This is a genomic window from Nocardia sp. NPDC004278 (genome assembly GCF_053602975.1).
Genome location: NZ_JBSGEQ010000021.1, coordinates 1 through 114,315, shown reverse-complemented (window position 1 = coordinate 114,315; position 114,315 = coordinate 1). Strand labels below are relative to the sequence as shown.

The 114,315-nt window shown below is 65.4% G+C and carries 107 protein-coding genes (1 of these 107 only partly in view); 61 read left to right on the top strand and 46 right to left on the bottom strand.

All coding sequences use genetic code 11. The features are described from left to right. Positions 1-167, bottom strand: partial view of a TetR/AcrR family transcriptional regulator gene (locus tag ACWEO2_RS28415; protein ID WP_452408122.1) — the 5' end (the start) only. 445 nt of this gene lie to the left of the window's left edge; the window shows 167 of its 612 coding nt (coding positions 1-167); its start codon is at positions 165-167; the stop codon falls past the left edge of the window. A gap of 163 nt (positions 168-330) precedes the next feature. Here ACWEO2_RS28415 and ACWEO2_RS28410 point away from each other — a divergent pair, with 163 nt between their 5' ends. Continuing rightward, positions 331-909, top strand: a complete 579-nt coding sequence (locus ACWEO2_RS28410) for an ester cyclase (protein ID WP_452408121.1) — start codon at positions 331-333, stop codon at positions 907-909. A 467-nt stretch (positions 910-1,376) separates the two neighbouring features. On the opposite strand, the gene ACWEO2_RS28405 is transcribed toward ACWEO2_RS28410, so the two are convergent. After that, positions 1,377-4,166: an ATP-binding protein gene (locus tag ACWEO2_RS28405; RefSeq protein WP_452408120.1), complete on the bottom strand. Its 2,790-nt coding sequence runs from the start codon at positions 4,164-4,166 to the stop codon at positions 1,377-1,379. Between the two features lie 207 nt (positions 4,167-4,373). Here ACWEO2_RS28405 and ACWEO2_RS28400 point away from each other — a divergent pair, with 207 nt between their 5' ends. The 8 genes from ACWEO2_RS28400 (at position 4,374) to ACWEO2_RS28365 (ending at position 11,871) form a co-directional block, all read left to right on the top strand. After that, positions 4,374-5,198, top strand: coding sequence for an alpha/beta fold hydrolase (locus tag ACWEO2_RS28400; protein WP_452408119.1), 825 nt, complete (start codon positions 4,374-4,376; stop codon positions 5,196-5,198). A 75-nt stretch (positions 5,199-5,273) separates the two neighbouring features. Continuing rightward, positions 5,274-6,074 (top strand): alpha/beta fold hydrolase, encoded by an 801-nt coding sequence (locus ACWEO2_RS28395; RefSeq protein ID WP_452408118.1) that lies wholly within the window; start codon positions 5,274-5,276, stop codon positions 6,072-6,074. Positions 6,075-6,393: 319 nt separating this feature from the next. Beyond that, complete coding sequence (locus ACWEO2_RS28390; protein ID WP_452408117.1) at positions 6,394-7,746, top strand: MFS transporter; 1,353 nt, start codon at positions 6,394-6,396, stop codon at positions 7,744-7,746. Then, a complete protein-coding gene (locus ACWEO2_RS28385) occupies positions 7,743-8,966 on the top strand; it encodes a CaiB/BaiF CoA transferase family protein (protein ID WP_452408116.1) in 1,224 nt (407 codons plus the stop codon). The genes ACWEO2_RS28390 and ACWEO2_RS28385 overlap by 4 nt, the downstream gene beginning before the upstream one ends. Then, positions 8,966-10,159: an acyl-CoA dehydrogenase family protein gene (locus ACWEO2_RS28380; RefSeq protein ID WP_452408115.1), complete on the top strand. Its 1,194-nt coding sequence runs from the start codon at positions 8,966-8,968 to the stop codon at positions 10,157-10,159. Before ACWEO2_RS28385 ends, ACWEO2_RS28380 begins: the two co-directional genes overlap by 1 nt. A gap of 39 nt (positions 10,160-10,198) precedes the next feature. Then, a complete protein-coding gene (locus tag ACWEO2_RS28375) occupies positions 10,199-11,197 on the top strand; it encodes a LysR family transcriptional regulator (protein ID WP_452408114.1) in 999 nt (332 codons plus the stop codon). Beyond that, positions 11,197-11,550 (top strand): YidH family protein, encoded by a 354-nt coding sequence (locus ACWEO2_RS28370; protein ID WP_452408113.1) that lies wholly within the window; start codon positions 11,197-11,199, stop codon positions 11,548-11,550. The genes ACWEO2_RS28375 and ACWEO2_RS28370 overlap by 1 nt, the downstream gene beginning before the upstream one ends. Beyond that, the gene (locus ACWEO2_RS28365) at positions 11,551-11,871 is read left to right on the top strand and encodes a DUF202 domain-containing protein (RefSeq protein WP_452408112.1); all 321 of its coding nucleotides are present in this window, start codon (positions 11,551-11,553) and stop codon (positions 11,869-11,871) included. A gap of 381 nt (positions 11,872-12,252) precedes the next feature. Here the strand turns inward: ACWEO2_RS28365 and ACWEO2_RS28360 are convergent, their stop codons facing one another. Then, on the bottom strand, positions 12,253-12,735 hold the full coding sequence (locus tag ACWEO2_RS28360) for a DUF3237 family protein (RefSeq protein WP_452408111.1): 483 nt from the start codon (positions 12,733-12,735) through the stop codon (positions 12,253-12,255). A gap of 148 nt (positions 12,736-12,883) precedes the next feature. Then, the gene (gene wrbA, locus ACWEO2_RS28355) at positions 12,884-13,492 is read right to left on the bottom strand and encodes an NAD(P)H:quinone oxidoreductase (protein ID WP_452408110.1); all 609 of its coding nucleotides are present in this window, start codon (positions 13,490-13,492) and stop codon (positions 12,884-12,886) included. 177 nt (positions 13,493-13,669) lie between these two features. Between wrbA and ACWEO2_RS28350 the strand changes: the two genes are divergently transcribed. Together ACWEO2_RS28350 and ACWEO2_RS28345 are read left to right on the top strand one after the other, a co-directional pair. Continuing rightward, a complete protein-coding gene (locus ACWEO2_RS28350; RefSeq protein WP_452408109.1) occupies positions 13,670-14,581 on the top strand; it encodes a LysR family transcriptional regulator in 912 nt (303 codons plus the stop codon). A gap of 94 nt (positions 14,582-14,675) precedes the next feature. Continuing rightward, positions 14,676-15,299: a TetR/AcrR family transcriptional regulator gene (locus ACWEO2_RS28345; RefSeq protein ID WP_452408108.1), complete on the top strand. Its 624-nt coding sequence runs from the start codon at positions 14,676-14,678 to the stop codon at positions 15,297-15,299. Between the two features lie 486 nt (positions 15,300-15,785). On the opposite strand, the gene ACWEO2_RS28340 is transcribed toward ACWEO2_RS28345, so the two are convergent. The 3 genes from ACWEO2_RS28340 to ACWEO2_RS28330 form a co-directional block, all read right to left on the bottom strand. Continuing rightward, entirely contained in the window at positions 15,786-16,817 is a 1,032-nt protein-coding gene (locus ACWEO2_RS28340; protein ID WP_452408107.1) for a nitronate monooxygenase, read from the bottom strand. 37 nt (positions 16,818-16,854) lie between these two features. Continuing rightward, entirely contained in the window at positions 16,855-17,220 is a 366-nt protein-coding gene (locus tag ACWEO2_RS28335; RefSeq protein WP_452408106.1) for a YybH family protein, read from the bottom strand. 149 nt (positions 17,221-17,369) lie between these two features. Further along, positions 17,370-18,077, bottom strand: coding sequence for an SDR family NAD(P)-dependent oxidoreductase (locus ACWEO2_RS28330; RefSeq protein WP_452408105.1), 708 nt, complete (start codon positions 18,075-18,077; stop codon positions 17,370-17,372). Positions 18,078-18,364: 287 nt separating this feature from the next. Between ACWEO2_RS28330 and ACWEO2_RS28325 the strand changes: the two genes are divergently transcribed. From ACWEO2_RS28325 to ACWEO2_RS28305, 5 genes are all read left to right on the top strand, one after another. Next, positions 18,365-19,564 carry a PucR family transcriptional regulator gene (locus ACWEO2_RS28325; RefSeq protein WP_355182236.1) on the top strand — a complete coding sequence of 400 codons (1,200 nt, stop codon included), beginning with the start codon at positions 18,365-18,367 and terminating at the stop codon, positions 19,562-19,564. A gap of 176 nt (positions 19,565-19,740) precedes the next feature. Then, entirely contained in the window at positions 19,741-21,198 is a 1,458-nt protein-coding gene (gene lpdA / locus ACWEO2_RS28320) for a dihydrolipoyl dehydrogenase (RefSeq protein WP_452408104.1), read from the top strand. 11 nt (positions 21,199-21,209) lie between these two features. After that, positions 21,210-22,388 carry a pyruvate dehydrogenase (acetyl-transferring) E1 component subunit alpha gene (pdhA, locus tag ACWEO2_RS28315; RefSeq protein ID WP_452408103.1) on the top strand — a complete coding sequence of 393 codons (1,179 nt, stop codon included), beginning with the start codon at positions 21,210-21,212 and terminating at the stop codon, positions 22,386-22,388. A gap of 19 nt (positions 22,389-22,407) precedes the next feature. Continuing rightward, positions 22,408-23,391: an alpha-ketoacid dehydrogenase subunit beta gene (locus ACWEO2_RS28310; protein ID WP_354953944.1), complete on the top strand. Its 984-nt coding sequence runs from the start codon at positions 22,408-22,410 to the stop codon at positions 23,389-23,391. 24 nt (positions 23,392-23,415) lie between these two features. Then, positions 23,416-24,711 (top strand): dihydrolipoamide acetyltransferase family protein, encoded by a 1,296-nt coding sequence (locus ACWEO2_RS28305; protein WP_452408102.1) that lies wholly within the window; start codon positions 23,416-23,418, stop codon positions 24,709-24,711. 916 nt (positions 24,712-25,627) lie between these two features. Here ACWEO2_RS28305 and ACWEO2_RS28300 read toward each other — a convergent pair. Genes ACWEO2_RS28300 through istA form a run of 3 tightly spaced genes read right to left on the bottom strand, consistent with a single transcriptional unit; the run spans position 25,628 to position 28,442 of the window. After that, on the bottom strand, positions 25,628-26,047 hold the full coding sequence (locus ACWEO2_RS28300) for a hypothetical protein (RefSeq protein ID WP_452408101.1): 420 nt from the start codon (positions 26,045-26,047) through the stop codon (positions 25,628-25,630). Then, positions 26,044-26,901 carry an ATP-binding protein gene (locus ACWEO2_RS28295; protein WP_452408100.1) on the bottom strand — a complete coding sequence of 286 codons (858 nt, stop codon included), beginning with the start codon at positions 26,899-26,901 and terminating at the stop codon, positions 26,044-26,046. Before ACWEO2_RS28295 ends, ACWEO2_RS28300 begins: the two co-directional genes overlap by 4 nt. Continuing rightward, positions 26,898-28,442: an IS21 family transposase gene (gene istA / locus ACWEO2_RS28290; protein WP_452408099.1), complete on the bottom strand. Its 1,545-nt coding sequence runs from the start codon at positions 28,440-28,442 to the stop codon at positions 26,898-26,900. Before istA ends, ACWEO2_RS28295 begins: the two co-directional genes overlap by 4 nt. Before the next feature lie 536 nt (positions 28,443-28,978). Here istA and ACWEO2_RS28285 point away from each other — a divergent pair. The 3 genes from ACWEO2_RS28285 to ACWEO2_RS28275 all read left to right on the top strand — a co-directional run bounded on the left by ACWEO2_RS28285 (position 28,979) and on the right by ACWEO2_RS28275 (position 31,034). Continuing rightward, positions 28,979-29,911: a haloalkane dehalogenase gene (locus ACWEO2_RS28285; protein WP_452408162.1), complete on the top strand. Its 933-nt coding sequence runs from the start codon at positions 28,979-28,981 to the stop codon at positions 29,909-29,911. Between the two features lie 263 nt (positions 29,912-30,174). Continuing rightward, a complete protein-coding gene (locus tag ACWEO2_RS28280) occupies positions 30,175-30,621 on the top strand; it encodes a MarR family transcriptional regulator (RefSeq protein WP_452408098.1) in 447 nt (148 codons plus the stop codon). A gap of 194 nt (positions 30,622-30,815) precedes the next feature. Further along, positions 30,816-31,034 (top strand): hypothetical protein, encoded by a 219-nt coding sequence (locus tag ACWEO2_RS28275; protein WP_452408097.1) that lies wholly within the window; start codon positions 30,816-30,818, stop codon positions 31,032-31,034. A 9-nt stretch (positions 31,035-31,043) separates the two neighbouring features. On the opposite strand, the gene ACWEO2_RS28270 is transcribed toward ACWEO2_RS28275, so the two are convergent. From ACWEO2_RS28270 to ACWEO2_RS28260, 3 genes are all read right to left on the bottom strand, one after another. Next, positions 31,044-31,250: a hypothetical protein gene (locus ACWEO2_RS28270; RefSeq protein ID WP_452408096.1), complete on the bottom strand. Its 207-nt coding sequence runs from the start codon at positions 31,248-31,250 to the stop codon at positions 31,044-31,046. A gap of 389 nt (positions 31,251-31,639) precedes the next feature. Then, the gene (locus ACWEO2_RS28265) at positions 31,640-32,083 is read right to left on the bottom strand and encodes a nitroreductase/quinone reductase family protein (protein ID WP_452408095.1); all 444 of its coding nucleotides are present in this window, start codon (positions 32,081-32,083) and stop codon (positions 31,640-31,642) included. A gap of 622 nt (positions 32,084-32,705) precedes the next feature. Then, a complete protein-coding gene (locus tag ACWEO2_RS28260) occupies positions 32,706-35,441 on the bottom strand; it encodes a LuxR C-terminal-related transcriptional regulator (protein ID WP_452408094.1) in 2,736 nt (911 codons plus the stop codon). A gap of 474 nt (positions 35,442-35,915) precedes the next feature. On the opposite strand from ACWEO2_RS28260, the gene ACWEO2_RS28255 reads away from it, so the two are divergent. The 6 genes from ACWEO2_RS28255 (at position 35,916) to ACWEO2_RS28230 (ending at position 41,059) form a co-directional block, all read left to right on the top strand. Beyond that, positions 35,916-36,155, top strand: a complete 240-nt coding sequence (locus ACWEO2_RS28255; RefSeq protein WP_452408093.1) for a hypothetical protein — start codon at positions 35,916-35,918, stop codon at positions 36,153-36,155. 453 nt (positions 36,156-36,608) lie between these two features. Continuing rightward, a complete protein-coding gene (locus ACWEO2_RS28250; RefSeq protein WP_452408161.1) occupies positions 36,609-37,646 on the top strand; it encodes an alpha/beta hydrolase in 1,038 nt (345 codons plus the stop codon). After that, positions 37,643-38,533: an alpha/beta fold hydrolase gene (locus ACWEO2_RS28245; protein WP_452408092.1), complete on the top strand. Its 891-nt coding sequence runs from the start codon at positions 37,643-37,645 to the stop codon at positions 38,531-38,533. The genes ACWEO2_RS28250 and ACWEO2_RS28245 overlap by 4 nt, the downstream gene beginning before the upstream one ends. Before the next feature lie 301 nt (positions 38,534-38,834). Next, complete coding sequence (locus ACWEO2_RS28240) at positions 38,835-39,320, top strand: anthrone oxygenase family protein (protein WP_452408091.1); 486 nt, start codon at positions 38,835-38,837, stop codon at positions 39,318-39,320. Between the two features lie 414 nt (positions 39,321-39,734). After that, positions 39,735-40,340 (top strand): hemerythrin domain-containing protein, encoded by a 606-nt coding sequence (locus ACWEO2_RS28235; protein ID WP_452408090.1) that lies wholly within the window; start codon positions 39,735-39,737, stop codon positions 40,338-40,340. Between the two features lie 86 nt (positions 40,341-40,426). After that, the gene (locus tag ACWEO2_RS28230; RefSeq protein WP_452408089.1) at positions 40,427-41,059 is read left to right on the top strand and encodes an MspA family porin; all 633 of its coding nucleotides are present in this window, start codon (positions 40,427-40,429) and stop codon (positions 41,057-41,059) included. A 676-nt stretch (positions 41,060-41,735) separates the two neighbouring features. Here ACWEO2_RS28230 and ACWEO2_RS28225 read toward each other — a convergent pair. After that, positions 41,736-42,266 carry a MarR family winged helix-turn-helix transcriptional regulator gene (locus ACWEO2_RS28225; RefSeq protein WP_452408088.1) on the bottom strand — a complete coding sequence of 177 codons (531 nt, stop codon included), beginning with the start codon at positions 42,264-42,266 and terminating at the stop codon, positions 41,736-41,738. 127 nt (positions 42,267-42,393) lie between these two features. Here ACWEO2_RS28225 and ACWEO2_RS28220 point away from each other — a divergent pair, with 127 nt between their 5' ends. The 3 genes from ACWEO2_RS28220 to ACWEO2_RS28210 all read left to right on the top strand — a co-directional run bounded on the left by ACWEO2_RS28220 (position 42,394) and on the right by ACWEO2_RS28210 (position 44,124). After that, positions 42,394-42,729, top strand: a complete 336-nt coding sequence (locus tag ACWEO2_RS28220; RefSeq protein ID WP_452408087.1) for a hypothetical protein — start codon at positions 42,394-42,396, stop codon at positions 42,727-42,729. Positions 42,730-42,863: 134 nt separating this feature from the next. Next, a complete protein-coding gene (locus ACWEO2_RS28215) occupies positions 42,864-43,394 on the top strand; it encodes an anthrone oxygenase family protein (protein ID WP_452408086.1) in 531 nt (176 codons plus the stop codon). Positions 43,395-43,755: 361 nt separating this feature from the next. Continuing rightward, the gene (locus ACWEO2_RS28210) at positions 43,756-44,124 is read left to right on the top strand and encodes an antibiotic biosynthesis monooxygenase family protein (RefSeq protein ID WP_452408085.1); all 369 of its coding nucleotides are present in this window, start codon (positions 43,756-43,758) and stop codon (positions 44,122-44,124) included. A gap of 179 nt (positions 44,125-44,303) precedes the next feature. Here the strand turns inward: ACWEO2_RS28210 and ACWEO2_RS28205 are convergent, their stop codons facing one another. Then, positions 44,304-45,137, bottom strand: a complete 834-nt coding sequence (locus ACWEO2_RS28205) for an SDR family oxidoreductase (protein ID WP_452408084.1) — start codon at positions 45,135-45,137, stop codon at positions 44,304-44,306. A gap of 113 nt (positions 45,138-45,250) precedes the next feature. Between ACWEO2_RS28205 and ACWEO2_RS28200 the strand changes: the two genes are divergently transcribed. Continuing rightward, entirely contained in the window at positions 45,251-45,409 is a 159-nt protein-coding gene (locus tag ACWEO2_RS28200) for a hypothetical protein (RefSeq protein WP_452408083.1), read from the top strand. A 219-nt stretch (positions 45,410-45,628) separates the two neighbouring features. Here ACWEO2_RS28200 and ACWEO2_RS28195 read toward each other — a convergent pair whose 3' ends face one another. The 4 genes from ACWEO2_RS28195 to ACWEO2_RS28180 all read right to left on the bottom strand — a co-directional run bounded on the left by ACWEO2_RS28195 (position 45,629) and on the right by ACWEO2_RS28180 (position 48,682). Beyond that, on the bottom strand, positions 45,629-46,351 hold the full coding sequence (locus ACWEO2_RS28195; protein ID WP_452408082.1) for a class I SAM-dependent methyltransferase: 723 nt from the start codon (positions 46,349-46,351) through the stop codon (positions 45,629-45,631). Positions 46,352-46,803: 452 nt separating this feature from the next. Beyond that, the gene (locus ACWEO2_RS28190; protein ID WP_452408081.1) at positions 46,804-47,538 is read right to left on the bottom strand and encodes an SDR family oxidoreductase; all 735 of its coding nucleotides are present in this window, start codon (positions 47,536-47,538) and stop codon (positions 46,804-46,806) included. Between the two features lie 608 nt (positions 47,539-48,146). Beyond that, on the bottom strand, positions 48,147-48,296 hold the full coding sequence (locus tag ACWEO2_RS28185) for a hypothetical protein (protein WP_452408080.1): 150 nt from the start codon (positions 48,294-48,296) through the stop codon (positions 48,147-48,149). 14 nt (positions 48,297-48,310) lie between these two features. Then, on the bottom strand, positions 48,311-48,682 hold the full coding sequence (locus ACWEO2_RS28180; protein WP_452408079.1) for a winged helix-turn-helix transcriptional regulator: 372 nt from the start codon (positions 48,680-48,682) through the stop codon (positions 48,311-48,313). Between the two features lie 49 nt (positions 48,683-48,731). Between ACWEO2_RS28180 and ACWEO2_RS28175 the strand changes: the two genes are divergently transcribed. After that, positions 48,732-49,088 (top strand): DoxX family protein, encoded by a 357-nt coding sequence (locus ACWEO2_RS28175; RefSeq protein WP_452408078.1) that lies wholly within the window; start codon positions 48,732-48,734, stop codon positions 49,086-49,088. 454 nt (positions 49,089-49,542) lie between these two features. Next, complete coding sequence (locus tag ACWEO2_RS28170; RefSeq protein WP_452408077.1) at positions 49,543-50,973, top strand: aminobutyraldehyde dehydrogenase; 1,431 nt, start codon at positions 49,543-49,545, stop codon at positions 50,971-50,973. On the opposite strand, the gene ACWEO2_RS28165 is transcribed toward ACWEO2_RS28170, so the two are convergent. After that, positions 50,954-52,468, bottom strand: coding sequence for a PucR family transcriptional regulator (locus ACWEO2_RS28165; RefSeq protein ID WP_452408076.1), 1,515 nt, complete (start codon positions 52,466-52,468; stop codon positions 50,954-50,956). The genes ACWEO2_RS28170 and ACWEO2_RS28165 overlap by 20 nt on opposite strands. Before the next feature lie 82 nt (positions 52,469-52,550). Between ACWEO2_RS28165 and speB the strand changes: the two genes are divergently transcribed. The 5 genes from speB to ACWEO2_RS28140 all read left to right on the top strand — a co-directional run bounded on the left by speB (position 52,551) and on the right by ACWEO2_RS28140 (position 57,707). Continuing rightward, positions 52,551-53,543 carry an agmatinase gene (speB, locus tag ACWEO2_RS28160; RefSeq protein ID WP_452408075.1) on the top strand — a complete coding sequence of 331 codons (993 nt, stop codon included), beginning with the start codon at positions 52,551-52,553 and terminating at the stop codon, positions 53,541-53,543. Beyond that, complete coding sequence (locus ACWEO2_RS28155) at positions 53,540-55,021, top strand: APC family permease (RefSeq protein ID WP_452408074.1); 1,482 nt, start codon at positions 53,540-53,542, stop codon at positions 55,019-55,021. Before speB ends, ACWEO2_RS28155 begins: the two co-directional genes overlap by 4 nt. Then, on the top strand, positions 55,018-56,646 hold the full coding sequence (locus ACWEO2_RS28150; protein WP_452408073.1) for a N,N-dimethylformamidase beta subunit family domain-containing protein: 1,629 nt from the start codon (positions 55,018-55,020) through the stop codon (positions 56,644-56,646). Before ACWEO2_RS28155 ends, ACWEO2_RS28150 begins: the two co-directional genes overlap by 4 nt. Next, positions 56,643-57,023, top strand: coding sequence for a cupin domain-containing protein (locus tag ACWEO2_RS28145; protein WP_452408072.1), 381 nt, complete (start codon positions 56,643-56,645; stop codon positions 57,021-57,023). The genes ACWEO2_RS28150 and ACWEO2_RS28145 overlap by 4 nt, the downstream gene beginning before the upstream one ends. A 120-nt stretch (positions 57,024-57,143) precedes the next feature. Beyond that, positions 57,144-57,707: a hypothetical protein gene (locus tag ACWEO2_RS28140; RefSeq protein ID WP_452408071.1), complete on the top strand. Its 564-nt coding sequence runs from the start codon at positions 57,144-57,146 to the stop codon at positions 57,705-57,707. Between the two features lie 274 nt (positions 57,708-57,981). Here the strand turns inward: ACWEO2_RS28140 and ACWEO2_RS28135 are convergent, their stop codons facing one another. Further along, the gene (locus tag ACWEO2_RS28135) at positions 57,982-59,466 is read right to left on the bottom strand and encodes an amidase (protein WP_452408070.1); all 1,485 of its coding nucleotides are present in this window, start codon (positions 59,464-59,466) and stop codon (positions 57,982-57,984) included. 471 nt (positions 59,467-59,937) lie between these two features. Here ACWEO2_RS28135 and ACWEO2_RS28130 point away from each other — a divergent pair, with 471 nt between their 5' ends. The 15 genes from ACWEO2_RS28130 (at position 59,938) to ACWEO2_RS28060 (ending at position 78,145) form a co-directional block, all read left to right on the top strand. Beyond that, positions 59,938-61,965 (top strand): AMP-binding protein, encoded by a 2,028-nt coding sequence (locus ACWEO2_RS28130; protein ID WP_452408069.1) that lies wholly within the window; start codon positions 59,938-59,940, stop codon positions 61,963-61,965. Beyond that, entirely contained in the window at positions 61,962-63,005 is a 1,044-nt protein-coding gene (locus ACWEO2_RS28125; protein ID WP_452408068.1) for a 3-oxoacyl-[acyl-carrier-protein] synthase III C-terminal domain-containing protein, read from the top strand. Before ACWEO2_RS28130 ends, ACWEO2_RS28125 begins: the two co-directional genes overlap by 4 nt. Before the next feature lie 23 nt (positions 63,006-63,028). Further along, complete coding sequence (locus tag ACWEO2_RS28120) at positions 63,029-65,647, top strand: aminotransferase class III-fold pyridoxal phosphate-dependent enzyme (RefSeq protein ID WP_452408067.1); 2,619 nt, start codon at positions 63,029-63,031, stop codon at positions 65,645-65,647. A 52-nt stretch (positions 65,648-65,699) separates the two neighbouring features. Then, complete coding sequence (locus ACWEO2_RS28115; protein WP_452408066.1) at positions 65,700-66,809, top strand: acyl-CoA dehydrogenase family protein; 1,110 nt, start codon at positions 65,700-65,702, stop codon at positions 66,807-66,809. A gap of 37 nt (positions 66,810-66,846) precedes the next feature. After that, the gene (locus tag ACWEO2_RS28110; protein ID WP_452408065.1) at positions 66,847-68,328 is read left to right on the top strand and encodes an FAD/NAD(P)-binding protein; all 1,482 of its coding nucleotides are present in this window, start codon (positions 66,847-66,849) and stop codon (positions 68,326-68,328) included. After that, complete coding sequence (locus ACWEO2_RS28105) at positions 68,325-69,896, top strand: DHA2 family efflux MFS transporter permease subunit (protein ID WP_452408064.1); 1,572 nt, start codon at positions 68,325-68,327, stop codon at positions 69,894-69,896. Before ACWEO2_RS28110 ends, ACWEO2_RS28105 begins: the two co-directional genes overlap by 4 nt. A gap of 46 nt (positions 69,897-69,942) precedes the next feature. After that, positions 69,943-71,037 carry a DUF3419 family protein gene (locus ACWEO2_RS28100; protein WP_354954023.1) on the top strand — a complete coding sequence of 365 codons (1,095 nt, stop codon included), beginning with the start codon at positions 69,943-69,945 and terminating at the stop codon, positions 71,035-71,037. Positions 71,038-71,071: 34 nt separating this feature from the next. Then, positions 71,072-72,646, top strand: coding sequence for an S-methyl-5-thioribose-1-phosphate isomerase (mtnA, locus tag ACWEO2_RS28095; RefSeq protein WP_452408063.1), 1,575 nt, complete (start codon positions 71,072-71,074; stop codon positions 72,644-72,646). Continuing rightward, entirely contained in the window at positions 72,643-73,212 is a 570-nt protein-coding gene (locus tag ACWEO2_RS28090) for a 1,2-dihydroxy-3-keto-5-methylthiopentene dioxygenase (protein WP_452408062.1), read from the top strand. Before mtnA ends, ACWEO2_RS28090 begins: the two co-directional genes overlap by 4 nt. Next, positions 73,209-73,925, top strand: coding sequence for an acireductone synthase (gene mtnC / locus ACWEO2_RS28085; protein ID WP_452408061.1), 717 nt, complete (start codon positions 73,209-73,211; stop codon positions 73,923-73,925). The genes ACWEO2_RS28090 and mtnC overlap by 4 nt, the downstream gene beginning before the upstream one ends. A gap of 1 nt (position 73,926) precedes the next feature. Then, positions 73,927-74,319 (top strand): hypothetical protein, encoded by a 393-nt coding sequence (locus ACWEO2_RS28080; protein WP_452408060.1) that lies wholly within the window; start codon positions 73,927-73,929, stop codon positions 74,317-74,319. A gap of 43 nt (positions 74,320-74,362) precedes the next feature. Next, positions 74,363-75,301 carry an SGNH/GDSL hydrolase family protein gene (locus ACWEO2_RS28075; RefSeq protein WP_452408059.1) on the top strand — a complete coding sequence of 313 codons (939 nt, stop codon included), beginning with the start codon at positions 74,363-74,365 and terminating at the stop codon, positions 75,299-75,301. Next, positions 75,301-76,599 carry an acyltransferase family protein gene (locus tag ACWEO2_RS28070; RefSeq protein WP_452408058.1) on the top strand — a complete coding sequence of 433 codons (1,299 nt, stop codon included), beginning with the start codon at positions 75,301-75,303 and terminating at the stop codon, positions 76,597-76,599. Before ACWEO2_RS28075 ends, ACWEO2_RS28070 begins: the two co-directional genes overlap by 1 nt. A gap of 81 nt (positions 76,600-76,680) precedes the next feature. After that, a complete protein-coding gene (locus tag ACWEO2_RS28065; RefSeq protein ID WP_354954037.1) occupies positions 76,681-77,547 on the top strand; it encodes an alpha/beta fold hydrolase in 867 nt (288 codons plus the stop codon). Between the two features lie 34 nt (positions 77,548-77,581). Beyond that, the gene (locus tag ACWEO2_RS28060) at positions 77,582-78,145 is read left to right on the top strand and encodes a TetR/AcrR family transcriptional regulator (protein WP_354954039.1); all 564 of its coding nucleotides are present in this window, start codon (positions 77,582-77,584) and stop codon (positions 78,143-78,145) included. A gap of 291 nt (positions 78,146-78,436) precedes the next feature. Here ACWEO2_RS28060 and ACWEO2_RS28055 read toward each other — a convergent pair whose 3' ends face one another. After that, positions 78,437-79,009 carry an NADPH-dependent FMN reductase gene (locus ACWEO2_RS28055; RefSeq protein WP_452408057.1) on the bottom strand — a complete coding sequence of 191 codons (573 nt, stop codon included), beginning with the start codon at positions 79,007-79,009 and terminating at the stop codon, positions 78,437-78,439. Between the two features lie 401 nt (positions 79,010-79,410). On the opposite strand from ACWEO2_RS28055, the gene ACWEO2_RS28050 reads away from it, so the two are divergent. Beyond that, entirely contained in the window at positions 79,411-79,872 is a 462-nt protein-coding gene (locus ACWEO2_RS28050; RefSeq protein ID WP_452408056.1) for a zinc-binding dehydrogenase, read from the top strand. Between the two features lie 116 nt (positions 79,873-79,988). Here ACWEO2_RS28050 and ACWEO2_RS28045 read toward each other — a convergent pair whose 3' ends face one another. From ACWEO2_RS28045 to ACWEO2_RS28025, 5 genes are read right to left on the bottom strand one after another with little or no spacing between them, the layout of a single operon-like run. Further along, positions 79,989-81,965 carry an acyl CoA:acetate/3-ketoacid CoA transferase gene (locus tag ACWEO2_RS28045; protein WP_452408055.1) on the bottom strand — a complete coding sequence of 659 codons (1,977 nt, stop codon included), beginning with the start codon at positions 81,963-81,965 and terminating at the stop codon, positions 79,989-79,991. Positions 81,966-81,996: 31 nt separating this feature from the next. Further along, positions 81,997-83,187, bottom strand: coding sequence for an acyl-CoA dehydrogenase family protein (locus ACWEO2_RS28040; RefSeq protein ID WP_355182141.1), 1,191 nt, complete (start codon positions 83,185-83,187; stop codon positions 81,997-81,999). A 59-nt stretch (positions 83,188-83,246) separates the two neighbouring features. Continuing rightward, the gene (locus tag ACWEO2_RS28035) at positions 83,247-84,158 is read right to left on the bottom strand and encodes an alpha/beta fold hydrolase (protein ID WP_452408054.1); all 912 of its coding nucleotides are present in this window, start codon (positions 84,156-84,158) and stop codon (positions 83,247-83,249) included. Further along, a complete protein-coding gene (locus ACWEO2_RS28030) occupies positions 84,155-84,607 on the bottom strand; it encodes a MaoC family dehydratase (protein WP_452408053.1) in 453 nt (150 codons plus the stop codon). Before ACWEO2_RS28030 ends, ACWEO2_RS28035 begins: the two co-directional genes overlap by 4 nt. Positions 84,608-84,617: 10 nt before the next feature. Further along, positions 84,618-86,327, bottom strand: coding sequence for a PHA/PHB synthase family protein (locus tag ACWEO2_RS28025; RefSeq protein ID WP_452408052.1), 1,710 nt, complete (start codon positions 86,325-86,327; stop codon positions 84,618-84,620). A 122-nt stretch (positions 86,328-86,449) separates the two neighbouring features. On the opposite strand from ACWEO2_RS28025, the gene ACWEO2_RS28020 reads away from it, so the two are divergent. Continuing rightward, positions 86,450-86,998, top strand: a complete 549-nt coding sequence (locus ACWEO2_RS28020) for an NAD(P)/FAD-dependent oxidoreductase (protein ID WP_452408051.1) — start codon at positions 86,450-86,452, stop codon at positions 86,996-86,998. Here ACWEO2_RS28020 and ACWEO2_RS28015 read toward each other — a convergent pair. Together ACWEO2_RS28015 and ACWEO2_RS28010 are read right to left on the bottom strand one after the other, a co-directional pair. Beyond that, positions 86,976-87,536 (bottom strand): MFS transporter, encoded by a 561-nt coding sequence (locus ACWEO2_RS28015; protein WP_452408050.1) that lies wholly within the window; start codon positions 87,534-87,536, stop codon positions 86,976-86,978. The genes ACWEO2_RS28020 and ACWEO2_RS28015 overlap by 23 nt on opposite strands. A gap of 10 nt (positions 87,537-87,546) precedes the next feature. Then, complete coding sequence (locus tag ACWEO2_RS28010; protein WP_452408049.1) at positions 87,547-87,819, bottom strand: hypothetical protein; 273 nt, start codon at positions 87,817-87,819, stop codon at positions 87,547-87,549. Positions 87,820-88,113: 294 nt separating this feature from the next. On the opposite strand from ACWEO2_RS28010, the gene ACWEO2_RS28005 reads away from it, so the two are divergent. After that, positions 88,114-88,602, top strand: coding sequence for a hypothetical protein (locus ACWEO2_RS28005; RefSeq protein ID WP_452408048.1), 489 nt, complete (start codon positions 88,114-88,116; stop codon positions 88,600-88,602). Between the two features lie 17 nt (positions 88,603-88,619). Here ACWEO2_RS28005 and ACWEO2_RS28000 read toward each other — a convergent pair whose 3' ends face one another. From ACWEO2_RS28000 to ACWEO2_RS27975, 6 genes are all read right to left on the bottom strand, one after another. Then, on the bottom strand, positions 88,620-89,234 hold the full coding sequence (locus tag ACWEO2_RS28000) for a cutinase family protein (protein ID WP_452408047.1): 615 nt from the start codon (positions 89,232-89,234) through the stop codon (positions 88,620-88,622). Positions 89,235-89,771: 537 nt separating this feature from the next. After that, positions 89,772-90,560, bottom strand: coding sequence for a hypothetical protein (locus tag ACWEO2_RS27995; RefSeq protein ID WP_452408046.1), 789 nt, complete (start codon positions 90,558-90,560; stop codon positions 89,772-89,774). Beyond that, a complete protein-coding gene (locus ACWEO2_RS27990; RefSeq protein ID WP_452408045.1) occupies positions 90,557-91,282 on the bottom strand; it encodes a hypothetical protein in 726 nt (241 codons plus the stop codon). Before ACWEO2_RS27990 ends, ACWEO2_RS27995 begins: the two co-directional genes overlap by 4 nt. A 138-nt stretch (positions 91,283-91,420) precedes the next feature. Continuing rightward, on the bottom strand, positions 91,421-93,772 hold the full coding sequence (locus tag ACWEO2_RS27985; RefSeq protein ID WP_452408044.1) for an arylsulfatase: 2,352 nt from the start codon (positions 93,770-93,772) through the stop codon (positions 91,421-91,423). Between the two features lie 186 nt (positions 93,773-93,958). Next, complete coding sequence (locus ACWEO2_RS27980; RefSeq protein WP_452408043.1) at positions 93,959-95,377, bottom strand: MFS transporter; 1,419 nt, start codon at positions 95,375-95,377, stop codon at positions 93,959-93,961. Continuing rightward, the gene (locus ACWEO2_RS27975) at positions 95,374-95,766 is read right to left on the bottom strand and encodes an SDR family NAD(P)-dependent oxidoreductase (protein ID WP_452408042.1); all 393 of its coding nucleotides are present in this window, start codon (positions 95,764-95,766) and stop codon (positions 95,374-95,376) included. Before ACWEO2_RS27975 ends, ACWEO2_RS27980 begins: the two co-directional genes overlap by 4 nt. Positions 95,767-96,086: 320 nt before the next feature. Between ACWEO2_RS27975 and ACWEO2_RS27970 the strand changes: the two genes are divergently transcribed. Then, positions 96,087-96,431 carry a YidH family protein gene (locus tag ACWEO2_RS27970; protein WP_452408160.1) on the top strand — a complete coding sequence of 115 codons (345 nt, stop codon included), beginning with the start codon at positions 96,087-96,089 and terminating at the stop codon, positions 96,429-96,431. A 547-nt stretch (positions 96,432-96,978) separates the two neighbouring features. Then, a complete protein-coding gene (locus ACWEO2_RS27965) occupies positions 96,979-97,158 on the top strand; it encodes a hypothetical protein (protein ID WP_452408041.1) in 180 nt (59 codons plus the stop codon). A gap of 37 nt (positions 97,159-97,195) precedes the next feature. Here the strand turns inward: ACWEO2_RS27965 and ACWEO2_RS27960 are convergent, their stop codons facing one another. The 3 genes from ACWEO2_RS27960 to ACWEO2_RS27950 all read right to left on the bottom strand — a co-directional run bounded on the left by ACWEO2_RS27960 (position 97,196) and on the right by ACWEO2_RS27950 (position 102,155). Next, entirely contained in the window at positions 97,196-100,429 is a 3,234-nt protein-coding gene (locus ACWEO2_RS27960) for a protein kinase domain-containing protein (protein ID WP_452408040.1), read from the bottom strand. A gap of 537 nt (positions 100,430-100,966) precedes the next feature. Continuing rightward, positions 100,967-101,818, bottom strand: a complete 852-nt coding sequence (locus tag ACWEO2_RS27955) for a dienelactone hydrolase family protein (protein WP_452408039.1) — start codon at positions 101,816-101,818, stop codon at positions 100,967-100,969. A gap of 154 nt (positions 101,819-101,972) precedes the next feature. After that, complete coding sequence (locus ACWEO2_RS27950) at positions 101,973-102,155, bottom strand: hypothetical protein (RefSeq protein ID WP_452408038.1); 183 nt, start codon at positions 102,153-102,155, stop codon at positions 101,973-101,975. Positions 102,156-102,385: 230 nt separating this feature from the next. Between ACWEO2_RS27950 and ACWEO2_RS27945 the strand changes: the two genes are divergently transcribed. Then, the gene (locus ACWEO2_RS27945) at positions 102,386-103,981 is read left to right on the top strand and encodes an ABC-F family ATP-binding cassette domain-containing protein (RefSeq protein WP_452408037.1); all 1,596 of its coding nucleotides are present in this window, start codon (positions 102,386-102,388) and stop codon (positions 103,979-103,981) included. Positions 103,982-104,053: 72 nt separating this feature from the next. Here ACWEO2_RS27945 and ACWEO2_RS27940 read toward each other — a convergent pair whose 3' ends face one another. Continuing rightward, complete coding sequence (locus ACWEO2_RS27940) at positions 104,054-105,094, bottom strand: alpha/beta fold hydrolase (protein ID WP_452408036.1); 1,041 nt, start codon at positions 105,092-105,094, stop codon at positions 104,054-104,056. An 87-nt stretch (positions 105,095-105,181) separates the two neighbouring features. Then, positions 105,182-107,893: an AAA family ATPase gene (locus ACWEO2_RS27935; RefSeq protein WP_452408035.1), complete on the bottom strand. Its 2,712-nt coding sequence runs from the start codon at positions 107,891-107,893 to the stop codon at positions 105,182-105,184. 130 nt (positions 107,894-108,023) lie between these two features. Here ACWEO2_RS27935 and ACWEO2_RS27930 point away from each other — a divergent pair, with 130 nt between their 5' ends. From ACWEO2_RS27930 to ACWEO2_RS27915, 4 genes are read left to right on the top strand one after another with little or no spacing between them, the layout of a single operon-like run. Next, positions 108,024-108,452 (top strand): hypothetical protein, encoded by a 429-nt coding sequence (locus ACWEO2_RS27930; protein WP_452408034.1) that lies wholly within the window; start codon positions 108,024-108,026, stop codon positions 108,450-108,452. Next, positions 108,452-109,354, top strand: a complete 903-nt coding sequence (locus tag ACWEO2_RS27925; RefSeq protein ID WP_452408033.1) for an alpha/beta fold hydrolase — start codon at positions 108,452-108,454, stop codon at positions 109,352-109,354. The genes ACWEO2_RS27930 and ACWEO2_RS27925 overlap by 1 nt, the downstream gene beginning before the upstream one ends. Before the next feature lie 5 nt (positions 109,355-109,359). Next, positions 109,360-109,500: a hypothetical protein gene (locus ACWEO2_RS27920; protein WP_452408032.1), complete on the top strand. Its 141-nt coding sequence runs from the start codon at positions 109,360-109,362 to the stop codon at positions 109,498-109,500. Positions 109,501-109,549: 49 nt separating this feature from the next. Beyond that, positions 109,550-110,137 (top strand): DUF308 domain-containing protein, encoded by a 588-nt coding sequence (locus ACWEO2_RS27915; RefSeq protein WP_452408031.1) that lies wholly within the window; start codon positions 109,550-109,552, stop codon positions 110,135-110,137. Between the two features lie 407 nt (positions 110,138-110,544). On the opposite strand, the gene ACWEO2_RS27910 is transcribed toward ACWEO2_RS27915, so the two are convergent. The 6 genes from ACWEO2_RS27910 to ACWEO2_RS27885 form a co-directional block, all read right to left on the bottom strand. Next, complete coding sequence (locus ACWEO2_RS27910; RefSeq protein WP_452408030.1) at positions 110,545-110,826, bottom strand: hypothetical protein; 282 nt, start codon at positions 110,824-110,826, stop codon at positions 110,545-110,547. Positions 110,827-110,837: 11 nt separating this feature from the next. Further along, on the bottom strand, positions 110,838-111,266 hold the full coding sequence (locus tag ACWEO2_RS27905; RefSeq protein ID WP_452408029.1) for a hypothetical protein: 429 nt from the start codon (positions 111,264-111,266) through the stop codon (positions 110,838-110,840). Positions 111,267-111,336: 70 nt separating this feature from the next. Further along, on the bottom strand, positions 111,337-111,654 hold the full coding sequence (locus tag ACWEO2_RS27900; protein ID WP_452408028.1) for a hypothetical protein: 318 nt from the start codon (positions 111,652-111,654) through the stop codon (positions 111,337-111,339). Between the two features lie 2 nt (positions 111,655-111,656). Beyond that, the gene (locus ACWEO2_RS27895; RefSeq protein ID WP_452408027.1) at positions 111,657-111,980 is read right to left on the bottom strand and encodes a hypothetical protein; all 324 of its coding nucleotides are present in this window, start codon (positions 111,978-111,980) and stop codon (positions 111,657-111,659) included. Then, complete coding sequence (locus ACWEO2_RS27890) at positions 111,967-112,200, bottom strand: hypothetical protein (RefSeq protein WP_452408026.1); 234 nt, start codon at positions 112,198-112,200, stop codon at positions 111,967-111,969. The genes ACWEO2_RS27895 and ACWEO2_RS27890 overlap by 14 nt, the downstream gene beginning before the upstream one ends. Positions 112,201-112,397: 197 nt before the next feature. Then, positions 112,398-113,573 (bottom strand): helix-turn-helix domain-containing protein, encoded by a 1,176-nt coding sequence (locus ACWEO2_RS27885; protein WP_452408159.1) that lies wholly within the window; start codon positions 113,571-113,573, stop codon positions 112,398-112,400. Between the last annotated feature and the right edge of the window lie 742 nt (positions 113,574-114,315).

Here is a 114,315-nt window from a genome sequence, read left to right as displayed (position 1 = left end):
AAGACGGTTTTCGACGCGACACCGGCCGCGGAGGCGATGTCCGCGACGGTCACTCGCCCGTAACCGCGGTCGGCGAACAGTTCGGCCGCCCGCAGGAGGATCAGTGAGCGCGTCTGCGCAGCGGCCTGCTCCCGCAACGGGGAGACGTACGTGCGCTTCGAGGACATGGCGACATTCTATCGAAGATGATCACATAGTTGCTCTATTCATTAGGTGCCATATAAGGTCAATTTCGCCCCGCGAGGTGACGCTCGATGCCCCTGCCCCGCGCGGACCGACCGGCGCTCGGACACAGGACCGGATCGCAGACCGGCGAAAGGAATGGACGTCATGGGAATGGACGCCGCGGAGCTGGCCCACGGGCTCTTCCGGATCCTCGAGACGGGAGATCCGGCGCTGGCCGCTGATGTTGTGGCCGCGGACTTCCACAACCGCGATTCCGTCGTCTCGCCCCCGGCCTGCGCGCTACCCGGACCTGCGGGAGTCCTGGCTTCGGGCGCATGGATGCGGTCCGCCTTCAGCGACCTGCGCTTCCCCGTGCTCGGCGTCGCCCGCAACGAGGGGCAGGTCTGGGTGCGGCTGCGCATGCAGGGCCGTCACACCGGTCCCTTCGTCCGCTTCCGCGACGGCGCCCTCGACCAGGCCGTACCTCCCACCGGACGCGAGATCGACTTCGAACAGATCCACGTCCTCGACCTCCGCGACGGCAAGGTGATCAGGCACGAGGCGGTACGCGACGACATCACCATGCTCGGCCAGCTCGGCGTCTTTCCCCCGGCCCCGGCCACCGCCGTGCGCATGCTCTCCTGGCGGCTGACCGGACGAGCCACTCGCGCAGCCGGCCACGTCACCAAGCAAGCGGCCGATGCGGCTGCCCTCCTCCACGACGGACCGCTCGAGAACCGCTGAGCGCTGGGTCGTCGGCGTGATGCGCTTCCTGTGGGCCTGACCGTCCTTCCGTGGATCGGCGCGATCCGCCGGATCCGTTGCTGTGGCTGGGCGGCCAGCGGCCAACTCGGCGAGGATGCCGCGGCGGCTCGGGTCGGCTACGTGCAATGAAGACCTGTTCGGCCAGCGCCTCGGTATCAGGGCGGCATCGAGTTATTCGACCAGTTCACCCAGCTCACTCGCCCAACCTTCGGTGTTGCCGTCCGTTGGCAACTGGGCAAGCCGGTTGCCACCATCGTGAGGCGGGTCCCGGAGCTGACCGTTGGCTTGCGTCAAGGGGAGCTGGACTGCACCGTCGTCGGTGCGAGTGTGCCAATGAAATAGGCCGTAGTAACCGGTCTGTTCCGCTGTACATTCGAGCTCTATGCCCGCCGACGGCACAGGCCCCTTCGGCTGAACCCAGCTGAACCGCACGACCGTGCGATCGGCTATGTGGTGGGTCTTTCGAGCGCTTCGGCGAGCTCGATTCGGCTGGTTATGCCGAGGCGGGGGTAGATGCGGTACAGGTGGGAACCGATGGTCCGGTGGGAGAGGTAGAGCTTCTCGGCGATTTGGCGGTTGGTGAGTCCGCTGGCGGCGAGGGTGGCGATCTGCAGTTCTTGCGGGGTGAGTTGGTCGCGGGCGTTGAGGGTCCGACGAGTGCTGGCTTCGCCGGCGGCGCGCAGCTCGTTGCGAGCGGCTTCTGCCCACGGATCCGCACCGAGTGCGTCGAACGTGTCGCGGGCCGCGCGCAGTGGTTCGCGGGCTTCCGAGTTTCGGCGTTGGCGGCGCAACCGGCGACCGTGGTGCAGTTGCAGCCGGGCGCGGTAGAGGGGCCAGCAGCCGACGTGGCTGTTGAGTGCGTCGGCATATGCGGTGTCCGCGTCGGCGTCGTCGGCGAGAACCGCTCGGCTGTACTCGTCGACGACGCTGAGCATCGGGGCGGGCAGCTGCGTCGCCAGGGCAGGCAGTTCGGCCAACAATTGTCTTGCGGCGCCGACCTTTTCCGCGGCGACCGCCGCATCGGCGAGTTCGGGAGCGATCCACCAGCAACGCATGGGGTGGCTGACCGGGTCTGCCGGGTCGAAGACACGTTGCAGGGCCGCGTAGGCGTCGTCGGCACGGCCCGCCAAGAGGTGGATCATGCCGCGGGTTTGTTGGGCAGCGACGTGAATAGACCGCATCCCGGTAGCCAACGGGCTGGTGTGGATCTCGCGTAGATGATCATCGGCGAGCTCGGTTTCTCCACGCAGCGCGGCGATCATGGCCAGGTTGGTGCGCCCGGCGACCAGATGGAATTCTTCACCGGTTTCCTGGGCAAAGGACCGGGACTCCTCGGCTTCGGCCCGGACCGTGTCCCATTCGCCGAGCCAGATGCGACTCCAGTTTCCGGCGCCGAGGATGCCAGCGAGCAGGCCGAGTCGTCCTTGGTTTCGTCCGGTACTGGCGGCGGCGTCGATGTAGCTGGAGCCGCGCCGGAAGTCGCCGAGGAAAAGGGCGGCATAGCCGAGGAAGCGCATGGCAGCGGCATCGGAGCGGTCCGGGGTCAGCCGGGCGAGATGGTTGAGCACCGCGGGGCCGCGGTCCCAAGGCAGGGTGTAGGCGTCGATGGCAAGTCGGCGGGGGTCGTGCGCGGGTAGGTCGAGGATGTCGAGTTGGGTGGCGATGGCTGTGCGGGCCTCGGGTGAGGCCTCTTGAAAGAAGCTGCGGGAGGCGGCCCGCCACAGCAGCTCGGCTGCGAGGTCGGTGTTGCCCGCGGTGTGGACCTGTGCGGCGATGTCGATTAGTTCGAATATCCGACCTTCGGGGTCGTATCGGCCGAATGCGATGACTTCCTCTACGTTGGCGAGCCGCGCTCGTTCGATTGGTCCCAATGCGCCGAGGTTTGCTCGATCGACCAGGTCCTGGGCTTCGCGGCGGGCGCCGGTTTCGATGGCGAGTTCGGCGGCGTGCAGTAACAGCGCAGTGGTGCGGTCCGGGCTCTCGGAGAGTTCGGCTGCTCGGTGTAACGCGCTGACGGCGGCCATCGTCGCGCCTCGGGCCCGGGACCGCCCGGCGTAATCTTCGAGTAGTGCCGCGATGGTGTCGTCGGCTCCGAGCGTTGCCGCGGCCCGGTGCAACAGTTGCTTGTCGGGGAAGTCGGCAAGTACGCCGGCCAGGGTGGTGTGGGCGCCGAGTCGTTTGGCCAGTGGCGCGCGGACATAAACGGCCGAACGCATCAGCGGGTGCCGGAATCGCAGTGCCGCGCTGGATAACTCGACCAGGCCGACATCGAGGGCTTCCTGCAGATGTGCGGTGGTGACCGGGGTTCCGGCGAGTTCGGTGGCTGCCTGCAGCAGTCGTCGGAGATCGCAGGTGACGTCGGCCGCCAGGACGATCAGCAGGACTCGGGCCGGATCACTGAGCTCGGCGGAGCGGGCGGCGAAGGCGGCTTCGAGGCGGGTGGTGAGCGGGAACTCCTCGACTACCCGGTCAGCGTTGGTCTCGCGTAACGCCCGGGGCAATTCGATCAGCGCCAACGGGTTTCCCGACGCCTGCTCGAGCAGCCGCTGTCGAACGGTGGTTGTCAGTGCTGGCGCTTGCGCATCGAGCAGCGCGATGGCATCGCGCTCGTCCAGCGGGTCGACGACGAGGTCGGGCAGTCCCGCCCGGTGCGCCGGATCCGCTTGCCCGGCGCGGCTAGCGGCCAAGGTGAAGACCGCGTCGCTGCCGACTCGGCGAGCCACAAAGCTCAGCACCTCGGCACTACAGCTGTCGAGCCATTGCAAGTCATCGACGATCAAGACGGTCGGGCACTTTCCGGCGGCCTCGCCGACCAACTGAAGCGCGGCCAACGCCACCGGGTACAGATCCGGGCTGCCGTCCTCCTGCCCGAGCGCCGCGCGCAGTGTGCGCTGTTGTGTCAGTGGCAATTTCGCTGCCTCGGACATGAGCGGATGCAGCAGCTGGTGCAGTGCGGCGAAGGGCAGGGTCGCCTCGTTCTCGACGCCGACCGCCGAAAGGACGGTCAGTCCCCGTTCGATCGCCGTATCCCGAACCGCGGCCAGCAGCGCCGATTTTCCGATACCGGCTTCGCCGCGCAGAACCAGCGCTGACCCGCTACCTGCGACAGCTCGATCGAGCAGGTCCCGCAGCAGCGTCAGGTACTGCGCGCGCCCGACGAGACCTCGGGAACCAGCGGGCGTGGTCGCCAACATGTCGCTGGAGAAGAACGGCGCCGCCGAAATCTCACTACCCACCCGCGAATCCTGGCAGACGATCTGGGGGTTGCACAACGCGAGCCAGCAAGTAGTCGTGTTCGCTGGGGACCGAACGCGCTAAAAGTGTGCATAGCGCCAGCGGGGCGACTGAGTCATCGAGTCAGGGTGACTGAGTCATCAACACAGTCACCGGAGCAGTCACGCGACTGATTCGCCCGGGGTGCCCGAATCCCTAATTTCAATGGCATGACATCGACATTCACCACCACCGACGGCGCCCAGATCTTCTACAAGGACTGGGGTACCGGACAACCCGTCGTCTTCAGCCACGGCTGGCCGCTGAACGCCGACGCCTGGGATGAACAAACCCGCCTGGTAGCCGACAACGGCTTCCGTGCCATCGCCCACGATCGTCGGGGCCACGGCCGATCCAGCCAGACCTGGGACGGCAACACCATGGACCGCTACGCCGACGATCTGGCCGAACTGATCGAAGAGCTCGATCTGCACGATGCCGTTCTCATCGGACATTCCGCCGGCGGCGGCGAGGTCGTTCGCTACCTCGGTCGGCACGGCAGTTCCCGCGTCGCGAAGGCTGTCCTGCTCGGCGCCGTACCCCCGGTCATGGTCAAGTCCAACACCAATCCCGAGGGAACCCCGATCGAGGTTTTCGACGCGATCCGCTCCGGCGTGGACAAGGACCGCTCCCAGTTCTATTGGGATCTGAGCGAGACCTTCTACGGCTTCAACCGGCCCGACGCGACGATCTCGGAGGGCGCCCGCCGGGCGTTCTGGCGGCTGAGCATGCAGGCCGGGATCCGGGCCGCATACGAATGCATCACCCAGTTCTCGGAAACCGACTTCACCGAGGACCTGAAGCACATCGACGTCCCCGTGCTCGTCGCCCACGGCGATGACGACCAGATCGTCCCGCTTCATGACTCGGCGGTGAAATCGGCTGAGCTGATCAAGAATTCGACCCTTCGCGTCTACCCCGGCGCACCGCACGGGTTGTACGGCGAGTTCCGCACCGCATTCGAAGCCGACCTGCTCGCATTCCTGAAGCACTGAGTTCACCGTCACCACTCCCCGCTAGATCCCGGCGTCATACCTCGCCAGGACAACTCTCGATCACAAAGGACCGTCATGCGATTCACCAACGCCGTCAAGCTTGCCGCCGTCGCGCTTGGACTCACCTCGACCATCGCCAGCGCAGGCTGCGCCACCGCCGACCCAGGCCCCGACCACGTGCGGCCGACTGTCGTCCTCGTCCACGGCGCCTTCGCCGAGTCCGCCAGCTGGAACGGGGTGATCGACCAGCTCAACCGACAGGGCCTGACCAATATCGCCGTGGGCAACCCGTTGCGTAGCGTCGAAGGCGACGCCGACGCGGTCCGCAGCGTCGTGTCCTCCATCGACGGACCCGTCGTCCTCGTCGGGCACTCCTACGGCGGCCAGGTCATCTCTCAGATCCACGACCCGAAGGTCAAGGGGCTGGTTTATGTCGCCGCCTTTGCCCCGGAGGAAGGCGAGACCATCGGCGAGCTTTCCGGCAAGTTCCCGGGCAGCACCCTCGGTGAAACCCTGAGCAAGGTTGCGCTCCCTGACGGCAGCACCGACCTCTACATCCAGCCCGACAAGTATCCGCGTCAGTTTGCCGCGGACGTGCCCGCTACCCGAGCAGCACTCGACGCCCGTACCCAGCGCCCGCTCAATGACCGCGCTCTCAATGGCAAGTCCGGGGCACCCAACTGGAAGAACCTGCCGTCGTGGTTCATCTTCCCCGACGCGGACTACAACATCCCGGTCGCCGCGCATCGGTTCATGGCCCAGCGCGCCGGGGCCCGCGACACAGTCGAGATCGCCGGAGCCTCACACGCGCTCACGGTCTCTCAGCCCGACGCCGTAGCGAAGGTTATCGTCAACGCCGTCAATTCCGTCTCCTGACCAGCAACAACCGCTGTGCCGCGTGGACATTCCACGCGGCACAGCGGCATTCCGATGCGTGGGCGCAATGCTCACGGCGGCGCCGACGCGTGCTGGATGCCGATCGCGAATCCCGCCGGCGACTGGGTGTGGCCTCGGCGGCCACCCCTGCTACCTCCTCTGACCAGCACCTATAGGTAGAAGCGTACGGGCGGACCGGGTATTGCCGGTTGATGATGCGCCGGGACTTGGCTGTGATGTTGATACCGCTCCAGTGGCCTCGATCACATGCGCCGCCGGGGACGTCCGCTGCGCGAACGCATACTTCCGGAGGATATTCATGGTGAAGATCGATACCCGTCCCAGCGACGTCGGACTCCGACGCCCGGGTCCGGCAAACCGGCGCGCGTGGGGCATCGTCGTCCTGCTGTTCCTGTTCTTCACGCTGAACTTCGCCGACAAGTCCGCGATCGGCTTTGCCAGTCGACAGATCCGTGCAGACCTCGGATTGTCCGCGGGCCAGTACGGACTGCTCGGCAGTGCATTCTTCTGGCTGTTCGCCATCGGGGCGGTCACTCTCACCGCCGTGCTCCGCAAGATCTCCTACACCTGGGGCGCCGGATTGCTGATGATCTGCTGGATCGCCAGCATGCTTCCACTGACCGTCCAGACGTCATTCGGTGTGGTGCTGGCGTGCCGAATAGTGTTGGGCTTCTTCGAAGGTCCCGCACACGCGCTGTGTCAGTCGATCGTCGCCGACCGGTTCTCGCCCGAGAAGCGTGCCACAGCCGGCGCGCTGGTCAACGCCGGCTCGTCGGTGGGCCCGCTGGTGGCAGCACCCTTGTTGACGTGGGTGATTCTGACCTGGTCGTGGCACGCCGCCTTCGCTGTCCTGGTCGGCATGGGTGTGCTCTGGATGATCGCCTGGTTCTGGTACACGGAGAAGCTGCCGTTCAAGCGGACAGATGCTGCGGTCGAGGGTATCGCGACGGTGGAACAGCAAGACCCCAACGGCACGATCGTGGTTCCCTTCCGGCGCCTGCTGATGCTGCGGAGCTTCTGGGGTTTGGTCCTCCTCTCGTTCGCCGGCTACCTCATCTCCTCTCTGAAGGTGGCGTGGCTGCCCGCATACATGAACGAGGGGCTCGGGTACTCGGCGAGGACGGTCGGGACGCTGGTGACGCTGCCGTACGTGGTCGCGGTCGCCGTCCTGCTGTCGGCGGGTCTGCTGTCGGGACGGCTGCTACGTAAGGGCTACGGCTCGCGAGTTGCGCGCGGCTACCTCACCGGCGCGTACCTGCTGGTCGGAGGCATCTCGATGGTGATCTTCACCCAGCTCGCGCCCGGGCCGGTGCAGCTGGTTTTCGTGATCGCCGCGTTTGCCGTCAACAGTGTCGCATTCTCTGTCGCGTTCGCCGGGGCGTCGGACTTTCTGCCTGCCCGGCAGCGGGTGGCGTTCTTCGGGTGCATCATCGCCGCCTACAGCGTCGCCGGAATCGTGGCGCCGTACGCCCTCGGACTCATCGTCGAGCATGCGCCCAGCGCGGCGCAGGGCTACTCGACCGGCTTCATGTTCGTCGGCATCACAGTGTGCGTGCTCGGTGTCGTCGGCGGCGCGATGCTGAACCCGGAGAAGGCCAAGGCCAGGCTCGAGCAGCTGACTGTCGAGTACACGGCGCGGGAGGCTCGGTGACCACCATGAGTGGACCTCTCGCAGGCATCCGGGTGCTCGACCTCGGCCAGTACATCGCCGGACCCAGCGCCTGCCAGACCCTCGCGGACCTCGGCGCGGATGTGCTCAAGGTGGAAAGCCTGCGCGGAGACCAGGCACGTGGCATCGGTACGTTCGGCCAAGCGATGGTGCAGGCCTACAACCGGGACAAGCGCAGCATCGCCCTCGATCTCGGCCAAGAGGAAGCGCGGGTGATTCTGCACAAGCTGCTGGCGGAGGCCGATGTGCTGGTACAGAACTTCCGCAACGGCTCCGCCGAACGGCTCGGCATCGGTGCGGATGAACTGAGCGGACGCTATCCCCGGCTGGTGCACGCAAGCGTGACCGGGTTCGGGGTCAACGGGCCCTCGAGTGCCCGTCCAGGACTCGATATCGCCGCTCAGGCGGAGTTCGGGCTCATGCACGCCACCGGCGAAGCAGAGGGGGAACCACAACGGCTGGGTCTGGCCGTCGCTGACGTCGCCGCGGCCAATGCGCTTGCCACTGGCATACTCGCCGCGCTGTACCAACGGACCGCGACCGGTCGAGGCGCGCACGTCCAAACCTCGCTGATGGAGGCGACGCTGGCGATGCAGGCGGCAAACTGGGGGGAGTACACGATTACGGGGCGGGCTCCGCGGCGCAAGGGAAACGGCCAGGCCCATGCCGCGCCAGCCGCCGACGTGGTCACCCTGGCAGACGGAAAGATCGTGCTCTCGGCATACACGGCCGAAAAGTGGTCTGCACTCTGCCATCTCATCGAGCGTCCAGACATGATCGACGACCCGAGGTTCATCGACAACCCCGCACGGGTCGCGCACCGACAGGAACTCCTCGCCGCACTCTCCGAGGCATTTGGGACGATGACCCGCGACCAGGCGGTCGCGCGGCTGCTTTCCGCCCAGATTGTTTGCGGCGCAATCCGATCGTTCGACGACATCGCGGACGACAAGGACGTGCTGGCCTCGGCGATCCTCGTCGATGTCGCCGACGACGCCGGCTGGTACACCAGTCCGGGCCTGGCATTCACACTCGACGGCCGCCGCCGCACCACCTCGGTCGCTGCGCCTGCCCTGGGACAGCACACTGCCGCCGTCCTGCACGAACTCGGTTACTCGGACCAGGAGGTAGCCGGACTGCTCGACAGCCGCGTCGTCGGTGACTCCGCATTCAACTGCCCCTCTTCGAAAGGCTCCCTTTAATGATCGACCCCGAGATCCTGGGCTACGAATTCTCCACCTACCTGAAGGTGATCGCCGAGTTCACCGAGAACGAGCTGATCCCGGCCGAGAACGAGATGGTGGAAGCGGGCGAGGTGCCCACCCACATCGTCGACCGGATGGCGGCACTCGGGCTGTTCGCGATCTCGATTCCCCGTGTCTACGGCGGGCTCGAATGGACCATGGAACAGCAGGTGCAGCTCACGTTCGAGTTCACCCGTGCGTCGTGCGTGTACCGGTCGCGGTTCTCGACGGTGATCGGCCTGTGCTCGCAGGCGATCCTCGACCACGGCACCGAAGACCAACGGCGAGCGCTGCTTCCGGCGATGGCGGCGGGGGAGTTGGTCACCGCGTTTGCACTCACCGAGGAATCCGCCGGTTCGGACGCGGCACGCGTGCGCACCACCGCCGACCGCAGGGGTGATGTGTACTTCCTCAACGGGAGCAAGCGCTACATTACGAACGCCGGCTGGGCGGACGCGTTCGTCGTCTTCGCCCGCACCGACGAGACCGAACCCGGCGCCGACGGGGTCTCGGCGTTCATCGTGGACGCCACGTCGCCGGGTGTGCGAACTGTGTTGCCAGCAATCATGAACGGGCACGCCGAGGCACCGGTCGGCGAGATCTATTTCGACGGTGTCGAGGTGCCGGCGCACAACCTGCTCGGTGGGGTGGAGGGCACGGGCCTGACAATGGCGCTGCGCGGCATCAACCACGCGCGCCTGCACGTCGCGGCGACCTGTGTCGGCCAAGCGACCCGAATGCTGGAAGAAACGACGGCGCATGTCTCCGGCCGCACACAGTTCGGGGCTCCGCTGTCCGACCTCGGTGCCGTTCAGGCGACGCTCGGCGCGAGTTTCGCCGAGATGGAAGCCGGCCGGGCACTTGTGGTCGAGAGCGCCCGAGCGTTCGACCAGGGTGTCATCCCGCGGCACCGCATCGCCGCGGCGAAGTTGTACAGCTCCGAGATGGCGAGTCGGGTCGCCGATCGTTGTGTCCAGTTGCTGGGCGGTGCGGGGATCGTCGGCCCGCACCCCGTTCCGCGGATGTGGCGTGATGTCCGGGCGCTGCGTGTCTATGAGGGATCCTCGCCGATCCACGAGCGGAACCTCGCCAAGGCCATGATCAAGCAGGTCGGCGTCGACGGGACATTGCCCGACTCCTACCGTGTCTGAGCGACGGCCGATCCGTCGATGCGAAAGGAAGGCTGTGTCATGGACATACGGCAACTCGAGTATTTCCTTGCCGTTGTCGAGCATGATGGTGTGAACCGGGCAGCCCAGCACCTCCATGTAGCGCAGGCGTCTCTCTCGCAAGGCATCCGCCAGCTCGAACGTGAGTTGAAGCTCAGCTTGTTCCACCGGACCGGACGAAATCTCGTCCTCAATCCCGCAGGTCAACTACTGGTGGAGCCCGCCCGCAAGGTGCTGAGCGACCTCGTCGCCGCGCACGACATCATGCGTGGGGCCCGTGAACTACAGGTCGGGTCGGTCACGATCGGCACGATGCCGGAGATGTCCAGTGAGGCGGTGGCCGCGTGGAGTGCCTCGTTCATGAGACTTTATCCCGACATCCGGATCGACCTGTCGGAGTTCCCGGGTGCCGGGGAACTCTGCGACGCGGTGTTGGCCGGGCATTGCGAGCTCGGGTTCACGACCTTTCCGGTCCCGACGGACAACCTCGAGCTGGTGGAACTGGGGGTCCAGCGGTTGTTGCTCGTGATGCCACCCGGGACTCCCACCGAGACGACCCGACCGTTCGAGCTGGCACGACTTCACGGTGTTCCATTGGCGGTGAGCAATTCGGCTCGCCGCGAGAACGATATCGTCGCTTCGGTACTGCGACGGGAATCGGTGGTCCCGCTGATCAGAGCGCAGGTGCCGAACCGGCACGCGCAGATGACCCTCGTCCTCAACGGCGCCGCCAGTGCTTTCCTGCCGTTGCGGATGGCGACGGCTGCGCACCGGCTCGGCGCCGTCGTGGTCGAGACGAACCCCGATATCCGTACGCCGTTCGGAATTGTGCATCGCCCGGGTGCCCTCAACCCAGCGGCCAGGAGTTTCGTCGTGCAGAGTCACGCCGACCTGGCACGGCGCAATGCGCGAATCGCCGAACTTCAGAACGCTGGCACATCACTTCTCGATGCAGCGCTCGAGGCGGACGCCGAACTGGACTCGAAAAGACACATCGTTTCGAAGGGACCGGTCAGTTGATGCCGAACTGGACACCGTTTCGATCTGGGGAGGACCCGGACCCGCGCTTCACCCTCGCGAACGAGCGCACTTACCTTGCCTGGATGCGGACGGCAACAGCATTCGTTGCGCTCGGCGTCGGGTTGGAGGCCTTTGGTGGCGACCTGCTCACGCCGGCGATTAGTGCAATGTTGGCCGCCATACTGCTGGTTACCGGCGGCGTGATCGCAGTTGCCTCGTTCGCACATTGGATCAGCGCGGAGCGAGCGCTGCGGACGGGCCGCACCCTGCCGGCGCCGGTGATGGCGCCAGTCGTCGGTGTGGTGCTCGTCATCTGCACCACCGTCTTGGTCGTAACGGTGGTGAATTCCTGAATGGGCGCTGTCCAGGTGACCGACAGCGGGCTCCAGCCCGAGCGCACCTCGCTGTCCTTCGTTCGTACCAGCCTGTCGATACTCGGGTTGGTCGCGGCGTGCCTGCGTTGGCTTCCGTCGAGCGGTTTCGTGGCCCTTGTGGGCCCGGCGATCGCCGGCACGCTTGTCGTCGTCGTCGGCCTCTATGAGCAGCGCACGCGGTCGGTCCGGATGACGCGATTTGCCGACGAGTACGCTACGCCGGCGGTGGGCGCCGGAGCCGGCCTGGCCGTGAGTGTTGTCCTGCTGAGCCTCAGCGGACTGTGGGTTCTGGTGCGGTGAGGCCAGGTCCGGACGGTCCACCGCCCGCGAACCAGCAAGCCAGGAAGACCACCTTGAATTTCATTGGCGGATAGGCCGACTCTCTGACCCCACACAGACGCCCTGCCCGGTGGGCCGTACCGCCCGCCGCAGATGCGGCTGGAGGCTCTGTCTGGGGGCCTTCGACAACCTGATCCGCTGGGGTCGGTGGGCGGTGCCCTGCCCGATCCGCGCCGACGACATCCAGCACCGGAAGATGGTCTCGCGGCGTAAGGCCCGCATGGACCAGGACACCCGTAAGCGCCTGCCCGTCTTGCCGATTCTCGTCGAAGGGAAGCAACAGTTGTTGAATGCCTGTCCCGGGCTATTCGGGCGCCGGGTGGGGGTGCTCGGGCCGGTCGGCTACTCGACGATGTACGCGTCGAAGGACACTCCATCGGGTTGGCGGCCGGCGACAACGGTGAATACACCGAGGTTGAGCCAACTCAGATCCGGTTCAGTGGCTTCGATCTGTGCGTTAGCGCGGAAGACGTACTCGGAGGGGTCGACATCCGCCCCGGCCGCCAGCCGGGCGAGTACTTCTGGTGGGCCATGTCGCACCGCGCGCATCTGCAGGTAGAGGTTGGCACCCGAGGCGGAGTGCAGGCCCATGCGGATGTCGCCGATGCTGGAACCGTCCGGATTGATGGTCTGCCAGTCGCCGCTGACGCCTGGCAGGACGATTCCGGTCATCGGTTCCGGGCCGGTGAAGGTGCCACCGACATGTGGCACGATCCGGTGCCGTCGGCCGTCGGCGTCCTGTCCCAGATCGACGGGCGTGCCGAGGGCGGCGTCGATGTGGAGGACCAGACGAAGCTTCGGGGCTGGCAGTGGTGTGGTGGTCATGAAATAAACCTCCGTCTTTGCGCGGGCCGGTTGCTGTCTGTGTGGATCGCTGGGCGGGCATCACCACACGATGGTGTGCAGGCGTGCCGCCGAGCAGGTCTGCACGTGTGCACCGATGCCCGCCGACTCCCCGGAATCGGGCTTGCGATCAGGCCGCTTTGAGCTGGGTGGCGATCTGGACGGCGCGCTGGGCCTGGTACCGAGCGGCAGCACGAGTGGTCTCGTTGACCGGATTGCTGCCCTGACTGTCCACATGCGAGGTGCCGTACGGGTTGCCATCGGTGAACTTCAGCGGATCGGTGAAGCCGGGAGCGACCAGGATGCCACCGAAGTGGTAGATGCTGTTGTAAAGGGCCAGCAGCGTGGACTCCTGACCGCCGTGGTCGGTGGCGGAGGAGGTGAAGCCGCTGTAGACCTTGTTGGCCAGTTTGCCCTGGGACCACAGTCCGCCGAGGGAGTCCATGAACTGCTTGAGCTGGGCCGAGACATTGCCGAAGCGGGTCGCGGTGCCGAACAGGACGACATCGGCCCATTCGATGTCGGCGGGGGTGGCGTGCGGAATCGTCGCGGTGGCGGCGTGATTAGCCGCCCAGTTCGGGTTCGACTCGATTGCTTCGCGCGGAGCTAACTCGGCTGCCTTGAGCAGCCGGACCTCGGCCCCTGTCTTGATCGCCGCGTCATGGAGTTCCTTGGCGATTTCGGCCACGGTGCCCGTAGACGAGTAGTACACGATCGCGACTTTCACTGGGGTAGCCACAGTGGCGTCTCCGTTTCATTGAGTGGTAGCTGAGTGCCTCTGACTCGTCCTAGATGACCAGTCGTGTATGACAGTAGACGACCGGTCGACAAAAAGCGAAGTTCCGACCGGCTCTGCAGGGACTTAATGCCTAGCGTCTGAGAGGTAAAAGCTCCTACTGCTGTACAATGGGGTGTTGTGGAGCTGCGTCAGTTGCGTTATTTCCTCGCGGTCGCCGAAGAGCTGAACTACGGCCGGGCAGCCAAGAAACTGCTGATCGCGGGCCCTTCGCTGTCGCAGCAGATCAAGAGCCTCGAGCGCGATCTCGGTGTGCGGTTGTTCGATCGAGACCGCCGTGCGGTCGCGTTGACCACTGCGGGCGCGGCGCTGCTTCCCTACGTCCGCGACCTGGTGGAGCGAGCGGAGAACCTGCGCCGCCGCGCGGCCGGAGTGGTGGCGCTCGAGCCGGTGCGGCTGGGCTACGTCAACTGGTTGCCGCCGGATCTGCTGGGGCGTACGTCGACGGTGGCCCAGGTTTTGCTGGATACGTGGGTCGCTCCGTCGCACACCCAGGCTCAGCGTGTGGCCGAACGCGGCTTGGATCTGGCGGTGTGCTGGCTGCAGACCCATGACTTGGAGCGCCTGGAACTGAATGCCGCTCTTATCGGCGCGGACCGGCTCCATGCGGTGTCGGCCGGGCGGGCGACGGGCGCGATCCAAGCTTGTGACACCGATATCCTGGTCGATGACGACGCGGCGATGTGGTCGTCGTGGAACGCGTTCGCCGAGGAGTTCGCGCGGGCAAGTGGGGCTCGCATCGTGTCGATTTCCGACAGCGGGATCACCGGGCCGGCGTTCTTCGAGCATGTGCGCCGCAGTCGCCGCCCGGTCATCAACTCGCCCAAGGGACAAACCACGCCGGTGCCGCAGGACCTGATTCGCCGGCCGGTGATCGCGCCCGAGCCGTGCTGGACCTGGTCGCTGGTGTGGCGGCTCAGCGAGTCCCGCCCCAGTGTTCTCGCCGTGGTCGATCTGCTCACCGGCGACCGGCCCGCGGCGATCCATGCGGCCGATACGTGGTTGCCAGCCGCGGATCCGTTCCGCCAGTAGGGGATTGCACGGCCCCACATAATGGAGTCGCCCCCAGGTCCGACCCACGCAATTCGTGCAACCATTCAGTAGATGACCGGTCTACAATGGTGGGGTGGGAAGAACCAGTGACGCCCGGGAGAAGATTCTCGAGGCCGCGGCCTCGTTGCTAGAACAACGCGGCTATTCGGCTCTGGGTGTGGCGGAGATCTGCAAGACCGCCGGAGTGCCCAAAGGCAGCTTCTACTATTTCTTCGAGTCCAAGGAAGCGCTGGCGCTGGTCGTGATCGACGAGCACTGGGCTGCGCAGCGCAGTGACTGGATCCGCATACTCGAAAGCGACGCGCCGCCGCTGTTGCGGTTGCGGCAGTTGTTCGAGGAGACCGAGGCTACCCAACGATCGGGGCAGAACAGCTGTGGAACCGTTTCGGGCTGTTTGTTCGGCAACCTCACCCTCGAAATGAGCAACCACACCGAGGCGCTGCGCGAGCGCCTGCAGCAGATCTTCGATGCCGAAGTCGAGATGGTGCAAGCGGTTGTCGCCGAAGCTCTCGCGCTCGGACAGGTCGCCGTCTCCGACACCCACAGTGCTGCGCGATCGGTCGTGGCGCAACTAGAGGGCCAGGTGATGTTCGCGAAGCTCTACAACAACACGAGCCATCTGACTCCCCTGTGGGCCAACTGCCTGGCACTGTTGGGCGCCGACCCCACGGCGGCGAGTACGCCGACGCTGGTGTGATCGCTGACGATCAGCGCCACACGCCCGCTGCCGATATGCCGCGGCCTTGATCTCTCGAGCCCGGGGGTTCGTCATCACCGGTCTGTCCGGATCGGCACCGATCCTGCAGTGGCGCATGCCTTGTCGTCAATCGCGCGGCTTCGGAAGCATCGCCCCTCGCGGTGGTGCGCAGCTCGTCGACTGGCTCGAGTCGAAATGGTTCGGCGAGCCGACGAATAACCTCGATCGCCGCGACACTTCCGCGGCCATTCGCTTGCGTTCTCCCCGATCTCAGTGCTGAGGCGAGTTGCCCCGCATCAGTTTTCGTGCCAGACCCAACCGGGCTGTCTGGTCAATGTGGCGGCCGATCCGCATTGGCCGTGACGTCGGCATAAGCGCTCGACTACCCGTCTGAGCTCGTCGAACCCCATTCGTGTCGACAGGGCGGTCTGCGGGGTGAGGTCGAATCCGCCTTCGGCGCTGCGGGGGAGTCCTGGTTCACCGCCGTCACAATGTGGAGGCGAGGCGGGTGAGGATGCGGGCGACGGGTTCCGGGGTCGCCTCTCGGTATCCGGTGCCCGCCCAGAGGTGGATTCGCTGGGCGTCGCCCGCCGAGGTGGCGGCTTTGCGGATCGGGCTGGTGAGATAGTGCACTGCCGGATAGCCGGTGGGTGCGATCTCGGTATACCTGTCGGTGAAGGCATTGCGGAGTGCGCGTGCTGGGCGACCGGTGAACGCACGCGTCACGATGGTTGTGTCGAAGGCCGGGTCGGCGATGGCGGTCTTGTGGGCGGTGGAGGCGCCGCTCTCGTCGGCGCGGAGCAGAACGGTGCCAACCGAGACGGCTGCCGCTCCGGCGCGGATGGCCGCTGCGACGGCATCCGCTGTTCCGATGCCGCCTGCGCCGATGACGGGGATCGACACGGTGGTGGTGATCTGACGGATGAGATCGTCGAGGGGGATCACCGGGGGAATTGTCCCCGGCGTCAGCGTGCCGGAGTGCCCACCGGCCGCGGAGGCCTGCACGGCGAGCATGTCGACCCCGGCGTCCGCCGCCTGGTGCGCCTCGGTGGTAGAGGTCACGGTCTGGACGGTGACTGTGCCTGTTTTCTTGAATGCGGCGATGACGGCGGCAGAGGGGATGCCGAAGGTGAAGCTGACCACCGGGACCGGGTCGGCGAGGAGGAGCGCGATCTTCTCGTCCCAGTGATCGTCGTCCTCGCGCAGTCCGATCTCGCTGAGGTCGATTCCGTCGACATCTGCCTCTGGCTGGAGCAGGCGCGAGTAGGTGCGGTAGGCATCCTGAGTGATCGGAACCGGGTTCGGTGCGAAGAGGTTCACTCCGAAGGCGACGCCGGATGCCCGGACCGCTCCGACATGCTCCGACAGCGCGTCGATGTCCTTGTACCCGGCGGCGACGAATCCGAGGCTCCCGGCTCGGCCCGCTTCGATGATGAACTCGGGTGTCGACGGCCCGCCGGCCATCGGCGCGGCGAGCACGGGGTTCATTACTCCGAGTCCGGTGAGTGGTGAGCCCATCGTTGGTCCTGTCTGTCGTTGTTCGCCTTGTTCTCGTCTAGTCGATTTTGGAGACGTGGTAGTGGCTGATCAGCCAGGTACCCGCGATATTTCGGAGAATGACGGTGAGATGAACCGGAAGCGTGGGGCGATCGGTGAAGCCGAAGTCCACGGTCTGGTATCCGACGATCACGTCGTCGGAGAGCTGCCTGGTTTCGAGAATGCGGTAGTCGGCGGAGAGGCCGAGCGGCTGCGAGGCATAGTAGTCGGCCACGGCTTGGCGGCCGATGGAGTAGGTGGGGCGCAAGCCTTGGAACAGGGCGTCGTGGGTGAAGAAGGCGGCGACCTTCTCTGGTTCGTGGTTGTCGATCGCGGCCTTCCAGCCGTCGAGCACGGTTGCGACCGCGCGTTCGGTATCGATCATGACTTTCCCTCTCAAAAGTTCTGTGCGAAGCGTGATCCGGTGACGGGTCCAGGGAACCGGACGCGCAGCGACGTGCAGCACCGCCCGTCTCGGGTCAGTGTCGGTGTCGTGTGCGTTCGGGCGGAAAGCACACCGGTCGGGGTGGCGGTTCAGCGGCCCGCGCCCTGACCACCGTCGACGTTGAGAACCGCGCCGGTCACATACGGTGCGTTCTCGAGGTAGAGGACTGCGTCCACGACATCGGAGACCTCGCCCATGCGGCCTATGGGATGCATCGCGGCCAGCGTGTCGTGATACTCCGGGGCGTGCATCGGCGTCCGGACGACACCCAGCGCGACCGCGTTGGCGCGCAGACCGCGCCCGGCGTACTCGATGGCGAGTGCCTTGGTCGCCGACTGCAGTCCACCCTTGGTCAGTGACGCCAGTACCGAGGTCACATTCGAGTCGGCGTGCTCGACGAGGGAGGTGGTGATCTGCATGAGGTGACCGGTGCCCTGGGGGAGCATCGCCGCGACCACGCGGCGGGTGATGTGGAAGAACCCGGTGACGTTCACGCCGGCGACGAGGTCGTAGTCGGCCTGGGTGTATTCGGTGAACGGCTTGGCGAGGAAGACGCCCGCGTTGTTGACCAGAGTGTCGATGCGGCCGAATCGATCCAGCGCGGCGGCAACGACCTGCTCTGCGGTGCCGGGATCGGCGATGTCGCCCTGCACGGTCACCACCTCGGGGTCGTCGGATGCGGTGATGGTGCGGGAGGTGGCGACGACACCGAAGCCTGCCTTGCGGTATCCCTCGACCAGTCCGGCACCGATGCCCTGCGAGGCGCCGGTGATCACAGCCACTTTCTGCGGTTGCATGCTCATCTCCTTTGCGTATCGGCCGTGAAGACGACCGGTCATCTATTTAACCGGTCGGGTGGCGTGGGGGATACCGACTGACAGCGGATCTGTGCGACTTTCTGGCTCCCAGCACGGAGGATTTCTGTCCTAACGGCCGCCGGCAAGTACTCTCTGCCGCGGTCCCGTCGCGAATATCCGGGTCGCTGCCTATGGCGTGGGCGCACACCATAAACGCTGCTCCAGCACTGCTCGGCGGCGCTATCACCGTGCGGTCGGCCGGGGTGCTCGGCGTAACGTGTGCTGATATGGCGGCACCCAAGAAGGCCGGGTCCGCGTTGGGATCACCGGAACTGGCTACGGCACTGCGGGGCGAGATTCCTGAACTGACCCGGCGGCTGATGGCGGCTATCTTCACCGACAATCCGGAGTGGACCGATTACTCGGCGGTGACACGCGCGGATCTGCGGGATGGATGCCAGCGGTTCCTTACCCGGATTCTGGACTTGCTCGGTGGGCAGGCTGCTGGGCCTGAACGCGATGATGTGGCGGCGTCGATCGGTGAGTTGCGTGCGGAGCAGGGGGTGCCGTTGGAGGCTATGCAGCGCACGTTCCGGCTTGGTGGGCGCATTGTGTGGGAGGCGCTGCTGGACAAGGCTGGGGATGTGGCGCCCGCGCAGTTCCGGGAGATGGGGACTGCTATCTGGGCGGTGATCGACGGGATGTCGTCGGCACTTGTCACTTCGTATCGCAATACCGAGCTGGATCGGGTGCGGCGGGATGAGCGGCGGCGGCACGGGTTGATCGAGGATTTGCTCGCGGGGCGGGCGCGCGATGCCCTGTTCGCGGCTCGGGCGGCGCGGGAGTTGAACCTGCCGGTGCACGGAGACTATGTCGTGGTGGTGGCGCGTGGTGGGTCGCACCCGCTGCGCATTGGATCGGAAACGGCGTTGGCATCCGTGGGAATTCGTTCGGTGTGGCACGATCGGACGGATTCGACAGTGGGATTGCTCGCGCTGGAGCATCGATCGGTCGAATCTGTCCTGCAGCTGCTGCGATCGCAGGTGCGTGGGCGGGCGGCGGTCTCTGCAGCGGTCGCTGGGTTGGCTGAGATCGTTACCGCGCACGCGTTGGCGCTTCTCGCGCTCGATACTGTGCCGGATGATGCTGTGGGAGTGCTAGTTTCGCTCGACGAGCGCTATCCCGAGGTGCTTCTGCTGCGGTCGCCCGACCTGGCCGAACTGTTGGTGCGGTCCACCCTCGGGCCGGTGCTCGACCTGCCGGTCAAAGAGCGGGATGTGCTGCTGCGCACTCTGGCGGTTTGGCTGGCCGAGAACCGCTCGGCGGCCAATGCTGCACCGCGGCTGCACTGCCATCGGAACACGGTGATCAACCGGCTGGAGCGCATCACCACACTGCTCGGCCGCCCGCTGGAGGGACAGCGTCCCTACCTGGAGCTTTCCCTTGCGCTGGCGGCTCTCAACCTCGGCGGACAGGCCCGCGACTAACCCGAACGAAACCACTCGTCCCAACAACCGAATTGGGCGCAGCGCCCAATTCGGATGCTGGATTAATGGACTTCGAGGTCATTGTTTGGGCTTCTCATTACCAGAACACTCGGATGAACGACCCACGACGCAACCCAAGGTGGGTCGGCTTCATTCGAGGATGAGGAGCACCACGAGTGCCGGATTTCGATCTTCTGGTGGTCGGCGGCGGTCCCGGCGGGTACGTCGCGGCCATCCGTGCGGCCCAGCGCGGCCTGCGCGTCGGATTGGTGGAGAAGGAGCGCCCGGGCGGCGTCTGCCTGAACTGGGGCTGCATTCCCACCAAGGCGATGCTGCGGTCGGCCGAGATCTTTCAGACCATCAAGGACGCCGCGGATTTCGGTATCCACGCCGATAATGTCCGCTTCGACTTCGCCGCTGTGCGTCAGCGCAAGGATGGCATCGTCAAGGAACTCACCGACGGCGTCGGCGGCCTGCTGAAGGCCAATGGCGTGACCCTCATCGAGGGCCATGCCCGGTTCACCGGCCCCAGCACCGTGGAGGTGTTCGAGGCGGGCCAGTCGCCGGTCTTCCCCGGTGGGCCCCGTTATGCTGCCGCGCCGACGGCTACCGCCGTGCGCAACGTCAGCGCCACCGACGTGATCATTGCGACCGGTTCGGTGCCGGCGCTGCTGCCTGTGCCGGGCGCGGACCTGCCCGGTGTTATCACCTCCGACGGCGCGTTCGGGCTGACCGAGGTGCCCAAGCGGCTGGTCGTCATCGGCGGCAGCGCGGTGGGCGCGGAGTGGGCGAGCCTGTTCGCCACTTTCGGCAGTGAGGTCACTGTCGTTGAGATGCAGGATCGCCTGGTTCCGTTGGAGGACAAGGAGATCGGTGTCGCGCTGGGGCGCTCTTTCGGCAAGCGCGGCATCAGCGTGCTGACCGGCTCGACCGTCACCGGAATTGTGCAGGCGGAGGGCGCGCTGCGCGTCGGCGTGGGCGGACCGAAGGCTCGGGAGATCGATGCCGATGTGGTGCTGGTCGGTGTGGGACGCCGCCCCAATACCGCCGAGCTCGGCCTGGATCTAGCTGGAATCGCCACGGACGCACGGGGTTTCATCCCGGTCGACGAGCAGCTGCGCACCGGTGTCGAGCATGTCTATGCCATTGGCGATGTCACCGGCAAGGCGCTGCTCGCGCACGTCGCCTCGCACCAGGGCCTGACCGCGGCCGACGCCATCGCCGGCTACGACGCCCACATCGACTACGCCGTGATCCCGGCCGCGACCTTCACCCATCCGGAGATCGCCAGCGTCGGCCTCACCGAGGACGCCGCCCGCGCTGCCGGCCACGAGGTGATCAGTGCCAAGTTCCCGTTCGCAGCGCTCGGCCGCGCCAAGACCTTTGGCGAGACCGAGGGCTTCGTGAAGATCGTCGCCGGTGCGCGGCATCAGGAAGTGCTCGGCGTGCACATCATCGGCCCGTCGGCCAGCGACCTGATCGCCGAAGGCGCCCTGGCGATTTCGCTCGAGGCCACCCTCGAGGAACTCGCCGACACCATCCACGCCCACCCCACCCTCGGTGAGATCGGCATGGAGGCGGCCCTGACCGGGCTCGGCCTGCCGGTACACATCGCGCCACCCAGGAAGCGTTGAGGAGACCCCTCGTGACCACCAGCACCGCACCCCGCAAGCCGTCCCGCAAGGCGAGCCGACCCGCCGACGGCCACCCGGCCACCGCGGAAACCGCTCCGCCCGAGGCCGCCGCGATCGACTCGGGCGTGGCCGAGTCGATCGCCGCCGCCGTAACCGGCCCGGTCCAATCCCGTATCGCCGCAGAGGATCCCGGTACCCTGCGTGGCTTGTACCGCGACATGCTGTTCGTGCGCCGCTTCGAGGAGCGCACCGCGCAGGCTTACCAGCAGGCCAAGATCGGTGGCTACTGCCACCTCAACCTGGGTGAGGAGGCCACGGTGGTCGGCATGGGCGCGGCCATGCGCCCCACCGACTACCTGTTCACCAACTACCGAGAGCACGGCTACGCACTCGCCAAGGGCATCGAGCCCGGACGTGTTATGGCCGAGCTGTACGGCCGCTCCACCGGCACCTCCAAAGGCTGGGGCGGTTCCATGCACATGTACGACACCGCGACTCGCCTGCTGGGTGGTTACGCCATTGTGGGTGGCCAGGTTCCGTTGGCGGTCGGTGCGGCGCTGGCCATCGACTACCGCGGTGGTGACGACGTGGTGGTGTGCCAGATGGGGGAGGGCACCACGAATATCGGTGCGTTCCACGAGTCGCTGAATATCGCGGCGCTGTGGAACCTGCCGATCGTGTTTTTGGTGATCAACAACCAGACCGGCATGGGCACCACCGTCGAGAAGTCTTCCGCCGAACCGGATCTGTGGAAGCGCGCGTCCTCGTATCGCATGCGTGGTGAGCGCGTGGACGGCACCGATGTGCTCGCCGTGCGCGATGTCGCGAGCGAGCTCATCGAGACCGCGCGCCGCGAAGGCAAGCCTGCACTGCTGGAGGCGGTGAGCTACCGCCTCAAGGGCCACTCCGTGGTAGACCCGGCGAAATACCGTGCCAGCGAGGCAGTTTCGGTCGCCCGCGAAAACGACCCGATCGCGCTATGGCAGGCTGCCCTGCTGAACGCCGGTGTGCTGACCGAGGATTCGGCCGCCGACATCGAGCAAGAGGTCGCCGCCGAGGTAGTTGCCGCCGTCGAATTCGCCGACGCCAGCCCGCATCCCGAGCCGTCGAGCCTGTTCGACTACAACTACGCAACCCCGGTGGCCGCCGACTCCCGCCGCCTGCCCGCCGATCCGCTGTTCACCCACTAAGGACATCACCGTGGCTGTCATGACCTATCGCGAAGCGCTGCGCGAAACCCTCCGCGAGGAGATGCGGCGCGACGACGACGTCTTCCTCATCGGGGAAGAGATCGGCGTCTTCGAAGGCTCCTACAAGATCACCGCCGGCCTGCTCGCCGAATTCGGCGAGAAGCGGGTGCGCGACACCCCGATCGCCGAAGAGGGTTTCGTCGGCGCGGCTATCGGCGCGGCCATGCTGGGCCTGCGTCCGGTCGTGGAGATCATGACGATCAACTTCTCGCTACTGGCGCTGGACCAGATCGTCAATCACGCCGCCAAGATCTACGGCATGTTCGGCGGGCAGACCAGCGTGCCCATGGTCATCCGCACCCCGGGCGGCGGCGGCCAGCAGCTGGGCGCGACGCATTCGCAGAACATCGAGCTGTACTACGCGTTCGTGCCCGGATTAAAGGTGGTCGCCCCGAGCACCCCGGCCGATGCGCGGGCGCTGCTCAAGGCCGCCATCGACGACGACGATCCGGTGCTGTTCCTGGAGAACCTGTCGCTCTACAACACCAAAGGCGAAGTGCCGCAGGATCTTCCGGCCGTCGAGATCGGCAAGGCCGCGGTCACCCGCGAAGGCAGCGACATCACCCTGATCGGCTACTCCCGCATGGCGACCGTCTGCACCCAGGTTGCCGAAAAGCTGGCCGCCGAGGGTATTTCCGCCGAGGTCGTGGACCTGCGCAGCCTGCGGCCCCTGGACCGCGACACCGTTGTGGCCTCGGTCAAGAAGACCGGCTGCGCCGTCATCGGTGAGGACGACTGGCTCACCTACGGCATCGGCGCGGAGGTAGCGGCCTCCATCTCCGACGGCGCCTTCGACTACCTCGACGCGCCGGTGCGCCGCGTGGCCATGGCCGAGGTGCCACTGCCCTATGCCAAGCCGCTGGAACGGCTGGCCCTGCCGTCCGCCGATTCGCTGTACACCGCCGCCGTGGAAACGCTTGCGGCCGTGGGCAAGCGGCGCTGACACCGGAAACCAGAGGACAGAACTATGCCCGAAATCACCATGCCACGCCTGTCCGACACCATGGAGGACGGCGTCGTCTCGAGCTGGCTCAAACAGGTCGGCGACAAGGTCACCCGCGGCGAAGTGCTCGCCGAGATCGAGACCGACAAAGCCCTCATGGAGCTCGAGGCCTACGACGACGGCGTGCTCGAGCAGATCATCGCCGCCGAAGGCACCCGCGTCCCGATCGGCGAGCCGATCGCCATCGTCGGCGACGGAAGCGGCGCCGCGACTCCGGCCGCCCAGCCTGCCACCCCCGCACCGGCCGCTCAGTCGGCGGCTCCGACGGCCCAGCCCGCCGCGGCGAACGGTGCCGCGGCGGCTGGGAACCGCAGTGCGCCATCGACGTCCGCACCCGCCGTTGGCTCGACGGCGGCGGGTTCCGACGAGCGCAAGAAGTCCTCGCCGCTGGCCCGCAAGATCGCCCGCGAGCTCGGCGTCGACATCGCCACCGTGACCGGCACCGGCCCCGGCGGCCGCGTGACCCGCCACGATGTCGAATCCGCCCATACCGCGGGCGAAACCGCCGCCCCCGCAGCGGCCCCGGCGGCCCTGGCGGCCCAAGTCTCGTATGCCGCACCGGCTTCGGGCGACTACGACGAGATCCCGCTGACCAGCATCCAGCGGGTGTCCGCCACCCGGCTCACCGAAAGCAAGCAGCAGGCGCCGCACATCTACCTGACCAGCGCCATCGACGTGACCGATCTGTTCGCCTTCCGCGCCGAGATCAACTCGACCTTGGCCAAGACCGGCTCGGCCAAGGTCAGCGTGAACGATCTGCTGGTCAAGGCCGTCGCCGTCGCACTGCGAACGAACCCGACGGTCAACGTCTCCTTCGCCGGGGACAAGCTCTATCAACACCACGGCGTGCACATCGGCGTTGCGGTCGCGACCCCAGCGGGCCTGCTGGTTCCGGTCATCCGCGACGCCGATCGCAAGCCCGTTTCCGCCATCGCCGCAGAGACCCGCGACAAGGCTGAACGCGCGCGTGACCGCAAACTGAAGGCCGATGAGATGAGCGGTGCCACCTTCACCATCTCCAACCTGGGCATGTTCGGCATCGAGCACTTCACCGCCGTGATCAACCCGCCCGAGTCCGCCATCCTCGCCGTCGGCGCGGCGACCGACGAGCTGCGGCTGGAGGACATGCAAGTGGTGAGCCGAAAGATCCTGCGCATCACTATGTCCGCCGATCACCGCGCCATCGACGGGGCCGTGGCCGCCCAGTTCCTGGCGCAGCTGAAGGACCTGCTGGAACACCCCTTGCTTATCGTCGCGTAAGAGTAAGTAGTCAGGGACGCCGCCCTGGACCCCTTGACGGGCACTTGAAGCGGACCGCCGCATAGGTGGGCGGCGTAGCAACGACAGGGACCGGGCCGGTATAGGCGGAGATCCAGCGTCTCGCCCGCATTCAGCGCACCGACGTGCGAAGCGACCGAAGAATGCCAAGGGTAACTATTTGCTGAGGAGGACAAGGCGCTCCTCGGCGTGCGCCACGCCCGCCCGGGCTGTTCGAGCGGTTGTCCGAGACCCAGGGCAGCGGAGCGGTCGTCCTGGGTCAGAGGCAAACCACGACTGTGGCGGTAGACCGACTGACACCGGCGGTCCTCATTTGCCAGACGTCGTCGAGCGTTCGACCCTGACAAACCGAGCTCTGATGGGAAACGGACGCATAACAATGTTGGCCACATAACGCGGCCTCGTAGCCGATCACATGGCCGTACGCGTGCCCCCAAAGGCGGTGCACGCCTGGTATCGAGGGGCGCCCTCTTGCCTTCGCCGAGCGGGCTGCGCTCGAACAGCCCATCATCGCCGCCGCACAACATCGAAGAAGGCAGTTGCACCGTAGGTCGGATGTATCGATGCCGACCGGCGCAGTTGTCGGATCGGTGATGGTCGCGCCGCCCGTCGGTGCGAATCAGGTGGGGCGCAGGTCTATTCCGGCTTCGAAGGCTGGATCCTTGGATTCGCTGCGCTTCGAGTACCAATACGGGCAGCAGCATTTCGCCTTTGTCGTTGAACTCCGGATCGAACTCCGCCTGAGCGAACAGCCTGAATATCGAACTCGAAGTGATCGCTGATTTCTTGCTGTCGCCTGCCAGGCTGAAGGGACCACCGGTTTGCCATGAGTATGGGACCGGGTTGCGCCCCGGTCGCGGGGCCGTGTGGTGATGGTGACTGGTGGGTGGGGTGTTGGTCAATTCCTTGGTCGGTCGAAGGCGATCGCGCGGGCCCAGGTCCCGGGGATGTCGGGCGGTGTGATGCCGTCTCCTTTGACCAGGGTGGTGTGGTCGGGTGTTGCGGTGATGACGTGTCGGGCGAAGACGGTGAGCAAGACCTCGGCGAACATGCTGTTCGGTTCGCCGGGGACACGGACGACGTTGTGGAAGATCGACGGTTCGAGGGTGTCGATCCAGTCGTGGTCCGCGGTCACGACGAGCCAGTCGGGCTGGGTGAGGACGCGGACGTTCTCGGCGCCGGCGGCCAGCGCTTCCCCGACCAGCATTGTGGCGATCTCGACCGGGTCGTAGGCGCCGCGGCGGAAGAACCGGCACTGTTCGCGCCGGATGTAGTCGAAGACGTCGACAGTTGTGATGTCATCGGGGTTGTAGTTCATATCTGCCCCTTCGCGGTCCGTCGCGATGGTGTCGGACGGCCCCCGGTCTGGTCAATCGGCTGCGGGTTTCTCGGATGCTCTGGTTTCTGGCGTTGCCGGTATGACTCTCCTTCGACGACGAGTTCGTAGGCGGCCGATTGGAGCCGGTCCATGGCCGACTGTGCCAGCAGCGGGTCGGCCATCATGGTCAGGATCTCCGGGGGTTCCCGGTTGCTGGTGATCACCGCGGAGGCTTTGCGGTGACGTTCGACGATCAGCTCGTAGAAGTCGTTGGTCTCGGGCGCCTCCAGTCGGTGCAGGGCCAGGTCATCGATGATCAACAGATCGACGCGGTGCAGTTTGCGCATCTCGTCTTCGTAGCTGCCGTCCAAGCGTGCGCCGCGCAGGCGTTTGAACAGTTTGCCGGCCCGCTCGGTGTGAACGCTGTGATGCCGACGGACCGCGACGTGTCCTAATGCGTTGGCCAGGAACGTCTTTCCGACCCCGACCGGACCCATAATCAACACGTTGTAGGCGTCGGCGAGGAACCGCAGCGAGCACAACTCGGCCCAGAGTTCGCGGTCGAAGGTGACCGCGGTCGAGTCGTCCCAGGCTTGCAGCTGCATCTGCGGGTCCAGGTGGGCGGTCTTGGCGCGGCGCTGTTCGGATTGCCGGTCGCGGCGGGCGACCTCGTCGGCGAACAGCATCTCCAAGAAGTCGTGGTGCGGCAGGCGATTCGAGCGGGCGAGCGCGAGGCGCTCGGGCAGGGTGTCCAGCAGTTGACCGAGCTTGAGGCGGCGCATCAGCGATTTCAGCTCCGGGGTGATCTCGATCGGTTTGGCCGCCGGGAATGCGGCGGGACGGCGGGTGTTCATGACGGCCTCCTGACCGCGAAATCGGTGGTGGAACGAACGAACCGGGACGGCGCCGGCAGCAGCAGCATCAGCTGCTGGCCGCTGGTGGTGCTGCGGGAGAGCATGCGGTCGATGACCCCGACATCGACCACCTCGGCATCGAGAGCGCGGCGGCAGGCGTCGTCGACCTCGGCGCCATGGCGGCGCACCAGCCCAAGGAGCCGATAGACCTGCCGCATTTTCGTCCAGGGCAGCGGATGCTCGAGCACCGCTGCGGCGTAGGCGCCGACATGGGGGCCGTGATCGAAGGCTTTGCGCTGCAATGTATTCAGATCCCGCATCGCATAAGCGGTGAGCTCGCTGGGCAGGTCCGCCGGATCGGTCTGCCGACGGCCGGCCCCGACCCGGGGGTGGACTTTGATCAGCTCGCCGCGGAAGTAGAGCTTGACGGTCTGCGAGTCGACTCGGGCGGTCAGCCGTTGCCCGACGAGATCACCGGGAATGCTGTAGAGCGCCTGGGAAATCTGAACATGTCGGTCCGGAGCGACCTTCGGATTCGCCCAGGTCGGGATGTCGAATATGGTGTCGGGCAACGGTTTCAACTTCGGATGCTCATCGGCAGCGAATACCTCGGCCGGGCGTAGTCGCGTGGTGCCGTGGATGCGCATGCCCGCGGTCTCGCGACACCAGCGTTGCGCGCGTTTGCGGCAGTCGTCGAGGTCCCGGAATTGTTCTCCGGCAAAGAAATTCGACCGTGCATAGGGAACGCAGCGTTCGACGCGCGGCTTGTCCTGAGGACTGCGGATGCGTGCCGGATCCACGACGAAGCCGCGGGATTCGGCGTATTCGCGGAACGAGTCGTTCAACCGGGGATCGGTCGCGTTCGCCCGGTCCACGATGGCCTTCATGTTGTCCGGGATCGCGACGGCGAACACGCCGTCGAAGAACACCCACGCGGCCTCGAATCCGGCGATGACGTCGTTGAGGGTTTCCCGGTAGGTCGGATAGACGAACATGTGCCGCGAATACACTGCGGTGAAGATCAGACCCTTCACCATCCGCCGCCGGCCTTCGATATCGGTCAGCAGCCGGAGTCGGCCGAAGTCGACCTGCACCTCCGCACCGGGCTCGCAGTCGGCCACCCGCACTGTCGTGCGCCGCTTGCCGAACCCCAATTCCGTTGTCGCGTAACGGTTCAACGTCCGATACGACACCACCACCCCGCGGCGGCCGAGCAGGATATGGATCTTGGTCAAGGTCAAGCCCTGATCAAGCCATTCCTTGATCTGCTCGGACTGCCCGGCAATGGTTTCCCACGCCTCGCTCTTGCCGTTCGGGCGTTTGCGCCGAACCCCGGCGATCACCGTCGCCAGCAGCTGGTCGGTCAGCTGCTCGGCGCCGCCGGCACGGTCCACACCGCACGACTGCGCCCGCTCGACATACCGGCGCACGGTCTTGCGGTCGGTGCCCGCCAGGTGGGCCACCTCCCGCAACCCTCGACCCTGCAGCCACGGCCGCAGCATCTCCCTGATCTCGATCACCGAAACCTCCCGGTAGCTCATTTGGCCAATACAGCGGCCGAGCGACCGGAAGCCCTGAAGCCACAACCGGGCGGTCCCACAACTGGCAAAACTGCGCTAGTCAGGTGGTCCCATCAGTGGCAAACAGGTGGTCCCATGCTCATGGCAAAAACAGCTCCGAAGCGGTCCCTTCCTCCTGGCAGCGGACACTCGCCAGGACGCGTATCCGCGTTCCCCATAGGGCGCACACAACTCACTCGCTGTCGGAAGAAAGACGGCCGAATCCCGCATGGCGCCCGGCCTGATTCGTCCATTTCCACCGGCTTCACCAGGCGGTATGTCACTCATCTGTCGGACAACCTCCAACTGGACCAGGTCCGTTCTCGAACATGGTCCGCCGGTCCCGCGTGCCGTCCGGCGGGGCGCGGACCGACGTCCGACGACTGCAAGCCTCATTCATGCTATATGAAGTCCATATAATATGATAAAAGTATTAGAGATCATAGGGTATTGGCCGTGCGAGAGTGAGGAGCCTGACAATGGCCAACGTAAGAGTTCGCGTGGGTGCTGCGCAGACGATGTCGGTGTTGCGCACGCCGGAAGAGCGGTTCGAAGGCTTGCCCGCCTATCCGTTTGCGCCGCACTACACCGACATCGACGCTGGTGATGGCGTCGGCACGCGGCTGCGGGTGCACTATCTCGATGAACGCCCTGTCGACCCGGCGCAAGAGTCTGGGGAGACCATCCTGCTGCTACACGGAGAGCCGTCGTGGAGCTTCCTGTACCGGCACGTGATACCGCCGTTGGTCAGCGCCGGGCATCGCTGCGTAGCGCCTGATCTCGTCGGGTTCGGCAAGTCGGACAAGCCCACCGACCGTTTCGCGTACACGTATCAGAGCCACGTCGACTGGCTGGCACAAACGGTATTCGATCGCCTCGACCTTCATAACATCACGATGGTTTGTCAGGACTGGGGCGGTCTGCTGGGGCTGCGCTTGCTGGCGGAGCATCGAGACCGGTTTCGTCGCGTGATTGCGACGAACACGTCGTTCCCTACCGGCGACGAGGATCTCGGAGGCTCCTTTGCCCTGTGGCTGCAGCTCAGTCAGCGTGCGAATCCCTTCGACATCGGCCAGGTCGTCGACCGGGGCACCGTGACCGATCTCGATCCTGCGGTGCTGGCGGCGTACAACGCACCGTTTCCTGATGAGTCGTATCTGGCGGGTGCTCGCCAATTTCCGCTACTGGTGCCCATCGCGCCGTTCGATGACGCAGCAGCGGCGAACCGCCTGGCGTGGGACGTGCTCGGGACGCTGCAGATTCCGTTCTTGTGCGCGTTCAGCGACAAGGATTACGGGGTCGGCGGTGGTGCCCGGGTATTTCGTGAGCACGTTCCGGGCGCGGCCGGGCAACCGCACGTGACAATCGCCAACGCCGGTCACTTTGTGCAGGAAGATCAGGGGGCGGCGCTAGCCGTCATCGTCGACGAATTCATCCGATCGATGCGCTGAACCGGTGGCGGATGTGCCGTGGCGGAAACCGCCCGCCGAACGAGTCGTTGGGTGGTGACATGGCGGCGGGGCACATCGAATTGCGGTCTTGAACGTCATGCCGGTCTGATGATGCGCATTCGCCCGTGGTTCGGCCACATCGGCGCGCCATTTCTATGCCTGCGCGGGGTCTGCGTATGATATGTAAGCCGTATAAATGTGGGCGAGGTGGCGCAAAGATGAGTTCAGTAGCAGGTCGTGCAACGACGCGGAGCAAGCGGAGGTTGACGGCCGACGTGCGGGAAGCGTTGCGTGACTTGAATATTCAGTTGTCGCTGCTCAATCGGAGGTTCGGTGGTCGGGTTGAGGTCAAGGATGTCGATTGGACGTGCCTGGATCTGATCAACCGATATGGCCCGCTGTCACCCACGGCGCTGGCACGTCGTGCCGGGTTGCATCCTGCGACGATGACGGGGATCTTGGATCGGTTACAGAAGGGTGGGTGGATCGTGCGCGAGCGTGATCCAGAGTCCTCGGATCGTCGTGCGGTCACGTTGCGTGCTGTGCGTGAACGGAATGCCGAATTGTTCGAGTTGTTCTCCGGGATGAACAACCGCATGGATAAGTTGTGTGCTCGTTATTCGGTGGCTGAACTCGAAGTGATCGCAGACTTCCTGCAGCGGACCGGCGCAGCGGGGCACGAGGCAGCGGAGGAGTTGGCTGAAGACTGAGCGCAGGGGTTATGGCGTGGCCGGCCGTGGTGTGTTGACGTCGACTCAGCGAGCAGTCCAGGACTCCGTTCGTGTGTCAACGTGCAGTCCAGGGGTGTGGTGGTGTGGACTGGCGCGGCGCGCTAGTACCTCGTTCCAGGTAGGTCGGTGGGGTAATCGGGGTGTCTGGTTGCTGATTTGCTCCACCGGCAGCGATGTTGCCGGTGGAGGTGGTGCCAGTGGCTTGGAAGCCGGATGTGTTCGTCAGAACGGTGACCCCGGAAGAGCGGCGTAAGTTGCAGCAGATCGCCTGGCGCAGTGGGCAGCCGGTGCGGATGCGGCGGGCGGTGGTGGTGATGGCCGCGGCGCAGCATCAGCCGGTGCCGTTGATCGCGAAGTTGATGCAGGTTCGGAATCCTATGTGCGGCAAGTGATCCACGACTTCAACGAGCATGGGTTCGATGCTTTGGATCCAGAATGGAGCGCGGGCAGGCCGATGAAGACCGATCGGGCGACTCGTGATCGGATCTGTCAGATCGCTCGGTGCTGCCCCCGCGACCTGGGTGGCCTTTCTCGTCGGCGATGTCGAACGCGGCGAACAGGCTGGTGATGCCGTGGCGCAGGTAGTCTTGGGTGCGGCGTTCGAGCATGCCTGGCGTCATCGGCAGTACCGGTTGCGAGCGGTCGACGGCCCGGACTTGGGCTCTTCTCGTTGATGCAGAGCACGCTCGCCTTTGAGGCGTTAGTGCGCGTGAGCGGGCCGCACCGGTCAGTGATGTCGAGGCTCGTCAGTCGCCGTTTTCGGTGCGGTCGCTGCATCTTCGGTTGGTTAGCGAGAGTTGGATGTCCAAGTGGCACAATACTTCTCGCACGAGGCCTGTGAGCCCTCGTCGGTGTCGTGCCGTGCGCTTGCCTACGGCGGGACCCGTGTTGTGCTACTTCTCCACCCTTATTTATATGCCTTCCGCATTAGGTACGACACGCGGCGGCCGGGTGTATGGCACTCCTGCAAGTGGCAGAGGTGTCCGCTAGTGCTCGATCAAGCGTATTCGACTCGGAACACTGCGATCCGATCTGCCGCGGCGGCCACTCCGTCCGGAGTCGGTGCGTTGGCCAACCCGGTGGTTACGAAGCGCTTGCCGACGCTCTTCGGGCTCGTCGCAACCAGTTCGCGCAGCAGGGGTTGGCGTTGTGCAACCGGAATCTCGACAAGGCGAGCCGTCCAGGACTTTCGTCCTCGTCTCAGCGTGACAGTATCTGCGGCCCGCGCGTTGGCCACCCATGCGGCCCTGGGAAACGCCTGGAATATGTACTGGCCGCCGTCCAGTTTGTTCACGGCGATCGGAAAGGTGCGCAGCTGCCCGCTGCGTCTGCCCTTGACGGTGAGCAGCTGCATAGGCCCGAAAGCGACACCTGCCCGCTGCAGCCCGACGATGATCTTGTTGAAGGTGTTGGTCGTACGGCGGTAACTATCTGCACTCATGCCACCGACCTTACCCGATAAAATACGAGGACCGTATAGTCTAGAACACATATCAAACTGGTTGGCGGACAACTAACCTCGCGTCCAGCCTGCGGCGGCGGTTATGAGCGTGGAACGCCTGCCATGCCCGGGTGGCGCCGAACTGGGCATTGAAACGTCGCTGTTCAGCATGCAGCGGTAGACCAGCGATCTGTGCGCAGATCTCACATGGCGATGTCGACGGCCGATGGGGCGGTTAGCACCTCGCCACGTCGGAGCCGATGCATCTTGTGCCACAGGCGATTCGAGAGGCGGTCTCAATCCAGGGCGGCGCCGCCCACACTCTCGTCGCGGTGTGCACCGATCGCGGTGATCGCCTCGACGACCTCGGGGCAATGGGAGAGCCCGGTCCTGATTCATGCGCTTGATAGCGGCGGCTGTGACACTGCACCGCCATGACGATGTGTTCGCCCAGGCATGCCGAGTCGATCAGGCCAACCTGGTCGATATCACATTCCGGATATTGGGCGACATCGGCGATGCCGAGGACGTCTTGCAGGATGCGAACCAGACGTTGGGTTGGAAGCGAAAGTTGCAGGCCTGCACCTCCATTGAGCTGTCTCGGTGTGGGTGAAGCGCTGCTCTAGCGAATCAAACCTAGTTGCCGTGCCCGGGCGACGGCCTCGGTGCGGTTGACGGCGCCGAGCTTGCCGAAGATGTGGGTTAGGTGTTTCTTGACGGTGTCGACACTGACTACCAATTCGTCGGCGATCCGCCTGTTCGATCTGCCTGCGACCAGCAGGCCCAGTACGTCGCGCTCACGGGCGGTCAGTTGCTCGACCAGGCCCGGCACCATTGCCGCGGAACTCGACCCGGAACCTTGGACGCCGTGCTGGCTGAGCGCTTGCAACACCCGGGCCAGGTATCCGAGGGGTAGGCCGGGGGCGGCGGGTTCGGCCCGCTGGGCCGCGATCAGTCGGCGGAGTAGGACGCCCATTGGGGCACCCTCGTCGGCGAAAACCCGAACATAGCCTTGCGGGCAGGCGAGTGTGAGCGCATCGGCCAGCGCGTCGACAGCGTTGTTCTCCGCACCGCGAGCGGCTAGGGCCAGCGCCCGTAGCGCCTGGATCTCGATGATGCTCCCCACACGGCCTTGGGGGGCCGCCGCCGCGAGCAATTTGTCCAAGAGTGCAAGTGCCGGGCCGGGCAAGTCTTGCGCGAGCAGCAACCGGGCCAGCACGAGATACTCGGGCTCCCGGGAATAGTCCGGCTCGTCCTCCGCGCGCAGGTCGCGTTCCTTCGTCCAATAGGCCGCCGCGACGATGTCGCCGTGTGCGAGGTGCAACCGCGCCCATTGCGCTGGAACAGGGTTGAACAGGTCGGTCATGGCTGTACCCGACGTGAGCTGCTCGGCCTCGCCGATCGCTTCCATGGCCCCGGCCGGATCACCCTTGGCCTGCCGAATCAACGCCAGCGTCGCCAGCCCCGCGGCCAGCGGCTGAGTGTAGGTCAGCTGCCGGCAGTGTGTGATGCCCTCTGTTACGTCCCGGAGGGCGGCATCGAGCTCGCCTCGCTGGTAGGCCACCTCCGCCATGCCCACGTATCCCATGCCAGCAGTCGATAGAGTCGGCACACTGCGTGGCGCGGTGATCTCGAGTGCCTGCTGGTACGCGCCGAGTGCTGCGTCCAGGCGGCCTTGGGCGCGCTGCACCTGGCCGAGGTGGTAATAGCCTCGAACAGCCAGAGAACGCTCGTCCGCCCCCTGCCACTGGGCGATGCTCGAGGTGAAAGCCTGCTCGGCTGCTACGAGCCTGCCGCGCAGCCATTCGGCCAAGCCCAGTTGCCACCAGGTTATGGACTCCAGCATCCACTCGTCCTCGCCGAGTTCGGCCAGTGCCCGTGCGGCGAGCGCGGCCGTTCCCTCGGCATCGCCGTGCAAATAGGCGAGCCAGGCACGAGCGAGTGCGATCGCTGCTGGGACGTTCGCCAGCCAGCTCGCGGACCTGCCGACCGACGGCTCGAATGGCTCTTCACCAGCATCCGCAGGCGTCCGCTGAGCAGCGTCGAGCCGCGGCCCAGCCGCGTCCATGTTGCTACCCACGAGCGCCATCCACGCCTGAGCCAGGCACAGGCGGGGCCGTGACCGGATGAGCTCGGCGGGCAGTTCGGAAAGCCAACGGTGCACCGTTGCCTGCTCGCCCTGACGGAAGATCGCGTCAAAGTACCGTTCGATCATCCGTGCAGCCCAGACTGTGTCGTCCGCACGTAATGCGTGATGTACGGCCTCGTCGGCGAGCTCATGCGCTTCGCACCAGGCTGCCGCGTTTCGGTGCAGTGCCGAGGCATGTCCGGGCTGTTCGTGCTGCAGTTGGGCGCGGAGCAGCTCGGCAAACAGATGGTGATAGCGCCACCAGCCGCGTACCTCATCCAGCGGCACGAGGAACAGGCCGGCCAGCTCGATCCCTTCCAGCATCTCCTGGCCATCCGCCCGGCCGGTGACGGCATCGCAGAGCTCCCCGCTGAGGCGCTCGAGCACTGAGGTCTCCAGCAGGAACCCGCGCACCTGCTCGCTCAGTTGCTCGAGTACCTCCCCTGCCAGGTAGTCCAGGATATAGCGGTGGCTGCCGCTGAACGCTGCCGTGAACTGGGCGGGATTCGCCTGGCTTCGCAGCGAGAGGCCGGCCAACTGCAGGCCGGCCGCCCATCCCTCGGTGCGGGCGGTAAGCATCGTTACTGCCGCGTCGGGCAAGCCGCCGCCAGTCGCTCCACGCAGCAGCGCTGCCGCTTCGTCCGGTGCGAAGCGGAGTTCGTCGGCGCGCAGCTCGGCCAGCTGACCCCGCGCCCGCAACCGTGCTAGCGGCAGCGGCGGGTCGGACCGGCTGGCCAGCACCAGCCGCAGACCTGTCGGCAGGTGCTCCAGCAGAAACGTCAGCGCGGCGTGAACCGCCTGTGCATCAATCAGGTGGTAGTCGTCGAGGACCAGCACTACCTCGTCCTCACCAGACGAAGCGTCCAGCTCATTGATCAGCGCCGTCACCAGTCCTTCGAACGAGGTTGGGGCAGGTGGGCCGAGCAGCGGGCCGACCTGCTCGCCGATTCCCGGGCGCGCCCGATCGAGTGCCGCAACCACGTGCCGCCAGAACCGCGCCGGGTCATTGTCTGCGGCATCAAGCGACAGCCAGGCAACCGGCCGTCGGCCACTTCGAGCCCATTCGGCCAGCAAGCCGGTCTTGCCGAACCCTGCCGGGGCGCAGACCAGAACCAGCCCCTGTTCCAGATCTGCGTCGAGCCCACCGACGAGCCGCGGGCGGGGCACGAAGCCCAGGCGTAGCCCGGGCACACGCAATTTGGTGGCTAGCAGCGCATCCTGCTCGGACATGACACCTCGTAACGAGTAAGCCGCGGACGGCTCAGCCATCGGTAACCTGCCGCTCAGCACGTCCAGCGATGGTTAGCTCGGTTGCTGGCTGGGCCGATTGTAATGGCGAGCCAACCAGGCGCTCCCGCTGCGGGACCGCCCGGCATGGGCGGCAACCAGAGAATGCCGCGCCTGCCCTGGCACCACTTTCGGGCCGGACGCGTCTTCGGAGATTCCACCTGCATATCCACCTTTGGGTGACGCGCCGGCCCGGGGGCGTTCGTAGCGTATCGGTGACGGAAATGCCCATCACCAGGAGGAATCGGCAATGGATGCGCTCAGGCTCGACCAGTACACGACCCGTCCCGCAGGCGCCGGGGAAGCGTTCCCTGCGCGTAACGCCTTGCCCCTTGCCGTGGCCGCCGCCCTCGGGCTCCTCGAACGGCAGCGCCAATGCGGCCGGGCACAGGTTCTCCGCCAGGACCGTGAGCGGGTGTGACGGGCTCGGGATGGCCGGCGCATTACGAGATCCGCGTCGATGGCGTCCTCGACGACCGGTGGGCCGACTGGTTCGGCGGACTGCAGGTCAACAGCGAGGCTGCTCAGACCGCCATCTTTGGCCTGATTGCTGATCAACCCGCGTTGCACGGTGTTCTGACCAAAGTCCGCGACCTCGGACTATGTCTGGTCTCGGTGCGTCGGCTGAGCCCCGACGAAACCAGGGATGGAACGTAGCAATGAGACGCAACCGGCATTCGGAAGCCGAAAACCACGACCCGATTCTTTCACCCACATCCCGCGGGCACTCGAGATAGGGAGACCGGCACCACCACCGACGCGGGTACCGAACTGATCAACCAGCACTTTCCACACCAGTTGGGTGACCGCCTCACCCCTGGCGGTTCGCTCCATTCAGCCGATCACGAGCCCGGCAGTGCGTGATTGCGCGACCAGCGTGCTCGCGCTTTTGCCCGCGCAGACACGTTACGTCGGGCTCCTGCAGGTCCCTGCCGTGATGGAACTGCCCGGCGAGGCCAACTGGTGGTTGCCATGCCCGCTCATGCGGATCCTGCCCGACCCGCGGTCCGAGGACCATACCGCGGGTCAAGGGAGGCGGAGCGGCATTGGCCGATCCGTCCTCCCAGCTTGGGGTAAGGCCAGGCCCGTGCCCTCGAGCAGTCCGACGCGATCGGCCACCCCATCGCGAGTCAACAGCCATACCGATCGGCACCCAACTATCAGATAAGGACGCCCCAAATGACCGAACAAGACACATCCGAGTCCGTCGAACGGGAGAAGGTTCGATTCGTCAGCGGCGACACTGCATGTGCCGCTTGGCATTATCGGGGAACCAACGGCGCTTGCGTGATCATGGCAGGCGGGTTCGGGGTACCCAAGGAGCCGGCCACCGACCAGTTCGCGAAGCGATTCAACGATGCGGGGTTTGCGGTCCTGGCCTTCGACTACCGCCGCGTCGGTGAGAGCGATGGGCAGCCGCGCCTCGCGTTTTCGGCCAGAAACCAGCTCAACGATTGGCAGGCCGCGATCGACTTCGCCCGGACTCTGCCGGGAGTCGATCCGACCAAACTCGCAATCTGGGGGTTCTCCGCCACCGGCGGTCACATCTTTCGGGTCGCGGCGCGCAACCCGCAGCTCGGCGCGGCGATCGCACAGACACCGAACCCCGACGGTCCGGCCCTGAGCCGCAACGCCATGCGCCACCAGAAGCCACTGGCGATGCTACGTTTCACCGGCCTGGGCGTTCTCGATGCCCTCGGTAGTCTCGTGGGGCGTCCACCGCGATTGGTGCCGCTCGTCGGAGAGCCCGGGACCGTCGCGATGCTCACGACGCCGGACGGAATCGACACCGGACTCGCACTGCGTTCGCACATGTACCCGGACTGGCAGCAGATGATCGCTGCCCGCACCGCGCTTCGCTTCACTCTCTATCAGCCCGGCCGCGCCGCGTCCCAGGTGCAGTCGCCGCTACTTGTCATGGTCTGTGACCACGATCAGACGTCGCTCGTCAAGCCATCCGTGAAGGCGGCGAGCCGCGCTCCACGCGGGGAGGTCGTCGAAATATCCGGTCCCCACTACGCCCCGTTCTTGGATAAGCACGAGCAGGCCGTCGAAGCGCAGCTATCTTTCCTGCGCCGGCACCTGTTCGATCATCCGGCAGCGGATCACTCCGGCGTTCCCCATACCTCGCGGGAGCGAACGGTATGAAGCAGATCGAGCTGTCCGCGGGGACTATCGACTACCAGGACACCGGCGGTGACGGCCCCACGATTGTGCTGCTGCACGGATTGATGATGGACGCTTCGCTGTGGGATCGACCAATTGCCGAACTGTCCGTCGACCACCGATGCGTGGCGCCGACATTGCCGCTCGGCGCGCATCGGCACGGGATGCACGCCGACGCCGACCTGTCTTTGCCCGCGATAGCCCAGCTGGTCGCGGAATTCCTCGACCGCATCGACCTGTATGACGTGACCCTCGTCGGCAATGACACCGGCGGCGCGCTTGTCCAGCTACTCATGGGCGATGGCACCACACTTGCGCGACAACGCGTGGGGCGCGTCGTACTCGTCTCATGCGAGGCGTTCGACAACTTCCCTCCCGGGCTGACCGGCAAGCTGCTCATGCTCACTGGAAAGCTCTCGCCAGCGTTGTTCGGGCTGTTCATGCAGCAAATGCGGTTCCGGATACTGCGGCAGAGCCCGCTCGCGTTCGGGTGGCTGACCAAACGCGGAGACGCAACGGTCGCCGGTTGGATGGAGCCGACCTTGACTCAGCCGGAGATCCGTCGCGACGCAGTGCGAATGCTGCGAGCGGCGGCGGCAGATACGAGCTTCTTGCTCGCCTCGGCCGAGTATCTGCCGAGCTTCGACCGCCCTGCCCTCGTGGTTTGGGCGGCCGACGACCGGGTAATGCCACCCGAACATGGCAGGCGCCTCGTCGAATTCCTCCCGCGGGCACAGTTGATCGAGATTGCAGATAGTTACACTCTCATCCCACTCGACCAACCAGCGAGACTCGCCCGGGTCATCCGGGAGTTCGCTGACCCCTCCCACACAACCGAGCCGCCGCGCGGAACATCCCGGTCAGCGTGACTCGCCGTGCATGTCGTGTTTTGGAGGATTCACTGGTTCGACGTGGGTGGGTATCCCGATCTCATTGGGGCACAACGGTTTGAGCCTAGTGGTGAGCGAGACAGTCATGGGCCGAGCTCCGTCGTGATGCGGCAATGGCGGCAGAGGTGATGACGCTGGTTCGCTGTGAACGTGTCGTCGACGCCGGGGCCCGACCGAGATCCATTTGCCACGTCGGATACTATCTGCTTCATATAATATTGAATTCACATTATTTGACCGGCTCTCCCGCATCGGTTGCCCAGTAAGGAGTATCAGCATCATGGGTCCTGCCGCCAAGGTTGCTCGGTTCGCCGGGCCAGTGTTCACCGGTCTCTATGCAGGCTCTCTGCTCACCCTGCTGGTCCTCGAATTGGAGCTGCGGCGCTTCGACGGCTCGGTGTACACGCAGGTAGCGCAGATCAATCTCATTGGGATCCCATGGCTTTCCGGTGCAACGTTGATTCCCGCGATGCTGTGCGCGGCGCTCTCGGTGGTCGTCACGATCCGGCGGCCGGGGGCGGCCAAGTGGTGGGCGCTATCCGCGTTGCTGCTGTTGTTGACCGTGTTCGCTATCTCCTCGGCGATCAACGTTCAGATCACCGCCGCAGAAGGTCGGTGGACCGTCGGGGCGCCGCCAGCAGACTGGGCTGTTCAACGAGATCGCTGGCAGGTCGCGCACGCGATCCGCACCATCGCCGCCACCGTCGCATTCGTATGTCTGAATGTGCTCGCGGTCTCGGGCCATCGACAAACCGGTAAGGCCTGACCGGCTGCGGGCCCGCACCACGCGCCAATCAAACCCGGCGATCGATGCCGCAACGGCAGAGTAGGGCCGGAATTTGCGGCGGGGACACCTGTTGGTCCGACCGCGAAGTGGCAAGCATCACTCGATATGATACGTATATCATATAGTATCTGTTTCAAAATAATTGATATGATTCTCGTGTCTTACGGTTCCTGCGGCGACTCGTGTGAGCGATTCACCGGGCGGAGGAGGTCGCGATGATCGTTGCTATCCCCGTGGCCGGACGATTGGTCGCTAAGGCGCGTCCATGCTGCTGGATCCGGGCGTCGCCATGTCGGCGGTAACCCGAATTCGAACGGCGACCTGACCACATGAGCGTTCGTCCCGTCGGAGCCGAACAGACGCATCTGTCCTGTCGTACTCGAAAGGTCTGTTATGCCTATTGATTTCGCCGTCATGTACGCGACGCACGATGCCTTCCGCCGCGACCTGAGCCGACTGGCCGCGGCCGCGGAGTCCGGTCTCGCCGACTCGCCTGGTGTCCGCGCCGGATGGGCGAATTTCAACCGTCAACTGCATGTTCATCACAGCGTCGAGGACGCCGCGCTATGGCCGCGCGTGCTCGACGCGCTGCCCGATCGCCCGCACGACCGGGCACTGATGGCGGAGATGCAAGCCGAGCACGCGGCGCTGGACCCAGCCCTGGCCGCCGTCGAGAAGGGGATGCGCCGACAGTCCGCCGATGTGCCGGAGAGCATCCACAAGCTGACGGAGATTCTGAGCCAGCACATGGCACACGAGGAAAGCAGTGCATTGCCACTCATCCAGGAAGTCCTGACTCCGAAGGACTGGGATGCGTTCCGAGGCGCAATGGCCCGAAAACAGGGTCCATCGGGTGCCGCGGTCTATATCCCCTGGGTTCTCGATGACGCAACGCCTGAACAGCGGCGTCGTTTCCTGGCCGCGATGCCCGGTCCGGTCGCCCTGATCAACCGGTTGCTGTGGGAACGCCGCTATCGCAACCAGCAATGGTGGCACTGATCCGGGATAGCCATGCACCCGACGGAAGGCATTGGTTCCACGTAGGTCGGCGTTGGGTCGCCTACAGAAGTTACGGAAGGACATTGATGAAGGGCTCGATTGCAGCGTTGCTGTCTGTATCGGTCGCCACGATATTCGGCACTTGCGCCACTGCTTCGGCGGATCCGATCGCGGACAAATCTCGCGCTGTCGGCACCGTGGACGGCTGGGAACTGCAGATCACGAAAGTTGCGGAAAGTGTTGACAGGCAGCCGAATCTGGCTGATTCGCCGTTTACGCACGAGGGTTTCGTCAGCCTGACGGCGGCCGCTGATATCACCGGAACCGGGCGAACAGCGGTGAACTCCGGGACAGTACAGCTGGGGTATCAGTTGGGCTGCCAGGCCGATGTCACCAACGGTCTCACTGCCGGACTGGCCGCCATGGCAGGACCGAATGTGATGGTGACGGTCGCACCCGCGCCAGGAGTCGCGGTCGGTGCCGGCGCACAGCTCATGCCGAGTTTTGCAGTGAACATCAAGCCCGGCACCATCACCTCCATTCCGCTCGGCACGAAGATGCTTGCTGGAGCGCACGGCTCGATATCTATCGATCAGGTAGAAATCAAGATCGACGGATGTCTCGGTCAGGTCAGTCTGCGTTCCTTCGCGATCGTAACGATATCCACAGCTACTGCCGACAATTCGACAGCCGTTTACGGGGACCCGACGTGGTTGTGATGTGCACTCCGCGATGCTGGCAGGGCTGGATCCTGGCCTGGTGCGTTTCGGCATCGACGGTAATCGCGGCGGCGTCCGGACACGCAGCCCCGATTGTTCCCGCGCCCCCGAACGCGACATGTGAGACCTCGGACTCGGCTAACAGATGCGACGCTCCTGTCCCAGCCGAGCAGCAGGGTGATCAGGCCCCACGATTGGATCCTGCACCTGTTCCGCCCCCGATCGTGCCAGCGCCGGGGCCTGGCATTCCGGCCAGCCCGCCTGCCGCAGCACTGGTTCCGCTGTCACCTGGACCCGGTGGCGACGTGCCGATCGTCCCGGCAAACGATTCCTAATCGGGATGTCAAGTGCGCTTCGTGGCTGCTTTGTCTGGACTCAGGCGGCGATCGGCAACGGCCTTCAGTCGATTCAGTGTCCGCGCGTCAACATGCGCCGACGACACCAACTGCATTGATCCACTCGGTACGACCGGCTCCGGCACCCACTCGCCCGCTAACTCTGCCCTCCGGCCCGTATCGAGCTGAGTAGGTCGAGGCGGATGCGGCGGCGACCTTCGTCAGCCAGCAGCAACGTAACCAGGCTGCGGGTCGCACCAGACTTCGCGATCAGGACCGTCTGCGTGACGACCTGCTGTCGGGAGTTCCGCGGTTGGCATCAGTCGTTACTTCCTCGAGTGTCACGGTGTCGGCCGGTTGTTACCTGTTGGATCGGCGTGTTCGGCTGATGTGGTGCGGGCCGTGTTTTGTCTGCGCTGCAGACCGGGATGTACACCAGGAGGCAACCCGGCGTGTGTGGAGACGCGGCGCAGCAGTCGCTTGAGCTGGGTCCGGTCGGCCTCATCGAGCGGGGCGAGAATTTCGTCCTCGATCGCATTGGCCTCGACCTCGGCGGCTGCGAGCAGCGTGCGAGCGCGATCGGACAGATGGATCGCGTGCGCGCGGCGGTCGGCCGGGTGTGGTCGGCGCTGGACCAATCCCCGTTCTTCCAGTTCATCGACGAGCCCGACCATGGCGTTGCGGTGAACATGCAGAAGGTCGGCGAGTTCCTGCTGGCTGCGCCCGTCGGCGGTGGCGAGATGGTTGAGGATCCCGAAGTGTGCGGGGTCGAGTCCGAGCGGGGCAAGCCGCGTCGTGAACCTGCGCGAGACGTGATGGCCGATCTGGGACAGCAGGAACACCCCTCGATCGTCCAACAACTGATTCGGCACGCATCAACAGTAGCAAGCTAGTCATATTGTCATATAAGATGACAATAACCCACCCCTTGTGCGCCATGCGATGGCTCGCATCGAACGGCCTGCTCGCTTGCGCCGAGCCAGGGTGGTTTATGAGCGGTTGGCCGACGATCTCGGCGTGACCGCGATGACGGTGGGCACCTGGCTCGCGCGGTTTGTCCAGTCGTGGCGGGACGGATTGCGTGACGGTGAGCGGTTGGGGCGGCCGAAGCGTGAGCTGAGGTTGACCGAGGACGAAGCCGAGCGCCAGCGGTGCAACCGAACGGCCAGAAAACCCGGCAACACAAATGGGCTGTTACCTCTCAGCCTCTGCCAACTCCTCCGCTGTCTCGCGACCCGCTGCGCCGGTCCGCAGCAGGAAGTCCGCGATCACTTCGAGCTTCAGCCGCCGAATAACGAGCTCTCTGTGGACGAACAGGATTCGCACACGACATAAGCGATAGCGAGTCAGGCCGCCGCGGTGCCGCCAGGAACGATTTCGTCAAGTGTTACGGAAACCATATGGCACGTAGCAGATCTCATATCTAATATGTATCTCGTATATTACTGAATACAAAGAATGGAGGGATCATGCTCGCCGCTGAGAAGCAGCAGCGTGAACCAACGCTGGCCCGGATCGCCCGACTAATTGGCCTGCTGTTCGGTGGTATTTTCGCCGGGTTCCTCACTACGGTTCTCGTTTTAGAACTTTCGATGCGCGATCAGGTCGGTTCGGTATACGCGCAGGTCCGGCAAATCGAGCTGATCGGCTTGGATGTACTTGCCACGGTGACTCTGCTTCCCGCTCTGCTTGCGACCGCAATTCTCGTCGTGGCGACCTTCCGGAAGAAGGGCGCCGCGCGCTGGCTACCGTCTTTCGCGTTGGTCCTGTTCGTCGGAGTTCTGATCCTGACGGTTGTCGTCAACCTGCCGATCAACGCCGATCAGCGCGACTGGATCGTCTCGATGCCGCCGCCGGATTGGGTGACAGTGCGTGATCGCTGGCAGGTCTCGCACGCTGTACGCACCGTCGCAGCCGTGATTGCCTTCTGCTGTCTGAGTGTCGCTGCGCTTGATCGTCGCCAGTCGTCAGTGGATCGGAGAGCGGCGGACATGGAATGACGGTCGCTACGGCTTGACTACCGTCGAGGCATTTCGTCCGCGGCCTCTGTAACGCGGGCCGCGCGCCGCCGTCGCTGGAATCCGGCCACACCTTCAGCGACGCCGTCGACGAGGCCGGGATATGCCGGGAGGCGGCAGCGCCGCACCAGCTGGCATCGTCTGGACGGCGACAGATCTGGCATCTACCTGCCGGCCGGCGCGCCGAAAACGCCTGGCAGCAACTGTTCGACACCGCCCACGCCGCACCGCCGGCGGCCTGGCCCCATCCATCCCGCCCACGCTGGGCGGCCGACCAGGAGCTGGCTGATTCCGCGCGTCATCGCAGTAGCAAACTAACAGGATTGTCATCTAAGATGACAATATGACTCTTCCTACCGGCCACATGGCCTCCGGCACCGAACAGCCTGTGACACTCATCAACGCCTTCTCCGTGCCCATGTCGCAGAAGGACCGCTTCCTGAGCCGTTGGAAGGACAACGCTCGGTGTATGACGTCGGCACCAGGATTCATTCGCGCCCGAATGCTCCAGGCGGTGAGTGGCAACGCCGAGCTGACGTTCATCAATGTCGCGGAATGGGCGAGCGGTACGGCACTGGACGCGGCGCGAACCGATCCGGAGTGGCAGCAATCGATCCAGCGGATGAACAACGACCCCGAACTCGACGTCACCGCGCGACCGATGGTGTACCGAACCGCGATCGACGTAGCGCCCGGCGACACGCTTCAATGACGCGGCAGCCCGCGGCGAGGGTCATGAGGGCGCAACCGGCGTCGACGGGTTCGCCGCCGAGCATGGACAGCGTGACCGGAACGTCGGCGGCCTGCACGGTCTCGGCGATAATGTTGGCCGGGCGTGCAGGCCGATGGAGGAGCACCCTCCGCCATGCGTCGGGAGCTGAATACTGCGTGTTATGACCAGTCATCCTTGTGGTCGGCTACCCAGGTGGCAAACGGGAGAGCCGGACGGCCGAGGGTGTCCTCGACATTGGTGGTCACCGCGATCGGCCGTTTGATCTCGCGGGCGTATCGAGCCATCAGGGCGTCCACGAACTGCTTGTCGAGTCCGTGCGCGATCATGCCCTGGGTGGCCATCTCGGAGGGGATCTCTTGAAAACCCAATGGCCGGTCGATCGTTTCTCCGATAATGGCGACAAGCTGGTCCATACGCAGCGCCTCGGGGCCGGTGATCGGGATCTTTCGGCCGAGCAGTGAATCATCGACCATGGCACGTGCGATCACGTCGGCGACGTCCCACTCGTGGATCAGTGGCTCAGCGAATTCGGCGAATGGACCGAACACCGTGTCGCCGTTGGCCACTTGACCGGACCACATCGAAAGCGTATTCATCGCAAACGAACTCGGCCGTACGCTCACCCACGGCAATCCGCTGTGCACAACCGCGCGTTCGACCTCGGTATTGCGGTCGCCGTTGAACCATGAAGGCTGCAGCGACACTTCGTCGTCGGCGTTGATCGCCGACATCACCACTACACGTCCGACGCGGTGTTCGGCGGCGTGGGCGAGCAGTCTCGCGATGTCGTCCTTGGTCGCTCGTGGATGAATAAACAGGGAATCGACGCCCTGCAGGGCGGAGTCGAGATCGTCGGGTGTCACGGCGTGGACCCCTTGGGGCAGGCTCACGGTTGGCTGTCGGGTCACCGCCCTGACCTGTGCTCCGCTCGCAAGGAGTGTGTCCATGAGCGGGCGACCGATCACCCCTGTTGCGCCGGTGACGAGATACATAGCAGCTCCTTCTCGAGTTGGTCCCGGATCAATCCGGCTGACTCGAACCAGCCTATCCCATAAGATATGAGATTCATATAACGTCAAAGACGTAATTGTCGAGGCTCCGGTGTGTGGCCGGTGTCGAGCAAGGCGTGAGCCGCAGTGTCGGTCTCATCGAAGGTCTGTTCGAGCCGCCGGGTCGGGAACCGCCGCTCGGGGTCGAGGTGGCCGGCTCGAGCGCCCCGGCGAAACGCCGCTCGAGCCTCGGCATCACGGCCGAGGTGCCGTAAACAACTCGCCGAGGGTCGAGTAAAAGTAGAGGTGTCCGTCAAGGTCGAGGTGGTCGACGCGCGCAACGCCGCAGCGGGGTCGCCAGCTCGGGCGATCGCGACGGCTCGGTTGAGTTCGACCACCAGGACGTACGCGCCGCCCAGCGTCAACGTCCGATCGAGCTCAGCCGATGCCGCGCCGTATTGGTGCTGCACGAGCCACCCGCACGGGCGAGTTCGTCAGAGTCGCTGTGCTTCCAATGCCCAGACGGGCATCAGCATCATTCCGTCATCGGTGAATTCAGGGTGGAAGTTGTACTGTGCGAACTGATTCAACAACTGCTCGGGCGGCCTGGTGCCCTCCATATGGCCGGCTCGCAGACCGACGATCGACCAGTCCGGCGCCGTGAACGTGGTACGCAATTCGTCCTCCGAGATGGAATAGAGCCCGAAGGTTTCGACGCCGTCGGCGAAGTTGGCGCTGAATTGGATCAACCGGCCGCCGGGTTTGAGCACCCGGGTCAGCGCGGCCACATGCGCGCGGCGCTGCTCGGGATTCAGACAGTGAATGAGCTGGCTGCTGACGACCGTGTCGAACTGGTCGTCGTATCCGTCGAGGACGGTTGCGTCGGCGACCTCGAACACCATCGACATCCCTTGCTCGGCCGCCCGGCGGCGTGCCTGGTCGATCGCCGTGGCCGCGATGTCGAGCCCGGTTACCCGGTACCCGAGAGCGGCCAGGTAGATGGCGGTGTCGCCCGGTCCGCAACCGGCGTCGAGAACCTCGCCGGTGATACTGCCCGCCTTCTCGAACTCCACGAGCAGTGGCTGCGGCCTGCCGATGTCCCAGGGCACCCGCTCGAAGCTCAAGCCCTGAGCGGCTGTCTCGCCGCGGTACAGCAGGTCGAAGTCGACCCCGGCTGATTCGTTTTCGCTGTTCGATACTGCACTGCTGTCGGCCATCTGGCCCGGTCCTTTCTGGCAAAGTGGTCGCCGTTCGGCGACCGTGAACAATCGGTCGGATGGGCGAACATCCACCTCGGACCGCGTTGCGCCGCAGGACTTCGTAGGCGCATCGCGTGTCCTTGGGAAGGCGAGAACCATCACGTTGCCACCCCAACGCGACGGAATGCGAGCGGGTCCCGAGGTGGCACGGATCCCGTTGGCGCGCAGGAGCTCTCGGGTGCATCCGGCGCTGCCGGCGATTCGATCTCTTCGGCGGTCTTCTCGTGAACGCTGCCGCCGGTCGATTGCTCGCAATGCGACTGCGCGGGTTCCGGTTCGAGTCGCTTTTTGTCTGAACCAATGGGGCGGCGTGAGGGAGTACGCCGGTTACCGACGCGACGAGGCCGTGACCTGTACCCCGCACTGTCAACGGCTGAGCCTGTGGGATGTCGCTGAACATGGCCTGCCTGTCACGCTGTGAGGCCTCCGTCGGCAGCGATGCTCTGACCGGTAACCCATCGAGCATCATGAGAGGTCAGGAAACCTACGACATCGGCGATATCCTCGGGCTCACCGAAGCGGCCCAGCGGTGTCCGGGCGACCCGCTCCGTCAACATCTCCTTCATGGGCTGCATCGCATCGGTATTCGTCGGCCCCGGCAATACGCTGTTCACGGTGATTCCCCGTGGCCCCACCTCGCGGGCGAAGGCTCGAACCAGCTGTTCACCCGCCGCCTTGCTCGCGGAGTACAGCGGCGTGGACGGGTCGCTCGCCCGGGTGGCCGACGACGAAATGTACACGATCCGGCCGCCGTCGCGTACCCGCTTGGCGGCCTCTCGGAGCGCGACGAACGTGGCCCGGGAGTTGGCACCGAACGACCGCGCGTAGTCCTCGTCGGACGCCGCAGCGATCGGACCGGCAGCGAACCCATAGGCATTGTGCACGAACACATCCAGTCCGCCATACCGGTGTTCCGCAGCATCGAACAGCGACGTCAGCTGAGCCGGATCGGCCACATCCGCCTGCACGACGGTGGCCTGCCCACCGGCTGCTTCGATCGTAGCGGCGACCTCCTCGGCAGCCTCGGTATTGCTCTTGTAGTTGACGACGACCTTCGCCCCATCCGCGGCCAGGCGCAGCGCGATCGCCCGGCCGATGCTGCGCCCACTGCCGGTGACAACGGCGACACGATCGGTATTCGGCATGAAATTCTCCATTGATAGTGGATGAAGCTCAGTAATCAGCATCGGCCCAATCGGGAACGCATGACTGGAGTCCAGATCGTGGCGGCCTGGCGTTCGGCCGGAGCCGCAATGATCTCGAGACGCTAGCCGAAGCTATCTTACCGAGATGATATTATATGATATCAATATTATCTTATAGAAATATTGTGGCGGTCGCAACCTGAGCGGAGCCAGGTCCGGCCGGGCCTTCAGCAGATCATCGGTTGTGGCATAGAGTGCAGTGGCGAGGGTGTCCAGTTCATTGCTCACAACCTTGATCTACGACACCCTCGCCCCATCGACCGGTAGCGGCATGCCGAATCACCTGTCCGGCAATCAATCTCGCAGAAGACAGGTCACCAACCAAACCGGAACACGGCACTGTCCGATGCGACCACGAACACCACCCGTGACCTGCGAAATCCGAACACCGATAACAACCACAACCGGGCTCTGCATCGGGCTGGACCGCTATCGGGGACCTTCCACGGACCCATACGCAGCCACGACGCCTCGGTTCAAGATCCAAATTGCGGTACATGCCAATTCGTTTGTGCACCAGTACATTTGGTGGCACTCCCGTTGGGTGCTCAGTTTGCAAGATCTTCAAGTTCGAAGATCATGCTGCGCACCTCGGCGTAGCGGGCCAGGTTTGCGACGTCTGCGGCGACGGCCCGACCGATTTCGGAGTCGAACGCGGTGCGTAAAGCCGTGAGATCGTCCCATTCGAGGGTGGCCATCAGGAATCACCCATCTAGTGCGTCGGGTTCGCGGCTGTCGATTCCTGGAAGTCGACGAGTGCTTCTCCGTGCGTCAGCGCCCACTCGGTCAGCATTGCTATCGGCTCCTGGAGCGTCCGGCCGAGCGGGGTCAGGCTGTATTCCACCCGCGGGGGCGCTTCGGCGTACCGCTGTCGATCGATGAGGCCGTTGCTCTGCAGGCGGCGCAGGGTCTGGGTTAGCACCTTCCTGGAGATCCCGCCGGAGAGAGCGACAAGTTCATTGTGCCGCTTGGGGCCGTCTTTGAGCGCGTACAGGGTTACTACGGACCACTTGTTCGCGATGACTTCGATCGCTGTGCGCGCGGGACAGTCGGACATGAAGATGGTTCCGGTGGGAGGGCTCACGATCCGAAAGTTACCAAAGGGTACCTATCGGATCCTTAGCGTTTCCGCCATGCACATCACAGCCCTGATCCTGTCCGTCCTGCTCGGCCTTGCGATGCTCCAGTCCGGGGTGATGAAGTTCGTCCGCCCTGTGTGGATACGCCAGTTCGCCGAAGCGGTCCACCTCACCAATTCACAGCTCAGCGTGCTCGGGAGCCTGCAGATCGCCGCGACGGTCGGTCTTATCGGGGGCATCTGGTTCCCGCCCTTCGCGATCGCCGCCGCGATCGGGCTGGTGCTCTACTTCGCCGGCGCGATCGTCGCCCACATCCGCAGCGGCGACCGGAACATGCTGGGAGCCGTGGTCTTCCTCGTGTTTTCGATCGCGACGTTGGTCGTGCTCTTTCTCAATGTTGTCGTCGCCTGAGTAGCGTCGGGGGCTGGCGTGGTGGCGTCGCCGCCCTGTTCCCAGCTCCCGCCACATCGACCCGTACGTGCAGTTCTCCCGAAGCCCTCGTCGATGTGACGGATCCCTGTCTTCTCCGCCGATCTATTGGGGCTCCAAAATCCCTGCACCATGGGCAGATTGGCAACCCGGCACCGACCACGCGCCATCGGCTCGAACATGTGGAGAGCCGGATGCGCGGAGACATGCGCGTCCGGGTTCGGAGGGCGGGCCGTAGAAACCCACTGTGTCGAAAGACCGGCAGGGCACTGCGGTCCGACGCCTACACCATCGGCGGCTCTCGTCGCAGGATCTCGCTCGCCCGACGTAGCGTCGAATAGACCGCATGACAGTTGTACACGGCGTCGTAGCGCTGCGCGGCTATCGCTGCGCACACTCGACCTGATCGCTCCCCACATGGATGGACAGTTGAGACATGGCGAGTCGTGTGCTCGAGAATTTCATTGACGGCAAGTTTGTGGCTTCGGAATCGGAGGACGTGCTCGAGCTGGTGAATCCGGTCGACGAGACCGTCACCGGTCAGGTACCGGTTTCGACCGCGGCGGAGGTCGATTCGGCGGTGGCCGCAGCCGCACAGGCATTCCGGAGCTGGGGCGCAACGACGCCCCGGGAGCGTCAGACGGCTCTACTGAAGCTGGCTGATGCCATCGAGGCGCACAGCTCCGAGCTGGTTGCGGCGCAATGCCGCAACACCGGGCAGCCGAAGGCTGTGATCGCCGCGGAGGAGGTTGCGGCGGGAGCCGACCAGCTGAGGTTCTTTGCCGGCGCGGCCCGTCTGTTGGAGGGCCGGTCCGCGGGCGAATACGTCGAGGGGTTCACCTCGTATACCCGCCGCGAACCGATCGGCGTGGTCGCTCAGATCACGCCGTGGAATTACCCGTTTCTCATGGCGATGTGGAAGATCGGTCCGGCACTCGCCGCCGGGAACACGGTTGTCCTCAAGCCGAGTGATACAACCCCCGACAGCACTCTGGTCCTGGCGAGGCTGACCCGGGGACTGTTGCCGGACGGGGTTTTCAACGTGATCCTCGGCGACGCGACGAGCGGCGCTGCGCTGGTGGCGCACCCGGAGCCGGGCTTGGCGTCGATCACCGGATCGGTGCGAGCCGGGATGGCGGTCGCGGAGTCGGCCGCGCGCGGACTCAAACGCGCTCATCTGGAACTCGGCGGCAAGGCTCCGGCCGTGGTGTTCGCCGATGTCGATATCGAGTCCACGGCCGCTGATATCACGCAGGCGGCGTTTTTCAACGCGGGTCAGGACTGCACCGCTGTCACACGCGTGCTGGTGCACGAATCCATCCACGAGGATCTGGTGCAAGCGCTGGCGAAGAATGCCCGGAGCCTACGGCCGGGGCAACCCGAGGATCCGAACAGCTTCTGCGGCCCGCTCAACAACCGTCGCCACTTCGATTCCGTGCTGGAGACCATGGCCGCGCTGCCTTCTCATGCGACGGTCGTAACCGGAGGTAAACGGTTGGGAGACAGCGGGTTCTTCGTCGAGCCAACCGTCATCACGGGGGTGTGCCAGAGCGATTCGATCGTTCAGGAGGAGGTCTTCGGTCCCGTGCTGACGGTCCAGCCGTTCGTCGACGAGGCCCAGGCCATCACCTATGCCAATGATGTGCGCTATGCGCTGGCGTCCAGCGTCTGGACACGTGATCACGGCACCGTCGAACGCATGGCGCGCGCGCTGAATTTCGGTGCGGTATGGGTGAATTGCCACATGGTGCTGACCGCGGAGATGCCGCACGGCGGATTCAAGCACTCCGGCTACGGCAAGGACCTGTCGATGTACAGCGTGGAGGAGTACACCCGCATCAAGCACGTCATGAGCGCACACCGCTGATCGGCGCGGCGAGGGTATCTCGAGCCTGGAGGGCGAGCCACAGCTCGTGCCGGGTGGCGGCGGGTTCCAATGACCGTCGCAACAGCTTCTCGATCTTGGAGATTCGGTTGCGGACGGTGTGGCGGTGAACGCCGAGCCGCTCGGCCGTGGCGTCCCAGGTGCCGTTCGTATCGAGCCAAGCCCGGAGGGTGCTGACCAGTTCACCGGTCTGATCGGCGATATCGATCGGCGCGAGCGTGTTCTCGGCGAACGCGGTGAGCACGTCGGGGGAAGCGATCGACAGCAGCAGACTGCTGGTGCTGCCTTCTCGCGAGGTGGCCGGCCGCCCGAGCCGAGCGCTCACGGGCAGGAGGGAACGCGCCTGCTGCACAGACAAAGCCGCCAGCTCGGGCGCGACAGTGTCGCCGATACCGGCGGGTTGTTCGGCAGCGAAGCGACGGAGCAGCAACGGCAGATCCGTACCGTCGATGACAATCGCTTCGACGCCGCTACCCAGGGTGCGCACCAGACCGCCGGGCAACGCGTATGCCAGATCGGCGGCGAGTTCTTCGGTGCGTCCCGCAGGGGGTTCGATGGCCAATCCCACGACCGAACTGGTGCGAATGCCCAACTGGTCGAACATGTCTCGGATCGCGCTCGCGCCCGCGCTCGGGGCGAGGACCTGATCGAGAGCCAGCGCCCGTGCGCGCCGCTCGGCGTCGCCGGCCAGATACCGTTGCTCGAGTTCGAGAGTGACCAATGAGGTCAAGGCCGATTTCATGAGCCGGATTTCGCGGGCGTCCGCTTCGACCAGCAGGGCGTAACCGCGCACCCGGCCGGCGCCGACCGGTTGCACGCTGAGCGCCCGTCCGGCGATGTCGGTTACCGAGCTGCCACGCAGACCGTGCGGTGCTATTTCATCGATGAGCCCGCGTGCGGCTTCCATCAAACGGTCGGTCTCGTCGCCGACGGTGGCGATCGCCCGGCCGAGCGGGTCGGTGATTATCGCGGGCAGGCTCGTCAGCTGGAACCACACTCCGATCAGTCCATCCAGACCACCCCCAGATGCGGCCGCGACCGTCAACCTTCGCTGCACGGCGAGCGTGCGTTCGAGCACCTGTCGTTCTTCGGCGGCATGAGCCGCGAAAACCGCCTTGGTGATGGCAATGAACGGAGTCTCGTCCGGCACCAGCAGCAGTGGAATCCCCTCGGCCTCAGCGGCTTCAACGAGGGCGGTCGGCGCTCGCTGATACGGCAAGCCATGCCCCAGCCCCAGCGCCAGCGCGCTCGCCCCGCCGTCGACCACATCACGAACAAAGTCGCGCCATTGTGTTTCGTCCGTGGACAACTGCAACCCGGCAGTCATGAGCAGCTCGCCGCCCTGCAGCCAGCTACCCGGCCGCAATAGCTCAGTTACATGTGCGGCGTCGATCGTGCGGTGGACTGCTTCTTGCCCGGCGATCAGCTCGAGCCGCAATTGTGCCAGTTCGAGCAGGTCTGCGACAGTGAAAGGCATAGACACAGTGTCCATCAGGTTCGTTGAGGTTTCTACATTGCGTCGATGGCTGGTGGCTCCGGGGCCCACCTAGCATCTTGCCATGTCATCCCAGCAATCCCTCGGCCCGATCGATGCGAGCCGAGTTCCCCGGTACTGCGGCCCGGCCACTTTCGCCAGACTGCCGCGTGTCGACGAGGTCGCTCGGACCGATGTCGCGATCGTCGGAGTCCCCTTCGACGCCGGGGTCAGCTACCGACCGGGAGCGCGCTTCGGCCCCGGACACGTCCGTGCGGCCAGCAAGCTCCTGCGACCGTACAACCCGACGTTGGACGTGCATCCGTTCGCGGTCCACCAGGTCGCCGATGCCGGAGACATCGCGGTCAACCCCTTCGACATCGACGAAGCCGTCGCCACCATCGAGAGCGAGGCCCGAAGCTGGCTGTCGAAAGGAACACGCCTGCTGACCATCGGTGGTGATCACACCATCGCTCTGCCACTGCTGCGCGCGGTCGCCGCTCAGCACGGCCCGGTGGCCGTTGTGCATTTCGACGCGCACCTCGATACCTGGGATACCTATTTCGGCGCGCGCTTCACCCATGGCACTCCCTTCCGACGTGCCGCGGAGGAAGGTCTGCTCGACCCACGTCGCTGCCTGCACGTCGGAGTCCGTGGCCCGCTCTACAGCTCCGATGATCTGCGGTCCGACGAGTGCCTAGGTTTCCAGGTGGTGCACGCCGACGACTATCAATACGACGGCGTTGTGCAGGTTGTGGAGCGAATCCGCAAACGGCTCGGCACTGGTCCGGTGTACATATCGCTCGACATCGACGTACTCGATCCCGCCTTCGCGCCCGGCACCGGCACGCCGGAAGCCGGCGGCCTGTCCAGCCGAGAACTACTCGCGACCCTGCGCGGACTGGTCGGGCTCGACGTGGTGGGCGCGGACATCGTCGAGGTCTCACCGGCCTATGACCATGCTGAGGTCACTGGGATCGCCGCAGCACACGCGGCCTACGAACTGCTCTCGGTGCTGGCCTGCAATCAGGCGGGCCTCGTCCGGAATTCGTCGGCGCGCTCGGAAGGGATCCGTTGAAACACTCCGAAACCGGTGTGACCGCCGGGACGCAGCCCGCATCTACCGAGCTCAGATCCGACGTCGTCGGCACCACCGATCTGGTGTTCTTCGTACTGTCCGCCGCCGCACCGCTGACCGTCATGGCCGGTTTCGCGGCGCTCGGGTTCCTGATCGCCGGTCAGGTCGCGCCCGCCGGATATCTGATCGCGGGGATCGTGTACGTCGTGTTCGCCGTCGGCTTCACAGCCATGAGCAAGCACGTCCGCAACAGTGGCGCCTTCTATGCCTACATCAGCCGGGGCATCGGACCCACCATCGGCGCCGGGGCGGCCATGGTCGCCTATCTCTCCTACGCTCTCGGCCAGATCGGATTCCTCGCCGCCACAGGCGTTTTCGCATCCGAGGGAATCGCCCTGCTCCTCGGAGCCGCCGTGCCGTGGCAGATGACGGCGGTCGTTCTCGGATCGGTTGTCGCGTTGCTGTCGTACCTTAAGGTCGATATCGGCGCGAAGGTGCTGGCGGTCTTACTGCTGACCGAGGTGGGCGTCCTGTTCGTGCTCGCCATCGCCGTATTGATCCGCGGTGGACACGAAGGGCTTTCGGCGGACAGCTTCAATCCCGCGCACCTGATGACCGGATCGATCGGCGCGCTGTTCGCGGTCACCTTCGTTGTGTACATCGGATTCGAGCAGACCGCCATCTACAGCGAAGAGGCGCGAGACGCCCAGCGCACCGTCCCGCGCGCCACCTACATCGCGATCGTCGTGCTGGCGGTGGTCTACACCTTCATCTCCTGGACGATTCTCATGGCCGCGGGCCCGAGCCGCCTGGCCGAACTCCTGGCCGGCGACCCGTCTCAGCTGGTGTTCGACCTCAATACCGAATATGTCGGCGCGACAATGACTTCGGTCATGCAGGTGCTCATCATCACCAGCTTCTTCGCCGGCGCGCTCGCGCTGCAGAATGCCGGGGCCCGGTATCTGTTCGCGCTCGGCCGTGACGGGGTGCTGCCGGCGTGGTTCAGCCGCACCGGGGCACGAACCAAGACCCCGCAGTCGGCCGGGCTCGTGCACACCCTGGTGGTGGTCTGCACTCTGATCGGCTTCGGCCTGACATCCCTTGACCCCTACACCCAGATCGTGCTGTGGACCAATACCCCGACGCTGGTCGGTGTGATGGCGCTCGAGATCGCCGTCTGCATCGCCGTGATCCGCTACCTGCGGCACGCCCCGGGCGGGGAAACGCTGTGGCAGAGGCTGATCGCACCGGGACTGGCGACGATTCTGCTCGTTGCCGTGATGGCGCTGCTCATGAAGAACATGCCGATGCTGACCGGCCTCGGACCGGTGGGTAACGCGATCATGCTGTCGCCCTTGGCGGTGGGATTCGCAATCGGAGTCGGACGAGCCTTGTGGCTGCGCGCCGCGGCACCTGATCGATACCGACGCCTATCCGGCAATACCGAGACCCTACCCACAGCAGAGGTGGTTCGATGACCGAACAGCAGCGGCTTCCGCGACACGCCTGGTCCGTGCCGGGATGGCAGTGCGAGATCCCAGGGGGCGATCCTTCGACACCCGAAATCTGGTGCTACACAGACCAATTCTCCTACATCACGGGAGACTCGGTCGCGGTGCACGTGCACACCACCGCCGAACGCTACAGCCTGGAAGTGGTGCGCGACGGAGCGCATCCGGAGATCGTGTACCGGCTCGACGACCTGCCCGGCGAGTCCCACCCGACCCCGGCCGACAGCTACGCCGTCGGCTGCGGCTGGCCCGTCGCGGTGCGCATCCCCATCGCCGAGCAGTGGCGCTCGGGCATGTACCTGGTGATCGCGCGGATCGAGGTCGAAGGTCGGGTCTATGAGCGCGAACACTTCTTCGTCCTGCGGTCCGCCGTCGCCGGACGTACCCGATACGCGCTGATGCTCACCACCGCCACGATGACCGCATACAACGACTGGGGCGGCGCGAATCACTACCGCGGTGTCGGTGACGATCCGGAGGTCGACATCCCCGCGCCGGTGGTGTCCACGCAACGCCCTATCGCGCGGGGGATGCTGCGCAAACCCGTTGGCGCACCGCGCAGCCGACACGAGTACACCCCGCCACCGTTTTGGCAGCCACATCACGAGGCATACGAGTGGGCGTTCGCCAGCGGCTACTCCCGCCATCACGCCGACGCGTTCTGGGCAACCTACGAGCGGCCATTCGTGGTGTGGGCCGAGAGCCATGGCTACGACTTCGACTACCTGACCCAGGACGACCTGCACTTCCGTCCGGAATCGCTCAGTGACTACCGATGTCTGGTGATCGTCGGGCACGATGAGTACTGGACAGCCGAAATGCGGGACACCGTAGACGATTTCGTCGACAACGGGAGCAATGTCGCCCGCTTCGCCGGCAACTTCCTCTGGCAGGTCCGCCTCGACGACACCGGCGCTACCCAAACCTGCTACAAGATCCCCGCCTTCGACCCGCTCCATGCCACCGATCCGAGCCGGGTCACTACCGCGTGGGACGCTCCGATCGTCGGTCGCCCGGGCGCGCAGACCATGGGTTTGACCGGTTTCGGCGGTGTGTACAGCCGGTATGGCAACGCGGTACCGCGTTCCAGCGGTGGATTCACCGTATATCGGCCCGAGCATTGGCTTTTCGAGGGCACCGATCTGTACTACGGCGACGTGATCGGTGGCGCTCCGGTATGCACCGCGGCTTTCGAACTCGACGGTGTCGATTACACCTTCCGGAAGGGGCTGCCCTACCCGACCTTCGAAGACGGGGCTCCGGACACCCTGGAGATCCTGGCGCTGGCTCCGGCCGTCGTCGGCGCGGAAGACCGATGGAACGGTGAGGTCCCGCTCGGCGCACCGGCATTCGAGGCGGACATGCTGCTCCCGTTTCTCTACGGCGATGACGTACCCGAATACCAGCGTGATCGCCACTACGGCGCGGGCATGGTCGGCGTGTTCACCCGCGGCGCAGGCACGGTTGTCAACGCCGGATCCTGCGAATGGGTCAACGGCCTCATCGAACGCGATTTCTGCACCGAACAGATCACACACAACGCACTGCGCCGGCTCGGCGCGATCCTGGAAGCGCAAAAGGGAAACTCATGACCATCGGTGTCAAGGACGTGCGCGCCATCGGTTTGGGCATCGGCACCCGAGTGGTGCCCGAGTGGCCCGAAGGCTGGACCGCCTCCGCAGACTGGGCGGAAGTCGAATGGCGCGGCTGCTCCGACGCCACCGGCCGCATGATCGGCAGTGCCTGGGAGGGGCAACCGGGTGTGCTGCGGGTGGTCGACTACCCGGTCGACGAGATCTGCGTAATGCTCACCGGCAGTGTCGCTGTGATCGACGATACGGGCGAGCGGCGAGTGTTCCGCGCCGGTGAGGCATTCCTGTTCCCGCGCGGATTCACCGGGCAATGGGAGACGCTCGAGCCCTCCTCCAAGATCTTCGTCGTCTTGGAACCCGCCCCGGAATCCGCGTAATCCGCGCGGCCTCGAACGTGATCGGGGGAGCGTCCTGCAATCGTCTCGCCTCCGATCACCTTGCTGCACAGCATATTTCGGCTGGCAGCACAGAAAACCATGTTGTCTGTAGGAGATACAGTGAACCACCGTACCCGCATCATCGTCGCTTCCGCGATGACCGCGACCTTGATGACCCTCACCGCAGAGGTGGCTACGGCCGCCCCCGCACCAACCACGCTGACGGCCGCAGAAATGGAACCGACCAACCTCAGCGCCGACACCTCGAGCAGTGCCATGCCGTCGACGCTGCCGGTGACGCAGGATCAGACGAATACTACTGCGGTGCAGCCGCTTTCACCGTCTCTCGGGGGTTCGGCCCCGGTTGCGGCAGTCGACGGTGCGAATCCGCAGGCCGATATCGACAATGCGCTGAGTCAGGCTGGCAACGAATTCATGCTGGCCGTGACAATGGGCACCATGGCCGGTGGCGTGGTGGGGCTCGTGGGTGGATGCGTCGTCGGCGCGGTCGTCGGCGCGATCGGTGGCTGTATCCCTGGCCTGGGGATCGGGGCAGCCGTCGGCCCCATCATCGGTGGCCTGGTGGTTGGCGTCCCGGTCGGGATCGCTGCCCTGGCGCAGGCATACAACACCTTGCACGCCGCCGGTGACATCAGTGCCCCCGTCGCAACGCAGATCGGCTGACATCGCGATGAGCGAGCGAAGGCCCGGCCCTCGGTCCTGCACAGCGTAAGCGTCGCGCATGCGGAACAACCGGCTCGTCGATACGGGTCGGTTGTTCTCCGTTCACGACCTACCGGTCGTGGCGGTCAAGCTGGGAACCAGCGTGCTGCGCATCTGAGTCTCGTTCTGGCGATGAGGGTTGTGAATGGTCTGCGTGCCTGCGGCGCGCAGACCACCTGACTTTGGTGCGGAACGTCAATTCGGCAGTCGCTGTGCGCCCAGCGATTTCACCCGATCAGACGAACAGTTCTCGATAGTTGTGCTGCCAGGGTCGGATTCGTTCGTAGGCTGCGGCGAGGCCGAGTACGGTGTCGTCGCGGAAGCGGCGGCCGACGATCTGCATTCCCACCGGCAGTCCAACTGGACTCGTGCCTGCGGGTACCGAGATCGCCGGGTGCCCGCTGTAGTTGAACGGGTGGGTGAGGCACCAGCCGAGCAGTGGATCCACCGACTCGCCATTGACGGTGTCCGGGCCGACGGTCCAGCCGTCTTCGGTATTGGCGACGCCCGCTACCGCGGTTGTGGGGGTGACGATCGCGTCGTAGTCCTCCAGTATGCCGTTGATCATGTCGAAAACCGCCGTGCGCAGGAACTGGTCTCGGCGGTTCTCGACAGTGCTCAGTGCGAAGCCGCGGTCGGCGACGGCGCGCAGGTGCGGTGGCAGGTCCGCCCAGGCCACCGCGCGCAGATCGAGACCGAGATCGCCGAACATCTCCATCAGACACACCATCGCCGAGCCGGTCAGCCGCATCCACAGATCGGTGATCTCCTGATGCGGCGCGGGTAGTGTCGCCTCCGGCATCTCGACGGTCACGCCCGCTGTTTCGAGCGCGCGTACCGACTCGTCGAGGACCGCACGCACCTCCTCGGCCACCGGAAAGCCGCCCAGTGTAGGCAGATACGCGACGCGCAAGCCGGCGACGGGGGCGAGGACGGCGTCGCGGTAGCGCTGTTCGGGGAGTGGGACACTGCCCGGATCCCGCGCGTCAAAGCCCGCCATCGCGTCCAACATGAGCGCACAGTCCTCGACCGACCTGGCCAATGGGCCATTGCCCATGAACGGATCGAGGGTGAAGAACGCGTCCGGTCGCACGATACCGGCGAGCAGTCCGTAAGAAGGCTTGAGGCCGACGACGCCGCACATCGCGGCCGGAATACGCACGGAGCCGCCGCCGTCGGAGCCCTGCGACAGTGCGCACATCCCCGCGGCGACGGCCGCGGCGCTGCCGCCGGAGGACCCACCCGCATTGTGTCCGGGCGCGAACGGTGTGCTGGTTGGGCCGAACAGTCGGTTGTCGGTGGTGGCCTTGTGCCCGAACTCGGGGGTGTTCGTCTTACCGAGGACGATCGCGCCCAGCTGCTCGAGTCTGGTCACGTGCGGCGCGGTTTCCGCGGGCACATATGCCTGGAATTCCTTGACGCCGAAGGTATTCGGCACGCCTGCCTTGAAATCGAACAGATCCTTGACGGCGATCGGGACGCCGTGCAGAGGTCCCCGTAACCGCCCGGTGATCACGTCCTTTTCGGCCGCTAGCGCCGCCGCTCTGGCTTGATCGGCAAGGACGCACACGTAGGCGTTGATCGCGGTGTTATGGGCATCGATGCGTTTCAGGTACGCATCGACGATTTCGACCGGTGAAAGCGACCGGCCGCGGATACGTTGCGCGAGTTCCACCGCGGGAGTGAGAACGAGGTCATCCACTTCACTGGTGTTCGTCATGCGCTCCGACATTAGCGGCGAAATGCCCTGGTGGGCGGCCGATTTGGGTAAACAGTCCCGAAACCTATTGGGGCACAATGCGTTAACGCATGGCGACCAACCGACCGGTTTGTAATCAGAGTGCCTGGTCAGGGGCGGTCTGTCGGGTGGGCGGCGCGGTCGGCCGAACTGGCAACGCCGGCTCTGTGGGTGCTCCGGCACGCGTCATTTAACATGGATGTCATATTACTGAATTCAGATTGTCACGGTTGACGCCCGATTTAGGCTCCGCTAATGTCGGCGATAGCTTCGCGATCAGTGCTCGTATCTCTGGATGGCGCAGGCTTCAACGATGAAGCGGACAATTCCGTGGAGAGACATTCCGCTGTCCATCGCGCGGGGCATATGCATGACTCAGGGGTGTTCATGAAGAATTCACCGTCGATTCCTGACGCGGACTGTCGTAATTGGGTCGACCTGTTGAATGTGCGAGTGGAAACGCATCGCGCGGAAACCGCTTTCGTATTCCTCGACAGCGCGGGACAGGAAGTCGAGGCGCTGACGTACGGGGAACTCCAGCAGCGCGCGCAGGCGATCGCATGCCAGTTGACCAGGGAGGTCGCGGTTGGTGATCGGGCCTTGCTGCTCCATCCGCCGGGCCTCGATTATGTGGTGTCGTTCTATGGGTGCCTGTACGCGGGTGTTATCGCCGTACCGCTGTTCCCGCCGCAGCCCAATGTGCTGGAACAGGTCGATACGATCGCCCGCGATGCCGAGGCGAGCATTGTATTGAGCACCGGAGATATTGTCGGAGGAATGGCAGATCTCGATGACGAGTGGTACATCGCGGGACTGCCCAGAATTGCGTCCGACGCAATAACGGAACCACCGGAACATGCTGTCGAAGTGGAAATCGCGGAGGCGGATATCGCTTATCTGCAATACACGTCCGGGTCTACTTCGGTGCCGAAGGGTGTGATCATCCAACACGGAATGATGCTGCACCAGTGCGCCGAGTTGGTGTATGGCTGGGGCGTCGATACCGAAAGCGTCGTGGTGTCCTGGCTACCGCACTTCCACGACTTCGGGCAGGTCAGCAGCGTGTTGCTGCCGGTATTCACCGGGACCAAAGCGGTTCTGATGGCGCCGTCCACATTCGTCAAGAACCCGATCCGCTGGCTGTCGGCGGTCTCTGCCTATCACGGAACCCACAGTGGCTCACCGAATTTCGCGTTCGACCTGTGCGTGGACCGGACGACACCGCAACAACGCGCCGAACTGGACCTGAGCAGTTGGCGTTTGGTGAGCAATGGCGCCGAACCCGTCCGCAAGGCCACACTCGCCCGCTTCCGCGCCGCGTTCGAGCCGCACGGCCTGGCCCCGACCGCGCTGACGCCGGGATATGGCCTGGCCGAGGCCACCCTCAAGGTCACCTCGGGGACTTCGGGTGTCGAGTTTGCCGCGACGAGCTTCGATACGACGGCACTCGGCGTGCGCGAGGCGGTGCCCGTCGGCGATGCTCCGGGGACCGAATTGGTTGGCTGCGGAACTTCCGTGATGCGCACAGACATCGCCATCGTGACACCGGAATCCGGGCAGCGAACGGCCGACGGCGCGGTCGGCGAGATCTGGGTCAGTGGACCGATCGTGTCACCGGGCTACTGGAATCGCCCCGAGGACAGCGAACGTACTTTCCGTGCCCGGATCACCGGCGAGGGCGACGCCCGAACCTATTTGCGCACAGGGGATCTCGGATTCTGGTACGCCGGTGAGCTGTATATCTGCGGCCGGGTCAAGAACCTGATGATCGTCAACGGCGTGAACTACTACCTCGAGGATATCGAGACCACCGTGGTGAACGGCGTGGCATCGCTGCGGGCCGGAGCGGTCATCGCCTTCTCGGTCGAACGTGACGGTCAGGAGAACCTGGTCCTGGTCGCGGAGTACCGGGCGGACGCGGGCCCGAGCCCGCAGGCGCTGGTCACCGCGGTGCACGACGCGGTCGCGCGTAAGCACGCCATCGTGCCCGTCGCCATCGTATTCATCGGCCAGGGCACGATTCCGCGCACCACGAGCGGCAAACTTCGCCGCCAGCAATGCAAATCCGACTTCCTCGCGGGTGCGCTCGCCGAGGTCCACCGCTGGGAGGGCATGGTGACCATCGAAACATCCGCCGACACAGGCATGTCGGCAACGCCGTCGATGCGCGAGCTGGTACAGCAGGGGCTGCTCACCCAGATCCAGGAATGGATGGCCGAAAATCTGGGGTCGGACGGTCCGCGGCTCGACTCGGCTCGTTCGCTGGCCGAGCACGGGCTCGGCTCGGTGGACCAGATGAACCTGCACGACCGGTTGGAAATATGGTCGGGCAAGCGGTTCCCGCCGGAACTGATGTGGGAAGCGACCTCCATCGCGGCGATGACCCAGATCATCGCGGACCATCTGACACCGGCCGTCGATGATGTTGTGAGCGCGCCGCAGGATGAGGATCCCACCGGGGTCAGGAGCGCGGCGAGATGAGGCTCCGATCGGCGGCCGCCGCACTACCCTCCCGGACCGTTACCAATGCCGACATCACCGACCTGATCGCCACCCACAGCGCGGACAGCTTCACCGGTGATCTCGACGACGCCCTGCGCAAGGTCGACTACTACCTGCGGTACGCGGGCTCGGCGTCGCGGCAATGGCTCGATCAGGGGGAGCGCCCGATAGAGCTGCTGCGCGACGCGGCGAACTCGGCGCTGGAACGGGCGCAGTTGCGGCCGCGGGATATCGACCTGCTGATCTATACCGGGATCGGCCGGGGATTCATAGAACCGGGCGGGGCCTACCATACGGCGGCCGCGCTCGGGCTGGACAACCCGCACTGCTTCGACATCCTCGATGCCTGCATGAGCTGGACCAGGGCGGTGCAGGTCACCGAATCCCTGTTCCGCACAGGAGAATTCCGCAACGCGCTGATCGTCAATGCGGAGTGCAACCTGCGCTGGGGCGGTGTGGTGTTCCCGCACCTGTTCCGCATGCCGCGGCTCGAGGCGCTGGAATCGACGTTCCCGGCATACACCCTCGGCGAGGCGGCCACCGCGACCGTGCTCACCGCCGAGGACAATGAGCCGTGGGAGTTCCGGTTCGCCTCGCGTCCCGATCTGGCGGCCTTGTGCAATGTGACCCTCGATGGCTACGAGGGCTATTGCGAGCCCTCGAACAAGCTGGCCGCCAACGGTGTCGGTTTCTTCACCTCCTACGGATTCGAGATGCACGAGATGGGCGCTGCGGATGCGCTCAGGGTGTTCGAACGGCTCGAGGTGCGCACCGACGAGGTATCGACGCTGTTCACCCATGCCTCCAGCAAGCGGTACTGGCAGGGCATGGCCGACAAGGTCGGGCTCGGCGACGCCGTGCACCACGTCTACGACCGGACCGGGAATATCGTGTCCGCCTCGGTGCCGACCGCCATCGCCTCCGCGATCGAGCAGGACCGGTTGCGTCCCGGCGATCGCGCGGTCGGCTGGGTCGGCAGCGCCGGAATGTCCTTCGGCGCCTTCTCTTTCGTCTTCTGACGCCCGATCGGAACAGGTGGACCATGCTCAGACATCTGGCCAAGGCGGCGACCTTCACCGTACTCGGCGCCGTGGAGTATTCGATCACATCGATCCGCGAGCGCGGTCGCAACGCCGAACAGCGCCGCGCCGACGCGATCCTGGAATTCCTTATTCGGATGGGGCCGATCTATATCAAGATGGGCCAGATCGCCGCTACCCGCTCGGATCTGCTGCCACCGTCGTGGGTGGATACGCTGCGGGTGCTGCAGGACCGGACGCCGCATATGTCGCCGGCCGAGTCGCGTGCGGCCATCGAGCGGGAACTGGGCGGACCGCTGGCGGCGACCTTCCGCACGCTGGATCTGCGGCCGGTGGCCAGCGCGTCGGTGGCGCAAGTGCACCTCGCCGAGTTGCTCGACGGTCGCCGGGTCGCGGTCAAACTGGTCAAGAACAGAGTTCCCGAGCAGATCGACCACAGCCTCGGCGCGATCGGTTCGATGCTGAAGCTGGTGCATCGGACCACGCCTCGCGTGCGCGAGTTGAACTTGCCCAAGCGATTCGACGAGGTGGCACGGCTGCTGCGGCCGCAGGCCGATATGACCCTGGAGGCGCAACAGCAGGAGCGGATCCGCGCCAATTTCGTATCGCACCCGTATGTGCTGGTGCCGCAGACGCTGCCGGAGCTGGTCACCGATCGGATGCTGGTGATGGAATATATGGACGGCATCCCCGGAAAGGAGTCCGCCACAGTCGATTTCCCGCGCGAACGGCTGGCGCAGCGGCTACAGGACGTGATCTACACGATGCTGTACATGCACGGCATGTGCCACGGTGATCCGCATCCGGGCAATATCCTGTTCACCCCGGACGGCAAGCTGGTCCTGCTGGACTATGGCGTCACGGTGGAGTTGAGTGAGGACGAGAAGTGGGGCCTGTCCTCGTTCTACTACGCGTGCACCCGCAAAGAGTGGGATATCGCGATCGACCGGTTCACCCGGTACTTCGTGGTGGCGAACGAAAAACTCGAGCGCGGGCGCGAGTCCTATCGGACCGAGATGGTCGAAGTGCTGCGCTATCACTTCGACATCAGCTCGAGTCAGTGGTCGACCGTCTCCTATTTCAACGACGTGAGTGCTGTTCTGCGCAAATATGATTCGCAGTACACCACCAACTTCACCAAGGTCGAACTCGTCTTCCTCTCCTGCGAGGGTTTCGCCTCCCAGATCAATCCCGAGATCGACATCTGGGCCAACGCGCGCAAATTCACCGACCGCTACTCGCCGTATATGAACGCCGAGGTCGAACGGCGCTTCGCGAACAGCTTCCAGCAGCAGATGCCGACCTCACTGGCACTGCGGGACCGCGCCCACGACACACTGGTCGCGCCGACGCATATCGACCGGTACTTCTTTCCGAGCGGCTTCCCGGTATTCGTCGAGGAGGCAACCGGCGGCAAGGTGCGCGACTTCGACGGTAACGAATACATCGACCTATCCGGCGGTTACGGTCCGCACCTGCTCGGCTACGCGCATCCCGCGATCAATGCCGCGATCGCGGACGGCGCGCGGCGGGGGCTGGTCAACGGCATCGGCAACCGGTCCGAAATCGAGTTGGCCGAACTACTCGTCGACGCGCTGCCCGCCGCCCAGAAGGCCGTCCTGTGCAATTCGGGTACCGAGGCGATCCTGTTCGCCATCCGGATGTGCCGCGGGTATCGACGCAGGCATGTGGTCGCCAAATTCGAGGGGCACTACCACGGCTTCTCCGATCAAGGCATGGTCAGTTCCTGGTTCCGCTTCGCCGGCGACCGCGACCGTCCCGCACCGGTGGCCGGATCGCTCGGTTCGGATCCGGGCAGCGTGGCCAGCACCGTCGTGCTGCAGTACGGCGACATCCCCGGTTTGGCCCGGCTCCGCGAGCACGCCGACGAACTCGCCTGTGTCATCCTCGAGCCGATGCCCACCTCCGTGGTCGCGTTGCACAGCGACTTCCTGGCCGAATTGCGCAGGCAGTGTAGCGAACTCGATATTCCGCTGATCTTCGACGAGGTGGTCTCCGGATTCCGCGTCGCCTACGGCGGCGTGCAGGTACTGGCCGATATCCATCCCGACGTCACCTGTCTGGGCAAGGTGATCGGCGGCGGTCTGCCCTGCGGTGCGGTGGTCGGTGACGCGCGGATCATCAATATGGCCAAGAGTTCGCAGGATCCGTTCTACGACTACGAGAACAAGGTCTTCGCGGGCGGCACGCTCAGCGGTAATTCGCTCACCTGCGCGGCCGGCCTCGCCGCACTGCGCTATCTGCGCGAGCACCAGGAAATCTATATCGAACTGGAGGACAATACCCAGCGTCTCGCCGATATGATGCGCGAAGCCGCCGAGCAGCGCGATATCGCCTGCCGGATCAATGCCCGCAACTCGATCTTCTCGCTCAACTTCAGCCATCGCGAGGCGGGCCTGTACCGAGAACGCATGGCGGGCAGCAACTTCAAGGCCACCATCGCCCTGGCCTACTACATGCGCAAGCACCAGGTGTATCTGCCGGAACTGCACAGTTTTCTGATCAGCGCCGCGCACAGCACCGAAGACCTGGATCAGATCGCGCATGCCTTCGAGAAGAGCCTCGACGAAATGCTCGCCGACGAACTCTTCGTCATCTGACCCAACACACACGGGGGGGATCAACGACTCAGCTCGATCATCGGAGAATGCAATGCGATTCATGGCGCGGGAACGCGAAACGGCCGAACGATTTGTCCCCGGACTCGATGCGAAACTGCACGAGGTGCCGCTGGAAGTTCTCGAATCCAAGGACAGCCCGGGGCTGTCGATCTTCCGCGAGTTCGGCGGCCCCGGACTGCTCGTCGGTAAGGCATCGGGCGGACTCGGCGCCTCACTGCTGGAGGCCGCGCATATCCACCGCGTGCTCGGCAGCCGGTCGCCGTCACTGGCGATCGCGGTGAATATGCATTCGTGCACGGTCGCCGCGATCCCACCGGGCCCCGGCACCGAGGCCATGCTCGGGATGGTCGCGGCGGGTGGGCTCTATCTGGCATCGGCCTTCGCCGAGGGGATTCCGGGTGCCGGTGTCATCGCACCGACGCTGCGTGGTGAGCGGATAGCGGGCGGGTGGAAGCTCAATGGCAGCAAGAAGCCGTGCAGTCTGTCGCGGTCCATGGACATTCTCACCGCCAGCGTGCTGCTGCGGCCCGACGGTGCCGACGAAGCGGAGTTGGCGTTGGCGGTCATCCCCGCTACATCACCGGGTATCGAGGTGCGTCCGCTGGGCACCGGGCTGGTCTTTCCCGGCTCGGAAACCGAAGAAGTCGTGCTGACCGATGTCGAGATCACCGACGATTCGGTGTCGTTCTTCGGCAAGACCGACAGCCTCAACGCGGCGCTCACCGCCGGCTGGCTGACCTTCGAGCTGCTGGTATCGGCCTGCTATCTGGGCATGGCCAGCGGATTGGTCGAGCGGGTATCGGAGCAGGGGCGCGGCACCGCCGCCGACCGGATGCTGCTGGTGGGTGAGTTGGAGGCGGCGATGGCCGCCATCGAGGCCGTCGCGACCGAAATCATGGAGGGCTCAGGCGAACCCAGCACCGTCGCGCGGGCACTGCATGTCCGATTCGCGGTGCAGCGCGCCGTCGAGCGGACCTCGGCACTGGCGACCGAATTGCTGGGCGGTGTCGCCTTCATGGTGGGTTCCAGCGCGCTGCTCTACACGGCCTGTCGTGCGCTGGCCTTCCATCCGCCGTCGCGCACCGGCATCGCCGGACCGCTGGATCGGTTCGTGGCCGGCGAGCCGTTGATCGTCACCTGACAACCATTGCCGCAGACCAGAATTCGAGGTTGAACCCATGACTTCCGAGGCCGAGGACGCGGTAATCGTCCAGATCGGGCGCGGACCGACGGGCACGGCGCTGGCCAGGCAACTGCTGCCCGGACTGCCCGCGGGCACCCGATATGTCGTCGTCGACCGCGATCCGGCCGCGACGCGGCTGCCATTCGGCACACCCGAGCCGACACACCTGATCAACACTCGGGCTGCCAAGTCCAGCCTGAATCTCGCCGATCCGGACGAATTCCAGCGCTGGCTGACCGATCAGGCAGCGGCAGCCGGTCAGCCGGTCGCGGAATTTCCCGCTCGCGCCTGGTTCGGCAGATATGTGCGCGACATGTTCGATCAGGCGGTGCAGGACGCGACCGCGGCGGGCGTCGTGGTCGATGTCGTGGCCGATGAGGCGATCCGGGTGGCGGTCGGTGATACGCGGCGGTGGCGGATCGAGTGTGCGAGCGGCCGCGTGCTCGTGGCCGACCGCGTCGCGATCTGTGTCGGCATGCTGCCGCAGTCGGATCGCTTTCCGGATCTGGTGGGCGCGCCGGGCTATTTCGCCGATCCGTGGGAGTTGCCCGCGCTGCCGGATGATGTGCGCGTCGCGGTGCTCGGCACCCGGCTCACCGCCATCGATACCGCGCTGACACTCGCCGCGCGGGGGCACACCGGCCCGGTTCTGCTGGCTTCGCGGTCCGGACGGCTGCCGCGGCTGCGCGGTCCGGAGACCACCGCACCCATTCCGCACGTCGAGCAGTGCATGCAGCGGGCGGTCGATGCCGGAATGCTGCGGTTGGTCGACTTCGGCCGGGCGCTGATGGCCGATATCGCGGCCGCCTCGACCGAACCGCCGGACTGGTCGGAGGTGCGTGACTGCGGTCCGACCACCCAGGTGATGCTCGAGCATGAGCTGGCGGGGCTCGACGGGGGAGTCGAGCGCGGATGGCAGCAGGTGGTCAACGGCGCGTCGCCGATGTTGCTGCCCGCTTGGCAGCTGCTCGTGGAGCAGGACCGCACCGAATTCTTCGCCGAGTGGCTGACGCCGCTGCTCGTGCACGGCGCACCCATCCCACCCGAAACCGCCAGGCGGGTGCTCGCGGCCATGGGTGCGGGGCGACTGCGCGTATTCGGCGGACTGCATGCGGTCGAATGTGTCGACCATGGATTCGCGATACACCTCGACGGCACAACGGAATTCGCGGACGTGGTGATCAATGCGACCGGTGCGGGCACTGATATCGCGGCGCTGCGGACCCAGCCTGTGCTCGCCGGACTGCTGGACGACGGTCTGCTCACCGCCCACCCGCACGGTGGGGTCCGTATCGAGGTCAGCACCTTCGAGCCGCTGGACGCGTTCGGCGCACCGGTGCGCGGGATATATGTCGTCGGTGATCTGGTCCGCGGTGCGGTGCTGGTGACAAACGACGTGATCGCACTGTCATTCCAGGCCGCGCTCGTCGCCACCGCGATGCGCGCGAACGACGAAGCAGGAGTTCATATCTCATGACCGCAACGACATCGCGATCACGATCGCTCGTGCTCGCCGTGCTGTGCCTGTGCGTCATCGCGATCTACATGGACGCGATGATCGTCAACCTCGCGTTACCGAGCCTGGTGCGCGAACTCGGCTCGAGCACCAGCGGATTGCAATGGATCGTCGACGCCTACGCGCTGACCTTCGCGGCGCTGGTGCTCGCGGCGGGCAGTCTCGGCGACCGATTCGGTAGGCGCGGCACACTATTGGCCGGTCTGGTGGTGTTCACGGTGGCGACCGGCGCGGGCGCGCTGTGCGACTCGACCGGGCAGCTGATCGCGGCGCGCACCGTGATGGGTCTGGGTGCGGCGCTGATCTATCCGTCCACGCTGTCGATCCTGACCAATGTGTTCGTCGACCGCCGCGAGCGCGCGGCGGCAATCGGCGTATGGGGCGCGGTATCCGGGATCGGCGTGGTGCTCGGACCGATCATCGGCGGACTGCTGCTCGACCACTTCTGGTGGGGCAGTGTGTTCGTCGTCGTGGTACCGGTCGGTGCGCTGTGCATCTTGCTGGTCGCGCTGGTGGTGCCGAACTCCAGGGACCCCCGGGCACCCGGTCTCGACTATCCCGGCCTCGTATTGTCCACGGTGGCCATCGGATTGCTGGTCTACACCATTATCGAGGCGCCGAATCGCGGATGGCTCGGCGGGGCGAGTCTGCTCGGCTTCGCGGGGTCCGCGGTGCTGCTGGTCGTCCTGGTGTTCCGTGAGTTGAATACCGAGCATCCGATGATCGACGTGCGGCTGTTCCGAAATCTGCGGTTCTCCGCCGCGTGCGGCACCATCACGATCACGTTCTTCACGCTCAACGGCTTCACCTTCCTGGTGACGCAATACTTCCAATTCCTCAAGTCCTACACACCGCTCGGCGCTGGTGTGCGGCTGATCCCGGTCGCGGTGGCGATCATCATCGGGTCGGTGCTCGGCGGCAAACTGGTCGTCAAACTGGGCACCCGAAGTGTGGTCACCGCGGGACTGATCCTGATGGGTGTCGCCTACGCCTGGTTCTCGGTCGATGATGTGGTGACCAGCTACACCGTGATCGCGGCGCAGATGGTGCTGATCGGCCTCGGCATCGGGTCGGTGGCGATCCCCGCGACCGAGTCGATCATGGGCGTGGTGCCCGCGGCGAAGGCCGGCATCGGCTCCGCCATGAACGACGCCACCAGATTGCTCGGCGGCACGCTGGGCATCGCCGTGGTGGGCAGTGTGCACCACTCGCTCTACATCGACAAACTGCCCGACGGCAGTGTGCCCGGTGTGCCCGGCGGCGTACTCGAGTCGAGTCGGGATTCGGTCGGGGCCGCGCTGCAACAGGCGGCCGGATTCGCCGCCCGCGGCCAGAACGCCCTGGCCGACGCACTGCACGACGCCGCGCAGACGGCATTTCTGCACGGATTCCAGATCACCTGCCTGGTCGTGACCGGCGTATGCGCCGTGGCGGCCGTCGCGGCCGGCGCGCTGCTGCCGACGCAACCGCCACCGCCGCCGGTCGATGCCGAGGCCGATGCCGAACAGTCGGATGTGGCGCCGGCATGACGCGCATCTTCTCGCCCGATGTATGTCCCCGGAGGGGTAGCAGACCGTGAAAAGTACTGAAAACAAAGATCGTTGGCTGCTCTACAGCACCTGCGACGAGGATTCCCGCTCGGAGTTGCGTGCGCTCGACATCGCCGAGGGCGACGATGTCCTGGCGGTGACCGGTAGTGGTTGCCGCGCACTGAGTCTGGTGGTCGGCAATCCCCGCTCGGTGACCTCGGTGGACAGTTCCGCTGGGCAGACCTATCTACTCGAGCTTAAGCTGGCCGCGATCCGGCATTTCTCCTACGACACGCTGCTGGAATTCCTCGGCGTGGACGCCTCGGCCGACCGGTGGCGACTGTTCGAGGAGTTGACGCCACAGCTCTCACCCGGTGCCGTCGCCTACTTCACCAAGTATCGCAAGGCAATTGCCAAGGGGGTGCTGCAGGCGGGCAGGCATGAGCAGCTGTATGTCCGGGTGGTCGCGCCCGCCATGCGCGTGCTGTACGGCTCCGCGATGCGTGCACTGTTCGCGGCGCCGGACCTGGATACGCAGCGCGAGATCTATCGCACCCGGATCGACGGCTGGCGGTGGCGGGCCATGATCCGTCACGGCTTCACCGAGCGCACCCTGAAGACGGTCCTCAACGACGACTCCTACCGCGTCGTCACCGATGTGCAGTCGTGCGGCGACTACGTCCTGGAGCGGCTCGAGCACACCTTCACCCACCATCTCGCCAAGGACAACGACTGGGTGTCGTTCATGTTCCACGGCCGCTACCCGAACCGAGAGGTGTTGCCGCACTACCTGCTTCGCGACAATGTCGCGGCCATCAGAGCCGCCGACACTCGGGTCGAGATCGTCCGTGCCGACCTGATGGATCATCTCCGATCGCTGCCGGACCGCTCGATCGACAAGTTCTCGCTGTCCGATGTGACCAGCTGCATCGACCGCGAACAGTTCGGCACGCTGATGAAGGAAGTGGTGCGGATCGCGCGCACCGACGGTCGAATCTGCTACCGCAACTTCCTGTCTCGGCATACGCCGGCACCGGAACTGCTCGGCGGCCTGCGCCGCGACGACGACCTGTGCACGCAGTTGTTCCACGACGACTACGCCTTCGTCTACCAGTTCGAGATCTTCACCGTCGGCGCTTGACCGCCCGGATACCGAGACAGGGGAGGTAACGGCCTTGGAACGCTCACTGGACTGGGTGGATGGCGTGATCTACGCCGTCGACCAGCGCGCACTGCCCGGCGAATTCCGGATCGTGCGCATGACGACGGTGGACGAGGTCATCGCCGCGATCGAGACGCTCACCGTGCGGGGTGCACCCGCGATCGGTGCGGCGGGGGCACTGGCGGTCGCGCTGTCCGTCCGCGCCCATCGCGGGGACACCGCAGCGGTCACCGCGGATGCCGAACGCATCGTGGCGGCGCGGCCCACCGCCGTCAATCTCGCATGGGCGGTGCGGCGAGTGTGCGCCTACCTGGCTCAGGGGCCGGACGCGGTGCTCGACGCCGCGCTCGCGCTACTCACCGAGGACGAACAGGTCAATCGCACGATGGCCGCGCGCGCGGCCGATGTGGTGTCGACGATGGCCGGACGACATCGTCTGCGGGTCCTGACCCATTGCAACACCGGCCGATTGGCGACCGTGGCGTGGGGCACCGCGCTGGGCGCCATCCGCGAACTGGCCCAGCGCGGCCGGCTGGAGAGCGTGCTGGTCGGCGAGACGCGGCCGCTGCTGCAGGGTGCGCGACTGACCGCGTGGGAGCTGGCCGAGGCGGATATCCCGCATCGGATCTGTGTGGACTCGGCGAGTTCGGCCGCGATCGCCAGTGGGCTGGTCGACTGTGTGCTGGTCGGCGCGGACCGGATCACCGCTCACTTCGACGTGGCCAACAAGATCGGCACGTATCCGCTGGCCCTGGCGGCGGCTCGGGCGGGTATTCCCTTCGTCGTGGTCGCGCCGGAATCCACGATGGACGCGTCGATCTTCGATGGCGCCGCGATCACCATCGAAGAGCGCGCGGCCGGGGAAGTCACCTCGGTCGCCGGACATCCGGTCGCGCCCGAGGGGAGCGCCGCCTACAACCCGGCCTTCGATGTGACGCCCCGCGACCTGGTCACCGCCGTGGTGACCGAACGCCGAACGGTATGGCCCGCACTGGGTTACGGGCTTCCGGATATGGCAGCGCAGTTGCACCGGCGCGGCTGGCTGGACGGGACCGCGGGCAATCTGTCGGTCCGTGTGCCCGGTACCGGCGATGCGCTCATTACCGCGAGCGGCCGAAGCAAAGGCGCGCTGACCGCACGGGATCTCGTGCTGGTCGACGCGGAAACCGGTGCGGCGGTTGGCTATCCGGACCAGCGCCCGTCGGCCGAGGTGTCGATCCATGCCGCGCTGTACCAGATCTTCCCGGCCTGCGGAGCTGTGGTGCATGCGCATCCGCCGCACGCGACCCTGGTCGCCACCTTGGCACAGCGACCCGCCGTGCAGTTCGACGACTTCGAGATCGTCAAGGGATTCGGGCCGCGCCGCAACGGCGGGTTCGAAGTCCCGGTGCTGCCCAATCACGACGATGTGCGCCGGATCGCGGCCGAACTGCGCGCGCGGCTCGACCATCACTCGGCACCGGCGGTGCTGATCGATCGGCACGGCGCGACCGTGTGGGGACCCGACCTCGAGACCGCGCGCAATCGGATGGAGTGCCTGGAAATGCTGTGTGGACTACACCTTCGGACCCGAGCAGGCCAGCCATGACGATCGTGCAGGTAATGGCGGACAACAACCGCGACGAGGTGATTGTGCGCACGACCGAGCGAGCCGAAATCGCGGAACTGCTCGCGCCATTCGATATCCACCTGGAACAGTGGCCGACCAGGGGGCTCGCGGCGGACGCCACACAGGACGAGATATTCGCCGCCTACCGCGGGGAAATCGACGACGTGTGCGCGGCGGGCGGCTACCGGCTGGTCGATGTGGTGCGGATGGTTCCGGACCCGGAGAACGCGGAATGGCGGACCCGAGCTGCAGGCGCCCGGACCAAGTTCCTCGACGAACATCGCCACGCGGAGCACGAAGTTCGCTTCTTCGTCGAAGGGCGGGGCTGCTTCTACCTGCACCTCGGCGACAAGGTGTACGCGGTGGTGTGTGTTGAAGGCGATCTGATCTCGGTGCCCGCCGGTACGACGCACTGGTTCGATATGGGCGCCACACCGCAGTTCTGCGCCATCCGATTCTTCGAGCAGGAGGACGGCTGGATCGGCGACTTCACCGGCGATCCGATCTCCGCGCGGATGCCGAGCCTGGACGAGCTACTCGGATGAGCGAGCGCGGCGAGCCAATGGTCGATACCGGCGACGCGGTGCTGCTCGATATCGAGGGAACGGTGAGTCCCGTGGCGGCCGTGCGGAATACGTTGTTCGGCTACGCCAGACCGCGCCTGGCCGACTGGTTGGGGAGGCCGGACCCCCGGATCGGGCGGATTGCCAAAGCGGTCCGGTCGGCGCTGCACGATCCGCATGCCGACCTGGATGTGGTCGCGGCCGAACTCGCGCGATGGAGCGATGCCGATAGCAAGGCCGAGCCGCTCAAAGCCCTGCAGGGGCTGATCTGGCAGGACGGCTTCGCCACCGGAGTGCTGACGGCAACGCTCTACGACGATGTACCGCCGCTGCTCCGGGCGTGGGTGCGCCGGGGCGACCGGGTGTACATCTTCTCCTCGGGTTCGGAACTGGCGCAGCGACTCTGGTTCGCCAACACCCAGTTCGGCGATCTGTCCGCACTGATCAGCGGCCACTTCGACCTGTCATCCGCCGGACCGAAGAACGACGCGCGGTCCTACCGGGTGATCGCGGAGGCGATCGGGGTGCGCCCCGATCGCATCGGCTTCCTCTCCGACAATGTCGCCGAACTCGACGCGGCGGCCGCGGCGGGTATGCGGGCCGTCGGCGTCTCCCGGATGGATGAGGGCTGTCCGGATGTCGGCAGGCATCCCCGGATCACGCGATTCACCGAGATACGAGTTGGGAGAAACTGAGATGACACAGACCGCAGCCCGATCGAGATCAGCGCGACTCGCGCTGTCCTGCGCCGCGCTGTGCGGAATTGTGCTGGGCCTCACCGGATGTGGGGACGACGACAGTTCCAAGCCGGCCACCTCGACCACCTCCGCGCCGGTGGTGTCGCCGATCGCCACCACCGCGCCGACGACCGCTCCCACCACAACGCCCGCGCCCACCACGGCGGATAGCGCGAGTGCGCCGCCGCCTGCGCCGACCCAGCAGCAGGCTCCGGCGCCGACCCAGCAGCAGGCTCCGGCGCCACAGCCCCAACCCGCACCACAGCCAGTGCCGCAGACCCAACCTGCGCCGCAACCGCAGCAGCCACCGACGCTGCCCGATCCAGGATTCGAACCGAAACCCGGCTACTGACCCGCCGGTCACCCGACTCGGCCTGCTCTCGACAAGGACGCCCATGACGTACTCGACCCGTTACCGCACACTGACCACGGCCGCGCTCGGTCTCGCCTCGGCCATGCTGCTCGCGTCCGCACCGTTCGCCACGGCCGATCCCGGAGCCGACGGCAAATCCCTTGTGGTGCTGGGTGACTCCTTCACCGCGAACGGCGATATCGGTGCGGCGTTGGAAAATGTCACCCCCGGCGCCCAACCGGACTGCTCGCACGGCCCGACCTCGTGGCCGACGCAGCTGGCCAAGAACCTGAACGTCTGGGGTACCTCCGATTTCATCGATATGTCCTGTCGCGGTGCGTCTTTGGTCAGTGGACCGGGGTTCACGTTGGCGCACGAGGCGCGCAGCGCGGATTCGGCCGGATCGTTCGGGCCGCGGACCAAGACCGTGCTGATCCAGACCGGGTTGAACGACGCCTGGGGCGAGAACACGGTGCGGCTGCGCCAGACCCTGCTCAACTGTGTGCTCGACCTGATTCGCGGATGTGGCCCCGAGGCCGCGGCGCAGGGGCGCGCCACCGACTATCGCGGGGTCAGCACCCAGCAGTACCTGGAGCGGATCAAGCCGGTCGTCGACTATGTCCGCTATTACGCGCCGAACGCACGCATCGTCTTCGTCGGCTATCCGGAGATGAACGCGCCAGGGCAACAGCATTGGTGCATCAACGTGCTCGGCGTCGGCACGATCGTCCAGCAGCGCGCGGGCGCGCCGATCGAACTGTGGGACCGGATGGATGCCGCGCAGCGCGCCGCCGCGCGGACCCTCGGCGTGGAATTCTTCGACGCCAAGGCGGTCACCGCCGGACACGGCCTGTGCTCGCCGGAGCCGTGGCTGGCCGGAATCCTGGACCCGAACAGCGAACTGATGGGCACCCCGGTGCACCCGTCGTCGCACGGTGACGGCGTGGTGGCTGCCGCGCTGCGGCAGCTGATCGCGGGCTGATGATGGCGAGCGAGGTGGTGGCGGGGGATCGGGACGCCTTGGCGGAACTCGACCGGAGACGACCCGCTCTGCCGTCGCTGACCGGGGCGCGCTGGTGGGCCGCGTTCGCCGTATTCGTCCTGCACGCGCTGGTCTTCCTGCCGGTGTACCCGTTCCAGAAGTCGGACCTGTTCCGGCACTTGCATCAGCTGCTGCCGATGCAACTGGGCGCGGCCGGTGTGACGTTCTTTTTCGTGCTTTCGGGTTTCATCATCTTCTGGTCGTTCAAGCCGAATAGTTCAGTGCCGCGGTTCTACTGGCGGCGGGTCCTGAAGATCTACCCGACGCATCTGGTGGCGGCGGCGGTATTCGTGGTGGCGGCGAATGTGCCGCTGCACCGGTTGGTGGTGTGGGTGCCGAATCTGGCGCTGGTGCACACCTGGGTGCCGAAGTGGACGACGGTGGGCGGGTTGAATGTGCCGTCTTGGTCGTTGTGCTCGGAGATATTGTTCTACTTCAGTTTTCCGTTGCTGCTGCCGCTGGTACGCCGGATCCCCAGCCACCGGCTGTGGTGGTGGCTGGCGGGTCTGCTGGTGTTCATCCTGTTGCTGCATACCGCGTACTACCTGTGGGTGCCGGGGCCCAAGGGCATAGCGAATGTCTTCGCACCGCGCCTGGTTCGCGGCGATGTATCACCCTTTTTCGAACTGCATGCCTCACAAGCGTGGTTTCGGCAGCCGGACATCCCGGTGTCCCCGGCGTATTGGCTGAGCTACAACTTCCCGGCATCACGACTGCCGGAATTCTTCCTCGGCGTACTGGCCGGACGACTGGTACTGGAAGGACACTGGCGACTGACCAGCGTCCGAATGCCGTTGGCGGCGTTGGCGATCAGTTATGCAGCCACCTGGGTCGTCCCGGTGAATTACAAGATGTCGGCACTGCTGGTCGGCCCGATGACGGCCGTGGTGGCGACGCTGGCCGCCCGCGACCTGGCCGGTCTGCGTGGGCTGAACTCCACCCCGCGCATGGTCTGGTTCGGCAATATCTCCTACGCCTTCTACCTCATCCAATTTCCGGTGATGGTGCTGATCACCCGGTGGTTCATCGGCGGTCGGCAGTTCGGATTCCTCGGCTGGCTCGGCTTCGCCGCGCTGTGCCTCATCATCTCGACCGTCGCCGCCGCAGTGATCTATCACTGGATCGACGACCCGCTGATGCGCAGGTTCGCGGGCCGACGCTGCAAAACGCCCGATGCACCGGATTCGCGGCCACCCGCGCCGGAGCTGAATACCGTAGGAGTCCAGCCTGCCCGATGATCCGCACGGCGTGCGAAGTCCGGACGCCCTACACCTGCGCACCCAGCCCGTCGATCGCCTACCAAGTCCTCGGAGGAACACATGCATCTCAGTACCGCGCTCGGTCAGCCGCACGAGGTCGATCTCGCCAGCGGCCGCATTCGCTATTACGAGACCGGATCCGGCGCGCCCATCTTGTTCGTACACGGCCTGCTCGTCAACGCGAACCTGTGGCGCAAGATGATTCCGACCATCGCCGCCACGGGCTATCGGTGCCTGAGCCCCGACTGGCCGCTCGGCGCGCATTCCATCCCGGTGCCGGACGCGGATCTGACCCCCACCGGTCTCGCCGACCTGGTCGAGGCGTTCATGGCGGAACTCGATCTCTCCGACGTCACGTTGGTCGCCAACGATACCGGCGGTGCGATCGCGCAGGTCCTGCTCAGTCGCGGCACCTCGCGGATCGGCCGGGTCGTGCTCGCGTCGGTGGACTGCTACGAGCGCTTCCTGCCGCCGCCGTTCAATCTGCTGCCACCGCTGGCGCGCATCCCCGGCTCGATCCGGCCGCTGACCGAAGTACTGCGGATCCGTGCGTTGCATCCGCTGCCCATCGCGCTGGGGTGGGTGGCCAAGCACAAGGTGGCCCCCGAGATCATCGATACTTACCTGCTGCCGAGCCGCAACTCCGCCGCCATCCGCAAGGATCTGCGCCGATTCCTGAAGACCGCGAATCGCCGCTACACCCTCGAGGCGGCAACCCATTACCCGTCCATCGACATCCCGATCCTGCTGGCCTGGGCCCGCGAGGACAAGCTGTTCCCAGTCGCGCTGGCCGAGCGGCTGGCCGCCGACCTGCCGAACGCCACACTGAAACTCATCGACGATTCCTACACCGCGAGCCCCGAGGATCAGCCTGAGTTGCTGACCGAGCTGATTGTGGAGTTCACTCGCATGCATGCAACTCCGTAACCATGAAAACCGTTCTCGTAGTACCCGATTCGCCTTGGAGCGGGCAGGGCGCGAGCTCTTCGCCGAGCACGGCTTCACCGCCGTTCCGGCCGAGCAGTTGGTCGCAGTCGCCGGCGTGACCCGGGGTGCCCTGCAGTACCACTACGCCGATAAGCGCGGCCTGTTCGTCGCTGTGCTCGAACAACTGGAATGGGAGAACACCCAGGAGATCGCGGCGGCCATGGCGGCGGCCCCGAACCCCGACGACCTGCTCGACACCTTGGCCATCGGTCTGCGTACCTTCCTCGATATCTGTTGTCGTCCCGAGATGATCCAGATCGCACTATCCGACGCGCCCGCCGTCCTCGGTTGGCAGGCGTGGCGCGAGTTCGAAGCCCGCAACGGACTGGGACTGCTCACCCCGCAGCTCGAGGCCGCGCGCGCGGCGGGGCAGATCCCGGACGTGCAGGTGAATATCTTGGCGCAGCTACTGCTCAGCGCCGCGACCGAAGCAGGCATGCTCGTCGCGCACGCACCCGACCCCGCCGCGGCCCGCGACGATGCGCTGCAGGCACTGATGACGGTGATCGCGGGTACGCTTCGGCCTCGTGAGGCTTAGCGCCCTGGCGCAAAACGATTGCCGCGCTACCGAATTCACCTCCGGGCCGTTGTCCGTCCGCAACGCATCAAGCAGGTCGATTGCCGTGGCGTTTATGACTGAGACAGCCTCGAGTTCCCCCCCAAGAATCCTCCGGATCGCATCATATTCGCGTCGGAAAAGCAGCTGAGCAATAGGATGGTGCGCAACGGCGTGAAGACCACCGGCCATTGATCGACCCGAGCATGATGTGAAGGTGACTCGCGCGAATGTCGCGAGCTGCCTGCTGATCCATTAGTGGCAGGTGGTGTCTCAACGCGGGGGTGGGAGGACGGTGAGCACGCGCGTCACATGGGCTCCGAACTCGTCCATGAAGGCACGCAGAAACCGTGCGATATTGTCGTCGAGCACCTCGCCGTCTTCGGTGAAGGCATCCGAGTGGTATTGAATGTAGGCCTCGGGGGCGTTCATCTGCGGCGAGTTGAGGTAGCCCAGCACGCTACGCAGGCTCTGTTGGGCAATTGCCGTGCCCAGCTTGCCGGGCGAAGTCCCGATCACCGCGGACGGCTTGTAGGTGAAGGAGTTTTCACCCCATGGCCGGCTCGCCCAGTCGATGGCGTTCTTCAGCCCTCCTGGGATCGAACGGTTGTACTCGGGGGTGACGAACAGGATCGCATCAACCCCGGCGAGGGCCTCCTTCAGCGCCCGGCCTTCGGGAGGGAAGTCGGCGTCGTAGTCGTAGTTGTAGAGCGGAAGGTCCTTGATGGGGATCTCGACAAACTCGAGTTCGGACGGCGCCAAGCGGATCAGCGCCTTGGACAGTACGCGGTTGATGGACTTCTGCGACAGGCTGCCGACGATATAGCCAACCCGGTACGTGGTCACGACGTCTCCTCGGTCTAATGGCTCGACGATGTCATTGTTGGCATTTCTGTGGTTGTTTGACCGGCAACGTACTCAAAAGCAGCTGAACCCATTATTTGGCTGACGAAGCCGCTCTGTGTCACAAGCTGTGCGCAATGAGTTCCGCTCTGCCCACAAGGTTTCTGACCGGTCCCCGATGACGAGATTATTTGGTAATTGAGTCCGGGTAATACCTATCCGGATTCAGTTGATGCAGGACGCCACCGGTGGTGGGTGTGAGTACAGGCCGCAGCGTGCTCGGCCGGCGTGCGATAACCCAGCTTTGAATGCCTGTTAGCCCGATTATGGTAAGCCTCGAAGCCGCCGCACAGCGCGGGCCTCGAGCAGGTAGGGGACTGCCGAATTGCATCAGGCGGCCGCCCTTGCGCAATGCGTCCAGGTCGACGACGGCGAATCCGAACTGGGCCGCGGCCTCGGAGCCGTCACTGGCGGCCGTAGCCTCTTCGATCGCGATGGAAGGCATCGCGGAGGCGCTCGAGCTGGCCGGCGAATGCCTTGCGCAACCGGTGGTCGAGCGCCACCACCACGCCTTCATCGACACCTACGGCAGCGGGTATGTCGAGCTGGCCCTTGCCCTCGGCGTCGCGACCGAACGCATTGACACCATCGCCGACTACGCGGCCGCCGCGAAGTACGGGGTGAAGACCGACGGCGGGTCAGAGGCCGGGCCGGGCGCCGAAATACTCGCCGAGCTGGCTCGCCTGATCGCCGACGGACAGCTCGAGCTGCCGATCGCGAAGAGCTATCCGCTGACGCAGGTCCGCGAGGCCTACGCCGAGCTCGAACGCCGCCACACCCGAGGCAAGATCGTCCTCACGCCCTAGTGGCGCACCAGCCGTTCGGTAGACCGCCGCTTCCTGCTCCCCGCTTCGCTCGACCAGGGCGCGGATTTCGAATTCCCCTGCTCCCGGGACGACGGTGTCGGTGATCGCTGCCGGCGTCAGTCCGTGAGTGGGGTTCCGACGTTGGCGAGGGCCTCGGTGCGGTTCTCGTAGATGTGCGGGGCGACTCCGCGGGCGGCGAGATGATCTCGGAGCTTCAGTCTCATGAAGGAGCTTGTGCTGTAACGACTCACCGAAAGGTAGAAGCGGTCAGCGAAGTCCTGGGCCGAGCGGGCGTAGAGGTCGCGCAGGTCCGCCGGGAGGGCAAAGTTGTCGTAGTTGGCCACCAGGTGGGTCTTTCGGCCGATCTGGAGCAGCCGGGATTCGATTGCCGCGCGGATGGTTTCGACGTCGTCCGCGGTTGTCGGCGCGAGGCCTTCCATATTGAGGAAGAAGATGTTCCGCTTGTCGTCGTAGGTCATGCGGGCCTGCATCGGGACCGATAGCAGCCGGTCTTTCAGTCCCATCGGGTTCGGCGCGAAGATGCGGGAATCCATGAGGGCCGGTTCGGCCTCGATGATGGGCTTGAATGGCATGTGCGCGAAGATATCTCGCTCGATATCGATTCCGGGCGCGACTTCGGTCAGCAGCAATCCGTCCTCGGTCAATCGGAACACGCAGCGGTCGGTGATGTACAAGACCGGCTGACCGGTCCGCAGCGCTTGTGCACCGCTGAACGTACGTTGCTCCACGGCGTCGAGGAATTTCGCTGCGGCAGGAGTCGGATCGACGACGACCCGGCCGTCCACAACGGCCGTGCGACTGGGTGCGACAAAAGTACCGAGGAAGAACACCTGTTTGGCGTTCTGGCTGATGTTGATGAAACCGCCGGAACCGGCCAGCTTGGCTCCGAACCGGCTGACATTGACGTTGCCGTCCCGATCGGCTTGCGCCATGCCGAGGAAGGCGGCGTCGAGTCCGCCGCCGTCGTAGAAGTCGAATTGGTAGGGCTGGTCGAGCACGGCCTGCGCGTTGACCGCCACGCCGAAATCGGCTCCGCCGGCGGGTATTCCGCCGATCACGCCGGGTTCCGCGGTAAGTGTGAGGAAGTCGGCAATGCGCTCTTCCATCGTGACGGCGGCAATCCCCTCGGGTATGCCGACACCGAGGTTGACCACGCTGTTGGCGTGCAGTTCGAGCGCGGCACGGCGTGCGATGACTTTCCGTTCGGTCAGCGGTAGTGGCGTGGCGTAGTGCAGGGGCACGCGCCGGATCTCGCCGCTGTAGGCCGGTGAGTACGGCGTGCCGAAGGTCTGCCAATGGTGGTCCGGTGTCGCCATCACCACGCAATCGACGAGGACCCCGGGAATCTTCACCTCGCGCGGACTGAGCGACCCGCTCTCGGCGATCCGCTCTACCTGCACAATTACCAGTCCGCCCGCATTGTGCACGGCGGTGGCGATGGACAGCGCCTCCAGGGTGAGTGCCTCACGCTCCATGCTGATATTGCCGTCGGGATCGGCGGTGGTGCCGCGCAGCAGCGCGACATCCAACGCCAATGCCCGGTAGAACAGCAATTCCCGGCCCGCCACAGTGATCAGTTCGACCAGATCCTCGGTGGTGCGCTCGTTGACCTTGCCGCCGCCGAACCGAGGGTCCACGAACGTGCCCAGCCCGACGTGGGTGAGCAGGCCGGGCTTTCCGGCTGCCGTGTCGCGGAACAACTGGGCAAGCACGCCCTGGGGCAGATTGTGCGCGGCGATTTCGTTGCCGACAGCCAGTTTCTGGATGCCGGGACTCATCCCCCAATGCCCTCCTATGGCCCGGGAGAGCAATCCGGGATGGCAGATACGGTCCAGCCCCCGGCCTCGGCGGTCCCCTTGGGCCACGGTGAAAACAATGCCGAGATCGCGGGGCGATCCGGATTCGAGGAAGCGCTGTTCGAGCGCGAGGGTGAGCTCTTCGGGAAAACACTGTCCCCCGAATCCCTCGATGGCGACCGAATCACCGTCACGAATCAGACGCACGGCTTCCGCTGCGGTGACGACCTTGTCGCGGGCCGCCGTCGTGGTGGGGAAATCGGTGATGGCGGGCATCGCTGCTCCTGACAATGCTCTGGGCGCCCGGTCAGGCGAACGCGCTGATGCCGGTGATGTCGCGGCCCACGATCAGGGTCTGCATGGTTTCGGTGCCCTCGAAGGTGTGCACGGCTTCGACGTCGGCCATATGCCGCATGACCTGGAAGTCCAGGAGAATCCCATTGCCGCCGAGCAAGTCGCGCGCCGTGTGCAGGACCGTGCGGGCGGTACTCGTATTGTGCATCTTCGCCAGTCCGGCGAGGGTGGGTTGCAGACGTCCCTCGGCGGCGAGCGTGCCGATCTGCAGGCAGTACAGCTGCATGGCGGTGACGTCGGCGAGCATCTTCACCAGACGGTCCTGCACGATCTGGAAAGCCGCCAAGGGTTTTCCGAACTGGATGCGCCGCTTGGCGTAGGTCAATGCGGTGTCGAATCCGGCGAGCGCGTGCCCGAGCGCCATCCACGCGCACGCACTGCGGGTGCCGACCAGCACTGTGGCGCAGTCCTTGAACGAGTTCGCGCCGGGCAGCCGGTTCTCGGCCGGGACCCGCACCCCGTCGAGCTGAATCTGCGCCTGCCACACTGCCCGCAGCGCACCCTTCCCGGTGATGACCTGCGCGTTATAGCCGGGCGTGCCCTTCTCCACCAGAAAACCCTTGACCTGACCGTCCTCGGTGTCGCGCGCCCACACGACGATCACATCGGCGATGCTGCCGTTGCCGATCCATTTCTTCGCGCCGTCGATGATGTAGTCACCGCCGACGCGGCGGGCGCTCGTCTCGAGCCCGATCGAATCCGAGCCGTGGTCGGGCTCGGTCAATGCGAAAGCACCCAGCTTCTCCAGCCGCGCCATCTCGGGCAACCACCGTTGTTTCTGCTCCTCCGAACCGCAGTGGGCGATCGACTGCATGGCCAGTCCGGCCTGCACGCCGGCGAAGGTGCCGATGCTGCCGTCACCGCGGCTGAGTTCCATGTAGGCAAGGCCCACCGAAATAGGATCCAGGTCCGGGCAGCCGTAGCCGACGATGCCGTCGCCGATGATCCCGACCTCACTCAGGCTCTTCAGCAGCGGGAAGGGGAATTCGGCCCGCTCCCAGTAGTCGTTGATGACCGGGCGAACCTCTTTCGCGACAAACTCCCTTGTGCGCGAAAGGACATCGAACTGAGCGGGTGTGATGCGTTCCCGCAAGAAAAAGTAGTCGGTTCCGAGAGCGTCGGCGACACCGATCTGAAGGTCCATTTCGAGCTCCCTGCGCAAGGAATCATCCGAATAATGATGTGTGACCTACATCGCCTATTTTAGGGTGCGCCCTCTGTTTCGGCCCGAACAATGTCACCGTCGACAACGAAATCCCTGGTCTGTTGTCTCGCGGCATATTTTCGAGAGCACCACGGCGCACGGAAGGTCTCGATCACCGGCACCAGCACCGATGCGTCGGCAATCAGGTCGACATGCCCGCCCGGATGCAAGTGCACCGTCGCATGCGGCAGCAATCGGCCCATGATGTGGGCATTGGCGACCGGGATGATCGGATCGTCGGTGCCGGCCAGGATCAATGTGGGCTGGCGGATGAGCGGCAGTGCGAACAGGCTCGTCCACACCGACCCGGCCAGCAGCTGATGCACATAGCCGACACGGGAGCCCGCCATCAGCTGCCGATCGAACAGCCGCTGGACAATGGCGGGATCGCGGCGGACACTGCCTCCGTAGAGTTCCCCGGCGATGCGGGCAGCATAGCGGTGGTCCAGAAACCGATGTGGCGTAAGCATTTTCAGTAGCGCACGGGGCGTGCCCGGGATCATGAGTACGCCGGTGCCGGTGGAGACCAGCACGAGGCGACGACACCGCCGCGGATACTGAAAGGCGAACTGCTGCGCCAGCGCACCTCCCCAGGACAGGCCCAGCACATCGACCTGCCCGTGGATGCCCAGCTTGCGCAGCACTGCGCCGAGTACCGCGGCGAGATAGGGAAATCCATACGGCAATGGCGAATCCGGAGACCCGCCGGTGCCGGGCACGTCGAACCGTACCACCGTGGTCGCCGGATTCAACGCGGCGACCAGCGGATCGAATACCTCGAGCGCCGCGCCGATACCGTTGCACAGCACCAGCGGCACACCCGAACCCCAGCGCACGTCGACGCGGATCTGTTGTCCCAGTACGGCGATCAGCCGTTGTTCGACGGCGTCGGCGGGCACGGGGGCGCTCATGGGTACAACACCACGACGTCGGCGACGCAGGCCGGGCGGGTGCCGCCGTCGATTTCGTAGGTGAGGCCGAAGACCGCCTCCACGCCGGATGTCTTCTGCTGGGCGGAATTCAGCGTCACCGCCGCCCGGATCTTGGCGCCCACCGGCACCGGGGCGGGGAAGCGCACCCTGTTCAGGCCGTAGTTGAGCGCGGCGGTGAGCTCGCGAATCTCCAGTACGTCGGCGATCACCACCGGCGCGAGGGACAGGGTGAGATACCCATGCGCGATAGTGCCGTGGAACGGCCCGGCCGCGGCACGCTGCGGATCGGTGTGGATCCACTGGTGATCACCGGTGGCCTCGGCGAACCGGTCCACCTGCTGCTGGGTGATCTCCATCCAGGCGGTGGTCCCGAGTTGGTGGCCGACCATGCCGACGAGATCGGCGGGCGTTTCGAGTTGTGTTGTCATGACCAGCCTTTCAGCGTGCGAGCACGTATTTTCCGGGCGCCGGCTCCAGCGGTGGCAGTTCCGGGCAGCCGAGCCCGGCGGGCGCGTCACGCAGTGGCCCGCTACGTTCGGCGAGCCAGAGCACGAAATCGGGCCACCACGAATCCCGCTGCTGTGGTGCCGAATTCACCCACCTGCCGGGATCGGCATCGTCGGTGGGCCCGATCCGATAGGCGGCCTTGGGATTTCCCGGCGGATTCACCAGGGCGGCGATGTGGCCGCTGGTGGACAACACGAACCGCTGATCCTTGCTGCCCAGCAGCCGCGCGCTGCGATAGCACGCCTGCCAGGGAGAGATGTGGTCGGTCAATCCGGCGACCACGTAGCTGTCCGCGGTCACCCGCGACAGATCGACCGGCGTGCCGAGCATGCTCACAGAGTTCGGGACGGTCAGCGCATTGTGCACGCCGAGCATGACCATGTCGCGGTGCAGCGTCGCGGTCATCCGCGTGGTGTCGGCGTTCCAGAACAGCACGTCGAACGGGGCGGGCTGACGTCCCTGCAGGTAGTTGTTGACCCAGTACCGCCACACCAGATCGTTGGGCCGCAGCCAGGCGAACATCTCGGCCAGCGCCCGGCCGTCCAGGTACCCTTTGCGCGCCGACATCGCGATCGCCATTTTGGCGGTCTCCTCGTCGAGGGTGGCCGCGGCGAATCCGGCGTGACTCTCGTCCAGCACCGTCACCATGAGCGTCAACCCGGCCAGCCGATGGTCCTGCCCGATCTCGGTGAGGTGGGCTGCGGTCATGGCCGCGAGAATGCCGCCGGAGCAGGAGGCCTGCAGATGGGTGCGCTCGCTGCCAGTGATGCGCTGCACGGCGGCCAGCGCGTCGAGGATGGCTTGCCCGTAGCTGTCGAATCCCCACTCGCGCTGCGTGGCGGTGGGATTGCGCCACGATATGGCGAACACCTGCTGCCCCTGGGTGAGGAAGTACTCGATCATGCTGCGACCCGGTGCGATATCCATGACGTAGAACTTGTTGATCACCGGCGGCACCATGAGCAGCGGAACCGTGCGCACCTTTTCGGTGCGCGGTGCGTACTGGATGAGTTCGAAGACATCGGTGCGCAGCACGACCGATCCCGGGGTGACGGCGAGGTTCTCGCCGACGGCGAACGCGTCCGGCTCCACCATCGCCGGAATTCGTGGCGCACCGGCCATATCGGTGACGAAATGCCGCAGCCCGCGTAGGGCGCTGAGCCCGCCGGTATCGATGAGCGCCTTCCAGCCCAGCGGGTTGAGCAGCGGATTGTTACTCGGAGCCAGTGCATCGACCGCGTTGTCGACCACGAAACGCATCCACTGGTCGTCGCGCCAGTCCAAGTGAGCGTCGGTCAGCATGGTCTCTGCGGTCTCGCCCGCGGCCAGATACACCTGCATGGCGCGCTTGAGCAGTGGATTGCTCTGCCAGGCGGGATCGGCGAACCGCTTATCCGGCTTGGCCGGGGCGACCTGCGAGCGTCCACGCGCGATGTCCACCAATTCCTGACCCAACGCCGAGACCCGTTTCCCGACTGCGCGCGGACGGCGGGCCAGGTGCACCGCAAGCCGGCTCCAGGAGTTGTTGGGCAGCAGGCGGCGGCTGATGCCGATGGCCGAACTTGTCAGCAGCAAATCGAGCGGGGCGGCCATCTCGTCGGCCGCTGTCAATTCCTCGGCGTGTTCGGAATAGGTCACCATGTGCTCATTCTCCTGCGATTCGGAAGTTCCGTAGTTCGATTGAGCTCCTCGATCTCTCCATGGTTTGTCCTGGCAAGATCGGAGTCGTAATTTGGGCTCGATCTCCGGCATCCTGCCTGCCCGTGGCGGTGATCGGCGGTGCGAACTCGGCCGGACAAGCTGCTCTGTTCCTGGCCGGCCGAGGTTGCGCCGTCACCCTCGTGGTCCGGTCGGGGGATCTGTACGCCGGGATGTCGAGCTATCTGGCCCACCGCGTCGAGGCCGACCCCGCGATCGATGTCCGGCTCGAAACCGAGGTCATCGCTCTGCACGGCGGTGATCGATTGGAAGCGATCGCCGTGTCCGGCGAGGATTCGCCGGAACAGCACCGGCTCCTGTGTGCCGGTCTGTTCTGCTTCATCGGAGCCGACCCGGAAACCTCCTGGCTGTCGGATATCCGCCTCGACTCCCACAGATTCGTGCTCACGGATGTCGCACTGGGCCCCGACACCGCAGACGACATGTGGGACAAGCTCGGTCGTGGTCCGTTGCCGTTCGAGACGAGCGTGCCGGGGATCTTCGCGGTCGGCGACGTGCGCGCCGGATCGATGAAGCGCATCGCCGCGGCCGTCGGCGACGGCTCCGCTTGCATCCGCTCGGTGCACGAGTTCATCGGCCTCGCAGGACTGTAGCCGCATACCCGGGCGCATCGAGTCGGCCGCCGCGGCCGCCGTCACCGAGCTCATCGTCCTGGCGGCCGAAAAGCCGCCTACGAGGCGCGCAACTGCTCGAGCGCCGTCGCCCAATTCTCGATGTGGTGGCCGTGGCGAGCTTTCCGTCGCGGACGGTGAACACGTCGATGGCCATCGTCCGGAAGGACTTGCCGGTGGGGGCAGCCCCCCAGAACTCGGCCACCGGCGTACTGGTCGCCTCGCCGCGCACGACCATCAGATCGTCGACCACTCCGCCCCACGGTCCGAGTAGCAGCGGCGGCACCCCGCCCGCTGCCAGCACCATGCCCAGCGAGGCCGGTGAGCCGGTCAACTGCAGCACCAGCCAGCCGATCGCGGTCGCCTGCACGAATGTTCCACTGGCAGAAGCAATCTGGCCCGCAAAATACCAGCGGAACGGTTTCGACCGCAGGGCGCGGAACGCGTTCGCCCGGACAGATGGTCGAATAGTCGGTGCTGCGGCAGCTTCGGGCACCACCGTCAATGCGTCACGATCCATGCGAAACGTATCAGTCTCGCAGGGCCTGGGCCAGGACGCCGACCGCTGGTGCGACCGCGGCTTCGGCCGCGTTGGTGTGGTCGACCACCAGTTTGATGATCGGCGAATCCTGTACGCCGGCAACGGTTTTGCGGCCCGCCTCCGGCGCCATCTGGTACCGGAAGGGCGGCTCCGAAGTCGCGTCCACGAATGCCTGGGCCGCGGGCTCGAGCGAGATGCCGTGCGGATTGCCCGCCATGGTCGCCTTCCTTTCGTCGCGTCGATGTGCGCGCAGCGCGAGCACGCGCTCCAGTCTTCGCGGTATGGGCGGGCGGCGGCCCACTTCTTGGGCCACGAATCCCTGAAAACGGGACACCGGCCGATCGGTTGGCGTGACTGTGCAGATCTTTCGCCGTGCAAAGCGAATCTGCTGCCCTGTCGCTGATTTCGGGGTCGGTGTGCTCAAACGGCGGTCGATTTTCTGTGAAAGCCCCCTCGACAGATCTTTTGCGATTGCGCCGTATCGTGATAGTTTTTCTCTATGGTCAACTAGACCAAAATCTCGCTGTTCATCGAGGGAGATTCCGTGTCCAGGGCTGTGAAGGTTGCCGCCGCACGGGTTTGCGGGGGAATTCTCGGGATGGTTGCATGCCTGCTCGGGGTGGGCGCCGGGCACGCCGATGATGCGCCCGGTCCGGTGCTGATCGGTGGCACAGAGTATTTCGCTTTGGGCGATTGGAACTGCTCGATCGGTGCGGATGGCGTGGTGGGATGCGACCTCGCAGTCCCGGCTTCGTCGATGGACGTGCTGTATGCCGGAATGCAGATGTCGTTGCCGAATGTGCCTGCCATCATTATCGATTCGGCTATGTGGCCGGCGCATCCGCAGTGGAACGCCAACCGCAGTCACACGCTGCCGGGCGGAAATCCATTATTGCCGCGCCTTACACCCGAGAACTACCACGATCCACAGTATTCGGTCACCTATGCCGGAGCGAACTGCCAGATCACCTTTCAAGGTGCGGCAGTGTGTACCTCGATGGGGCACGGGTTCAGCCAATGGGGACCAGTGCCGCATGGCTACTGATCCCCATGAATCACTGGCTACCGGTACCAGACACCGGAATCCCAGTCACCGTAGTCCCAGACGTTGAAATCGTAGCGACCATGTGCGCCTCCGAAGAGATAACCCCACCAACCAGCCGAGGTGTCGCAGATCTGGTCGTCGTGGTTGCACACGGTCAACACCGGGAAATCGCCGAACCAATCGTCGACACCGGCCAGTGGATAACCGATGATCCCGCTCCCGGGTGTCGACGACAATCCGGCCCATCCGGGGCCGGCGGCTCGCTTGGGATCCGACAGGAGAATGGCATTGGCATTGCCGACATCCTGGTGTGCGGTGACCCAGGCGTGGACGATACCCGCGCCCTCGCTGTGCCCGATCAATCTGATGTGGTCGCCCGGGCATTGGCTGCGATGCACCCAGAACAGCCGGTCGAGTTCGTTCAACCCCGACATCGGGTCGGCGGAGTTGTATCCGACAGGCTGATTCACAAATGGGGTGAACACCGACGAGGTGTTGTCCCCGAGACCGCCGATGCCGATGGCCCAGTCGCCAGTACAGTCATCGGCGTGCGCGTGCGGGATCGTCGCGTATGTGATGGAAAGGAGGATGGCCAACAGTAATGCGGCGAAGAGCGCCGTTGCTCTACGCATGGTCGTACTTCATTCATTTTTCGTGCCTCCGGGTCCGGCCCGGCTTGCACGACTTGTACCCAGAAATTGCTGGCGTTCTTGTTTTCTGGCGAAACAGTTACATAGGCCATCGATTCGTTTGCCGTAACGCAATGTCGGAGGCCATCATCCGGAATAGAGCACCACTCGCCCTACCTCGACCCGAGCGAGGTCCGCATCAGATTTCGCGAAACCCTCTGGCCCGGGGGAGGGCTCGCATAACCGGAGATTCGCGCACACTCCCGGCCGCGCGCCTCGCCTCCGACGTCACTGGCATCGCTCGAGACAGACAAACCCAGCGCTCGGGAACCACTCGTGGTGCACCGCGGCGATGTTCAGGGTCAGGCGGGTGAGTTCCGGTGCGCTGGAGACGATGTCGCCACCGCGCATCCCGGCGCTGATCGGACCGGATCCCGCAATCGTCCCCAAGATCTAAATGCGGTAGCTGTACCGCCTGCGGTCGACCATGCACCGGCATCATCCCCGGCGATGGTTCGCCGGGGATGATGCCGTATGTCATCAGCGTGCCGAACCGGAGGACGACCCGGTGCGGATGCCGCTCGCTGACCCGCTCGGCAGCCGCAGGTTGGCGTCGGGGACGACGACGCCATCCGGTGTTTCCACCGCGTCACGGTCGGCGTAAGGACTCTGTCCGGGCGCCGCCTGAAGTGTCGAGAGATACTTCCACAGGCCGCCGGCCAGCGCGATGCCGCCGCCGGCCAGCGTGCCGGCCACCCCGCCCGCGGCGGCGAAAGCCAGTGCGGCCGCTGGGATGGTTGCGACGCAGGCGGGCCCGACGATCAGGCACGATGCGGCGCCGATCGCAGCGCCGACCACGGCGCCGACCACGGTCCCCACCACTGTTCCGAGCAGCGGGCCGCGGCTGAGCGAGTCGGCCAGTTCGGTCAGGGCGCGCTGGTCCTCCAACGGCGATGCGACGGTTCGCGGCGCAAGCTCGACATGGCTCACATCGGGTTGCAGCGTCAGGGTGCGCCCGTCTTCGGAGATCGACTCCGCAAGAGGATGAACCGCACCGTCGATCGAATAGGCCATCGGCAGTGAATCCAGCACTTGACCTGCGGAGTCGCGCAGTTCGACCTGTTCACGACTCGCCGCGACAGCGAAGTGGGCGTTGTCGACCGTGGTCATCACACGGTCGCCCACGACCTCGATGCGATAGTGCACCGATGGCGACGGCGGTGCGTCGGCGATTGCGGGCGGTGCGGCGATCCCGGTAGCGACGACGGCCGTCAGGACACCTAGCCACGCACGCTGTGAGACCGGGTGCGCATCGTTTCGCGCGATCATTGCGTGGCTCCCGGTGTGGCGGAGGGGGATTCGGCATGACCATGCAGGTCCGGTGCGTACTTGCTGGTTCCGGGCGGGGCGTTGAGTGTGGTGAGGTACTGGTACACCGCGATCGCCGCCGTCGGACCGCCGCCGACGACCAGGCCCGCCATCCCGCCGACGCCGCCGGCGAGGGCGACGATGGGCAGCACGGCAACAACACATCCCAGGCTCAGCACCAGACAGGATGCGCCGGCGAGCGCGACGCCGACGCCCACGCCGAGAACCGCTCCGACGGCCGTGCCGAGCAGGCTTCCCACCGACGTGCCGATGCTGACGGCATTGATGAGGTCGTTCATCGCGAGCTGGTTCTCTACCGGTGACGCAACGGGTTTCAATTCGTCGCGTCGAATCGCGGCGACGTCCGGGGTCAAGGTGAGAGTGTGACCGTCGGGCGCGATCTGGTGCCGGACCGGGAGCGTTTGATCGTCGATTCGGACCCGCAACGGCAGTGAGTCCAGGACGCGTCCCGCGTTATTGAAGATCGAGACCGCGCTGCCATCGTCCGACAACGCGAAGGTCCCGTTCTCTAGGATGGTGACCACCGATTGGTCGGTTGTCAGTTGTGACCGGTACGACACCTCGGGGGAGACGTCGGTCGGCGCGGCTGTCGCGGTCGCTGCTGTCAGCACGACGCCGGCGACTGTCGAGGCGGCCGCGAATGCTGACCATCGTATTCTCATTGTTTTCCTCACCTTGTTTTGAAAAGGTCCACGAAGGCGGGCGCCGCGGCGGTCGTAACCGCGCCGCCCGCCGCCCCTGTGGGGGTGGATCTGATGAACGGGTGCGAACGCGCACCCGTGACGTTCAGCGCACGGCGACTACTGCCGAGCCATGGCCGCGCGTATTTCGCTTGCGGTATCGGTGATCGAAGTGCCGGAAATGTCGACGGTCGCGCTGTGCAGGGTGCCGGTGAATCGGAACGGCGCCTGGTACTCCGTCGTCACCACCGACCCCGGGTTGGCGCCGCAGCGCAGGCCGCCCGGGTTGAAGATGATCGGCGTGGTGACCGGGAATTCGGCCTGGCCGACAAGGCGGTCGTCGAGGTACAGCAACGCACGGCCGGGCGCGCCCTTGCCCTGCATGAAATTGGGGAGTCCGGTGGGTTGGAACTCGAAGCCGAGCCGGTGGCGCCCGGCCGGAATCGCTTCCTCGGAGGACACGGTGAACCAGGACCGGCGCACATAGTTGTGCACGTAGTGCAGTCGGCCGTGCTGCAGGTAGAACGACCAACCGCCGGTGTAGCCGCCCTCGCACAGCAGCACTCCCTCGGCCCCGTCGGTGGGGATGGTCACCTCAGCGGTGATGCTGTGCGGCCGGTTGAACAGTCGGGGTGCGACCGCTGCGGGCAGCATCTGGGTGTCGGGCCGGAGGGTGTATCGGGTGCGGTTCTCGGTGAGTTGAGGTCGCTCGTCCAACAGCCGGGCCATCGCTCTGCCGTCGATGGGAAGGACCTGGTACTTCTCGGCCTCGACGTACCACAGCCGGATCAGCTCGGCGAGCTTGTCGGGGTACTGGGCGGCCACATCGTGGTTCTCGGCGAAGTCCTCTGCCACGTGGTACAGCTCCCAGTGGCTGGCATCCAGGTCCGCGAGGTCCTGGGCCATGATCGGAGTGCCGAATGGTCGCTCGGATTCGGCGAAAGACGGCCCCGGCCAAGGGCATACCGCTCGCCAGCCGTCGTGATCGATCGCGCGGTGGCCGAGCATCTCGAAGTACTGGGTGTGGCGGCGGGTCGGCGCGGCGGGATCATCGAGGGTGTGGGCGAAGCTGACGCCGTGCAGCGGGGTTTGTGCCACACCATTGATCAATTCCGGCGGCTCGATGTCGAGCAGGTCGAGCAGGGTGGGCATGATGTCGATCAAATGTGCGTACTGGGTGCGCACCTCGCCGCGAGCCGCGATGCCGCGCGGCCAGTGGATCAGGAACGGGTCGCTGGTGCCGCCGCGGTAGGTCTCACGCTTCCACCGCCGGAACGGGGTATTGCCGGCCCAGGTCCAGCCCCACGGATAGTGGTTGAAGGTGTCGGGGCCGCCGAGTTCGTCGATGTCCCTGAGGCTGTCTTCCAGCGGCTCTTGCGCGTTGTTGAAGAACTGCAGCTCGTTGGTCGTGCCGGTGACACCGCCCTCCGAGCTGGCGCCATTGTCGGAAACCACGGCGACGATGGTGTTGTCGAATTCGCCGATCTCCTTCAGGAAGTCCAGCACGCGGCCGATGTGGTGGTCGGTGTGGGTGAGGAAGCCGGCGTACACCTCCATCATCCGGGCTGCCAGTCGGCGCGCGTCGGGACTCAGTGAGTTCCACTCCGGCACATCGGGATCGCGGTCGGACAGCTCGGCATCGGCGGGGATGACGCCCATCTGCTTCTGCCGTTCGAACACCATTTCCCGATAGGCCTCCCAGCCCTCGTCGAATCGGCCCTTGTAGCGGTCGGCCCACTCCCTGGGCACATGGTGTGGAGCATGGGCGGCGGCAGGACAGAAGTAGAGGAAGAACGGCTTGTCCGGTGCCGCCTGTTTGGCGTCGGCGACGAACTGGATTGCCTTGTCCGCCAAGTCTTCGCTCAGGTGGTAGCCCTCTTCGGGAGTGCGTTCCGGCTCGATCTGGTGGTTGTCGTGGACCAGATCCGGGTACCACTGGCTGGTGTCGCCGCCGAGGAAACCGTAGAAGCGCTCGAAACCGCGTCCCAGCGGCCAGCGGTTGTAGGGGCCGGCGGGCGATTCTTGGTCGGCGGGGGTCAGGTGCCACTTGCCGATCGCGTAGGTGTTGTAACCGCGCGCCAGCAGCATCTCCGAGAGAAACCCATTGGAGAACGGGATGTTTCCGTCGTATCCGGGGTAACCGGTGGAGAACTCGGTGACCGCCGCCATCCCGTTGGCGTGATGATTGCGTCCGGTGATGATGCACGAGCGCGACGGTGAGCACAGCGCGGTGGTGTGCATATTGCTGTAGAGCAGGCCATCGGCAGCCAGCTCATCGAGGCGGGGCGTGGCGATCGGGCTGCCGTAACACCCCAATTGTCCGTAGCCGACGTCGTCGAACACGATCAGCACCACATTCGGTGCGCCCGCGGCGGCACGGACCGGCCTCGGCCAGGCGGGACTGGATTGGTCGATGGTGGGGCCGACTGTCCCCGAAAAGGCGGTGCCGGGGGTGTACTCGTTCAATGCCATGCATTGCTCCTCTGCTCAGTGCTGGCGAAAGCGCTGTCTGTATGGGTTCTTTGCGCGATGAGCGCGTAAGTCGGGGAAAGACTGCGGGTGTGGGTTGGCCAGTGGGCCGAGCGGCAGACCGTCGTTCAGGGCCGTTCGCTTATTCCGGCAGGACCGGGTGCTGACGATCGGTGCGACTGTCCGGCGTCAGTTCCCGCCGGCTGGGACCGCGCTCTCGGGGTCGGCAACTTCATCGGACCGTTCGAGGGAGCCGCTCGTGGACTCCCCGAGGAACGCCATGACCATGGCGAGGATGAACATGAGGGCAGCGATGAAGTAGAAGACCGCGGGGATTCCGAAGTTATCCAGAATCGCTGTGATGGCGAATGCGCCGAGAATATTGCCGAGCCGGGCCGAGGCGCTGGCCCAGCCAGAGCCTATCGATCGGAAGCGGGTGGGGAAGATCTCGGCCGAATACGTCTGCGTGAGCGGTACGACGACCTGGAACAGGACCTGGAGCACGCAACCGATTCCCAGGACGTAGGCGGTGGAATTTCCCGCGGTGAACAGCAACGCGACTATGCCCAACACGGTGCCGATGACGGCGAGGGAATGCTTGCGCTGCCAACGATCGGTCACCATGGTGCTTGCGAAAAATCCCAGCACACCGACGGTGGTGACGACCGCGGTGATAAGTGTCGATTGACCGAGGTCATACCCCTTCAGTTTCAGCAGCGTCGACAGCCATCCGGTGAACCCGAAGTAGGCGACCACACCGAGAATCCATAATGCGCAGGCGACGACGAATCGTTTGCCGTATCCCTCCCGGAAGAGGGTGCGAATCCCGCTGCCGCGGTTTTCTGTCGACGTAGAGGTCGCAATCGGGGCGGGTACAGATGCCGGCAGGGGTGTGATCGTGTGCCCGGCCGCGCGCACTGCTTCCTCGATGCCGGTCATTATCGAATCGGCGCGGACCAGGTTCGCGCGGGACTCGAGCCAGCGCGGTGACTCCGGTAGATGCCGAAGGAAGGGACCCACCAGCAACAGCCCCAGCCCGCCGACGATGTACAGCGCGCGCCATCCCCATTCAAAGTTGGGTATCAGGGCGAATGCGAGCCACGCGAGCAACGTCGGACCGATTCCGGCGATGGTGATCACCCAGGCGATGGCGCGGCCACGCACCCGGCCGGGGACGAGCTCTGCCAGCAGGACCGCACCGACCACCGTCATCCCCTGATACCCGATTCCGATGAGGAACCTCAGGAGCACGAACGACTCGGGTGTCGAGGCTGCGGCGTTGAGCAGCGACGGCGCCGAGAACAGCAGCAGGCAGGCGACGAGTGTCGGTTTGCGGCCGAACCGCCCGGCCGCCCATCCACCGGCGAACGCTCCGATGAACGCGCCGACGCCGGTGGCGGCGGTGATGGTGCCGACATCACGCACTGTGAATCCAAGGTGCTCGATCAGTGCCGGCGCGCTGAACGCGAACGTATAGAGGTCGATGAGCTCGAACATGAAAGCGCCGATCATCAGGGCACAGACCATGTGATGCCAGCGGCATATAGGCAGACGTTCGAGCCGATCGGATACCGAAACCCGCAAGGGCTGAGGGGAAACCGATGTCACTGCACGCTCATTCGGTGACGGCGGCGAGCTTCGTCGCGACCCACCGGCGGGGTGGCCCGAGACAGCGCGTATCCGATGTGGGCCGCCGCGGCGACCGGGGCAGATCGTGGTGCCCCCGATTCCGTGCGGCTCGAGTTCCACGCGCAGCGCCTGGCCATCTGCTTTGTGTCGGAGATATCCACCCGGCTGGTGCGGACCGCACGCTCGGGGGATCGCACCGCCTCGGCCGTGTCGAGGAGGCCGGCCTCATTGATGTCGTACAGGGAGAGGGACGCGCCGCGGGCGGCGCGCAGTATGGCGAGTTCGCTCCCGATTCCGCTGCCAGCGCCGGTGGTGGCCACGACCTGGGCGGACAGATCCGCTTTGGTTCGCGGAGGTAACGTGATCATGGTCACAAGCTAGCGTCGACGTGCACGGGAGCGCTTGTGAGCGCATGCCAACGTGTGTGTGACTCGTTGTGAGCCCACGACAAACGTGGGTAGATTCGCCCGGCACGGAAATCGAATGGCTGTCGGGTCGGAGCATCGACACCGAGACGCTGAAGCAGCGAGTCGCGCTGGTGTTGCTGCGCATTTTGCCCGGCCTGACACAGTCCTGGCCCACGGAATTGTGACGTGGCGACAATCGGTGCATCGAACTTTGGTGCGGAGCGCCGCGAGAATGGGACCTGGGTCTCCTAACGTGACGTGACGTGGCAGATACGACTCCCATCGAACCCGATTCGCGACCGGATGAGCGCTTCACACTCGCCAGTGAGCGGACCTTTCTGGCCTGGATTCGAACCTCGCTCGGTCTACTCGCCGGTGGGATCGCAATGGTGCACCTGGTCCCCGAATTCAGCACTGGGTCGGTACGTTCCCTGCTCGGTACCGTGCTGATCCTGCTGGCGGTCGCCGCGCCGGTCGCCGGCTTGCGCCGGTGGCTGCAGGTGCGGCAAGCCCTGGAATCCGGTGCCGACATGCCCGATGCGCGCGACCTGTGGGTTCTCGCCATCGGCAGCACCGCTGTCGCGACGTTCGCCGGTGTCGTCACGGTCGCCGGCGCTCTACATTGATGCGCCGCGTCCAGGCGCGAGCGCCCTCGGTACACGATCCAGATTGCTGCACGCCCGTGACGTCGTGGGCTGTAGTGGTGCAGACGCCCGGAATCCGGCGCCAAGCGGTCGAGGTTCGGACTCGACCAGTCTCGACCGTCAATGCAACGACTTGGTGGCAGATCCGCGCGTGGCTCGATCGCTGCGCTCCTGACTACCTACAGCGGCTGCGTCGACCAGGTGCTGCCCCTTGGACTATCCACGCTTCTGCGGCCCGTCGCAGCGCCGGCGGGCTTCAGCGGTCGAGCCACGGTCCCTTCGTAGGCAGAAAGAAACAGGTATGCGGGCTAGGTAGTTTTCCGGTCGCTGATCGTGCTCGCGGAAAGCAGGCTGCAGGCGACAGGCCAGGATTTATCTCTCGAGGACACTCATGAATCCACAGAATCGACAGCGTGCAGTTCACGATGCGCGCCGTTCGTCGGCGAAGCGGCCACCGCGACTACGTGGGCGGGCCCAGGAGGCGAGCCCCGTCGGGGGAGCGGGGTTCCCGGCGCACGGTGATGTGCACTTGCGCATCTGGCTGGGCGGAGTGGCCTTCGACTATCGAGCCGGTGTTGCCGCGGCATACAACCTGATCCGCGATTGTCAGCGAAAGCGCTGGTGCGCAATCGAATTAATGCTCCATACCGTCGAGGAAGGCCTGCCCGAAAACCGCTTGCCGAACGAACGATTGTTTCTCGGCGCGTGACTGTACGGGCGAAATGCGTGTGTAACAGCCGAAAGATTCAGAGTTGCTCGGCGGCCCACGCCGCGATCTGGGTGCGCGAGGTGAAGCCCAGTTTGGTCAGGATATGTTCCACGTGTCCCTCGGCGGTGCGCTGCGAAATCACCAGCTGGGCGGCGATCGCCTTGTTGGTCAGACCTCGAGCGACGAGATCAGCGACCTGGCGCTCACGCTTGGTCAAATTCCCCGCCGGAGCACGGACCGGCGCGGCTTCGGATTCGTCGCTGAGCGCGAAGCCGGCCGCGGCATCGAGACTCATCGCGGCGCCCGCCCGGTAGGCGGCCTCGAATGCTCGTTGTCCGAGCGCCTTGCGGCTGTTCCGAGCGCATTCCTCGTGATAAACGCGCAAATTGCGAAATATGTATGCGGAGCTGCAAGCAGCGTTGCCCAACGAGTCGGCGGCACCCATCAAGATAGCCGCGCGCCGGGCATGGTGCTGTTTGCTGGCGATCCAGGCCAGCATTTCCGTACAGGCCGCAGCGACGAGTGGATCGGCCACCAGTTCGGCCAACCGAAGACCCTCCTTCAACAATTGCTCGGCCCGGTTGGACTCGCCCCCTCGCCACTCCGCGAATCCCGTTACCCACATCGCCCACGCCCGTTCCAACGCTTCTTTGGAGGATTTGGTGATGGCGATCGTCTTCTCGAGACAGGCAATGGCCTGCGATGTGTGGCCTTGCAGTGCATGCGCCCATCCGAGCAAGAACTGGGCGTCCAGCTGCAATATGAGGTCGCCGCGTGCTTCGTATATTCCTACCGCGTCGGCCAGGTTTCTGTCGGCGCGGGCCAGATCACCGTCGTCCTCGGCGAGAGCCTTGGTGCCCTCGGAATGTGCAAGCAAGGCTCTGACCCAGGGGTCCGCCGTCTGCTCGGCCAGGGTCTGGAGTTGGGCCACATAGGCTGTGGTGGCTGCTGGTTCACCCTGCATCGCGGCCATGGCAGTGGCTCCGTAGAGTGCCTTGGCTCGGTCGGCGGTCTGCACACCGGTCGTATGGGCGAGCGCGCGTTCGCACCAGTGACGTCCCTCGCTGAGCCACCCACGCCAAACCCAGAAGGGATATAAGGCGGCGACAATTCGCACCCCGCTCTCGTGCGACTCGGTGAGGCTGGATTCCAGCGCCTTCCGCAGATTCGGCAACTCCCGTTCCAGTCGGGCAACCCAGTATGGCTGATGTGGGCTGATCCATTCCGCCTCTGCTCGGAGAGCCAATCGCTCGCACCAATCCCGGTGGCGCTGAAGGTATTCCGGGTACTCTCCACTGTTTTCGGCTTTCTGCCTCCCGTATTCCTGGACGGTCTCGAGCATCCGGAAGCGGATGGTGCCATCGGTTTCCTCGCGGATCAGGATCGACTTGTCCACCAGCGCGGATAACGCATCGAGCAATTCCGCCTCGGTCAAGATGGTGCTGCACACCTGTTCGGCGGCGTCGAGTTCGAAACCGCCCGAGAAGACCGACAGTTGGTGCCACAGTTGCTGCTCGACCGTGGTGCACAGGTCATAGCTCCAGCCGATGCACCATCGCAGGGTCTGCTGCCGCATCGGGGCACCACGGCTCCCGCGAGTCAGCAGGGCATATCGGTCGTCCAGCCGGGACAGGATCTGCTCGGGCGACATCGTCCGCAGGCGGGCTGCGGCCAGCTCGATCGCCAACGGCAACCCGTCCAGTCGGGCGCAGATCCGGGCCACGCTGAGGCTGGTGTCGTCGGTTACCGTGAAGCCCGGTACGGCCGCGGCAGCTCGTTCGGCGAACAAGGTCACAGCGTCGTACCGGGCAGCTGCTCGCAGCGTCGGCTTGCTCGTCGAATCGGGAATCCCCAACGGGGGCACCGCAAACACCGACTCCCCACCCAGGCGCAGAGCCTCGCGGCTGGTCGCCAGAATCCGCAACTGCGGGCAGGTCCGCAACAGCGACTCGGTCAGTTTCGCGACCGCATCGATCACCTGCTCGCAGTTGTCCAGCACCAGCAGCAGGCTGCGCGGGGACAACAGTTCCGCCAGCACTTCGAGTACGGGTCGCGCATCTTGGCTGCGCAGCCCGAGGGCGGCGGCCACGACGTCGACCACCAATGTCGCATCCCGCAGATCACCCAACTCGACTAGCCACACACCGCCGGCGAAGTCCCGTTTCATTTTGTGGGCGGCTCGCAGTGCGAGCCGTGATTTGCCGACCCCGCCCATCCCGGTGAGCGTCACCAGACGCGACCCTGCCAGCAGGTTCTTGACCTCGGCCACCTGGATCCGCCGATCGACAAAGCTGGTCAGTTCGAGCGGCAAGTTCCCCACACCTGTCTCAGGTGCAGGCACCGATGTCGCAACTGAGGCACGCTCGGCTCCCACTTCGGTTTGCAGGGCCATCTCGTCGACCGCGAAACCATGATTGCGCTCTACCTGCCGCAGTTGCTCTCCCAGCGCCGCAGCGGTCGGGCGGTCCCGCGGCTCGCGCGACATCGCCGACTCGATCACCGCGCACATATCGTCCGGGATTCCCCGCTCGCGCAGATCAGGGACCGGTTGCTCGGTGATCCGCAGAAACTGCGCGACCACCTGTTCACCGCTGCGGCGCTCGAAGGGCGCGTGCCCGGTCAGGGCACAGAACAATGTGGCCCCAACCCCGTACACATCCGATGCCCGGCTCGGGGCCTCCCCGCTCAGCACCTCGGCAGCGATGAACGCCGGCGAACCGGTGATCGTGCCGGTCGTCGTCTCGAACCCACCGGCGATGTGGGCGATACCGAAGTCCGTCAACGCGGGTTCGCCGTAGTCGGTGAGCAGGATGTTTCCCGGCTTGATATCGCGATGCAGAATTTCGGCCCGATGCGCCGTCTCCAGCGCACCCGCGATCTTCACTCCGAGGCGCAGCACTTCCGGCAGCGGTAACGGGCCGTCGCCGCGAATGCGCGCATCGAGCGAGCCGCGCCGGTGGTAGGGCATCACCAGGTACGGGCGACCGCTTCCGGTCGCACCGACCTCGAGCATGTCGACAATATTCGGGTGCCCGGTCAGCCGCCCCATTGCACGTTGCTCGCGAAAGAAACGCTCCCGATTCTCGTCGAGTTCGCCGGTGAGCACCTTCACCGCCACCGTGCGGTCCACCTCGGTCTGGGTGCATCGATACACCTCCCCGAACCCGCCCCGCCCGATCTCCTCCGCGCCCGCGAAACCGGCAGCGTTCAACTCCGTGACGACATCAATACCAACATCACGCTGCGTCTCGAGCGGATCGATCTCAACCATTGGCTACTCGTGAGCTACCCGGCGGGCACCAGCCAGAATATCCCGCCCGCTCACTTGCGGCCACGGCGTCGGCCGCGCTGGCCCGCCAATGTACGGCGACCTCGCAATGCACGATGCCCCCGCCGTCCCTTTCAGGTCTGCGCACAGCCACCCATACCCGACCCCCAGATATTGGACAAGCGATCACCATGCGCTGATGCAGGTAAACGTCGAGAGCACCCCTGCATCAGCACATTCTCGACCGATGAAGGGGTGGGTTTGTTGGGGGTGGTGGGGGATCGTCTCGGGGGTTTGCGGATGCCGTGCTGCTGGGCCCGATGCGGTGCTCGCACCTTTGGCCGTTGTTCGCAGTTGGCGGCAGTCCACTCACGCGGCTCGACCGGGTACTTCTTCGACGGGTATCACAGTCCGGGGGGCGGGCAGACTCGTGCCGCCGTGCCCGGGTAGACAGACCACCGCGACCAGCGATGCTGATGCCGCTATAGAGATCGAGCGTCCGGTCCGGGTGCTGTATCGAGGGGTGCGGCGCCATCGCTATCACCGCATGGACGTGAGGAGCCTGCTGCGTAGGTACGCCAGGATCTCGTCCCGAGCTTGCACGGTCGGGTGCCCTTCCTCGTCTACGAAGTGGGCGGTCACCACGCTGTGTGGGGTCTCGACCGTGTCGCGGAAGAACGGGGGCGGCTCCGGGTTGGCGTACTCGCCCGGGATTACGCGGCCGTCGAAGCGGTCGCCGAGGAGTTGGCGGTAGGCGGCGAAACGTTGGGCTGTGCACCACTTGTCGCCCTCGAAGCGGTAGGCGAGCGCTTGGAGGTCGTCGCGTTCGAAGCGTCGCTTGATTGCGGAGGCGTCGTCGGGGGACAGCTCCAGGGCGGCCGGGTTGTCCAGGGGGAGTGAGGGGTGGTTGACGACCGGGGCGATGACGGAGGGTTCGAGAGTCATCGTGAGTGCGAAATTGCCGGTGAAACACATACCGATCGCGCCGACACCCGGACCGCCGCACTCTTCGTGTGCGACCCGCGCCAATGCTCGCAGCCACACCGCGATCGGGCTGGTCTCCCCGCCGCCGAAGGCGCGGAACTCCTTGCTGATACACGCCCGTCTCGTGATCCGGTCCCCGAGTTCGACGGTGGGGTATGCGCCGTCGACCCCGAACAGCGACGGCATGTACACCGTGAATCCGGCATCGCGCACCCACCGGGCGAGTCGCACCACGTCGGGGCTGATGCCGGGCATCTCCGGCATCAGGATCACCGCCGGACCGGACCCGGCCACGTAGACGGTCTTCTCCGCGCCCTCCAGCGAAACCGCCCGTCGGGCAAAGCCATCCAACACACTGTCATCCCCAGGCTGCACGATGGACCCTTTCTCGAACTGGCGCACTGTCATTCACCATCCGGCGCGGGCAATTGTCAAGACCGCTGAATCGGTGCTCGGTTTCGGCATGATCGGATCGTGGACGTTCGATTCGGAGCTGGCACCTATCGCGACTGATGTGGCCCCCTGGAACTGATCCGCGCTTGCGAGAGCTGAAGCAGAGTGATCATCGGGAGGTTGCACCGATCGCCGCGATCACCCGGGTCAGATCGGTACGGTCACCATCAACGGTGCACCGATCGGATTCGACGATCCCTTCGGGGGCTTCAAGGCCAGCGGGATCGGCCGGGAGTACGGAGCCGTGGGTCTGGGCCAGTACACCGAATACCAGACCATCACCGTCTGACACCGCTGGTAGGGTGGTCACGTGCTCACCGAGGAAGTCGACAGAATCTAGCCGCCCAGTCGAAGGCGGCGCTTCCCATCGCACATTCTCCCTCGGTGTCTTCGAACGGCCCGAGACATTCTCGCCTTCGCCTGCCTCCGCAAAGTTCCGAAATCACGCGCGCCGACGGTCACCTCGACCACGGCGTGAAACTTGCGGCCGCTCGTTCGCGAGCAGGAAAGAGTCGACGACCCATGTCCACCCCCATGTCCGCTGCGATCACCTTGCAGAATCTGTCCTTCGAATGGCCCGACGGCACCGTCGCGCTGTCCGGGCTCAACGGAACGTTGACCACCGGGCGTACCGGTCTGGTCGGCCGCAACGGCGCCGGGAAATCGACGCTGTTGCGGCTGATCGCCGGAATCCTGATGCCGACGTCCGGGCGCATCGAAACCACCGGTGCGGTGGGTTACCTCCCGCAGACCCTCACCCTCGGCCGCGAGGCCACCATCGCGCAATTACTCGGTATCGCTGGCCAACTCGCAGCCCTACACGCGATCGAGTCCGGCGAAACCGCGGACGAGCACTTCGAGACGATCGGCGACGACTGGGACATCGAATCCCGCGCTGACGAGGCGCTACACGAAATCGGTTTCAGCGCAGGCGATCTGGACCGCAAGGTAGGGGAGATCTCGGGTGGTGAAGCCGTGCTCGTCGCGATCACGGGACTGCGGATCCAGCGCTCCCCGATCACCCTGCTCGACGAGCCGACCAATAACCTCGACCGCGAAACCCGGGCCAAGCTGGCCGAATTCGTGGATTCGTGGCCGGGCACCCTCGTCGTGGTGAGTCATGATCTCGAATTGCTCGAGCGGATGGATGCCACCGCGGAATTGCGTAGCGCGGCGCTGGAGGTGTTCGGCGGGCCCTACAGCGTCTGGAAACAGTACGTCGAACAGGAGCAGGCGGCGGCCCTACAGGCGGCTCGGACCGCTGAACAGGCGTTGAAGGTCGAGCAGCGGCAGCGGATCGAGGCCGAGACCAAGCTCGCCAGACGTGAGCGCACCGCCCGCGCGACACAGCGGGACGGGGGGATTCCGCGGATTCTCGCGGGCAACCGGGCCAGCAGGGCGCAAGGGTCGGCCGGGGCCATGCGCACCACTCTCGATGCGAAAGTCCTTGCGGCCCGGGACATCCTGGATGCCGCGTCCGCTCGGGTCCGCCGCGACGAACACATCCATCTCGAACTGCCCGATCCGGATGTGCCGCGCAGTCGCCGCATTGCGGAACTGAGCGACGGTGACCGGCGCGTCGTCATTCAGGGCCCGGAACGCGTCGCCCTGATCGGCCCCAACGGTGCGGGCAAGTCGACGCTGATCGAGAACCTGCTCGCGGGCCGCCACCCGGAACGCGGCACCCTGTTCACCGATCGGGTGGGATATCTGCCGCAACGTCTGGACAGCCTGGACGAGCAAGCCAGCGCGCTCGACAACGTCCACGCGGTGGCCACCGCCACCGCGCCCGCCACGATCCGCAATCGGTTGGCCCGCTTGCTGCTCCGCGGCAGCAGTGTGGAACGGCCCGTCTCGACGCTGTCGGGCGGTGAACGCTTTCGCGTGTCGCTGGCGCGCTTGTTATTCGGCGACCCGCCGGCGCAGCTGCTGATTCTGGACGAGCCGACCAACAACCTCGACATCGCCAGTGTCGAGCAGCTGGTCGAAGCTCTCGCCGACTATCGTGGCGCGATCCTGGTGGTCAGCCACGACTACCCGTTCCTGCGCAGGATCGGGATCGACACCGTCGTGGAGCTCGAACGCAGCGGCCGCATCCAGCAGCGCGGCGCCCTGTAACCGCGTCCGGCTCCGGGCACACGCAGTGCCCGGAGCCGGATATCGACTGCACGGCAGGGGGTTCTGCGCCCCTCACAGACGGTCGGCGTCGATGATCGCCTGGGCGAACGGGTGCGGCGCTTCCTGCGGGACGTTATGCCCGATGCCGTCGAGGATGCGGTGCTCATGTTTGCCGGTGTACTTGGCGGCATACGGTTTTCCGTCCTTGGCCGCACCGTCGAAGTCGCTGCCGATGGTGATGGCGGGCACGGTGATGGCCGGTCCGGTGGCGAGTTGCTGTTCGTAGGCGTCGTATTGCGGTTCGCCCGGTGCCAGGCTCAGCCGCCACCGGTAGTTGGAGATGACGATGTCGACGTGGTCGGGATTGTCGAAGGCGGTTGCGCTGCGGTCGTAGGTGGCGTCGTCGAAATTCCATGCCGGGGAGGCACGCTGCCAGATGAGCTTGTTGAAATCGTGTCGGTTGCGGTTGTAGCCGAGGCGGCCGCGTTCGGTGGCGAAGTAGTACTGATACCACCAGCCGAGTTCGGCTTCGGGCGCCAGCGGCTGCTGCTGTGCGGCCTGCTGGGTGATGATGTATCCGCTCACCGCGACCATTGCCTTGACGCGTTGCGGCCACAGTGCGGCAATGATGTCGACCGTGCGTGCGCCCCAGTCGAATCCGCCGAGGACGGCCTTGTCGATGTGCAGGGCATCCATGAAGTCGATGATGTCGCGCGCGATGGCCGACTGCTGTCCGTTGCGCACGGTCTGCGCGGACAGGAAGGTGGTCTCACCGTAGCCGCGCAGGAACGGGACGAGCACCCGGTATCCGGCCGTGGCCAGCAGCGGGCCGACATCGGCGTAGCTGTACGCGTCGTAGGGCCAGCCGTGCAGCAGGATCACGGGTTGCCCGGTGGCGGGCCCGAATTCGGCGTAGGCGACGGAGAGGACACCGGCGTCGATCTTCTTGATGGGGCCCAGGCTGGTGTTGGCTCCCGATCCCGCCCGCAGGGCCGCGCCTGGCGTTGCGGTCGCGGGCGTGGAGGAGGAGTCCGTGGAGCAGGCGCTGAGGGTAGCCGCGGCCAGGACCGCCGCCAGCACTCCACTGAAAATTCGTCGTCGGTTGATGTCCATGCCATCGACGCTAGGCAGCGCACCGGCGGCGCCGCGTGCGTCGGATGACGTAATCGGTGTCGGTCGGTTCCACCGGCAACCGGTTGATCAATCGGCCGCGTCCGAGGTCGGCAGCAGCGCTGCGAGGTCCCCGCGTGAACTGATGCCGAGCTTCGGGAAGATGCGGTGTAGGTGGGTGCTGACGGTCCGGTGCGACAGGTACAGCCGCTGCCCGATCTCCCGATTGGTCAGCCCCTGTGCCGCCAGTTGCGCGATGCTCAGCTCGTGCGGGGTGAGCCGTTCCCGGGCGTCCGGGTCGCGATTCGGGCTGGATTCTCCCGCGCTACGCAGCTCCAGGCGGGCCCGTTCACTCCACGCGGCGAAGCCGAGGGCGTCGAAAATCTCTCGGGCCATGCGCAAATGGGTACGGGATTCAACGACGCGGCGCTGTCGCCGCAGCCACTCGCCATAGGCCAGATGCAGGCGGCCGCGTTCGGCGGGCCAGCCGGTGAGATCCGCCGCCAGTGCGGCGGCGAACAGCTCCCCGGCCTTGTCACCGGCGAGAACCGCTCGGGCGTAACGCATTCCGATGTGCAGAGCGGGCGATGACGTGGACGCCGCCGTCGGCTCCAGTTCGCGCAGTAGGTCCGCCATGGCGTCGGTTCGCCCGGCGCGGACCGCGGCCTCGGCGAGTTCGGCGAGGAAATACGCACACAACGCCGGTGAATGCGACGGGTCGCGCGGATTGTGGATGCGGGCCAGATCGGCGTAGGCGTCATCGAATCGGCCCTCGCCGAGCGCGATGAGCGCCCGGGTGAGCTGCACGGTGGCCAGCACGGGGCGCGCGCCGGCAGCCAGTCCGATCCGTTCGGCGTCGGCCGTGAGCGTCGCGGCCTGCGTGTAGTCCCCACGCAGAGCCGCGATTTCGGCCTGCACCGTGGTGACGGTCGCATGCATGAAAGGCTGCCCGGTTTCCCGGGCGAAGGCCTCGGCCTCGGCTGCGATGGGCGCGGCGGCGGCGAGGTCACCGACCCGGGCCAGGCTCCAGGCCTGGATCGCGAGTGCCCGGGTCAGCAGCCCCAGTTGGCCGGCGGAACGGAATCCGGGTGCGGCCGCGCCGGCGAAGTGTGCCGCGAGGTCGAAAGCGCCGACCTGATAGGCCGCGCTGCTGAGAAAGTGATCGGCCGCTGCATCGCGCCCCGTGGTCGCGGCCAGCACACGCAGGTGGCCGAGGACCTGTTCTCCGCGCTCGAACGGGGCCACGATCGAGTCGATCGCGAGCTTGCGCGGATCACCGTCGGGGATGCCGACGGTGTCGGCGACCGCGAGCACCGCGCGTCGGATATCGGGCCCGGGTTCGGACCAGAAGCACCGCGCTGCCGCACCCCACAGGATCCGCAGCGCGGCATCCGGAAACCCGTCGGCGGCGACGGAGGTCGCGAGCGCGGCCAGTTCACCGATGTGCGAAGGATTGTCGCGCATTCCGTCCTCGAACCCGCTGAGCACCCACTTCGCGGTCGCCTCCTGCCCCGCCGTGAGGGGGAGCGTGCGCGCGGCGCCGACCAGCCGTTCGACTGTGTCGCGGTGACCGGAGTCGACGGCCAGTTCGGCGGCGCGCAGCAGGCGATCCGCGCGTCGACCGGGGGTGACGCTCAGGGCCGCGGCGCGTTCCAGCGCCGCGACCGCGCCGCCGCGGTGCCGGGACCGTTCGGCGGCGTCCTCGAGGGCCGCGGCCACGTCTTCGTCGGCGCCAGCGGTTCCCGCCGCACGATGCCACACCTGGCGTTCCGGCAACTCACCGAGTGTTTCGGCGAGTGCCAGGTGAGCGCGGCGGCGCTCCGCGGCGGTCGCCGCTGCCGCGAGGGCCGACCGAACCAGCGGATGGCGGAAGGTCACCGTGCCGGAACCGACGCTGATCAACCGGGCCGCCACGGCAGGCGCGAGCACCTCGGATGTCACCGCGGATTGCAGGAGGATCCCTGCGGCAGTGAGTGTTTCGGCGGCCGAGTGGCCGTCGTTGAGGGCCGCGACGAGCATCGCGGACCGGGTCGGCCCGGGCAGTGCGGCGCCGCGCGTCGAGAAGGCCTGTTCGAGACGTTCGGTCAAAGGCAGCGCCAGGGCGGTGTCGGTGAGATCCGCTACGGCCATCGGCAGTTCGGTCAGCGCCAGCGGGTTGCCGTGGGCCTCGGCGAGCACCCGGTGGCGGACCTGAGCGGGCAGCTCCGGTGCGGTGCTGTCGAGCAGTGCGTTCGCATCGTCCTCGGGCAGCGGGCCGAGCCGCATGACGGTCAGTCCGGCATCGCGCAGCGGTGAGGTCGTACCGACACGCAGGGTAGCGAGCATGGCAACGGGTTCGGAGTCGATGCGGCGTGCGACGAAGGCGAGGACTTCGGCGCTGGCGAGATCGAGCCAGTGCACGTCCTCGGCGACAACCAGTGCCGCTCGGTCGGCCGCGGTATCGGAGAGCAGGGTCAGGGCGGCGAGCCCGACCAGGTGGATGCTCGGCTCGTCGGTGGCATCCGACATGCCCAAGGCGGTCGCCAGCGCGTCGAACTGACGCGGCGGCAGGGCGTCGAACTCGCGGCGCAGCGGGTACAGGAGTCGATGCAGTCCGGCGAAGACGAGATTGCGTTCGGCTTCCACTCCGGCGGTTCGCAGCACCCGCAGCCCCGCGACGGCCGCGGCGGCGGCGGTCTGCTCGACGAGCGTCGACTTCCCGATCCCGGGTTCGCCTTCGATCAGGATGCCGCTCCGGTCGCCGGGGCCGTCCACGAGGGCGGACAGGTCTTTCAGTTCGGTATCGCGTCCGAACAACGGCATGGTGCGGAATCCTCCTCCGAGCCCCGAGAGGCTATGCGGGTCCCGCGGAGACCCTACCGAAACGGGATTACGTCAACACAGCGTCATCTGACAGATTCGGCGCCATGCCGACGGCGGCGAAGGTATTTCCATGGCTACCGTCCGTTTTCACCTGATGTCCACGCTGTCTCCCGCCGAGGTCATGCACGTGCTCACCGACTTCGGGCCCACCCGTCCCGAGGTGTGGCCGAGCATCGACGCCGAACACTTCGTCGTCCACGACCGCGGCGACACCTGGGCCGAGGTCACCGAGGGCACCGCCGCCGCGTGGGAACGCGCCCGCTACGACTGGGATCCGGCCGGTGACACCGTCACCGTCACCACGCTGGATTCCAAGCTCTTCGGCGCGGGCGGTGGCTGGGTCTTCCGAATCACACCGGATCTGCCCGGCTGCCGCGTCGATGTCGAACTGACCCGGACCCCTCAGGCGTTCAAGAGCAAGATCCTGGCGGCACTGCTGCCTCTGGTCGGGCCGTCCGCGCTGCGCAAGTCATTCGTCGGCCCGCTGCGGGCGGCGTGATGTCCACACCGCCTTCGATCCGCGAGACCCTCGTGCCCGGCACCCACACCTTCGACTCCGACGGCATCTCCCAGCGGTATCACGTGTACGGCAGTGGGCCCGTCTGCGTTGCCCACCCCGGCGGCCCCGGGATCTTCTGGGACTACCTGCGCATGCCCGCCCTGGAGGAACACCTGACCATGGTGTACGTCGAGGCGCTCGGCACCGGCGAATCCGGCCGCCTGCCCACCCATCCGCACGGCTACACCCGCGAGCGCTACAGCCGCGCGCTGCAACGGCTGATCGACCACCTGGGCGTGCCCGAGGTGTATCTGCTCGGCCACTCGCACGGGGCGTTCGTCGCCGCCTATCACGCACTGCACCGACCGACCGGGGTCGCGGGCGTGGTCCTGTACGAGGGCGCACCTGTCACCGGCCCCGAACACGGGGCCGAAGCCACGCGCCGAATCCAGGAGTTCGCCGCCGCGCACGCGGACCGGCCCGAACTGGATGAGGTACTCGCGGCATTCGCTGCCATGCAGGCCATTTCGAGCGACGAACAGACCCTCGCCGTCGCGCGCGGCATCCTGCCGTCCTACTTCGCCGACTACTGGGGAAATGAACAGCGGTGGGCTGGCTTCCGGGCAGGCCTGCGGGCGAGCTATATCTCGGGACTGGACGCGGACCTGTCTCCCGATCTCATCGATGACCGCGCCGATCTGCCGAACCTGACCGTCCCGGCCCTGGTCATCGTGGGCCGCCACGATGTCATCTGCGGGCCGCGCTGGGGACGGGAACTGCACGAACTGATCCCCAATTCGCGACTGGTCGTTCTGGAACACAGCGGGCACATGGGGCATCTGGAAGAACCCCAGCGCTTCGACTCCGCGGTCCGGGAATTCGTCTTCGCACCCAAGGAGTGATCGATATGTCCCCGTTTCGCGCGTTCCGATGGGGCGAGCAGCGCAGTGTGGCAACGGTTTTCGCGGGTACGGCGGCGCTGTGGATCTGGGCCGAGCTCGCGGTACTGCACGGGCGGGGACCCACCGTACCGGATCTCATCGGCTAGCGATTCCACTGCCTTTGTTCATTCACACCGATCGAATGGAAGAGTTTTTATGAACACCACTGCGGTACAGCCTGTTTCGACGTCCGAACGTTCGTCGATGATCCGCCTGTATCTGGTCCGCGGCTTCCTGGCGATAGTGTGGGCAATCGCCTTCGCCGCGGCCCACGACCCCCTGAACGCCGTCGCGCTCACCCTCCTGATCGCCTACCCCCTGATCGATGCGGTGTCCTCCGCCATCGACTATCTCGCGGTGCCGGACGGCTCCGAACGCCGCGTGACCGCCCTCAACGGCGCACTGAGCACCCTGGTCGCCCTCGCCCTCGGCATTGCCGGAACCATTGGCGGTGTGGCCGCGGTGCTGGCCGTATTCGGTATCTGGGCAACGATATCCGGTGCGGCTCAACTGGCCGTCGGCCTCTACCGCCGCGGCCCCACCCTGGGCAAGCAATGGCCGACCCTGATCTCCGGCGGCCTATCCTTCCTGGTCGGCGCCGTCTACGTCAGCCAAGCCATCGGCCCCTCCCCATCTCTGGATGTCCTGTCCGTCTACGCCACCGGCGGCGGCATCTTCTTCATCGCACAAGCCGCACTGCTGGTTTGGAAGTCGCGGTCCCAGCGGACGACCGGACCGGCGTAGAACACCTCCCAGTCACGGTCAGCTGTTCGGCCCCGGCTGGACTGATAAAGCCCAGCGCGAGAACGCATGAGGTGGATCCGACGGTCAACCAGTCGAGCATCGCCTGTATACGATCGGGCGGCTTCGGCTGCCGATCAGGCGGAGTATCGGCGGCGTAGGCAGGTCTGTGCCGGTAGACGACGATATGGCTTTGACGAGAGGCGGCCAACTCCCCGGCCCGTCGGTGAGCCGGGGAGTAGCCGTGGCGGTGTCCAGTGGCGTCGGAACGGAGCGAGCGGCGCATCGCCGAGATTCGGGCCGGAGACGGTGCCAGGTGGGCGAGTCGGCTGGCACCAGATAGAGCCCCGCCTCTGGTGATTCGGAGGCGGGGCGCAACCGGACCCCGGACGCTATCTGGATTACCCGCCTTACTTCTCCAGCTTCTCCAGCATCCAACTGCCGACGGCGTACATGTCATCAGCGGGGATGGCGCGCGTGTAGTGCAGGGCCGGGGTTATCCAGCGGATCCGACGCCATCCACTGGCCGGACGGATGACCCACCAGCCGTACTCGCGGTAAGGATTCCACTGGTTCTCGCCGGTGTAGCCGGGCTCGCGGGGGACACGCCTAAACCGGTAGTACAGGTTGTGACGCAGCCTAAACCAGCGGCCCTGCCTGGTCGGGCCGCTGCTGATATGGAGCAGCTTCATCGGGGCCAAATCTAGCACTGGATGAAGGTGGCTATGGTCCCGTTGCGGCCCTCATCGGTCCCGGTGTCCCAGGTAGCCCGCATGACGATCTTGCCCTGCCACACGCCGGGTACGCAGTCCAACGCCATCGCGGCGACGTTGAGGTGCGGGTTGGGGATTTGCGTGGAAACGGCGGGCTCGCCCTTCGGTTGCGGGTTGCTGGTGCCCGACCGATGCCATAGCCGCAACTCGATACGGAACGCGATCGGGGCAGGGGTGCATTTCACCACTCCGCCTACGACGACGGCGTCGTGCAGCACGTACGGCTCCTTGTTGAACGCGAAGGTGCAGACACCGCCAGTGGCCTGCGCGACCGGCGTGGTGGTGAGCGTCTGCACGCCGAGCAATGCGGCGCTGACAGCGACAACTGTGACGGCTGCCCGAATCACGTTGAATCTCATAGATATCCCTCCATTACCTACTACTCCCGCACCCCACGGGAGAGATCAGAACCGCCTCGAACGAGGCGCCCTACCGCTCGACATATGCGGCGGGCCGCAGCACCCCCGCGTCGATCAATGTCCAGACAGCCTCATGTTTTGCGCCGCATGAGTCTGCGTCGCAGTTGATGCGCTGACGGAATACGCGGCGCGCTTCATCGACGCTGTACGGATGATCCGGCGCACGGTGGCACTGGTCGCGAGCGATGCGCGCGAGTATCTCCGCGCTGGGACGCTCACCGTCGACGTGCACCGGGCGGTCGACGAGGTACGGCAGTACGTAAAAGAGCACGACGCCCAACGTCAAAACCCCGGCGACCGTGCCGCATACAAGTCCGGTCGTCGACACGGCTAGTCAACCTCCGTGTCGTCGATCGAGATCGGCTCGACCGTGATCACTGCGTGTTCGTCGATCTCGTGGTGGTCATCCAATTCGAACGCGAACGTCTGGCCGACATACCCGCGGTCGTCAACTGGCGCCCACGATCCGTCGTCGTGCTGCAACCAGCCCGCCGGTCGGCCGATTCTGTCGTTGGCGTCGCGCAGCGCGAAAACCAGTGCGCCGCTTGCACGCTCGATAGCGGCTGTGCAGTAGCGGCAAATGCCGGTGTTCGGCTCGGCATCCTCATAGGAGCAGCGGGGGCAGCGTTTCGCTGTCGGCTCACCGAGCGCCATGACGCACCCCCTCGTGTGTTTCATGCTCGGGCGCAGGCAGACGTGCCCACTCGCGGACCGCGTCCGCGAACAGCTCGACCACATCGCCCGGTGCACCGCAGTAGGTACCGGGCGGGCCGACGAAGGGATCGCGTTGCGGAAGTTGTGAAAGCGCCGAGAATTCGGCGTATTCGTCGTCTGACCCCATGCCTTTGCCCTCCAGCTCGTCATTGATGAGCACCCGACGCCGAGGGCTTCAATGGCACCGACCGCGGGGCTCACATCGCGGTCGGGATGCCGGATAAGGGGGTTTGGGTTTCGGTCATCACCCGGCGTCGGGGCTACTGCAAGCCTCACGCCGTGGGTGGGAAAGTGTCTGTGTCACTTCCGGAATCAGTTCACCGAAAGTGCCACAAAAGTATGTGATGAGCTACGAATTCAGTACTCGAGACGGACCAGCGCGGCCAGCTCGCGCATTTCATCGGTGAGGGTGCGATGTTGCTGGACGATCGTCCCGAGGATGTCACGCGCATAGCGCTGCTGCGCAAGCCATTCCGGTGCCGCCGTGCGGAGTTGCTGCAACGTGTGCATAGCGTCGCCGTACTGGCGCAACTGGGTGTGCGCGTTGGCAACGTCGAGCCGATGCCGGAGACGACCGGCCGCGGTCGGCGAGAGTACGGCTGTCGGAAGGCGTTCCGCGATGGCGAGCGTCTTGCTCGGCTGCTCGGCGATTACTGCGCATTCGCCGGTGATCTGCGCGACTGTGACAGGTCCGAACAATCTGTTTGGATTTGGGTCATACAGCACCTCGCGGCCGATACGGTCGGCCGCTGCACGCGCCAAGCTCAACGCATCCTCGGTCTCGCCGGGTGAGTTGTCGCGTACGCCAACGTTTGCGACGTACAACCACAGCCGACCCCACAGCGCGAGCTGTGAAACCGTAGCGCGCGAGAACCGCGGCTCGATGTCGTCGGCCCACTTCACTGCCAAATCGCGCGCAATGTCGAGCCTGCCTTGACGGAGGGCGGACCAAACCAGAACATTCACCGAACCGACCGCTATTCCGCGATCAGGGGCGGCATCGATGGCTTGGTCCAATGTCATTGCCGCAATATCGAATTGCCGATTCTGCGTCAGCATCCAGCCGGTCATACTGAGTAGGCGGGCGCGTATCGCGCGGCCTTCATGATCTGTGAGAGCCTCGGCATCGCGCAGCAGCGCGGGGAGCACTGCCGAGATCTCTCCGTATCGGTGCTCGTCGATCATCGGCATCAGTGCCTCGTACGCGGCGTGCACGCCCGCGTTCGTCGGCTGCTCGTCGACAGTGTCGTTCGCGTCCAGACCGGCGAGTGCTCGACGCACAGGCTCCCAGATATCCGACGTTCCGGCGTCGGCATATTCGGCGTCGGCTTGTCCAGCCTGAAGCGTCGACGTACGCGTCCGGAGCGCGATAGCGAGCTTCCGTAATGTTTCCAAACGGACATTTGCCCGGTCGCCCTGCTCGAGCTTCCGAATCAACGACAGCGAAACGCCAGAGTTGCTTGCCAATTCGCGCTGACTCAACCCGCGCCGCTTCCGCGTTGACTTAAGTCGGTCCCCAAGATCCGCGCTCATGTACACCACGCTACGGCTGTTTCGCAACCACGTCACTGGGTCGGTCTGTTAGTCCTCGGGCAGTCGAGGTTTTTGGACGCCATCCACAGGCGCCGTTGAGATCTCCGGTGACGACGCCTGGCATTGTTCTCTCCCCCTGGCCACGAATCTTCGCACCTTCCCTGGGAAGTCGCGGCCTCGTCGGCAGTACCTGAGGCCGCGAAACAGCGCCCCTGGGAGTCGGGGCTGCACACCGACGCGGGGGCGAACTACCGTGCAGGTTCTATTCACATTACGAAAGGTTCGAAGCCATGTTGTTCATCTCGATGGCTTTAGGGTTGTTCGGCCCACTGCTGGTACCCACAGGAAGCTCGGACTGTTGGATGGACAGCACTGCTCCCAGGTGCTGGCCCCACTAGATTGATTCTCGCAACTGGGTGGGCGGAATTGTCGCTCACCCCAGTTGCCTGTCCCCGACTTGCGCGCTAGGCATCACACCACCCTGTGCCCTGCGCGCGGCTCGTCTGGCAATCGAGTTACCGGACACAGCACCGGCGCTGCACGGCGGTGGTGGACATGCCGGACTGATGTCGGCTCGCAACTGCACTGACACCACCACGCGAACACTCGCTCTTCGGCATTTCCGTACGCCGCAGGTGCCGAGGTGTACTAGGTCGTGTCTCCTAATGATTTGAGCCATTCCACGATGAGGGCCAGGACGAATCCGGCGCGGTAGGTGATGGCCAGCTTGTCGAAGCGGGTC

What these genes read in the sequence shown, in the direction of transcription:
- ACWEO2_RS28410 (WP_452408121.1), top strand. Translation starts at nt 331, where the DNA reads ATGGGAATGGACGCCGCGGAGCTGGCCCACGGGCTCTTCCGGATCCTC.
- ACWEO2_RS28400 (WP_452408119.1), top strand. Translation starts at nt 4,374, where the DNA reads ATGACATCGACATTCACCACCACCGACGGCGCCCAGATCTTCTACAAG.
- ACWEO2_RS28395 (WP_452408118.1), top strand. Translation starts at nt 5,274, where the DNA reads ATGCGATTCACCAACGCCGTCAAGCTTGCCGCCGTCGCGCTTGGACTC.
- ACWEO2_RS28390 (WP_452408117.1), top strand. Translation starts at nt 6,394, where the DNA reads ATGGTGAAGATCGATACCCGTCCCAGCGACGTCGGACTCCGACGCCCG.
- ACWEO2_RS28380 (WP_452408115.1), top strand. Translation starts at nt 8,966, where the DNA reads ATGATCGACCCCGAGATCCTGGGCTACGAATTCTCCACCTACCTGAAG.
- ACWEO2_RS28375 (WP_452408114.1), top strand. Translation starts at nt 10,199, where the DNA reads ATGGACATACGGCAACTCGAGTATTTCCTTGCCGTTGTCGAGCATGAT.
- ACWEO2_RS28370 (WP_452408113.1), top strand. Translation starts at nt 11,197, where the DNA reads ATGCCGAACTGGACACCGTTTCGATCTGGGGAGGACCCGGACCCGCGC.
- ACWEO2_RS28365 (WP_452408112.1), top strand. Translation starts at nt 11,551, where the DNA reads ATGGGCGCTGTCCAGGTGACCGACAGCGGGCTCCAGCCCGAGCGCACC.
- ACWEO2_RS28360 (WP_452408111.1), bottom strand. Translation starts at nt 12,735, where the DNA reads ATGACCACCACACCACTGCCAGCCCCGAAGCTTCGTCTGGTCCTCCAC.
- ACWEO2_RS28340 (WP_452408107.1), bottom strand. Translation starts at nt 16,817, where the DNA reads ATGGGCTCACCACTCACCGGACTCGGAGTAATGAACCCCGTGCTCGCC.
- ACWEO2_RS28335 (WP_452408106.1), bottom strand. Translation starts at nt 17,220, where the DNA reads ATGATCGATACCGAACGCGCGGTCGCAACCGTGCTCGACGGCTGGAAG.
- ACWEO2_RS28330 (WP_452408105.1), bottom strand. Translation starts at nt 18,077, where the DNA reads ATGCAACCGCAGAAAGTGGCTGTGATCACCGGCGCCTCGCAGGGCATC.
- ACWEO2_RS28325 (WP_355182236.1), top strand. Translation starts at nt 18,365, where the DNA reads ATGGCGGCACCCAAGAAGGCCGGGTCCGCGTTGGGATCACCGGAACTG.
- ACWEO2_RS28310 (WP_354953944.1), top strand. Translation starts at nt 22,408, where the DNA reads ATGACCTATCGCGAAGCGCTGCGCGAAACCCTCCGCGAGGAGATGCGG.
- ACWEO2_RS28305 (WP_452408102.1), top strand. Translation starts at nt 23,416, where the DNA reads ATGCCCGAAATCACCATGCCACGCCTGTCCGACACCATGGAGGACGGC.
- ACWEO2_RS28300 (WP_452408101.1), bottom strand. Translation starts at nt 26,047, where the DNA reads ATGAACTACAACCCCGATGACATCACAACTGTCGACGTCTTCGACTAC.
- ACWEO2_RS28295 (WP_452408100.1), bottom strand. Translation starts at nt 26,901, where the DNA reads ATGAACACCCGCCGTCCCGCCGCATTCCCGGCGGCCAAACCGATCGAG.
- istA (WP_452408099.1), bottom strand. Translation starts at nt 28,442, where the DNA reads ATGAGCTACCGGGAGGTTTCGGTGATCGAGATCAGGGAGATGCTGCGG.
- ACWEO2_RS28285 (WP_452408162.1), top strand. Translation starts at nt 28,979, where the DNA reads ATGTCGGTGTTGCGCACGCCGGAAGAGCGGTTCGAAGGCTTGCCCGCC.
- ACWEO2_RS28275 (WP_452408097.1), top strand. Translation starts at nt 30,816, where the DNA reads ATGTTGCCGGTGGAGGTGGTGCCAGTGGCTTGGAAGCCGGATGTGTTC.
- ACWEO2_RS28270 (WP_452408096.1), bottom strand. Translation starts at nt 31,250, where the DNA reads ATGCTCGAACGCCGCACCCAAGACTACCTGCGCCACGGCATCACCAGC.
- ACWEO2_RS28265 (WP_452408095.1), bottom strand. Translation starts at nt 32,083, where the DNA reads ATGAGTGCAGATAGTTACCGCCGTACGACCAACACCTTCAACAAGATC.
- ACWEO2_RS28260 (WP_452408094.1), bottom strand. Translation starts at nt 35,441, where the DNA reads ATGTCCGAGCAGGATGCGCTGCTAGCCACCAAATTGCGTGTGCCCGGG.
- ACWEO2_RS28245 (WP_452408092.1), top strand. Translation starts at nt 37,643, where the DNA reads ATGAAGCAGATCGAGCTGTCCGCGGGGACTATCGACTACCAGGACACC.
- ACWEO2_RS28240 (WP_452408091.1), top strand. Translation starts at nt 38,835, where the DNA reads ATGGGTCCTGCCGCCAAGGTTGCTCGGTTCGCCGGGCCAGTGTTCACC.
- ACWEO2_RS28235 (WP_452408090.1), top strand. Translation starts at nt 39,735, where the DNA reads ATGCCTATTGATTTCGCCGTCATGTACGCGACGCACGATGCCTTCCGC.
- ACWEO2_RS28230 (WP_452408089.1), top strand. Translation starts at nt 40,427, where the DNA reads ATGAAGGGCTCGATTGCAGCGTTGCTGTCTGTATCGGTCGCCACGATA.
- ACWEO2_RS28215 (WP_452408086.1), top strand. Translation starts at nt 42,864, where the DNA reads ATGCTCGCCGCTGAGAAGCAGCAGCGTGAACCAACGCTGGCCCGGATC.
- ACWEO2_RS28210 (WP_452408085.1), top strand. Translation starts at nt 43,756, where the DNA reads ATGACTCTTCCTACCGGCCACATGGCCTCCGGCACCGAACAGCCTGTG.
- ACWEO2_RS28205 (WP_452408084.1), bottom strand. Translation starts at nt 45,137, where the DNA reads ATGTATCTCGTCACCGGCGCAACAGGGGTGATCGGTCGCCCGCTCATG.
- ACWEO2_RS28195 (WP_452408082.1), bottom strand. Translation starts at nt 46,351, where the DNA reads ATGGCCGACAGCAGTGCAGTATCGAACAGCGAAAACGAATCAGCCGGG.
- ACWEO2_RS28190 (WP_452408081.1), bottom strand. Translation starts at nt 47,538, where the DNA reads ATGCCGAATACCGATCGTGTCGCCGTTGTCACCGGCAGTGGGCGCAGC.
- ACWEO2_RS28185 (WP_452408080.1), bottom strand. Translation starts at nt 48,296, where the DNA reads ATGGCCACCCTCGAATGGGACGATCTCACGGCTTTACGCACCGCGTTC.
- ACWEO2_RS28175 (WP_452408078.1), top strand. Translation starts at nt 48,732, where the DNA reads ATGCACATCACAGCCCTGATCCTGTCCGTCCTGCTCGGCCTTGCGATG.
- ACWEO2_RS28170 (WP_452408077.1), top strand. Translation starts at nt 49,543, where the DNA reads ATGGCGAGTCGTGTGCTCGAGAATTTCATTGACGGCAAGTTTGTGGCT.
- ACWEO2_RS28165 (WP_452408076.1), bottom strand. Translation starts at nt 52,468, where the DNA reads ATGCCTTTCACTGTCGCAGACCTGCTCGAACTGGCACAATTGCGGCTC.
- speB (WP_452408075.1), top strand. Translation starts at nt 52,551, where the DNA reads ATGTCATCCCAGCAATCCCTCGGCCCGATCGATGCGAGCCGAGTTCCC.
- ACWEO2_RS28150 (WP_452408073.1), top strand. Translation starts at nt 55,018, where the DNA reads ATGACCGAACAGCAGCGGCTTCCGCGACACGCCTGGTCCGTGCCGGGA.
- ACWEO2_RS28145 (WP_452408072.1), top strand. Translation starts at nt 56,643, where the DNA reads ATGACCATCGGTGTCAAGGACGTGCGCGCCATCGGTTTGGGCATCGGC.
- ACWEO2_RS28135 (WP_452408070.1), bottom strand. Translation starts at nt 59,466, where the DNA reads ATGACGAACACCAGTGAAGTGGATGACCTCGTTCTCACTCCCGCGGTG.
- ACWEO2_RS28125 (WP_452408068.1), top strand. Translation starts at nt 61,962, where the DNA reads ATGAGGCTCCGATCGGCGGCCGCCGCACTACCCTCCCGGACCGTTACC.
- ACWEO2_RS28120 (WP_452408067.1), top strand. Translation starts at nt 63,029, where the DNA reads ATGCTCAGACATCTGGCCAAGGCGGCGACCTTCACCGTACTCGGCGCC.
- ACWEO2_RS28115 (WP_452408066.1), top strand. Translation starts at nt 65,700, where the DNA reads ATGCGATTCATGGCGCGGGAACGCGAAACGGCCGAACGATTTGTCCCC.
- ACWEO2_RS28110 (WP_452408065.1), top strand. Translation starts at nt 66,847, where the DNA reads ATGACTTCCGAGGCCGAGGACGCGGTAATCGTCCAGATCGGGCGCGGA.
- ACWEO2_RS28105 (WP_452408064.1), top strand. Translation starts at nt 68,325, where the DNA reads ATGACCGCAACGACATCGCGATCACGATCGCTCGTGCTCGCCGTGCTG.
- ACWEO2_RS28090 (WP_452408062.1), top strand. Translation starts at nt 72,643, where the DNA reads ATGACGATCGTGCAGGTAATGGCGGACAACAACCGCGACGAGGTGATT.
- mtnC (WP_452408061.1), top strand. Translation starts at nt 73,209, where the DNA reads ATGAGCGAGCGCGGCGAGCCAATGGTCGATACCGGCGACGCGGTGCTG.
- ACWEO2_RS28080 (WP_452408060.1), top strand. Translation starts at nt 73,927, where the DNA reads ATGACACAGACCGCAGCCCGATCGAGATCAGCGCGACTCGCGCTGTCC.
- ACWEO2_RS28075 (WP_452408059.1), top strand. Translation starts at nt 74,363, where the DNA reads ATGACGTACTCGACCCGTTACCGCACACTGACCACGGCCGCGCTCGGT.
- ACWEO2_RS28070 (WP_452408058.1), top strand. Translation starts at nt 75,301, where the DNA reads ATGATGGCGAGCGAGGTGGTGGCGGGGGATCGGGACGCCTTGGCGGAA.
- ACWEO2_RS28065 (WP_354954037.1), top strand. Translation starts at nt 76,681, where the DNA reads ATGCATCTCAGTACCGCGCTCGGTCAGCCGCACGAGGTCGATCTCGCC.
- ACWEO2_RS28045 (WP_452408055.1), bottom strand. Translation starts at nt 81,965, where the DNA reads ATGCCCGCCATCACCGATTTCCCCACCACGACGGCGGCCCGCGACAAG.
- ACWEO2_RS28040 (WP_355182141.1), bottom strand. Translation starts at nt 83,187, where the DNA reads ATGGACCTTCAGATCGGTGTCGCCGACGCTCTCGGAACCGACTACTTT.
- ACWEO2_RS28035 (WP_452408054.1), bottom strand. Translation starts at nt 84,158, where the DNA reads ATGAGCGCCCCCGTGCCCGCCGACGCCGTCGAACAACGGCTGATCGCC.
- ACWEO2_RS28030 (WP_452408053.1), bottom strand. Translation starts at nt 84,607, where the DNA reads ATGACAACACAACTCGAAACGCCCGCCGATCTCGTCGGCATGGTCGGC.
- ACWEO2_RS28025 (WP_452408052.1), bottom strand. Translation starts at nt 86,327, where the DNA reads ATGGTGACCTATTCCGAACACGCCGAGGAATTGACAGCGGCCGACGAG.
- ACWEO2_RS28015 (WP_452408050.1), bottom strand. Translation starts at nt 87,536, where the DNA reads ATGGATCGTGACGCATTGACGGTGGTGCCCGAAGCTGCCGCAGCACCG.
- ACWEO2_RS28000 (WP_452408047.1), bottom strand. Translation starts at nt 89,234, where the DNA reads ATGCGTAGAGCAACGGCGCTCTTCGCCGCATTACTGTTGGCCATCCTC.
- ACWEO2_RS27995 (WP_452408046.1), bottom strand. Translation starts at nt 90,560, where the DNA reads ATGATCGCGCGAAACGATGCGCACCCGGTCTCACAGCGTGCGTGGCTA.
- ACWEO2_RS27990 (WP_452408045.1), bottom strand. Translation starts at nt 91,282, where the DNA reads ATGAGAATACGATGGTCAGCATTCGCGGCCGCCTCGACAGTCGCCGGC.
- ACWEO2_RS27985 (WP_452408044.1), bottom strand. Translation starts at nt 93,772, where the DNA reads ATGGCATTGAACGAGTACACCCCCGGCACCGCCTTTTCGGGGACAGTC.
- ACWEO2_RS27975 (WP_452408042.1), bottom strand. Translation starts at nt 95,766, where the DNA reads ATGATCACGTTACCTCCGCGAACCAAAGCGGATCTGTCCGCCCAGGTC.
- ACWEO2_RS27960 (WP_452408040.1), bottom strand. Translation starts at nt 100,429, where the DNA reads ATGGTTGAGATCGATCCGCTCGAGACGCAGCGTGATGTTGGTATTGAT.
- ACWEO2_RS27955 (WP_452408039.1), bottom strand. Translation starts at nt 101,818, where the DNA reads ATGACAGTGCGCCAGTTCGAGAAAGGGTCCATCGTGCAGCCTGGGGAT.
- ACWEO2_RS27945 (WP_452408037.1), top strand. Translation starts at nt 102,386, where the DNA reads ATGTCCACCCCCATGTCCGCTGCGATCACCTTGCAGAATCTGTCCTTC.
- ACWEO2_RS27940 (WP_452408036.1), bottom strand. Translation starts at nt 105,094, where the DNA reads ATGGACATCAACCGACGACGAATTTTCAGTGGAGTGCTGGCGGCGGTC.
- ACWEO2_RS27935 (WP_452408035.1), bottom strand. Translation starts at nt 107,893, where the DNA reads ATGCCGTTGTTCGGACGCGATACCGAACTGAAAGACCTGTCCGCCCTC.
- ACWEO2_RS27930 (WP_452408034.1), top strand. Translation starts at nt 108,024, where the DNA reads ATGGCTACCGTCCGTTTTCACCTGATGTCCACGCTGTCTCCCGCCGAG.
- ACWEO2_RS27925 (WP_452408033.1), top strand. Translation starts at nt 108,452, where the DNA reads ATGTCCACACCGCCTTCGATCCGCGAGACCCTCGTGCCCGGCACCCAC.
- ACWEO2_RS27920 (WP_452408032.1), top strand. Translation starts at nt 109,360, where the DNA reads ATGTCCCCGTTTCGCGCGTTCCGATGGGGCGAGCAGCGCAGTGTGGCA.
- ACWEO2_RS27915 (WP_452408031.1), top strand. Translation starts at nt 109,550, where the DNA reads ATGAACACCACTGCGGTACAGCCTGTTTCGACGTCCGAACGTTCGTCG.
- ACWEO2_RS27910 (WP_452408030.1), bottom strand. Translation starts at nt 110,826, where the DNA reads ATGAAGCTGCTCCATATCAGCAGCGGCCCGACCAGGCAGGGCCGCTGG.
- ACWEO2_RS27905 (WP_452408029.1), bottom strand. Translation starts at nt 111,266, where the DNA reads ATGAGATTCAACGTGATTCGGGCAGCCGTCACAGTTGTCGCTGTCAGC.
- ACWEO2_RS27895 (WP_452408027.1), bottom strand. Translation starts at nt 111,980, where the DNA reads ATGGCGCTCGGTGAGCCGACAGCGAAACGCTGCCCCCGCTGCTCCTAT.
- ACWEO2_RS27885 (WP_452408159.1), bottom strand. Translation starts at nt 113,573, where the DNA reads ATGAGCGCGGATCTTGGGGACCGACTTAAGTCAACGCGGAAGCGGCGC.